Consider the following 115,343-nt stretch of genomic DNA (forward strand, 5'->3'; position numbering starts at 1 on the left):
CCGCGCCCTGATGGTGACCATGGCGGGGATCGCCGCTGGCCTTCGCAACACCGGCTGACGCGACCGCGAGCGTTACCCTGAACACCCAGCGCCCGGCCAGATGGCCGGGCGCTGGCGTCTTGGGTGAGCGTATCGGTTGGGTGTGTCGGTCGGGCGTTTCGGGATGTGTTGTGGATGCCGACGTTTCAGTCGGACGAGCTCGACCGATCGCGCTTGAGCCGTCGCATCAACCAGGACTGGCTGACGCCAAGGTCCTGGGCTGCCTTGCGGGTGCTGCCGGCGCGGGACAGAGCGTCATCGATGGCCTGGCGTTCGATCTCGGCCAAGCGCTCGGGCAGGGGGCGGGAATCGTCCAGTGGCAGCGACAGAGCACCGTCGCTTTGGCCGTCGTCTTGCCAGGAGCTCTTGCGCGGGCTGTTGAGGGAAACGCGGTCGGCAAGGCTAGCGGGCACAAGCTCCGGGTGGTCGAGGGCGAGATCGTCGATGCCGATGGTGTCGTCTTCACAGAACACGCTGAGCCGCTCGAGCAGGTTTTCCAGTTCGCGCACGTTGCCAGGCCAGGAGTGGTGGGTCAGCGCCCTCAGCGCGTCGCGCTCCAGGGTGATACGGCGCTTGTGGCGGCGGGATATCCTGGCCAGCAGCTGATTGGCCAGACCGGGGATGTCCTCGGCGCGCTCGCGCAGCGGTGGGATCTCGATGGGCACGATATTGAGCCGGTAGTACAGGTCGGCGCGGAAGCTTCCATCCTGCACCCGGGCGGCCAGGTCGGCGTTGGTGGCGGCGACGATACGCACCTCGGCCTTGCGCGGCTTGCCGCCCAGCGGGTGGTACTGACGTTCCTGCAGCAATTGCAGCAGTTTGGGCTGAAGCGTCAGCGGCAGTTCGCCTATCTCGTCGAGAAACAGGGTGCCGCCCTCGGCCAGGGCCACGTAGCCGACCCGCCCGTCGCGATGGGCGCCGGTGAAGGCGCCGCTCTCGTGGCCGAACAGCTCGGCTTCCAATAGGGCCTCGGGGATCGCCGCGCAGTTGACGTGAATCAGCGGCTTGTCCGAGCGCGGGCTGAACTGGTGCAGGCGATTGACCAGCCAGCTCTTGCCGACGCCGGTCTCGCCGCTGAGCAGTACCGTGGTGTCACTGGCGGCGGCGCGCTCGAGGCGCTCCAGACACCGGCGATAGCGTGGGCTGCGGCTGGACGAGGCGGGGCTGGCCTCCGTTGCTACCTGTTCCTGACGGATGCGCTTGAGCTGATGCATGACGTGATCGAGCAGCGCCTGGGTGGTGTCCGGCGAGCGCGAGGCCAGCACGTCGCGGTCCAGGTTGCGGGCCTGGACCAGCACCGCGTCGGGTTCACCGGAAGGGTCGCCGCCCAGGTGAAACAGGCTGCCGTTGACCAGGTAGTCCTTGCCGCGATAACGGTGGACCACGCTGACCGGTCGCCGCTCCTCGATCACGAAGCGGGTGACCGAGGGCGAGAATACCCCTTCCTCTTCGAGCCGGTAGACGTCGCTCTGGTAGAGGTGCTCCGCGCTGGCATCGAGCTGTGACAGGCTCGCCTGGTTAACCCACAGCGGGCGTCCCTTGAGATCGGTGATGAAGATGCCGTCCTCGAGGGCGTTGAGGATGGCCAGTAGCTGTCGGGGCATGAGGGGGCCGTGGTTCATCGAGGCTCCAGGCAGGGTCCAGAACGTCAATGGTGTGCCGGGAGCGCGTGTTAGTAAAGCCAGGCCGGCGCCTCACGGCGCCGGCCTGGTGGATCAGTGACAGCAGCGGTGACGGTGGGCTCAGGTCCCCAGCTTGCTGAACAGATAGCCCCACAGGGCGCCTGCGATGATCACGAACAGCACCATGATGCCCCACACCTGGCGGTATTCGCGCACCAGCTCGCGGGCGCCATCGGGACGGGCCAGGATGTCGCGGATGGTGGTATCGGACAGTCGCCTTGCACGCATGTCGTCGAATACCTTGAGCTCGTACTCGGAAGGCTGGCTCTTGAGTCCCACCGCGATCAGCGCCAGGGTGCCGAGCAGGATGGCCACCTGCAGGTTGTCGATATGCAGCGGCAGGCTGACCAGGCCGTGGCGCTCGAGTTCGCCCACCACGATGAAGGTGATCGAGCCCACCAGCATGCAGGCCAGCGCAGCGTTGGCGTTCATCCGACGCCAGTGCATGGCGGCGACGATGGTCGGCAGCCAGGCCACGGCAAAGATCGCGCCGGCGTAGATCGATATCCAGTAGATACCCGCCGGGCGCGAGATCGCCACGGCGCACACTACCAGCGCTACCACCGCCTGGGAGATGCGGCCGAGTACCACGCCCTTGCGTTCGCTGACCTCACGGTCGAACAACTTCTCGTAGAGGTCGCGGGCCAGGGCGAAGCCGGTCAGCACGAACAGTGTCGAGGCGGTGGACATGATCGACGCCATCAGGCCGGCCAGACCGATACCGGCCAGGGTCGGGTTGGTGTGTTCCATGAAGCCGACGATCATGGCGCGGTCGGTGGGCTCGATGCCGGGCTGGATTACCTGCATGGCGCTGGCCGCCAGAAACACCAGCAGCTGCATGGCCGGGGCGAAGAACACGCCGATCACCGCCACCTTGAGGATGACGAAGTCGTTCTTGGCCGGAAAGACGCGGGACACCAGCGCCGGGGTGCAGGCAAAGAACAGGATCCACACCAGGAACTGGGAGATCGACCAGCCCAGCGGGCGGTCGTTGGCGCCCCCCACGGTCCAGAAACCGGGCAGGGTCTCGCCGAGGCCCTTCATCGCCTCGAAGCCGGCGTCGCCGATCAACATCGGTGCGATGACGAAGGCGATGGCCAGCATGGTGAAGAACATCATGGTGTCGGTGTAGACCACCCCGTACATGCCGGACAGCGAACAGAACGCCAGCAGCGCCAGGGTGAAGGCGACGATGATCACCGGGAAGGGGATATCGATGATCTCGGCCAGCACCAGGCCGGCGCCGATCAGCTGGATGATGCCGTAGCCGAGCAGGCCGATCACCATCAGGATCAGTGCGACCACGCTGACCCACTTGTTGTTAAAGCGGTAGTCGAAGAAGTCCATCATGGTGCGGCAGTTCAGCGCCTTCAGCTTGCGACCGATGAACACCACCGCGATCAGGGTCCCGACCCAGGCGCCGAAGGAGCCCAGCGCCGCGATCACCAGCGGGCCTTCGCTGTAGGAGATGCCGGCGATCCCCATCAGGGTCACGGCGCTGAGGAAGGTGGCGGCCAGGGTTCCGACGATCAGCAACGTCGAGCCCTGCTCACCCATGACGTAGAAGTCGTCCTTGTTCTTGATACGGCGTGCGAGCAGGGCCGCCACCGCCACGTAGGCGGTCAGTACGATGGCGAAGATGGCCAGGGTCATGACAGGTCTCTCAGGTCAGATGAAGTCTTGTTGTGGTTGGTGGTGTCGGCTGAAGACGAAGCCGCTGCCTCGTCCTTCAGGCGACGAATGGTCGGCCGGTATTCGCGCAGCAGGATGACGCCAACGATGACCACCGACAGGGCGGTGGTCAGAAAGGCGTTGGCAAACAGCAGCAGCACATGGGAGTTGATGTCCATAAGGTATCTCTTGTTGTGAATGGCCTGAGCGTCCGGGGAACGAGTCGGCTGATCGGGCAAAGGGCCTTTGATGCTATTTCGACTCGATGAATCGAAATCGATTCATTCTGGGTTGTTCAGGGCGCTGATGGCGATCTCAGTCGCGCTCGGCGCGTGCCAGCACCGCGTCGCACAGCAGTTGGGTGCCCAGCGCGCAGTGCTCAGGCTCGGCGTATTCGGCCTCGTTGTGGCTGATGCCGTCGCGGCAGGGCACGAAGATCATCACCGTGGGGGTGACGTGGGACAGGTGCACGGCGTCGTGCCCGGCACCGCTCATCATACAGGGGGCATCGAGCTCGCGCGCCTTGACGGCCTCGCGCAGGGAGTCGATCAGGGCGTCGTCGAAGGGGGTGACCGGAGAATGCCAGCGGCGCTCGAACGTCAGCTCCACGCCCTCGACGTCGGCGGCGTCCCTGGCCAGACGTTCCAGTTCGGCATCCAGTGCATCGAGGCGTTCGTCGCTGACGTGGCGCAGGTCCAGCAGCAGACGGACCTCGCCGGGGACCACGTTGCGCGAGGGCTCGACCACCTGGAAGTCGCCCACGGTCAGGCGCGCAGCGCCGTCAGGATCCGCCATGACCACCTCGCGCATGCGCTGGATCATGGCGGTGGCGGCGAGCAATGGATCACGGCGATAGCTCATCGGCGTGGGGCCTGCGTGGGCCGACTGACCGCGCAGACTCAGGTCGTACCAGCGGATGCCCTGGACCCCGGTGACGATGCCGAGGGGATGGCCCTGTTCCTCGAGCACCGGGCCCTGCTCGATGTGCAGCTCGAAGTAGGCGTCGAGTTCGGGTTCGCCCAGGGGCAGATCGCCGGCCTCGCCGCAGGCCGCGATGGCCTCGCCCAGGGTGACGCCCTTGCTGTCGCTGGCGCCGAAGAAGGTCGCCTCATCGAGGCGGCCGGTCCAGACGCCGCTGCCGCCCATGGCCGGGGCGAAGCGGCTGCCTTCCTCGTTGGTCCAGACGATCAATGACAACGGCCGGCGGGTGGTGATGGCGTTGTCGTGCAGGCTGCGCAGCACCTCCAGGCCAGCCAGTACCCCCAGCACGCCGTCGAAGCGTCCGCCCAGCGGCTGGGTGTCCAGGTGGCTACCCATGGACACCGGGGGCAGGTGGTCCTCGCGTCCGGCACGCCGGATAAACAGGTTGCCGGCCTTGTCACGCTGCCAGGTGCAGCCCAGCGCCTCGACCCAGTCCAGCAGCAGGCGGCGCCCATCGGCGTCTTCAGGGGTCATGGCAAGGCGGCGGCTGCCGCCGTTGGGGGAAGGGCCGACCTCGGCCATCTGCATCAGGCTGTCCCACAGGCGGTTGGCGTCGATATCGATGGAACGGTGGGGTGTCGATGACATGGCAGGAGATTCCTTTTGATTTGGTGTTATGCCAAACCACAAAGCTATTCCCATGCCGTATTGAGAAAAAATCTTTTAAAACAGCAGAATAAAGATGAGGTGTGGCGCAAGGGGACGTCAAAAGTCACTGCGTGTAACGCGATCGAGTCGATTCAGACTCGGTTTGCCGGCGGTGTTAGGCTCAGTCCGAAAAGTCGACGAGCGAAGGTTAGACAAGGCAAAAATCGGTGAGACAGCGCAGTTTACGTGGTGTAAATGAGCATGTTGACCGGGCTGGCGCACCAGCCGATTTTTAACGCCGTATTACCGAGCGCAGGCACTTTTCAGACGAGCCCTAGAAAGGGAGGTGGAACGAGGCCGTAATCATATTCAGATGCTCAAGCTCGGGGTCATTGACCTCCTCGAACTCGACCTGGCCGATCCAGCTGCGGGTCATCCAGCGGGCCCCGAGACCCTGGACCCGGGTGGAGCCACTGGTGGAATCGAAGGTGTTGCGACCGGTGACCGGATCGCTGACCCACTGGGCCATGCCGGTCTTGCCGTAGACGCCGAAGTGGCCGACACGGAAGCCGGCGACCAGGCTACCCCCCAGGCTGGTCACGTCCTGGACATGCTGGCTGTCGCTGGAAGACATGGGGACGTCATCGCTTTGTCGATAGCGCAGCTCGGCCCCCAGGTCCCAGCCGGTTTCCTGCTGTGGCGCCATGCCGGCGGTCAGGCGGAAGCCGGAGGTGTAGCCGTCGGGAGTGTGGACCTTGTCGCCCTGCACCAGGACGCCACTGTCGAGCCTGACGATTTCCTGGCCCATGCCGGAAAAGGCCGGGGTGGCCGAGTGGGCGGCGTCATTGTCGGCCAGCGGGTCGGCAGCGTCTTCGCTCGCCAGGACAGGGGCCGAGAAGGCGACAATGGTCAGTGCCGCAAGCATACCCGCCAGCAAGGTGTGCGACGTGGGGCGTCGAGCGGGGAGAGAGGGCAAGCGACAAGCAGTCATCATGGTTGTCCTGGCGGAATAGCCTCCGCGGGTGGCACCTGATCGATCATGCTTCGGTTTTATTCAAGGGCTCGGCTCTCAATTCTAGACTCAGCCAACTTAAATCTCAGCAACCTCAGCTCTCACCTTGGCTCTCAATCTTGACGCGGCTCATTTTGACCGAGTTTTGAACGAGGCTGATTGAGAACACGGCGCAGTGTGAACGCAGCTCGTAGTGAACATGGCTCACAAAGGCAAGACCGCATGCGGGGACACGGACTTGTTCGAGGGCCGGCCCGGCAAGGTGATTCGAGTCGATATTCAGGTGGGAGTCGAATCACTGCCAACCGTTAAAATAGCAATCGCTTTTGTGTACCGCCAGCCTGGGCTTGCTCGTTTCAGGCATTCAGAAAGCGCCAATGCGCGTCGAGCTGGGGGCAAGGGAGGCCCAGGCGTGTGGCAGCCTCGCGCAGCGGGCCGAGGATGGCGTCGTGTTCGGTGGGCCGGCCGGCTTCGATATCCTGCAGCATCGAGGCACGGTTGGCGGCGGTCCGCTCGATGACCTGCCAGACCAGGGCGCGCCAGGCGTGGGTGCCATCGTTGACGTCGCTGGAGAGAACGTCGCTGGAGGGAACGTCGATGGCGGGAGCAGGGATCTCCAGTGACGCCAGGATCTGCGCCACCTCGTCGACGGTGGCGTCGACCATGTCGCGGTAAGGATGCCCGCGCAGCTCGCCATTACGCAGTCGGTAGCGTGCCACCAGGGGGTTGATGGCGGCGTTCACCGCCAGCTTGTGCCACAGCCGGGTGGCGATATCGTCCACCGCCTCGGTGGCCAGGCCGGCGGCGCTCAGGGTGGTGGCCAGCGAACTGGCCAGGGCTTGGGTCTGGAGGGCTTGGGACTGGAGGGCGTGAGTCCGGAGGGGTTGGGTATGGGGGCCGTGGCCTTCGCCTGGATGGCCGTCGAGGCCGCCGTCGAGATGACCGATGACGGTCTGACCCTGGCCGGCGTGGACGACGCTGTCGTCGGCGTCGATGAAGGCGCCCTCGGTGGTGGAGGCGCACAGCACCGGCCCGCTCCAGGTATCGGTCAAAGGTCGCTGCACGCGCAGCCCGTTCTGCCACAGCACCAGCGGTGTGGCGGCAGGCAGATGGTCGGCCACCGCAGCGAAGGCTGCCCTGGCGGCGTAGGCCTTGGTGGTCAGCATGACCTGGTCGACATCGACGCAGGCAAGGCGTGGCTCGGTGGTGGTGGCCAGTTCAAGGCGCTCGGTCGTGCCATCCGGTGAGGTCAGGGTCTGGATCGTCGGCAGCGGTCGCCGCCCCAGCAGGCGCACGCTCTGGCCGCCAGCGGCAAGCCGACAGGCCAGCAGGCGGCCGATGGCGCCGGGACCGATGATCAGTGTAGTCATGTGGTGCTGCCTTTACGGGAGAGGCGGCGTTTACGCCCGGCGCTGCGGCGTGGCGAGTTGGTGCGGCGGCCTCGCTTGCTGGCGGGGCCGGCTTCCGGCGACTCGCCCTGGGCGGCGCCGAGGGCGGCACTCAGCCGCTGACTGTCGGCGCTGCCCACCAGCTTGCGAAGGTCCTCGACCAGCTGGGCGACGAAGGGTTCCGGTTCGGCCTGGGCCTCGGCGATGCCTTCCAGACGCTGTTCCCACAGGGCGGTGCGCTCCGGGCGGCTGACCGCTTCGGGCAGCGAGTGGATCAGACCCACCCCCAGGCGTGTGGCGCGCAGCGCCTTGGCCTTGCGCACCAGATAGCCGCGCTCCAGCAGCGTCTCGATGATGCCGGCACGGGTGGCCTCGGTACCCAGACCGTCGGTTTCCCTGAGGGTGCGGCGTACCTCGGGGTCCTCCACGTAGCGGGCGATATTCATCATGGCCTTGATCAGGCTGGCATCGGTAAACGGCTCCGGTGGGCGCGTCTCGCGCTGTTCGACCTGGGCCTCCAGTGCCTGACAGGCCTCGCCCTCGACCAGCGCCGGCAACGGCGGTGGCTCGTCACGGGTGGTGAACAGGGGCTTCCAGCCGGGCACCAGCAGCGTCTGGCCGGAGGCCTGGAAGCGCTCGTCCAGCAGGCGGAACTCGGCCTTCACCTCCTGGGTTTCCAGCGCCGGATAGAACTGGGCCAGCACGTTGCGCGCGATCAGACGGTAGACGTCGGCTTCCTGACGCGACAGGCGCTCGGCAACGAAGGGCTTGCCGGTGGGGGCCAGGGCGTGGTGGGCACCGACCTTGGCGTCGTCGAAGGCGCGTGAGCGAAGCCCCATGTCGGCGTTGGCCAGCCAACCGGACAGGGTGGTGTCATCGCGACAGGCGCTGGCCAGTTGGCCCGGCAGGCTCGCCAGGTGTTCACGCGGCAGGTAGCGACAGTCCGAGCGCGGATAGGTGATCAACTGATGGCGCTCGTAAAGGCGCTGGCAGATGTCCAGCACCGCCTTGGCCGAGAGCCCGTGGCGGCGTGCCGCATCGACCTGCAGCGCCGACAGAGAGTAAGGCAAGGGCGGCGGCTGGCGACGACGACGGGAGTCCACGCTGCTCACCTGGCCTTCAGCACCCGGCAGGCGCTCTGCCAGCGTCTGAGCAGGAGCGGCGTCGAGCAGCCGACCGCGCTCGTCCAGGCGATGGGGCTCGCCGGGGACCCACCAGGCCTTCAAGGTGCCGGCGCCGACGCGCAGGTGAGCCCACAGCACATAGAAGGGGTAGGGCGTGAAATGACGGATCTCCTCATCGCGGCGCACCACCAGGCCGAGCACCGGCGTCTGCACGCGCCCCACCGACAGCACGCCATCGTGGCCCGCCTGGCGGCCGATCAGGGTCCAGGCGCGGGTCAGGTTGATGCCGTACAGCCAGTCGGCGCGGGCGCGGGTCTGGGCGGCGCGGTAGAGCGGGTAATACCTGGCATTGTCCTCGATCCGCCCGAGTGCTCGAGCCACCGCAGGCCGGTTGAGGTCGTTGATCAGCAGACGCTGGACGGGCCCCTTCCAGCCCAGGTGCTCGATCACCTCCTGGACCAGCAGCTGGCCCTCGCGGTCGGGGTCGCCGGCGTGCACCAGTTGGCGTGCCTGTTTCAGGCGCGCACGAATCACCGACAGCTGACCGCGGGCCTTGGGCCTGGGCACCAGCTTCCACTGACCGGGCACGATGGGCAGGTGGTCGCGTCGCCAGGGCTTGAAGGCCGGGTCGTAGGCATCCGGTGGGGCTTGTTCCAGCAGGTGGCCGAGGCACCAGGTGACCTCGGTGTCGCCGACGGACAGGTAGCCGTCTTTTTTCTGTGCTGCCCCGGGCAGCGCCTCGGCGATGGAGCGAGCCAGGCTCGGTTTTTCCGCAATGATCAATCGCATAGCGCACCGGTGCGGGTGAATCGTCTGGATATTCTTCCAGTATGTGTGATGAGATGCCAGGTGTACCATGGAGTGAAAAGTGTACAAGTCCTATATCATTTTTGTGTGCAGATGCGGGTAAGGTGACCGTCTTGTGACGCGCTATCCTCCCGGTGAGGCCAGCGTTGCCAGCATCTTGCAGGGCGCCCGTACGGGCAGGAGGCAGCATGCGTCAGTCAGGCCGGACACGCCGGATGCTCGGGTTGTCCGCTCGTACCGGATCGACCCTGCTGCGCTCGAGAATCGGCGGCAAGGCCGATTGGCAGGCGCTCGGCGAGTCGCTGTTTGAAGGCCTTTCCGAGCTCAAGGGTCCGGCGATGAAGATCGCTCAGGTCATGTCCCAGTGGGATGACCTGCTGCCCCCGGCCCTGGCCGAAGAGCTTGCCCGGCTGCAGAAGGATGCTGCACCGGCGCCCTGGGCCGAGATCAAGGTGGCGCTTGAGGCAGAGCTCGGCGACCTCGATGCCCTGTTCGACGAGATCGAGCCCGAGCCCTTTGCCAGCGCCTCCATGGGACAGGTGCATCGAGCCTGGACCCGGGACGGTCGTACCCTGGTGCTCAAGGTGCAGTACCCGGGGCTCGATCGGGTGCTGGAACAGGACCTGGTGCAGGTCAGAAGGCTGCTGCGACTGGGTCGCTGGCTCAAGGTGTCCCAGGCACGCCTCGATGCTCTGTTCGACGAACTCGCCGATGGACTGCGGCGCGAGCTCGACTATCGCGCCGAAGCGGACGCACTGGAGCGCTACCGGCGGCGCTATGCCGATCACCCCGACCTGGTGATGCCGCAGCCCGTGAAGGAGCTCAGTGGTCCAAGGGTGCTGGCGATGGAGTATCTGCCGGGGACGCCCCTGCGTGACCTCGAAGGTGCCGACGATACCCTTCGTCAGCGGGTGTCGCGCACCCTGGCGGACTGGATCACCGAGGAGCTGTTCACCCACCATGAACTGCACGCCGATCCCCACGCCGGCAATTTTGCCGTCGATGAACAGGGCCGGCTGGTGGTGTATGACCTGGGCGCCGTGATCGCGGTCCCCCGGGAGCGGCTGGCCGGTCTGGTGGCGCTACTTGGGGCAACCCTGGACGGCGACCCCATGGCCATGGATGAGGCCGTGCGCGGGCTCGGCGGTCGACAGGGAGAGGGCGCGCCGCTGGCGCTGTATCGCGAATCCGCGGAAGCGGTGTCGCCGCTGTTCGCGCCCGGTGAGCAGGACTTCGGCGATGTACGGGTGCATCGGCGTCTGCGCGAGCTGAGCCCCCGGGTGTGGGGCGCGCTGGACCGCCTGCAGCCCCCTGCCGGCATGCTGTTGCTGGTGCGTACGCTCAATGGTCATTACTGGAACCTGGTGCGGCTCGAGGGGCGCCTGGACATGCATTCACGGAGTGCACAGTTGCTGGATGCCTACGCCGTCTGAGGCGCGGGTCTGCCCAGCCGGTGCATGCACTGTTAGACTGTGCCGTTTTCAATTTCGGGGAGATAGCGATGCTGGCGTTATGGGTGGATCAACTGCTGGGTTTTGCCGCGGGCGCCCTGGCAGCCATTCGGCAGGATGAACGCTATCCGAGCTTGATGAGCTGGGCGCGCGAGGAGGGGCCTGCCTGCGTGGGCGGTGACAAGGCCCTGGCCCAGGCGCTGGCTCCCGAACTGTGGTCCCAGACGCCCCTGGCACGTCTCGACTTCGCCTGTGAAACCCTGGCACGCCCTGGCCGCAACGAGCCTTGCTGGTGCGACTCTGGACGCAAGATGAAGCAGTGCTGCGGTGCCGTCAGCCTGCCCGGTCACCTGCCACCTCATCTGATGTGGATGCTGTCGCTGCGCGAGTGGAAAGGGGAGACGCTGAAGGCTGCCCTGGCCAGTGGTCGCGCCCCTGCCCAGGCGCTGTTGGAGGCGGGGCTGATCGCCGCCGAATCGGGCCAGCGAGGACGTGCCCAGCAGATCCTCGAGTCACTGTTCGACAATGCCGACTGGGAGCGCCTGCCGGAACAGGCCGAGCCCGCCTTCGAGATCCTGCTGGACCTTTTCCAGGAGCGCGGTTTCCACCGCAAGCGCGAGGCGCTGCTGGACGAGGTGCTGGAGCGGGGACCGATGTTCCTGCGTGGCGTGGCGCTGGAGCGGCTGTGTCTGATGCACCTGGACAACGACGATCTCGACAGTGCTCGCTCGGCCTTCGTGCGTGCCCAGCAGGCCCTTCCCGATTCGCCGACCCTGGCCTATATCGAGGCCATGCTGCTGCTCCACGAAGGTCACGACGAGGAAGCCATGGAGCGCTCGCGCTTCTGGCTGCGGCGGCTGACCCGCCAGGGTGATCTCGACCCCGACCAGCTGCAGTTCCTGGCGGACCTGGCCGACAACCCCGGCGCCACCCTGGCCGATCAGCTGCTGTGCGCCGAAGAGGATCTCGGCGAGCCCCTGGTAGGCCTGCAGACCCTGCTGGCGGAGTTGCCGCCGCCCCCGCCGATCAAGGTGGTGGAGGAAGACGGGCAGTTGCTGTATCGCTCCACGGCGCGGGAGGACACGCTGTTCGCCGCCTTCCAGGAGGGTTTCCAGGTCGACGTGGACCCGGATGCGCCGATGGGCTTTCTCGGAGATCCCTGGTTCAATGCCGCAGCCTGGTTGCCGGCGCTGTGTGCCAACCCCGAACAGCTTGATTCACCGGCGGTACTGCAGTCGGTGTCGCTGGCGCTGACCAGCCGTTTTGGCAGTCTGCCGTGGATGGCGCCGAGTCTGTTCGAGCCCCTGGCCGAGCGTCTCGAGCGCTGGCTTCTGCAGATTCGTCAGAGTGGCGACGGCGCCTTCCAGTGGGACCAGGAAGACAACGCCCAGCTGCTGCGGGCGGGGCTTGCACTGGTAGTGGGTATGGAACGTGGCTCCCGCCAGCACTCGCGGGAACTGGCCGAGCTGCTGCTGTCGCTGGACGAGCAGGACAGTCTGGGGCTGCGCGAGCTGGTGCTCGACCAGTTGCTGCGCGAAGGCCGCGACGACGAGGCGCTGGAGATCAGCCGCCAGGCCCTGGAGGTCGGTCCTGCCGATGACGAGACGCCGCTGCTGGGCATGTACATGGGGCAGGTGCTGGCGCTGTACCGACTGGGCCAGCTCGACGACGCGGCCCTGGCATTGGAGAGCGCCCAGCGCCACAACGCCCACGCGGTGGCGCTTCTCTGCAGCGACAACCCCAAACGTGGCGCCATCCCCGGCAATGGCCAGCTGGCCGAGCCCGGCACCCGCGCCGAGGCCTGGCAGTACCGTACCCTGATGCGCGATCAGTGGCGCAGCACACCGGGCGCGCTGGCCTGGCTTGAGGAGCGCAGCGGACGGCGCGGTTGATCGCAAGCCCTGTTCAAGGGATGCACTACAAGGCGGGCTCAGCAAGGTGGGATTGGTCACGTGCCTGCGCTGGATAACGGCTCCGGCTGAGCCTGGGGGCGCGTAGCGCCGAAGTTCTACTCAGACCCCCAGGTACGGGGCCAAACGCTGAAGTACCATGGAAAAAGAGGGCCGACAATGTCGGCCCTCTTTTTGTGATGCACACTGCATCGATGGCGTCATGGCTTGTCGAGGCTGACGGCGTGATCCCCTGGCTCGCGCACATGGTGTCGCCAGACCCACAGCGCCATCAGGATGGCCGGTACGCCCAGCGCCGAGGCCAGCACGAAGAAGCTCGGGTAGCCCATTCCCTCCACCACCAGGCCGCCAAAGCCTGACAGGAACTTTCCGGGCAGGGTCATCAACGACGAGAACAGGGCGTACTGGGTGGCGGTGTAGGCCCGCGAGGTCAGGCTCGACAGGAAGGCGATGAACACTGCGCTTGCCAGGCCATTGCTGAGGTTGTCGCCGACGATAGTGAGCACCAGCAGCGAGTGCTGGGCGCCACTGAGCGCCAGCCAGGCGAACATCAGGTTGGTCAGCACGGTGGCCGTAGCGCCGAGCACCAGGATGCGTCCGATGCCGTAGCGCACCACCAGCACCCCGCCGACCAACCCGCCGAGGAGACTCATGATGACGCCGAACACCTTGGTCACGGTGGCGATGGTGTCGAGGCTGAAGCCGAGGTCGACGTACAGCGGATAGGCCATCGAGGCCATCGCCAGGTCGCTGATGCGATAGATGCCGATAAACAGCAAAAGTCCCAGTGCGCCCAGTCCGAAGCGCCCGAAGAAGTCGAGAAAGGGGCAGACCACGGAGCCGATCAACCAGGCGCCGGTGCGCCGGACCCATGCGGGCCGGCCGCGGCTGGCGCGCAGGAAGGCGCGCACCCGGGGCTCCTTGGCCAGGCGACTGGCCAGCGGTTGGCGCGGCGGCTCGGGACGCAACAGTACGGTGATCATGCCCACCGCCGTCAGTGCCGCCATGCACTGGTAGGACACCTGCCAGGAGAAGGCCGACGCCAGATACAGCGCCCCTGCACCGGCCATGATCAGGCCGCCGCGATAGCCGATGATGTAGGTGGACGCCATCGCTGCCTGGACCTCGTCCTCGGCCGACTCGATACGAAAGGCGTCGATGGCGATGTCCTGGGTGGCCGAGCCGAAGGCCACCATCAGCGCAAACAGCGCCACCGCGCCGAGCTGGGAGGCCGGGTCCAGCGACGAAAGGCCCAGCAGGCCGCCCATGATCAGCGCCTGGCCGGCAAGCATCCAGCTGCGCCGCTGGCCCAGCAGGCGGGTCAGCAGCGGCAGGCGGAAGGCGTCCACCACCGGTGCCCAGAAGAACTTTATCGAGTACAGCAGTCCAATCCACGAGAAGAAACCGATGGCGGCGACCTCGACCCCGCTGGTACGCAGCCAGGTGGTCAGGGTGGAGAACACCAGCAGAAAGGGAAGGCCCGCAGAAAAGCCCAGAAACAGCATGGCCAGCACGGGTAGTCGCAGGTAGACGCGCAGGGCGTCGACCCAGGGATGCTGGCCGGACGAGGTGGGCATGGATAGCCTCCTTGCAGTTGGTCGGCCACAGGCCGCCTTCCGAATGGTAAAATGCGCGCAACATCTCGGTGCGGCTCGACGAATTGTTGCAAAGCCGCAGGGGCGATACCAGCGGTGATCATCAAGGGTCGTCGGCAACGCGCCGGGAACCGCGTCAATGACAGGCGATACTGCCGGCTTGGTGGCTGGTGGTGGTTGAGTCTGGAAGGAGTCACATGAGTCACAGCAATATCGAGGCGGGCCTGGTGGGCGATGCCACCCCGCGCTGGTACGTGGTCCAGTGCAAGGGCGGAGAGTCGTTCCGGGCCGCCGAGCATCTGGCCAACCAGGGATACGAGCTCTTTCATCCGGTGCTGGAGGTGCAGAAGAAGCGCCGCAACAAGCTGACCTGGGTCGAGGAGCCGTTGTTCCCCTACTATCTGTTTTTGCGGCTCGACCAGGTCGAGAGCAACTGGCGCCCGATTCGCTCGACGCGCGGAGTGTTGAAGATCGTGACCTTCGGGCTGTCGATGCCGGTGCCGGTCAGCGATGAGCTGATCGACCTGCTGCGCCAGCACGGCGAAGCCAAGGACGACGATCCTGGCCAGCTTTACTTCCGGGCCGGAGAGTCGGTGGAGATCACCGACGGACCCTTCAAGGACCTCAAGGCGGTGTTCGAGAGCCACAAGGGCGAAGAGCGGGCGATCGTGCTGCTCAACATGCTGCATCGCCAGCAGCGCCTGGAAATGCCCGTCGCCGCGCTCAAGCGCCAGGACTGATGTCGACCCCAAGGAGCCCGAGATGAGAGTTTCTCCCCAGTGTGTGGTGCGCCTGCACTATGTCCTGAGCAACCAGCAGGGCGACGTCCTGGACGATTCCTGGAAGCGCGATGAGCCGCTGGAGTATCTGCACGGCCACGGCAACCTGATGGAAGGCCTCGAGCGGGCCCTGGTCGACGCCGAGGTCGGCAGCCGCCTCAGCGTCACCCTGTCCCCGGCCGAGGCCTATGGACTGCGCGACGAGTCGCTGGTGCGCGAGGTGGGACGCCAGGCCTTTCCCGGTACCGATCTGCGCCCCGGCATGTGCTTCCAGACCCCCGGCGATGCTGGCCCACAGATCGTCAGCGTGGTAGAGGTCAAGGGGGACAGCGTGGTGGTGGACACCAACCATCCCCTGGCCGGGGAGACCCTGTCGTATCGCCTCGAGGTGCTCGATATTCGCCAGGCGACCCGCGCCGAACTGGCCAAGGGGCACCCGCTGCCGCCCGGCACCGAGGCCTCCGAGGTGGAGGACCGCAAGGTCCTCTAGGGTCCCGGCAGTGGTAGCTGGAGGCGCTCTCGCTGAAAGGGTGCCACAGACGACGAAAAAGCCGCCTCTTGAAGGCGGCTTTTTCGTCGTCATGGCGGGCCGATGTCTCGCGGTCACCCTTGACGCAGGTCAGCACAATTCAAGGGCCGACCGGGTACCATGAATTCATCGACACAGAGACAGGAGGACAGCGCCATGTACGTCGACAACGCCGTCATTTTCGGGCTGGGTGCCGTCGCTCTCTCTGTGGCCTTCATGGCCGGCTGGATCGCTTTTATCATCCGCGACGCTCACCGTCGCAAGCGATAGTCGTCAACCAGCGTCAGGGGAGGGGGAGTCATCCCCCTTTTTCAACCGACCCTTCGGGGTCGGTTTTTTTTTGCATTATTGCACCTGAGCGCACCTGAACTCGCCTGAATTCCTCTGGACCCGCCTGCCAGGCGCGCCGCGACAAGCCGCGGCGCGCCACGCGGGGCCTTAACGGGCGATGCGCTGCTTGAGGAACTCGACGATCTCTTCGGCGGGTACCATGGTGGCCTCGCTGTCACGGCGACCCTTGTACTCGAGCTCACCCTTGTCGAGGCTGCGATCGCCCACCACCAGTCGATGGGGCAGGCCCATCAGTTCCTGATCGGCGAAGCGCACGCCGGGACGCAGATCACGATCATCCAGCAGCACGTCGAAGCCGGCGGCGCTGAGTTCGTCGTGCAGGCGCTCGCTGGTCTCGCGCACGCGCTGGGACTTGTGGGCGTTCATCGGCACGATGGCGATATGGAAGGGGGCGATGGCGTCGGGCCAGATGATCCCGCCCTGGTCGTGGTTCTGCTCGATGGCAGAGGCCACCACGCGGGTGATGCCGATGCCGTAGCAGCCCATCCAGGGGTGAACCGCCTTGCCTTCGTCGCCCAGCACGGTGGCATTCATCGCCTCGCTGTACTTGCGACCGAGCTGGAACACGTGGCCTACCTCGATGCCGCGCTTGATCGACAGCACGCCCTTGCCGTCGGGTGACGGGTCACCCTCGACCACGTTACGTAGGTCGGCGACCTTGGGCAGGGCCACGTCGCGCTCCCAGTTGATGCCGAAGTAGTGCTTGCCGTCGACGTTGGCACCGGCGCCGAAGTCGCTCATCAGCGCCACGCTGCGATCGATGACGATCGGCATCTCGAGCCCGACCGGGCCCAGCGAGCCGGGGCCGGCGCCAACGGCGGCGCGGATCTCTTCTTCGTTGGCCATGGTCAGCGGTGTCGCCACCTCCTCGAGGTGTTCGGCCTTGACCTCGTTGAGTTCATGATCACCGCGCACCAGCAGCGCCACCAGGCCGCCCTCGTGGCCGTGCACCATCAGGGTCTTGATGGTCTTCTCGATGGGCAGGCCGTGCTGCTCGACCAGGGTGGCGATGGTCTTGGCGTTGGGGGTGTCGACCAGCCTCAGCTCCTCGGTGGGCTCGGCGCGGCGGGCATCGCTGTCCAGGGGCGCAGGCAGGGCCTCGGCCTTTTCCATGTTGGCGGCGTAGTCGGACTCGGTGGAGAAGACGATATCGTCCTCGCCGGAGTCGGCCAGTACGTGGAATTCGTGGGAGCCGGTACCACCGATGGAGCCGTTGTCGGCGATCACCGGACGGAAGTCGAGACCCAGGCGAGTGAAGATGCGCACGTAGGCGTCGTACATCTTCTGGTAGGTGTCCTTGAGCGAGGCCTCGTCCAGGTGGAAGGAGTAGGCGTCCTTCATGATGAACTCACGCGAGCGCATGACCCCGAAGCGCGGACGGATCTCGTCACGGAACTTGGTCTGGATCTGGTAGAAGTTGGCCGGCAGCTGCTTGTAGCTGGCGATCTCCTTGCGTACCAGGTCGGTGATCACCTCTTCGTGGGTCGGGCCGACGCAGTAGTCACGCTGGTGTCGATCCTTCAGGCGCAGCAGTTCCGGACCGTACTGCTCCCAGCGGCCGGACTCCTGCCACAGCTCGGCCGGCTGCACCGCCGGCATCAGCAGCTCCTGGGCGCCGGCACGGTCCATCTCCTCGCGCACGATACGCTCCACCTTGCGCAGGGTGCGAAGGCCCAGCGGCAGCCAGGTGTACAGGCCGGAGGTGAGGCGGCGAATCATGCCCGCGCGCAGCATCAGCTGGTGGCTGATGACCTCGGCGTCGGCAGGAGTTTCCTTCAGGGTACTGATCAGAAGTTCGGTGGCGCGCATGGGTCCGCAGGTTCCTTCACATCGAGTCTGGTAAGCGCTGGAGGCGAGCAGGACAGCAGGCTGTCCCGTCGATGGCCGTCGAGGGGCATCCTCGGCGACTCGCATCCGGCCATGAAAGTGACGTGCATTGTACGGGGAAGGCGTCATGCCGGCAAAAGCAACCGCCACCGTTGGTGGCGACAGGGAGCGAAGGTTGGCGAACGTGGTAGGATGCGCATGAGTTTTATCATGCTGGGCAGCGGTCGAGTCGTTGTCGGCACCGCTTTCCGTCATTTATGCCAGATTACTGCAAGAGGAAGTTGTTCATGCTGCGTCCGCCCCGTCTGCTTACCGGCCTGGTGCTTGCCACCACCCTGACCTCGCTCGTCGGCTGCGGTACCGTCTTTCATCCCGAACGCAAGGGGCAGATCAGTGGTCGCATCGACCCGGTGGTGGCGGTGGCCAACGGCGTCGGCCTGCTGTTCTTTATCGTGCCCGGGGTGATCGCCTACGCGGTGGACTTCTCCAACGGCACCATCTACCTGCCGGGTACGGGCTCCGCCAGCGTCGATTCTCTGCCCATGGGCGAGGGACGCGATCTGGCGAGCCTCGAGCGGCTGGTCAGCGAACGTGTCGGTACCGAGGTCAAGCTGAGCGACGAGCTGGTGCGTGTCGAGCAGGTCGAGAGCCTGGATGAGGCCCTGGCCATGGTGCGCATGGCCAGTGACGAGGCGACCCACGCTGGCCGTGGTTTGCCAGCCAATGCCTTGCCAGCCAGTGCCTCGCCCGACAGCGTGTCGCTGGATGGCTGAGATCGATCACGCCGGGTGCGCGCGCAGCACCCGGCGGCTGCTCCTGTGGTTCTTCCCTTGTCTTGTGATTCTTCCATCGCCGCCTGAGCGGCCGCCCCCGCAGCATCCTTCCCGCAATCTCTACCGCCCCCGACTCAGCGCCTGCGCTGCAGTCTCAGCACGATCAGCCCCGCCACCAGGCCCCAGAAGGCCGAGCCGATGCCCGCCAGGGTCAATGGCGATGCGGTGATGGCGAAGGTGACCAGCACCGCGTCCAGGTTGTCGCCGTCGCTGAAGGCGGTACGTAGCGCACCGCCCAGGGTGGCCATCAGCGCAAGTCCCGCCACCACCGCGATCATGGCGCTGGGCAGGGCGTCGAACAACGACGCCACCGTCGCCCCCAGGGCGCCCAGCAGCAGATAGCCCATTCCCGCCGCAATGCCGGCGGTGTAGCGTCGCCCAGGCTCGCGGTGGGCCTCTTCGCCAAGGCAGGGGGCCGCGCTGATCGCCGCCATGTTGACGCCGTGGCCACCGAAGGGTGCCATCAGCAGCGACGCCAGGCCGGTGGCCCCCAGGCTTGCCGCCACCGGCGGCGTAAAGCCCGCGCTTCTGACCATGGCGAACCCCGGCAGGTTCTGGGTGGTCAGGGTGACCGCGAACAGCGGTATGCCGATACCCAGGCACACCACAGGATTGAAGGCCGGGGTCACCCAGGCAGGACGGGTCAGACTCACGGCAACACCCGCCAGACTCAAGTCGCCGCGGCCCAGGCACAGCGCCACCCCCGCGGCCAGGACCGTGACGATGGCCAGGCGTGGCGCCAGGCGGCGGCACAGCATCCATACACCCAGCAGAGCCAGCGGCAGCCAGGGGTCCGTCTGCACGGTGGTGAAGACTTCCAGCACGAAGGGCAACAGGATGCCGGCCAGCATGGCCGAGGCGATCGACGCCGGCACCACCGCCATGATGCGCTCGACCAGGCCGCTGGCGGCGACGGCGAGCATCAGCAGCGATGACAGCAGGAAGGCACCGACGGCCTGGTCGAAGGGCACGCCGGGCAACTGGGTCACCAGCAACGCCGCCCCGGGCGTCGACCAGGCGGTCAGCAGCGGCATGCGATAGCACCAGGACAGCCCCAGCGATGTCACACCCATGCCGATGCCCAGGGCCCACATCCATGAGCCGATCTGGGCCTGATCGATAGCGGCGGCCTGGGCCGCCTGGAAGATGATCGCGGCGGAACTGGCGTAGCCGATCAAGACCGCGGCGAACCCGGCGGCCAGCGTGGAGGGATGAAGATCGTCGAGCACTTTCGGGCGATGCGTCTGGCCAGCCTTGGCGGCCAGTGAACTTGGCGAAGCTTTCATGAGACGGTCCAGAAAAAAGCCGGGGGAAACCGCGAAGCGGGTACATTGGTGTTTGTGCGTTATAACGTCCAAGGCTAGCAGTGGACGTTATAACGCACAAGCAGCTGAAGTGAGAGATAGAGAGACGAGAGAAGACGAACAAGAGGCAGGAGTCGTGGCGCGTGAGGTGTGGTGTGCTGACCGCAAGCGACGGCGGGCCAGCGGCGTAAACCTTGCGTATACTGGGCCGACCTTTCTGGAGGCCGCCATGCAGGATATTGCCGACCATATCGCCACCACCCTGAAGGGACTGCGCCAGGCTCAGGGCTGGAGTCTCGAGCGTGCCGCTCGCGAAACCGGCGTCAGCAAGGCCATGCTCGGCCAGATCGAGCGTGGCGAGTCGAGTCCCACCGTCGCCACGCTATGGCGTATCGCCAGCGGCTTTCGGGTCAGCTTCTCGTCGCTGTTCGGGAGCCCGACACGGGCCATGGACGGCCCCCTGGAAGAACGGCGCGTGAGCATCGACGATTCGGTATGGGGCAGGGACAGCGCCGGCATGCGCGCCAAGCTGCTGTTTCCCTATGATCCCATGCTGGGTTTCGAGATGTTCGAGATCGAGCTGGCTGAAGGCGCCGAGAGCGCTTCGAGTCCCCATGCGCCGGGGGTGGTGGAGCATCTGGTGGTGGTGGAGGGCGAGCTGGTGCTGGCCATCGACGACGACTGGCATCTGTTGAAGGCGGGGGAGGGGCTGCGCTTCTTCGCCGATCGTCCCCACCTGATGCGCAATGAGGGGCCGGGGACGCTGCGCTTTCACGATGTGATCCACTATCTACCCGGTGCCGCCAGCGACGGTTCCAGTTGAAGCTCGTCCCGTCACGTCGTCAGAGTGCTTTCCGTTGCGCTCCTTGTTCCAATTGCTCCAGCGCCTCGGGTCGATAGCGCTCGAGCAAGGCCCATAGCCTTGCCGCGCTGTCGGCGTCTGGCTGGCCATCGAAGTTCGCCGGTCGAAAGTGCAGTTGGAAGGCCCGCAGGGTGGCGCGACTGGCGTCATCCCACACGCCACTGGCGTCGATCCCGTAGCCCCAGGCGGCCAGCGCCCGCTGCCATTCGATCAGCGCCGGTGGTTCACGCTCGAAGCGGCTGCGGTAGTGGGCGACGCGCGGGGCCTCGGGCCAGGCACCGATGCCGGCCTCGTGAAGCTTGCGCCAGGGAAAGGCCGGCCCCGGGTCGAGCTTGCGCAGCGGTGCCACGTCGGAGTGCGCCAGCACGTGCTCCGGGGCGATCCGGTGACGCTCGATGATATCCCGGGCCAGCGGAATCAAGGCGTTGAGCTGGTCATCGGGGTAGCTTGCCCAGCGCACCGGGCCCTCGGGGGCGTCTAGCTCGCTGCCGACCCAGGCGCGATCGGGCCCCTGGTTGACGATCTCGATGCCGATGGAGGTGTCGTTGAGCCCCACGCGATTGCCCCAGCGGCTGGCGCCGGCGTGCCAGGCACGGCGGCTCTCGGGCACCAGCTGGAACACCACCGGGGTGTTCTGCAGGCGTCGCGTGGGCAGCGGCACCAGATAGTGGCTCGATACCCGGGGCCCGGTCAGGGCGCGCAGGGAGTCGGCCTGGTTCTCGTCGGTGTAGTGCAGGATCAGGAAGTGCACGCGGCTATTGTGGCCCCGAGCCGGATGGCGATGGTCCACCACATAGCCGTCGCGCGGCTCCAGGGCGGGGCCCCGCTGGATCAGCGCCTCGGTGGCCAGGCCGCCGGCAAGGTCGCAGCCGGCAAGCCCGATCAGTGAAACGAGCAGGGCGCCTACAAGCAGCCCAGGCCTGCGTCGATCGCGGAGATGCCCCGGCGCAGTCACGAAGACCGTGGCGTTTTTCCCTGTCCACTTCGTTGTCCTCCTGGTCAGCCACCCGGTCAGCCACCTGGTCATGCGCTTTGGCATCCGTTCTGTCATGCACTTTGGCATCCGTTCTGTCATCCGCCTTGGCCTCCGAGCCACAGTCGCACCAGCAGGCCAAGCACCAGGGTGCTGGTGACGCTGGCCAGGGTTCCCAGCAGCACATACTCGGTCAACTTGCGGTCTCGGCTCTCCTTCAGGTCACCAAAACGCAGCACGGACTTGGCCGCCAGCAGAAAGCCGACGGCGGTGAGCTGGTCGAGCAGGGTCAGGGTCAGTACCAGCAGGCGCTCGAGGATGCCGATGCGGGCGCCGGCCCGATCCAGCGTACCGGGTGCCTTGAGTTGTCGAGCCAAGGGGGCCATGGCCAGGGCGATGGCGACCGCCATGGGCCGGGTGACCAGCAGATAGGCGAGCAGCAGGAGCAGCGAGGACGGTGTACTCAGGTGTGCAAGCATCGCTGTCAGTGGCGACAGGCTACCGACGAGCCACAGCCACACCACCACGATGGTCGCGCCGTGCAGGCCCTGGTCGAGCATGAACAGGCCAAGTTGCCGGGTGGGCCAGCGTCGCGTTGCCTCGGCCTTGGCGGCATCGATCGTCCAGTGGGCGAGCCCCAGCATCACGGCCGCCAAGGTGGCGTCGATGCCGTCGTCGATACCGGCGACAGACCGCAAGGCGCACAGCACAAGCCAGGCAAGGGCAGCATGCACCAGAGCATGCAGTGCCAGACTGGGACTGCGTATGCCGCGGGCCTGTCTATCCGCTACCCAGCGGTCCGGTTGCAGCACGAAGTCGCCAAGCAGGTGCGCCAGCAGCAGGGCCAGTAGAAGCGACAGCGACGACGATGACGCTGGTGCGAGATCCAGGACCAGAGTGTTCATGTGCGCTCCTGCGCCGCCGACGCCAGACAGGCCAGGGTATCGCTCAGCAGTGCCCAACGGGCGGTCTTCAGGCGTTTGTGGACACTGGGCTGGCGGATGCCCAGTCGGTCGGCCATCTCGGCCTGGGTCAGCTCGGGCTCGGCCAGGCTGAGGGCCACCACCTGAGCGGAGGGGCTGGACCAGGCGTCGATCATCTCGTCGAGATAGCGTATCAGCAGGGCCTCGGCGGTGGTCCCGGACGGGTCGAAGCCAAGGTGAGTGCCATTGGCGGACAGACCGTCCAGGGCCTGCCCTGAGGCCATGAAGGGGGGATCATCGGCGTCGGCCAGGGGGGCGCCCGGGGCCCAGCCCGCCGGGCCCCGGGCGACGGCGACACGAGCGTCCCAGCGTTCGTGCGCTGGACTCTGGCCGATCAGGCTGGCGCGCAATGCCACCGCTGCCTCAAGGCCCCGGTCGCCCTGGCGGATGGCCAGTTGGAAGCCATCGCCACGAAAGCGGTGGAAGTCGCCGTCGTGGCGTCTGGCCAGGGCCCCGAGGGTGTCATCGAGGCAGCGGTAGAGGGCCTCGCGATCACGTTGACGAGAGGCAATCAGGTCGCCGGTGAGTACAGCGATGATGGGATCGGACATGACGCGGATGGCTCCGTGGTGAGCGCGGATAGCGCTAGAGACCTATTACGCCTATTTATAGCTCTTTTCGGCTATTTTCTCACGAAATTGCCTGATGTGGTTATTGCGGGCGACGGCTAGGTGGTGCCAACTGTCCGGTCCCCCAGCAACACCATGGTCAGCGCGCCAGTTCGCGCATCGCTTCATCCAGTCCCTCCAGCGTCATGGGATACATGCGCTCGTGGATCAGCTCGCGAATCAGCCGGGTCGAAGGAGTGTACTCCCAATAGCGTGGTGGGCTGGGGTTGAGCCAGACCAGTCGCGGGTAGCGCTCGGCCAGGCGCCTGAGCCAGACCCCGCCCGGTTCCTCGTTGAAGTGCTCCACGCTGCCGCCGGGATGGGTGATCTCGTAGGGCGACATCGACGCATCGCCGACCACCACCACCTGATAGTCGGCACCGTAGGTGCGCATCAACTCCCAGGTCGAGAAACGCTCCTTGTGGCGTCGGGCGTTGTTGCGCCAGACGCCCTCGTAGAGGCAGTTGTGGAAGTAGAAGTGCTCCAGGTGCTTGAACTCGGAGCGCGCCGCCGAGAACAGCTCCTCGCAGACGCGGATGTGGTCGTCCATGGACCCGCCCACGTCGAGAAACAGCAGCACCTTGACCGCGTTGTGACGCGGCGGGCGCATGCGCAGGTTGAGCAGACCGGCGTCCCGTGCGGTATCGCGGATGGTGGCGTCGATGTCGAATTCCTCGAGCGCCCCCTGGCGGGCGAAGCGACGCAGGCGACGCAGCGCCATCTTGATGTTGCGCGGCCCCAGCGCCTGGTCGTCGTCGTAGTCGCGAAAGCGCCGCTCGTCCCAGACCTTGACCGCACGCCGATGGCGCGAGCCATCCTGGCCGATGCGTACGCCCTCGGGATTGTAGCCGTAGGCGCCGAAGGGGCTGGTGCCGCCGGTGCCGATCCACTTGTTGCCGCCGGCGTGGCGCTCCTTCTGCTCGGCCAGGCGTTGCTTGAAGGTCTCGATCAGCTTTTCAAGCCCACCCAGCGACTGGATCTGAGCTTTCTCCTCGTCGCTGAGCTGACGCTCGAATTCACGGCGTAGCCATTCGTCCGGGATCAACGCATCGATGGCCGCATCGAGGCCTTCCACCGACCCCATCCAGGCGGCAAAGGCGCGATCGAAACGGTCGAAGTGGCGCTCGTCCTTGACCATCACGGTACGCGCCAGCTGGTAGAAGTCGTCGATATCGGCGAATACTACGCCGGCTTCGACGGCGGCGTGCAGATCCAGCAGCTCGCGCAACGAGACGGGCACCTGGTGGCGGCGCAGGGTGTCGAACAGATCGAGAAACATCAGCGACCCTGACGCCGCACCATGAAGGCGAGGCGCTCCAGCAGAGCGGTGTCCTGCTCGTTCTTGACCAGGGCGCCGGCCAGCGGCGGCAGGCTCTTGGCCGGATCACGCTGGCTCAGGGCCTCGCGGGCGACCTCGTCGGCCATCAAAAGCTTCAGCCAGTCGACCAGTTCCGAGGTCGACGGGCGCTTCTTGAGCCCCGGCGCCTCGCGCAGCTCGAAGAACACCTCCAGCGCCTGGCTGACCAGTCGCGGCGCGATATCCGGGAAGTGCACAGCGACGATGCGCTCCATGGTGGCGCGGTCGGGAAACTCGATGTAGTGGAAGAAGCAGCGGCGCAGGAAGGCGTCGGGCAGCTCCTTCTCGTTGTTGGAGGTGATCACCACGATGGGCCGGTGACGGGCGCGAATGGTCTCTCCGGTCTCGTAGACGAAGAACTCCATGCGATCGAGTTCCTGCAGCAGGTCGTTGGGGAACTCGATGTCGGCCTTGTCGATCTCGTCGATCAACAGCACCACCCGTTCGTCGGCGGTGAAGGCTTCCCACAGCTTGCCCGGACGCAGGTAGTTGGCGACGTTGTCGACGCCTTCCACGCCAAGCTGGGAGTCGCGCAGGCGACTGACCGCGTCGTACTCGTAGAGCCCCTGGGCGGCCTTGGTGGTGGACTTGATGTGCCAGGTGACCAGCCGGGTGCCGAGCGAGGCGGCGAGCTCCTCGGCCAGCAAGGTCTTGCCGGTGCCCGGCTCACCCTTGATCAACAGCGGGCGCTTCAGCGTTACCGCGGCATTGACGGCCTGCTTGAGGGCATCCGTGGCGACGTAGGTGGAAGTCGAGTCAAACGCCATGGGCGAGGATCCTGAATAACGAAGTGGCAACGAAGTGATTTCAAACGAGTGTACGGTAGCCCCGTGGGCGGAACAATCCTCGGCGTCAGTGCTGGGCGTCGTCGTCTCGATACAGGCGAATCAGCGTTGCCGGGTCCTTTTCACCCTCGCCGCGGGCGAGCCGGCTGCGCATCAGCTGGGCGGCCAGGGCCGCCATGGGCGTGGCGCTGGACTGACGATGGCCCTGGGCGGTGGCCATGTCGACGTCCTTGAGCAGGGTGCGCAGGTGCCAGCTCGGCGCCTCGAAGTCACGACTGGCCATGCGCGGGGTCAGCATGCGAAAGGGCGTCGAGTCGGCGAAGCCACCGGCCAGGGCGTCGGGCAAGCGACTGGCGTCGACCCCGCTGGCCTCGGCCAGCGCCACCATCTCGGCGATGGCCGCGGTGGTGCAGCCGACCAGTAGCTGATTGCACAGCTTGGTGACCTGGCCCGAGCCCACCGGGCCCAAGTGGGTGATGCGTGAGGCCAGCGGGGCGAGGACCTCTCGGGCCGCCTCCACGTCCGCCGCGTCGCCGCCACACATGATCGCCAGGCTGCCCGCCTCGGCGCCGGCCACGCCGCCGGAGACCGGCGCATCCACCCAGCTGACGCCCGCCTCGCTGGCGGCCTGGGCCAGCTCCCGAGTGGCGGCGGGGTCGGCGCTGGTCATGTCGATGATGCGCTGTCCCGGTCGCGCCCGGGTGATGACGCCGTCGCTGCCGAGCATCACTTCGCGCAGCACCTCGGTATTGGCCACGCAGCTCAGGATCACGTCCACCTCCGCGGTCAGCTCGGCGACGCTGTCGGCCACCCGGGCACCGGTGTCGGCGGCCACCGCCTCGGCCTTGGCCCGGGTGCGGTTATACAGCGTCAACGGATGCCCGGCCTCGGCCAGCCGGCGGCTGAGTGGATCGCCCATCAGGCCGATACCGATAAAGCCGAGGTGAGGCAGCGTAGATGATGTGGTCGAGCGGGGAAGCGGCATGACGAACTCCTGTGCAGGGGCGGGTGGTCGTGACACCCCGGTTGGCCAGTGCCAGGGGGCGTGAGTGGGGGGAAGCGTCTAGCATGCGTCAGTCGGTCGTGCTCCCTCAACTGATAGTGTGGACGCGCCCGGACGCGCGACCTAGTCTGGGGATTCACCCCATGCCCCCATCGGGGCGTCTGGCGTGTTCCTTTATTCGACACTCCATCTTTATCCAGGCCAAGACCGCGATGCTCGAGTACTCCCTGGCCCACTGGGTCACGTTTCTGTCGGCGGCGCTGCTGCTCAACCTTTCCCCGGGGCCGGACATGGCCTACGTGCTGGGCCAGACCGCACGCCATGGCCGCCGTGGCGGCTTTGCCGCCATGTTCGGGGTATGGAGCGGTGCGGGGCTGCACGTCATCATGGCGGCGCTGGGTCTGTCGGCGATCCTCGCCACCTCGGCGCTGGCCTTCAGTCTGGTGAAGTGGCTGGGCGCCGCCTATCTGGTGTGGCTGGGGCTCAAGTCGCTGCTGGCGCGGGGGACAGAGGACACCGCCACGGCGCCTGTGGTGCCTGCCAGCGGCACCCGCATCTACCGCCAGGGCATCCTTATCTCGCTGCTCAATCCCAAGGTCGCGATCTTCTTTCTGGCGTTCCTGCCCCAGTTCGTGGTGGCCGGGGCGGGACCCGTCAGCCTGCAGCTGGCGCTGCACGGGCTGGCCATCATCCTGGTGGCGGCCGTGGTCGAGCCTCCGCTGGTGATCGCCGGGGCGAGGCTGGCCAAGGCCCTGCGCGGCAGTCGCAGGCTTGGGCTATGGTGTGAACGAGGGCTGGGTGCCTTGTTCGTGGGATTGGGCGCGAGGCTGGCCCTGACCGAGCGTAACCTTTAGCCGGGAACCGGGAGGCGACACCATGCGCCTGAGAATACTGTCCGACCTGCACCTGGAACACTTCGACGGAGATCGTGAGCTGCCGGAAGTCGAGGCCGACGCGGTCATCCTGGCCGGGGATATCCACCTCGGGCTCAAGGGGCTCGAGTGGGCGGCCAGGCGCTTTGCGGATCAGCCGGTGATCTACGTGCCCGGCAATCACGAATTCTACAAGCACCGCATGGGCGCCCTGCGCCGGGAGATGGCCACACGGGCCGGGGAGCTTGGCATTCACCTGCTCGACAACGCACGGCTGGAGCTCGGCGGCGTGCGCTTTCTGGGCACGACACTGTGGACCGACTTCGCGCTCTACGACGAGCGTCCCGACCCGCAGGACATTCCCACCGAGACGCTGTCCGCTGCACTGCGACAGATGCCCGACTTCGCGGTCATCGAAGAACCCGAAGGTGAGGTCTTCTCGCCGGAACGCAGCGTCGAGCTGCACCGCGAGAACCGGGCCTGGCTGGAGGCCGAGCTCGCCAGGCCGTTTGACGGTGCCACGGTGGTGGTCAGCCACCACGCCCCCCTGGCCGAGTGCATTCCCGCCCACTATCAGGGCGACCCGCTGTCGCCGGCCTTCGCCTCGCGTCTCGAGGCGTTGATGGAGGGCGTGGCGCTGTGGGTCCACGGCCATGTCCACGACCCGGTGATGCTGACGGTGGGGGACACCCGGGTTGTGGCCGTGCCCGGCGGCTATCCCGGCGAGCGCCCGGAGGATGACCTGCGCCTGGATCGTGTGGTCGAGGTCGAGAGCATGGCGTCGGAATCCCGGCAGGCCTGAACTAGCCGCTCTGAACCAGCGACCCTGGCTAGCCGCCCTGGAGCTGTTCCTTGAGCTTGTTGGGCAGCTTCTTGATGATCAGCCGGTCGCGCTCTTCGTCGTACTCGATGCTGTTGCCGAGCAGATGGGAGTCGAAGCTGATCGAGACGCCCTCGGCGCGGCCGGTGAAGCGGCGGAACTGGTTCAGGGTGCGCTTGTCCGGCGGAATCTCCGGCGACAGCCCGTAGTCGGCGTTGCGGATGTGCTCGTAGAAGGCCCGCGGCTTGTCGTCATCCACCAGCGCGGACAGCTCGTCCAGGGTCATGGCCTCACCACGGCTGGCCTGATCCTGGGCGTAGTCGATCAGCGCGTCGGTCTTCTCGCGGGAGGTTTCCTCGGCCATGTCCTCGCGCTCCACGTAATCGCTGAACGCCTTGAGCAGGGTGCGGGTCTCGCTCTTCGGGTCGACCCCTTCGCTGGCGCCGAGCAGCGCCTGCAGGTCGTCCGCCAGCTTGCGCGCACCACGGTCGGCCAGCAGTGACAGGTACTGGCTCGACGGGCCGCCTTCCTGCCATTGGGTCAGGTTGAGGCGAAAGGCCAGCGACATCTGGCTGTGGTTGACCTGACCGGTAATGGCGACGCGGCCGTCGTCACCGATGACGAAGCCGTCACGATGGTGCACCAGCGCCAGAAACAGGTGGCGGGTTTCGCCCTGGCGCTGGTCGGCGAGGATCAGGTGCCCACCGGTGGGCAGGTGGTCGTCGACCAGTTTCTTGATCGCTTCACCCAGAGACGCCGCGAGCGTTTGCAGGTCGCGTTCGTCCTGAAGGTAGGCCTTGAACTCGGCCGGGAAGCGGCTGGACGTGGCGACCAGGCCGGTGGATTCAGCCGCGGCGTCGTCCCAGGGCGGGGTATCATCAGCCGGGGGCTCGTCAACAGGGGGCTCGTCAACAGAGGCATCGCTGGCGCCCACAGCGTCCTGCGCTACGTCGCTCACCGCGACAGTATGCTCATTGAGCCGTCCCCAGCGCTTGGCCTTGCCGTGGTAGGCATCGGTCAGGCGGGTGACCAGGCTGTCCAGGGCGTCACTGTCGGGATGCAGTTCGCTTGCGGGCACAAGGGTTGCCGGACTGTCGCTGGCGCTCTTCTCGAGGCGCTGGATGACACAGGCGGATATCGGCATGGGGACCTCGTGGGAAGGGGCGGCGGCAGATGATAACGCAATTGGGAACCACTGCATAAATTGCTGCGCTCGACATCTCGGCCGCCGGCGGTGCTCAAGCTTCTCATTTAACTATATGTAAAATCGAAACTTTCCGCTCCGGCGGCAGCTGACCTCTCTTCGCTCGCGACATTTCTTCAGCGCTTCCCTTGCTCCGTTGGGTCGAAAGGGTCCCTGGATTCAGGGCTTGAGTCGATAGCCGCTTCTGAAGATGGCGTGGATCACCACCAGGGCCACGGCCATGAACAACAGGATCATGCCCAGGCTGATCCACACGCTGACGTCACCGAGCCCGTAGAAGCTGTAGCGAAAGCCCGACACCAGATAGACCACCGGATTGAACAGGGTCACCGTCTGCCATAGCGGTGGCAGCATGTCGATGGAGTAGAAGGTGCCGCCGAGGAAGGTCAGCGGGGTGATCACCAGCAGGGGCACCAGCTGGAGCTTTTCGAAGCCGTCGGCCCAGATACCGATGATGAAGCCGAGCAGGCTGAAGGTCAGGGCGGTGAGCACCAGAAACAGCAGCATCATCAGTGGATGCTCGATGGTAAAGGGCACAAACAGGCTGGCGGTACCCAGCACGATAAGCCCCAGGACGATCGACTTGGTGGCGGCGGCACCGACAAAGCCCAGCACGATCTCCAGCGGCGAGATCGGTGCCGACAGGATTTCGTAGACGGAGCCGGAGAAGCGTGGAAAGAAGATCCCGAAAGAGGCGTTGGAGACGCTCTGGGTCAGCAGCATCAGCATGATCAACCCAGGCACGATAAAGGCCCCGTAGGGAATGCCCTCGACCTCACTGATGCGTGACCCGATGGCCGAGCCGAACACCACGAAGTACAGCGAGGTCGACAGCACCGGAGAGACCACGCTCTGCAGGATGGTGCGCAGGCTGCGGGCCATTTCGGCCCGATACAGCGTCTTGACCGAGGTGAGGTTCATGTCCGTTCCTTGACCAGATTGACGAAGATCTCTTCCAGCGAGCTCTGACGGGTGTGCAGGTCCTTGAAGGTGATGCCGGCGGCGTCGACCTCGCCCAGCAGGTCGGCGATGGCGCCTTCGCCGTCGTCGGCACCGTCGTAGCGATAGACCAGAGCGTGGCCGTCATCGGCCAGGGTCAGGCTGCGGTGGGCGAGCGCCTCGGGCAACTGGGAGAGCGGTTCGCGCAGGTGCAGGGTCAGCTCCTTGCGCCCCAGGCTCGCCATCAGTGTCTGCTTGTCTTCGACCAGCACCAGTTCGCCTGCGCGAATCACGCCGATGCGCTCGGCCATTTCCTCGGCTTCTTCGATGTAGTGGGTGGTGAGGATGATGGTGACGCCGCTCTGCCTGAGTCCACGTACCACCTCCCACATGTCGCGCCTCAGTTCGACGTCGACCCCGGCGGTGGGTTCGTCGAGAAACAGCACCTGGGGCTCGTGGGCCAGCGCCTTGGCGATCAGTACTCGTCGTTTCATGCCGCCGGACAGGGTGATCAGGCGATTCTTGCGTTTCTCCCACAGGCTCAGCTGGCGCAGTACCTTCTCGATATGCGCCGGGTCCTTCGGCTTGCCGAACAGGCCGCGGCTGAAGGAGACGGTATCCCAGACGGTGGAGAAGGCCTCGCTGGTCAACTCCTGGGGCACCAGCCCGATGCGCGAGCGGGCGGCGCGGAAGTCGTCGAGGATGTCATGGCCATCGACCAGCACACGCCCGGAGGACGGATTGACCAGGCCGCAGATGACGCTGATGAGGGTGGTCTTGCCGGCGCCGTTGGGTCCGAGCAGGGCGAAGATCTCGCCGCGACGAATCTCCAGATCGATGCCCTTGAGCGCCTCGAAACCGCCGTTGTAGACCTTGGTCAGTCCCTTGACGTCGATGATCGGGGCGCTCATGTCTGGGCCCCTTCGGCGGCGGGTACAGGCCGCCCGGGTGTGACCCGGGCGGGTAGAGATGCTGAGGGATGCGGGCGAGGCATGGAGACGTCCTTATCGATTGACCCCGCCCATCCTAGCGCGACCGCTCTGATCTGCACACAGTCGGGCGCCGTCCCGGCGCGTCTCAGTCGCGTGGGGTGACGTTGGTCATCCGCGGCAGCACGTCGGGACTGTGGCGACTGACGCGATGGAGCACTGCCATTGCCACATGGCCGAGAGCGAGAGCGAACAGGGTCCAGCCCAGCCAGCCATGGAGCAGGTTGGCGGGGGCCTCCATCCAGGCGATCTCGTCTCCTTCGAAGCCGGCCATCAGTTCGATGCCGAAAGGCGAGAAGGCGCGGCCGGAGCCGTACTGGCGAAGGAGCGCGATGGAGGGGATGAGAATCAGCAGGCCATAGAGCGCGACATGGCCAAGGTGCGACGCCAGGTTGACCCGTGCCGGGCGACGCCGCTGGTTGATCAGCGCCCAGCTCACGCGTAGCAGCATCAGTACCAGAATCGTCAATCCCACGGGCTTGTGGCTGCTCCACAGCAGTTCATCCAACCAGGAGTCCTCGAACAGGAACCTGGCGCTCGCGGTAACGAGCTGCCACACCACCAGCGCGGCGATGGCCCAATGGAAGAAACGGCTGATGCTGCCGTAACGGTCGGGAGTGTCGGTGATCGGCATAGGGGTGTCCTCATCATCGGGTAACAGATAGCGTCGCGGTCCATGGGTTCTTGTTTTTTTGCCTAGGCTAACCCAGCCCAGCGGACCAGGCGGGTGAATTCTCCCAAGGGAGTGTGCAAGAACCGGCAATCAAGCGTGGAACACACCGTTCGACGATTTGCGTTGGACAGACTTATGTAAGGAAGGCAGTGGCAGCGCCACTCAAGGATTCCCAATTCGACGGCGTCTTCGGCAAGAGGAACGATCCATGACTCGAGTGTCTCCCCTGACGTATAAAAAAAATGTGGCTGAAGCAATGGCAAGCAGTGCAATCGCAAGCGGTGCTATGGCAAGCGGTACTGTGGCAAGCAGTGCATTGGCCAGCAGTGCAATGGCAAGTCAGCCAATGGCGAGCAGGGCAGTGGCGCTGGCGCAGTCACCCTGGCGTTCGCTGGTGCTGCTGGGACTCGGCCTGGCGCTGATGGTCGCGGTCTCGCCCCGGGCGTCGGCGCAGGCGGGCGAGCAGGTGACGCCGAGCGTGTCCCAGAACATCATGCAGCAGAAGTGGGTGTCCGATGACTCGAACCTGATCTCGACCATGGTGCTGGTCACCCTGGACCCGGGGGCCAGCCTGCCGCCTCACCGTCACGCAGGGCCGGCCTACGTCAAGGTGGCCACCGGTGAGGTGATCTCGCAGCTTGAAGGGGGGGAAGAAGAACGCTTTGGCCCCGGAGACGAATGGCGAGAGCCCGAGGGCGTGCGCCACGTACAGCTGGTCAATGCCAGCGACGACACACCGGCGGAACTGATCGTGGTGATGATCCACACCCGGGGCGAACCCCTGACCCGGGTGGAATGACCTTGTCAGTGTCGCTCTGATAGCGTCGCTCCGACGGTATCGCTCTGACGGCATCGCTCTGACGGTATCGCTCTGATAGCCCCGCTCTGATAGCCCCGCTCGGATCGTGCCCTGCGGATTATTCGACAGGCCGACACGACAACGCCGCGATCTCTCGCGGCGTTGTCGTTGCTACCCAGGCGGGTCTGAGGCTCGGTCGAAAGGTCGCCAGGCGTAGGCGCCTTTCTGGCAAGCCTAGCCGCGGCTGGTGACTTCCAGCAGATGATAACCAAACTGGGTCTTCACCGGGCCCTGCACCTTGTTGAGGTCGGCGGAGAAGACGACCTCGTCGAACTCACGCACCATCTGGCCGGGGCCGAAGCTGCCCAGGTCGCCGCCCTGGCGGCCGGACGGGCAGGAGGAGTGCTCGCGGGCAACCTCGGCGAAATCACGACCGTTCTCGATCTCGGTCTTGAGGGTTTGGCACTTTTCTTCGCTGTCGACGAGGATGTGGCGGGCGGTGGCCTGGACCATGGGATGACTCCTGAACTTCACTGAAGGTTGGCTGATGTTGCGAGACGCGAGCTTACCACGGGTGCCGCCGAGGCGGCACCGGGCTTGGTTTGTGTCCAGGTCCGGTGCACCATGGGACTGTCGTCGCCGCCCTTGCGCCCTCTCTTGTGTAGAACGAGTAGATACGATGGACCCGAAATCATCACCCGCCGCCGCAGAACTGACGCCACTTCTGGTCAGCGCCTGCCTGCTCGGGGATCCGGTGCGATATGACGCCGGGCACAAGTGGCTCGGCGACGAGCGTTTGGCGCTGTGGCGTGACCAGGGACGGCTGGTGCCGGTGTGCCCCGAGGTGGCGGGAGGCCTGCCCACACCGCGGCCCGCGGCGGAGATCGCAGGAGGCAGCGGCGCTCAGGTGCTGGCAGGCGAGCTCAGGATCGTCGACATCGACGGCGGTGATCCCACCGAGGCCTTTGTGGCGGGCGCCAGGCGAGCGCTTGTCACCGCCAGGCGCTACCACTGCCGGTTGGCGCTGTTGACCGACGCCAGCCCGTCCTGTGGCAGCACCCAGGTGTACGATGGCCGCTTCAGTGGCAGCAGGATCGCCGGTGAAGGCGTGACCGCCGCGCTGTTGCGCGATGCAGGCATCGAGGTCTTCGCCCCGCATCAGCTAGAGGAATTGGCTCGCCGTCTGGTCGAGCTGGATACCGACCGGCGGCGTTGAACGCCGGAGCGCTATTCTTGAGGCAGCTGCTCCTGCTCTTGTTGCTGCTCTTGTTGCTGCTTTTGCTGCTGCTCTTGTTGCTGCTCTTGTTGCAGTGCGGGTCGCTGGTGCTGTCGCGTCCCCTCACCTCGTTCGACGTCCAGAGCGGGTTCCACGATCGGGAAACTCACCGTCAGCGTCTGGCGCTGGTGATCGCGCGTCACCGTGATGCTGGCCTGGGTGCCTGGCAGTACGCGAGGCACCATTGCCTTGAGCTGGTAGGGATGCGCGATGTCACGCCCGGCAAAGCTCAGGATGCGGTCGCCGACGCGCAGCCCCGCAGCCTCGGCGGGACTGTTCGGTACCACCTCGGTCACCACCAGGCCCGGTCGGTCCTCGCTTGATTCGACACCTACCCCGAGTCGCGGCCCCTCGTTGTGCTTGTCTTCGCGTACCACAAAGACCGCTTCGGCGAGTCCTGCTTCGGCCTCGCAGGCATCGTCGGCAGACAGCGGCAAGAGGCTCGCGACATCGGCGATACCCAGGCTCTTAAGCTGTGCCTCGATTCCCTCGCCGTGGCTGGCGTGACCCATACCCACCAGGCCCACCGCCAGGTGGCCATCTTCGACCAGCTCGGCGAGCCCCTGAGCCATGGCCATGTCCCACACCTGCTGGGCGTAGACGAAGCCGTCGATCATGTCGTCGTCGAAGCCCTGGCCAAAGCCTTCGCCACCAAGTTCCAGGGCGTGTTCCTCTAGACTCGCCTCGAGCCGTTCACGGTAGGACGGCATGGCCGCTACGGGTTCGGGTATGCCGTGGCGTTGTGCCGGCGGCAGTGTGGAGACGCCATCCTCGACCAGCCGTTGGCGCAGCTCAGGGGTGACGTTCAGGGCCTTCAGCGGCAGCGTCTGGTCCCGGGCAAAGCGCAGCATCGGCAGGTACAGCTCGGGGTCGAAGCCCCAGTAGCGGTACCACTGGCTCTGCTCGAGCAGGGCGGCCTCATCGATGTCACCGGCGATCCAGGCGTCCAGTGCCGGTTGGCTTTCCCTCGGCAGCATCTCTAGGCCAATGGCCAGATTCGGATGATGGGCGTGCAGGGCGGCCAGGCTCGCCAGCTGGAAACGATGGTGGTCGGGACGATCGTGCTGCTCACCCAGCAGGACCACCTGCTGGCGGGCGAGCATCGGCCAGCCCATCGCCGGCGCCGTATGGGCGCGAGCGTCACCGGGCGTGATCCAGTCGCCGGGCGTGATCCAGTCGCCGGGCGCCAGGCCAGCGACTGTTGCAGTGCTGGTGCAGGATGCCTGGGCGTCGAGGCCGAGCACCAGCAGCATCGCCAGGGTGGCCCACCTCGGTGGCGTCCACCGGCGTGGGGGGCAGCAGCGATGTGACGGTCGAAATCGCAGAAGGGGCATGAGCGGGGCCAGCGTGAATCCAGCGTAAATCAAGAGAGAGCCAAGAGTGAACCAAGAGCGGAACCAGCGCAGCAGCAGACCGAAACCAGCGCGGAACCAGACCGGAACCAGCGCAGCAGCAGACCGAAACCAGCGCGGAACCAGACCGAAACCAGACCGAAACCAGACCGAAGCGAGAGCCGAAAAGGTTCAGGCTAGCCGCCCCGGCGCCGACGATCCAGTGTGGCCTGTCCATCGCTTGATCGATGTCCCGCCTGCGGCCTGCTGGTACCATGACGCACGCCGTCCACTGTCCATCGCCCAACACCTACCTTTAGCCACCATGATCTTCGCGACTGCATGAACACTCCCTTGCCCCACGCCGAGCGCCTCGAGGCGTTGACCCGGTTGCTCGCCGACTGGCACTGGCTCTGGTCGCCGGCGCCCTTTACCCATGCCGGGGCTCCCTGGCCCGAGCGGGCGCCCGCCGCTGATATCGCCGCCTGCCTGCAGGCGCTGGATGACGCTCGGTGCCAGCGCTTGCAGCAACGCCCCTTCGATGCCTCGCCGCTGGCCGCCTGGCTACCGGTGGATGAACTGGCGCGCCTGGTCAGGGTTCCCGATGGAGCGCCGCCGATCCAGGCGCCCGAGGTGTGGGCGGCCCACGTGGGAGGTCGCAAGTGGCAGCAGATGCTGGCCTTTGCGCCCCAGGTGGCGGTCGGCCAGGGGCAGCGGCTTGTCGAGTGGTGTGCCGGCAAGGGACATCTTTCGCGTCTGCTGGCGCGCCGCCACGACGGCTCCATTTGCGCGCTGGAGTGGCAACCGGCGCTGTGCGAAAGCGGCCAGGCGCTGGCCGAGCGGCAGGGACTAGAGGTGACGCTGGTCGAGCAGGACGTGATGGCGCCCAGCGTGAGCCGACACCTCGGTGACGCCGATCGGGTGGTGGCGCTGCATGCCTGTGGCGATCTTCACGTGCGCCTGCTGGAGCTGGCACGTGAACAGAAGGTGGCGATCAGTCTGGCTCCCTGCTGCTACCAGCGTACCCGTGACAAGATCTATCGCCCCCTGTCGCGTCAGGCGCAGCAACAGGCAGAGCGCCATGGTCTGTCGCTGGATCGAGAGGCGCTGGCGCTGTCGGTGCAGGAGACCGTGACCGCCAGCCAGGGAGAGCGACGCAAGCGTGAACAGGCGAACGCCTGGCGACTGGGTTTCGATGCTCTTCAGCGCCGGCTGCGCGGGGTCGACGACTATCTGGCGGTGCCGAGTCTGGCCTACGGCAGGATGCCGGAGCGCTTCGAGGACTTCTGCCGTTGGGCCGCCCGGGAGAAGGGACTGACAGTGCCCGACGGGATCGACTGGGACGCCTATCGACGTCGTGGCGGAGCGTGCCTGCAGCGGGTCAATCGACTCGAGCTGGTGCGCCATCTGTTTCGCCGGCCGCTGGAGGTTTGGCTGGTGCTGGACCGGGCCCTGTGGCTCGAAGAGGCCGGCTTCGAGGTCAGTCTGAGCCAGTTCTGCCCGCGCGCGCTGACCCCGCGCAATCTTGCCCTGGCGGCGCAACCGACGTAAGGCCGCGAGATCACCAGCCGGTCGCGACGTTTCCGCAGGCGCGGCAAGTCCAGGTACTGGCGCTGCCGTGGTGGTCGAGACGAGACGGCCCCGGACGCTTGAACTGTCCGGGGCCGTGTTTTCTTCAAGGGAGGGGATAGCTCGGCTGGCGCCGCACGCCGGATCAGCTGCGCTTGCTACGCCTGAATTGCTCGGTTTCCCAGACCTTGGCGCGCTTGATCAAGGGGGTGATGCTGGATCCCTGGATCAGGATCGAGAACACCACCACCGAGTAGGTCATTACCAGGATGATCTCGCGCACGTCGATGTTCTTTTCGGGAATCACGGTGATCCCCGACGGAATCGACATCGCCATGGCCAGCGCCAGACCACCACGCAGTCCGCCCCAGGTCAGGATGCGAACCGAGTAGGGGTTGTAGCGACGAAAGCGCCGGAAGCCCAGGTAGGCCAGGCGCACGCTCAGATAGCGCGACAGCAGCACCAGCGGCACGGCGGCGATCATCAGCACCCAGTCCTCCGGGTGGAAGCTGAACGACAGCATGGTCATGCCGATCAGCAGGAACAGCACGCCATTGAGGAACTCGTCGACCAGCTCCCAGAAGTGGTCGAGATGCTGCCGGGACTCCTCGGAGAAGCCCTTGCGACGGGTACGGTTGCCGATGATGATGCCGGCCACCACCATGGCCAGGGGGCCGGAGACCTCGAGAAACTCGGCGAACACGTAGCCGGTGGTGGGCACCAGAAGCGTCAGCATCAGCTCCATGGAGTGGTCGTCGGTGTGACGGATCAACTGGTGAAACAGCTGACCGAGCACGAAGCCGTAGACGATGCCGCCGAGCGCCTCCTGCAGAAACAGGTGGCCGACGCTGGTCACCGTGGGGGTGGTGCCGCCGAAGGCGACGGCGAACAGGGTGACGAAGAGCACCAGACCGAAGCCGTCGTTGAACAGCGACTCGCCCTCGATCTGGGTCGAGATGCGCCGGGGTGCATTCATCTTCTTGACGATGGCGAGCACCGCGATGGGATCGGTGGGAGAGATCAGGGCGCCGAACAGCAGGCAGTAGATCAGATCGAAGTCGATACCCAGCCAGCCCACCAGCAGCCACAGGCTGTAGCCGATGAAGAAGGTCGAGAACAGGGTGCTGCCCATGGCAAGGATGGCGATTTCCCACTTCTGGTCACGCAGGTGGGGGAGCTTGATCCCCAGCGCACCGGCAAACAGCAGAAATCCGAGGATGCCCTTCAGCAGGAAATCCTCGAAATTCAACTGATTGATGGCGGTTTTAGCGGTTTCGTCGAGGGCGAACCAGCCCGCGTGACCGGCGATGACGATGGCCAGCGACAGTATCAGAGCGCCAGCAGTGATCGCGATGGTGGTCTGAAATTTTCCGATCTTGCCGTTGATCAGGGAGATCACCATCGCCATCGCGGCGAGCAGGCAAAGGGTGTCGTACACCGACATGGAGGGAGGCCTCTAGGTAGGATGGGTGAGTCGTGTCGGCTCGAGCGCTGGCTCGAGGCCGTAAAAGGGGGGCAGCAGCAGGCACATCGGCTCGGCCCGTCGCATCGCCTGAGGAGGTCAGGCGCTGGTGTGACGGGGGAGGCGATTGTGACGTGTCCATCGCGGGAGTTCGGTCCTGAGCGTGGTGTGCTACGCCCTGGCCGGTTGGACCAGGGGGAGCGGATAGGGCTTGCGAACAGGTCTTGCAAATTGGGCTTGCGAATAGCGCCTGTACGCTGGATACGGATGTCCCGGCGGTCAGCATCTGCGGCGTCATGCTCGGAGGCGCTGAAGCCAGGCGTCCAGGCCTTCGACGCGTGAGACGCGAGTCGGCTATATCGGCGTTTCGCAGTGCAACAAAGTATACGCGGGTCGCGGTGCGGGTACATCCCGGATGTCGCTTTTTTTGAAGCGCGTGGGCGAGGATTGACAGGCGCCTGGCTTGTCTACGACAAAGGTCTGAAACCAAAGGCGTGTGTCGCTCGGTTCAAGCGAGCGCCCAGACGACAAGGAACCTCTATGCAAGTACACGATATCGCCGTACACCTGGGTCCTGCCCAGGCCCATCTGCGCCAGTTGGATGACGGTTGGGCGGGGCTGATCGATCGGGTGGGCGACTGCGGCCTGACCACCGCCCTCGATCGAAGCCCCTACGAGTCGTTGTCCAGGGCGGTGGCCTATCAGCAGCTCCATGGCAAGGCGGCGGCGGCGATTGTCGGCCGTCTGACGGCGCTGTTCCCGGGGCAGGATTTCCCCAGTCCCCGGCAACTGTCCGAGCTCTCCTCGGAGGAGCTCCGAGCCTGTGGCTTCTCGGCACGCAAGCAGGCGACCCTCCAGGGCCTCGCCGAGGCGGCACTGGACGGTCGAATCCCCAACCGCGAACAGGCCGCCGAGATGGAGGACGAGGAGCTGATCAAGCGTTTCACCGCCATCAAGGGTATCGGCCGCTGGACCGTCGAGATGATGCTGATCAACACCCTTGGACGTCCCGATATCCTGCCGGTGGATGACTTGGGCATCCGCGACGGCGCGCGCTACCTGTTCGGCTGGGAACGCATGCCGACGCCAAGGGAGACCCGCGAGCTGTGCGAACCCTGCAGGCCCTGGCGCTCGGTGGCGTCCTGGTATCTGTGGCGCTGCAACGAACAACCGGATTACCGACGCCTGGCGAAGTCCTGAACCGGGCCAGGCAAGCCGAGAAGGCAAGGAAGGAGCAGAGGCAGCAGCGAGGATGACCGGCGACAGCCGTGCAGGGTTCGCAGCCGTTGCTGCGCATGCGGTACCCGCTGATGGCGACAGCAGGGTGACTTAGTTGCGACGGCGGTAGGGGTCGGGCATCGCCTGTTCCGGGCGCCAGCGGGTGCGCTCGCCGTTCAAGGTCAGCACAAGCTGGCGAGGCCCGCCGTGGTCGCGGTGCTCGCACAGATAGATACCCTGCCAGGTGCCCATCGCCAGGCGCCCTTCGGTGACGGGAATGCTGAGTGAGGGCCCCAGCAGGCTGGCCTTGAGGTGGGCCGGCATGTCGTCGCTGCCTTCCTGGGTGTGGCGGTAGTAGGGTGCGTCCTCCGGCACCATCACATTGAAGTGACGCTCGAAGTCGCCACGTACCGTGGGATCGGCGTCTTCGTTGATGGTCAGCGATGCCGAGGTGTGCTGGATGAAGACGTGGAGCAGGCCGATGCGCATGCTCGGCAGGTCCGGCAGTGCCTGAACGACCTCATCGGTGATCAGGTGAAAGCCCCGGGGGCGGGCAGCGAGGCGAAGGGTGCTCTGGAACCACATCTAGGACGGTCTCATTGTCGGCGTTGACGCTGGAGGCCATGGCACGGCAAGGCCCCTGCGCAGGAAAGCCCCTGGGCAGCAGGGCCATCGCTCGGGGCAGACAGGCGCCATCAGGCGGCCAGCGGTAAGGAATTCAAACGCGCAAAGACTACCTCCTTTCCCGTCCTGTGAGGAGTCCCGAATGAAAGATCAACGTCTGACCCGGGCCGACGTCTTTCGCCACCAGCCGATGCTGGCCAAGTCCCTGGTGGAACTCGAGCGTGCCGTGGCCGAGGCGGGCATCGAGTCTGAGCTGGTGCACCTGATCAAGCTGCGCGCCTCCCAGCTGAACGGTTGCGCCTTCTGTCTGCGCATGCACAGCCAGGAAGCACGCGAGGACGGTGAGCAGCAGTCGCGTCTGGATGTTCTGTCGGCGTGGCGAGAGACCCAGCTCTTCAGTCGCCGTGAACAGGCAGCGCTGGCCTGGACCGAGGCGCTGACGCTGGTCAGCGGCCAGGAGATCGGCGGCGGCGACTACACCCGCCTGGCCGCGGAATTCACCCCCGAAGAGCAGGTCAACGTGACGGCGCTGGTGGTCTCCATCAACGCCTGGAACCGGATCGCGCTGGCGTTCGCCTTCCCGGTGGAGTGACGTCTGTGGCGCGACCGAACGTCTCCCGCGCTGGTCGACGACGGCGTCGTGTGCCTGTGCCCCGGCGGGCAGGCTCATCCTGCCAGCAGCGGAAACAGCGGGTGCTCCATGGGGCTGCCCGCGGGCAGTTCGTCGGCGAGGCCGGGAAAGGGCGGCGAGGTGGTCCAGGCCCGCGGTGCGTGGACCATGTCGTCACCCAGCAGGCGCACCGAGAAAGCGCGACGGCGATGAGGGCCACTGACGCCGCCCGAGGCGTGCAGGGTCAGCATGTTGAAGAATACGGCGTCGCCGGGTTCCAGCGCCCAGCCAAGGATGGTGTAGCGCTCACGCTGGGCCTCGATGTCAGGCAGCTCGGCCAGACTGCCCTCGGGGAACCAGCTGGCCTGGTGGTCCATGAAGGTCCGCGGCATCAGCCAGGGCCCCTTGTGGGACCCGGCCACAAACTCCAGGGTGGCCGGCCGGGATACCGGATCCACCGGTAGCCACATGCTGACGTTCTGACTGCCTTCCACGTTGTAGTAGGGCTGGTCCTGGTGCCAGGGGGTACGCTGGCGCGTGCCCGGTTCCTTGACCAGTAGATGGTCGTGGTAGAGGCGTACCTGGCGTGAGCCCATCAGGCGTTGCCCGATAAGCCCCAGCGGCGAGTCGAAGATGAAACCCCGATACGCTTCGTTGGTCTGCCAGTTGCAGAAGTCCTCGAAGAACCAGCCTGGGTCATCGGGTCGACTGGCGACCTTGGCCCGGGGGCTGGGATCGCGCAGGTTGTCCTCGATGCCCTCCGACAGTCGCTTCAGCTCCTGAGGGCAGAAGATGCCGCGTAGACAGATGGCGCCGTCGCGCTGGAAGGCGGCGACGTCTTCGTCGCTGACCATGGTGTCGGGATGGATGCGCAGGTTCATGGGGCCTCCAGGCGGTGGAAGTCAGGAAGAGGAAAGGACAGCTGTGACAACAGCCGGTCGAAGAAGCCCTCGCACTTCGCGATCTGATCGAAGGCGATGAACTCGTCTGGCTGATGGGCCTGATGGATGCTCCCGGGGCCGCAGATCACGGTGGGGACGCCCAGCTGGGCGAACAGCCCGGCCTCGCAGCCGAAGCCGAGCGCCAACGGCTCGACGCTGCATTCGGCCAGCTCGGCGATCCATGACAGGTAGCCTTGGCGGCGTTCGTCCAGCGGTGGGTACTGGCCGCGGCATTCCAGGGTCAGTCTGGCGCGACGGCCGAGGCCGATCAGGTCGCGATCCAGGCCGCTGGGAAAGTCCTTGCGCAGGCGCTCGAGGATTTCCATGGCGGGCTGCCCGGGCAGCGGGCGCATCTCGAAGTCGATGCGGCAGTGCTCGGGGATCTGATTCAGCGCGCTGCCACCCTCGATCAGCCCGACGTGGACCGTGGAGTAGGGGGGATCGAAGCGCTGATCGGTGAGCGACATCAGGCGCTTTTCCCGTGCCAGTTGGCGGATCTGCGCAACCACGCCCGCGCCGACATCGATGGCGTTGACGCCTCGCCCCGGGTAGCCCGAGTGGCCTCCCACACCCTCGATGGTGGCGCGCATGCCGACGTGGCCCTTGTGGGCGTTGGCGATGCGCATCGCGGTGGGCTCGCCGACGATGATGCCCCGCAGGCGTTCCTTGTGGGCCTCGAGAAACGGCAGCATCAGCGGGGCACCCAGGCACCCGACCTCTTCGTCGAAGGACAGCGCCAGCAACACCGAGTGACGCGAGTGCTCTGCCTGCCAGGCGGCCAGTTTGGTCAGGGCCACGCCGATGAATCCCTTCATGTCCGCCGTACCGCGACCGTACAGGCGTTCAGCGTGGCGTTTCGGCGTGAACGGGGCGGTGACGCGCCAGTCCGCGTGGCTCGCCGGCACCACGTCGGTGTGGCCGGAAACCAGCAGGGCCGGGGCATCGCGGGGGCCGAATTCGGCGATCAGGTTGGCCTTGTCGCCGCTGTCGTTGTAGAGCAGGGTCACCGCTGCCCCACGCGCCTCGAGCCAGCCGGCGACGTCGTTGATCAGTTCAAGGTTGGAGCGATGACTGGTGGTGTCGAAGGCCACCAGGCGTTCGATCATCGCAAGGCTCAAGGGTAGCGTGTTGCTGGTCAAGACGAGGCTCCGTGAGTGCAGACCGTCAGGCGAGGGGCCAGACCACCAGGGTCGCCAGCAGGATGAGCACAGCGCCGAGGGCATAGAGCAGGGCGATCAGCGGCAGCATGAAACGCATCCAGCGGCTCCAGGGAATGCCGGCGATGGTGAGTCCCGCCATCAACCAGCCGGCGGTAGGAGTAAAGGCATTGGAGATGCCGTCGCCAAACTGGAAGGCCAGCACCGCGACCTGGCGGTGGACCTCTGCGAGGTCCGCGATGGGCGTCATGATGGGCATGGTCAGCGCCGCCTGGCCGCTGCCCGAGGTGACGATGAAGTTCATCGCGCTTTGCATGGCGAACATGCCCAGTGCTGCGGCCGACGCCGAGGTGTCGCCGATCAGCGTGGAAAGCGAATGGATGATGGTGTCGATGATCTCGCTGTGTTGCACGATGACCACGATGGTGAAGGCCAGGCCCACCGCCAGGGCGCCGTCCATCATGTCCTTGCAGCCGGTGGAAAAGGCCCCGGCGATGGTGTTGGCTCGCATACCGGCGAGCAGTCCGGTGACGATACCCAGCAGCAGGAAGACGCCGGCCATCTCCTTGAGGTACCAGCCGAAGGCACTGACCCCGGCGATGATCGCCACCAGGGCCAGGGCGAAGGCGCCGAGGATCAGCAGGTGGCGAGGGGTCAGGTCGACGTGATCGCCCGGTCCTTCTTCATCGGGCGGGGCCAGGCCGTAGACCACACTGCGCTCTGGCCTTGCCTGCACGCGACGGGCGTAGAACATCACGTAGCCGATGCTCAGGGCGACGAACGCAAGCCAGCAGACGAAGCGGTAGCCCATGCCGGAAAACAGCGGCAATTCGGCGATGCTCTGGGCGACGCCGACGTTGAAGGGGTTGAGAAAGGAGCCGGTGTATCCGATGGCGGTGCCGATCAACGGGATAGCGGCGGCGACCACGGCGTCGTAGCCGATACGTCGCGCCAGCGGCAGCAGGATGAAGATGTAGACGATGCTGCCCTCGATCATGCCGTAGGTACCGGAACACAGGGCGAAGAAGGTCATCATCAGCGGGATGATCAGGATCTCGCGGCCCTTGAGCTTCACCAGCAGGAAGTGGACCAGCCCTTCGATGGCGCGGGAGCGCCTCAGGACCCCGAAGGTACCGCCGACGATGACCAGAAAGAAGATGATCGACGAGCCGCTCTTCATCCCTTCGAAGAAGGCGTTGAAGAACTCGAAGGGACCGATGCCCGGGGAGTCGATGGCCTGGTAGGTGCCGGCGACGATGACCGAGCGCCCGTCGGCGTTGGTGATGCGTTCGAAGCTTCCGCTGGGGACGAACCAGGTGACGATGGCCGCCAGCAGGGCGAGAAAGAAGAGGATGACGAAGGCGTGGGGGAGCGGCCTCTGTTGCTCGACGTGTGGTCTGGCGGCCATCTTGTCATGATTCATCGGCTGACTCTCGCTGGTGGCGGGTTTGTGGCACCTGGGGCTGAGTTCATTGATCCTTTCGGTTTAGTCCGAACCAGCGAAGCCTGTCGAGTCAGGGCGCGCGGCTGGGCAGAAGATCGTCGAGAACGAGGTCACACAATGCGCCTTCGTCCAGCAGACGTGTGGCGGCCTCGATGTCCGGTGCGAAGTAACGATCGTGGTCATAGTGGGTCACCCGGCGACGCAGTCGCTGACGGGCCTGCTCCAGCAAAGGTGTCGAGGCGAGCCCCTCGCGCATGTCGAGGCCCTGGCAACTTGCCAGCCATTCGATGGCCAGCACGCCGCGAACATTGGCCGCCATCTCCTTGAGTCGCCGTCCCGCCGCCGGCGCCATGGACACATGGTCCTCCTGATTGGCCGAGGTAGGCAGGCTGTCGACGCTGTGAGGGTGGGCCAGAGCCTTGTTCTCGCTGGCCAGCGCGGCGGCTGACACCTGGGCAATCATGAAACCGGAATTCACGCCGCCGTTTTCCACCAGGAAGGGGGGAAGCCGGGACATGTGGGTGTCCATCATCAGCGAGATGCGTCGCTCCGACAGGGCCCCGATCTCCGCCAGCGCCAGCGCCAGATTATCGGCCACAAGGGCAACCGGCTCGGCGTGAAAGTTGCCGCCCGAGAGGATGTCGCCGTTGTCGGCGAACACCAGCGGGTTGTCGGTGACGGCGTTGGCCTCGATCTCGAGCACCCTGGCCGCGTGGCGGATCTGGTCGAGCACCGCGCCCATGACCTGAGGCTGGCAGCGCAGCGAGTAGGGGTCCTGGACGCGGTCACAGTCGGCGTGGGAGGCCCCCACCTCGCTGGTGTCCTCGAGCAGGTTACGATAGGCCCTGGCAACGTCGATCTGCCCGGGTTGGCCGCGCAGTTCGTGGATGCGGGCGTCGAAGGGAACCCGCGAGGCCAGGCTCGCCTCGACGCTAAGGGCGCCGCACACGGTGGCGCTGGCAAACAGATCTTCGGCCTCGAACAGACCGCGCAGCGCCAGCGCGGTGGAGACCTGGGTGCCATTGAGCAGCGCCAATCCCTCCTTGGGTGCCAGGGTCAGGGGCGACAGGCCAGCCACGTTCAGGGCGTCCCGTCCCGAGAGGGTCTCGCCACGGTGGCGTGCCTGGCCCTCGCCCAGCAGTACCAGACTCATATGGGCCAGTGGCGCGAGGTCGCCCGAGGCACCTACCGAGCCCTTGGCGGGGATCACCGGCCAGACCTCGGTGTTGATCAGGGTGATCAGGGCGTCGAGGACTTCGCCGCGAATGCCGGAGTAGCCGCGTGCCAGGCTTGCCACCTTCAGCGTCATGATCAGCCTTACCAGCCCGTCGTCCAGGCGTTCACCGACGCCGGTGGCGTGGGATAGCACCAGCGAGCGCTGCAGGTCCTCCAGGCGTTCGCGCTCGATGCGGGTCTGGGCCAGCAGGCCGAAGCCGGTGTTGACCCCGTAGGCGGTGCGTCCCTCGTCCATGACGCCAGCCACCGTCGCCACCGAGGCGTCGATGGCGGCGTATGCCGAGGGCTCCAGAGACACCACTGTCGGTGACGTGAGGAGCCGGCGCATGTCCTGGAGGGTGAGTTGGCCTGGGGTGATGACGAGTCGATGCATGGTGGCGAGCTCCCGAGACGTGGCCGAACATGATGGGAAAACTTTAATGTATATACATTAACAGCAGGGCAATGGCGCGGCGTCAAGGCGGCTATCGTCGAACGGCAGGCAGGAATCGCCAGGGGGGAGTGACGATGTGTGTCACAGACTGTGCCCGATCTTATATACAGATTTCGCCGCTGACATGATCGGGGGCAGCGACTGGGTCGGCTAGTGCAGGGATGGCTCGATGGACGTCTGGACCTGGTTCACAGCGTCAGCGAATTCAGGCAGGTGTCAAACCGTCGCTACAGTGTTGCCCAGGGGCTGGTGTCCCCCTGTTCCAGCACACGTCGCACGGTGGCGAGGGCCTGTTGCAGGGACTCGCGGCTGTCGGGGGCGCCCACGCACAGGCGAATGGCCTGGGGCGCCGGCTCGCTGCCGGTACAGAAGGGTTCAGGCGTTGCCACCAGCACGCCTTCGCTCTTCAGCAGGGCCTGTACCTCGCTGGCCCGACGGCCCTCGGGCAGCGGTAGCCAGAAGTTGGCGCCGTGGGTGAGATGGCGGGGCGTCAGGGCCTCGAAGCTTGCCCGTGCCAGACGCTGCCGAGCGGCCAGCTCTGCGGTCTGCCAGGCCAGCAGTTCGGGGTAGCGGGGCGAGGCGATCCAGCGCCGCGCCACCTCGGTCATCAGCGGCGGACACATCCAAGACTGCGCCCGCAGCAGGCTGCCGATGCGCTCGCGCAGGGTGGCCGGCATCTGCAGCGTGCCGACCCTGAGGCCACCGGAAAGCACCTTGGAGGTGCTGAATACCTGCAGCGTGCGTTCCGGCGCCAGTTCCAGCAGAGACACACCGCGATCCTCCCGCGGCAGGTACTGGACGGCGTCCTCGATCAGCCAGAAGTCATGTCGACGCGCCAGGGCGGCGAGCTGTTCCCTGCGCTGCGGCGAAAGCACCGCGCTGGTGGGGTTGTTCTGGTCCGGGGTCAGGTAGACCAGGCGGGGCACCTGGCGCTGGCACAGGCGTGCCAGTGCATCGATGTCCATGCCGTCGTCGTCCAGGGGTACCGCCATCGGCTTGAGGTGAGCGTGGCGGGTGGCGGCGTTGAACCCTGGATAGGTGAGGGCGTCGGCGGCCACGCTGTCGCCGGGGCGGGTCAGGGCTCTCAGGCACAGGTCGATGCCGTGCTGGCCGCCCTGGGTGATCGCCAGCACCTCGTGCAGGGGAAAGCCGAGATCCTCAAGCCAACGTGACAGCGCCTCTCTGTGCTGCCGGGTGCCGATGTCGGGCTGGTAGGCGGCGACCATGGCAAGGCAGGCCGGGTCCTCGGTCACCTCCGCCAGGGCCTGCTGCAGACACTGATGACGCCAGGGGTGCGGCGGAGCAAAGCTCAGGCTCATGTCGACCACGCCATCGGAGTCGGCTGCGACGTGTACATCGAAGGGGCTGTTGCCGGCGGCGGCGTCATGGACGTAGGTGCCACTGCCGACCCGGGACGATACCCAGCCCCGTTGCTGGGCTTCGCTGTAGGCGCGGGTGATGGTGCCCACGGTGACGCCCAGCGCGTCGGCCAGGGCCCGTTGCGGGGGCAGTCGATCGCCGGCGGCGAGCTGGCCCTGGTCGATGGCCTCGCCGATGGCCGAGGCGATCTGACGATAGCGGGCCGAGCGGGAGTCGAATTCGAGGGAGGGAGTCCAGATTGTCATGGTGACAATAAACTCTTTGACGGCAATTGTTGCCTGAGTATGCTTTAAAAACCGGGGTTAATTCACCTTGTTTCACACCATAATGCAAAAATTGTAGGGGTACAATCATGGAAGAGACCGCTAGTCAGCTCGCCTTTCTGCTTCCGGCAGCGCTGTTCATGGTGTCCATGACCATCACGCCGGGTCCCAACAACGTGATGCTGACCGCCTCCGGCGCCAACTACGGCTTCCTGCGTACCCTGCCACACCTGTTCGGCATCCTGGGCGGCTGTTTTGTGCTGTTCGCCTCGATCGCGCTCGGGCTCGGGGTGGTGTTCGAGCGCTATCCGGTGGTGCAGGGCGGACTCAAGCTGGTCGGCAGCCTGTACCTCTTGTACCTGGCCTGGAAGATCGCGACGGCCCCGCCGCCGGACCTGCGGGTAGGCGATGCCCGCCCGCTGTCCTTCGTGCAGGCGGCGGCGTTCCAGTTCGCCAACCCCAAGGCGTGGGTCATGGGTATCGCGTTGATGGCGGGGTTCCTGCCGGACGGCGGCAACCCCTGGGTCAACGCCCTGTTGCTGGCGGGCGTGGCGGAACTGGTGGGGCTGCCCTGCATCGCTCTGTGGGCAGGGTTTGGCACCGCCATCGGCCGCCTGTTGAAGAGCGACCGATCCTGGCGGGTGTTCAATGGGGTGATGGGGGCGCTCACCGCGGCCTGCGTGGTGATGATCCTGGCCTGAACCATTCAGCCTGGCGCGATCGGAGCTTAGGGCTTGTCTGAAAAGTGCCTGCGCTCGGTAATACGGCGTTAAAAATCGGCTGGTGCGCCAGCCCGGTCAAAATGCTCATTTACACACCGTAAACTGCGCTTTCTCACCGATTTTTGCCTTGTCTAACCTTCGCTCGTCGACTTTTCGGACAGCGCCTAAGGCTTGGTCGACAAGACTCAGCCCTAGCCGGGCTCATCTGGCGATGCCCCCTCGGGCCGACGGGCGGTCAGGGTGATCTCCACTGCGGCGCCGCCATGCAGCTGTGGCGACATGGTGCAGGTACGCGCCGGATAGCGCGCAGCCTCGAACCACTCAGAATAGACATCATCCACCGCCTGTTGCAGCGACAGGTCGGTGAGGTGCACTTGAACACGCACGGTGTCGGCCAGGGTGCAATCCGCCTGCTCGAGCAGGTGAGACAGTCGCCTGAGGATCCAGCGAGTTTCTTCGGCGGCGTCACCGAGAATGGCGTCACTGCCCTGGATATCGGCGGCGGTCAGCCCCGACAGATGGACGTAGTGTTCGTCCATGACCAGATGGGAGCCCGGAAACTCGGGGTTGGGTAGGGTGGGGTCGTTGAAGTAGCGTGCCATCTTGCCTCCTGCTGCGGCTTGGTCGTTGTGCCGCTGGAGAAATGTCTGGCGAATGCCGCCGACTTTCCTTGCGGAAAGCAGGCGGCGGAAATGCGTTTGTCGGTTGACTGCGGAGAGCGTCCGGGAATAGCGCGGGCGTCAGCTGCTGACTTCGCACTGCACCGGCATGCGCCGGCCGATGGTCCAGGTGGCCTCGTTGCCCTTGCCACGGAAGACGTGCTGGCCGTTTTCCGAGGCGTAGTGCATGCCAGAGGCGGCGGGCTGGCGTTCGAGCGGGAAGCTGTCGCCGTGCATCTGTACCTCGGCGCTGTCCTGACTGTCGAAGACGATGGTGAACTGGCTGCCATCCTGGCAGATGTAGTCGGCGGAGGGCGAGGCTGCGGCGTCGGCGCTGTCATCATGGCCACTGCCGCCGGCACAGCCGGCCAGGGCGGTGAACAGCGCAGTGAAGGCGGCAACAGGGATCCAGCTGGCGTTCATGAAACATCTCCTTGTCATATGAAGGGAGCCGTGGAAAAGGCTCGCCTGGCGTTAGGCCTTCCCAGGCTACACAAGTTCCGCACCCGCCACGATACCTCGCCGGATCAGCCCTGCTCGGGCGGCTCGCGTCCGGGAGTCGTGTTGTCGCGGGAGTCGCCGTCGTCTTCGCTGACACTCGTCGCGCCTGATTCTGCCCCAGCCCCAGCCCCAGCCGCTGGTTGTTGCTCCTGGCGTCTGGCGTGGCGCTCTGCCTTGTCCTGATGGGTGTCGTCGGGCACCAGGGCGAGCAGGGTCTCGCCGTCACCAGCATCGAAGCTTTCATCCTTGTGCATGACGCGTACTTCGCCATCCTCGCTGTAGGTCGAGATCACCCGGGCGTCGGGGTTGTCGCGTCGATAGTCCTCGAACGAATAGCTCTCGCTGAGGCGCGTCAGACGGACGCACCAGCCCTCGCGGATGTAGTTGGTGGCCTGTTCGAAGTCGAGTTCCTTGGCGAAGAAGCGCCCGCCCAGGGTCTGCTCGAGATGATCGCCACCGGCACCGCCCCCCGGGGCGAAGCGGTACACCTGATGGTGGCCGAATTCGGGGGCATAGTGCATGCACAGCAGGGCGTTGTAGTCGTCGTTGTCGGTCAGCGCCACCATGCTGTCGAAGCGGCTGAACTCCAGCGTCAGTTCGGCCTCCTCGGTGAGTACCTCGCCGTAGTAGGTGGGAATGTCGCGGCCTCTGACCTGGCGTAGATGGTTGTAGTTGCGATCGGCGATCAGCACCGGGCGCCCGGTGGACTGGATGGCCTCGGCAAGGGCGACCGTGAAGGGGTTGGCGCCGATGATCAACAGCCCCTTGGTATCGGTGGACTGAAGATTGAAGCGACGGGCCAGGGGCTGCAGCGAGAAGCCGTGCAGCAGCACCGTGACGGCGACGATGGCAAAGGCCAATGGCGACAGCAGGGCGGCGTCCTCGATGCCGATGTCGACCAGGCGCGCGCCGAACAGACCGGCGATGGCCACCGCGACCACCCCGCGTGGACCGATCCAGCCGACCATCAGCTTCTCGCCGAAGGGCAGGTCGACCTTGATCAACGATATGAAGACTGCCAGCGGGCGGACCAGCAGCAGTACCACCGCGACGAACAGGATCTCGCGGGTCGTCAGGGTGGCCAGGGTGCCCAGGTCCACCTGAGCGGCCAGCAGGATGAATACCCCGGAGACCAGCAGTACGGTGATGTTCTCCTTGAAGCGGCGGATCTCGTCCAGCGACGATAGCGACGAATTGCCGATCACCACGCCCATCACGGTGACCGCCAGCAGGCCGCTTTCATGCAGCAGCGCATTGGGCAGGGCGTAGGTGGCCATGACGAAGAAGATGATCACCGGCACCTTGAGAAACTCGGGGATATGGCCGCCCTTGATCGCGCGGATCAGGCCCCAGGCGGTGGCCAGTCCCACCGCGCTCGCCACCGCGATGCCCAGCGCCATATGGCCGAGGGTCATCGACAGCGAGTGAGAGGAGTTGAGAACGATGGCGAGTTCGAAGGCCAGCACCGCCGCCAGGGCGCCCACCGGGTCATTGAGGATCGCCTCCCAGCGCAGGATTTCCCCCGGACGCCGCTTGAGGCTGGCCTGGCGCAGCAGGGGAATGATGACGGTGGGGCCGGTGACGATCAGGATGCCGCCAAGCACCGAGGCCGATGCCCAGGTCAGTCCACCGATGTAGTGACCCGACAGGGTCGCCAGCAGCCAGACCAGCGGGCCGCCGAAGAACACCAGGCGCTTCACCGCAAGCTCCGCGCCCTTCAGCCGTGTCAGGTTCAGCGTCAGGCCACCCTCGAACAGGATCATCGCCACGGCGACCGCGATCAGCGGTTCGAGCAACTCGCCGAATACCGAGCGTGGGTCGAGCACACCGGTTACCGGGCCGATGAGTACGCCGCTCAGCAGCAGCAGGACGATGGCCGGCACCTTCCAGCGCCAGGCCAGCCACTGGGCGCCGATACCGAGCGCCGCGATCAGGCAGAAGACGAGAACGGGGGTCATGAGGGCTTCCCTGTGGTCCAATCGGTGCAGTCAGTGCAGCCAATACTTTGCCAACCAAGCTGGCTACGCAACGTCGAGCGCGAAACGTCAGGCACGACAAGTCAGGCGCGCAAAGTCGGCAAGCGATGCCATCTAACGCTAGGCGGCGCCTGCTGCATTCACAACCAACCCTGTAAACGCTTGCGACCCGATCGGCACAGTTGCCCGGAGACTCAGGGGCCCGCGCCACGCAGGCATTGAAGGAGCCTTCGTACTACCGAGGGCGGGGAAGTGTTCGCCCTGCGTGTTCTGTTCGTGAGGAATGAAGCAATCGGAAGCGATGCCATGGTGGCGGGAGGAGGAGGCGTTGCAGATAAAGTCCGGTTGCCATCAGCTGGCGAACAGCAAGGCGACCACCGCGACAATAAGAATGTCGAACTGTGCCGCACGAATGTAGAGCTGATAAGGATGCGCTCGGCAGGGCTTTCGGTGAGGTAGATATAGCCACACACCAGCACGGGAAAGATGAGCAGCCCGATCATGGTGGGCGGCTACGCTGCTACTGGCTGTCGTGGGAAGCCAGGGGGAAGCTCTGGTCGATGCGTTGGCGCTCGAGCTCGGCGGCGTCCTTGCTGGCGTACCTGCGCACCACCACTGTGCCCGAGGCAGTGATATCCACGTCATCCCAGCCTGCCGTCTCTGCCGCCTCGGTAGATTGCTGCAGCTGCTGCTGAATCTGCTCGAGAATGCGTTGGCCCTGTGCGCTCATGTCCTGTTCCTCTCATGGACTGACACTGAGAATAGCACGATGCGATGTATGTCGCGGGATGGAAAGGAAGGGGAAGGCATGGGGAGGGGGAGGAAAGAGAGAGAAGGGAGAGGGAAGGGAGAGCAAAGAGAGAGAAGGGAGAGGAAAGAGAGAGAAGGGAGAGGAAAGAGAGAGAGAAGGGAGAGGAAAGAGAGAGGGAAGGGAGGGAAGAATTGCTCAGGCCCTGTTTCTCGCTTCCCTCCTTCCCCCTCGGCATTGGTCAGCCCTTGGCAACCACCGCCACACCGGCCTTGGAGCGATTGGGACGCCCGATGGCGCGGGTGATCCAGTCGCCCACGGCGGCGATGCGCTCGAGGTCCACCGTGGTTTCGATGCCCAGGCCTTCAAGCAGGTAGACCACGTCCTCGGTGGCGACATTGCCGCTGGCGCCCTTGGCGTAGGGGCAGCCCCCGAGGCCCGCCACCGAGCTGTCGATCACCTGGATGCCGTCCTCGAGTACCGCGGCCAGATTGGCCAGCGCCTGGCCATAGGTGTCGTGGAAGTGGGCGGCCAGACGCTCGACCGGAACGTCACGGGCCACCGCCTCGAGCATGCGCCGGGCCTTGAGCGGGGTACCGGTGCCGATGGTGTCGCCAAGCGACACCTCGTAGCAGCCCATCTCGTCCAGCGCCCGGGCGACCGCCGCCACCTGCTCGGGAGCGATGTCGCCTTCGTAGGGGCAGCCGAGCACGCAGGACACATAGCCGCGCACCTGGATCCCCTGATCGCGGGCGCGTTCCACCACCGGGGCGAAGCGCTCGAGCGACTCGGCGATGGAGCAGTTGATGTTCTTTTGCGAGAACGACTCCGAGGCCGCGCCGAACACCGCCACCTCATCGACGCCGCACTCGATGGCCGCCTCCAGTCCCTTGAGGTTGGGGGTCAGCGCCGAATAGCGCACCCCTGGTTGGCCTTTGCCCTCTCGCATCAGGGCGGTCATCACCTCGCGGTGGTCGGCCATCTGCGGCACCCATTTGGGCGACACGAAGCTGGCCGCCTCGATGTGGCGATGGCCGGCCTGGGCCAGGCGCTCGACCAGTTCGAGCTTGGTCGCCGTGGTGATCGGGTCCGGCTCGTTCTGCAGGCCGTCGCGAGGCCCGACTTCGACGATGCGAACGCTGGCGGGAAGGGCCATCAGCGGGACTCCTTTTGCTCGGTTTCGGGCTGTGTCTCTGACTGCGCCTCTGTTGGCGACGCGCCGGCGTCGAACTCCAGCAGCACGTCGCCCTGGCCGACGGTGTCGCCGGCGGCGAAGTGGAAGCTGGCCACGGCGCCGTCGGCCGGGGCGGTGAGGGTGTGCTCCATCTTCATCGCTTCCATCACCATCAGGGCGTCACCCTTGGCAACGGCAGCACCGGGCGCAACCAGCAGCGCCACCACGGTACCGTGCATGGGCGCGGTCAGGGTCGACTCGACCTCGTGCTGGCCGTGGTCGATGGCGTCGATACGCCGCCAGTAAAGGCGGACCTCGCCCTCGGGGCTCGACAGCACGATCTCGTTGCGCTCCTTGCCTTCTCCCACCAGGCGCGCCTGCAGGCGGCGGCGGTGGCCGTCCAGGGTGATCGCCACGGCGTCGCCGGGCAGATCGGTGAGGCTCGCCGATACCTTCTGGACCTCGTCGCGATTGGCCCCGCTGATGCTGAGCTGCCAGGCGTCGTCACTGGCCCCATGACGTCCCTCGACCAGCGCCAGGCTCGCAGGCTCGGCGTCCAGCGCCTCGCGCGGGTCGCACAGTGCGATACGGATCTGGCGCGGGCCGTTCAGGCGAAAGCCGTCGTGGCGGTCCCAGGGAGAGTCGCTCTCGCACTCCCGAGACAGCTGATGCAGCGCCACCAGGGCGGCGCTGGCCAGGCTGTCCTGGTCGAGGCCGCGGGAGGCGAACAGGCTGTCCTCGTGGCGCTCGATAAAGCGGGTATCGAGGTTGGCCGCCTGGAAGTCCGGGTGGGTGGCCAGGCGCTGCAGGAAGCCGCGGTTGGTGACCACACCACGCACGTCCAGGGCCGCCAGGGCGCGGTTCAGGGTCGCCAGCGCCGAGGCGCGGTCGGGGCCGTGGGTGATCAGCTTGGCCAGCATGGGGTCGTAGTGCATCGACACCATGTCACCGCTTTCGACCCCGCTGTCCAAGCGCACCCTGGTCGGGTCCAGCGAGGCGCCCTCGAGGTCCAGCGAGAAGTGGCTGAGCAGGCCGGTGGCGGGCAGGAAGTCCTGGTCGGCGTCCTCGGCGTAAAGCCGCGCCTCGAAGCTGTGGCCATTGATGGTCAGCTCATCCTGGCTCAGCGGCAGGCGCTCGCCCATGGCCACGCGCAGCTGCCACTCGACCAGGTCCTGCCCGGTGATCATCTCGGTGACAGGGTGTTCCACCTGCAGGCGGGTGTTCATCTCCATGAAATAGAAGGAGCCGTCCTGCCCCGGTGAGGCGTCGAGCAGAAACTCCACCGTGCCGGCGCCGACGTAACCGATCTCCTGGGCCGCGCGCACCGCCGCCTCGCCCATGGCCTGGCGCAGTTCCAGGGTCATGCCTGGTGCAGGGGCTTCCTCGAGCACCTTCTGGTGACGACGCTGCACGCTGCAGTCGCGCTCGAACAGGTAGACGCCGCCGCCGTGGCTGTCGCAGAACACCTGGACCTCGACGTGGCGAGGCTGGCTCAGGTACTTCTCGATCAACATGCGGTCGTCGTTGAAGGCCGCGCGGGACTCCCGTCGGCAGCCGTCCAGGGCCGCCTGGAACTCGTCGGCGTTCTCGACCACGCGCATGCCCTTGCCGCCACCACCGGCGCTGGCCTTGAGCAGCACCGGGTAGCCGATGGCGTCGGCCTCGCGCTTGAGCAGGTCGTCGTCCTGATCATCGCCGTGGTAGCCCGGCACCAGCGGGACCCCGGCGTCCATCATGCGGGCCTTGGCGGCGGACTTGTCGCCCATGGCCTTGATGCTGGAGGCGGGCGGGCCGACGAAGACGATACCGGCGTCTTCGCAGGCGCTGACGAAGGCCTCGTTTTCCGACAGGAAACCGTAGCCGGGATGGATGGCGCCGGCGCCGCTGCGGCGGGCCGCCGCGATGACCTTGTCGACATCGAGATAGCTTTCCCGGGCCGGCGCCGGACCGATGCGGATCGCCTCATCGGCCTCGCGCACGTGGCGCGCGCCTTCATCGGCGTCGGAGTACACCGCCACCGTCTTCAGGCCCATGGCCCGGGCGGTGGCCATGACACGACAGGCGATCTCGCCACGATTGGCCACCAGCAGAGTGTCGAAGCGCGGCTGGCGGTCTGACGGATTCGAGCTCATGAGGCGCTCCCTTTTTTGTTGGTGGATGAAGGGGGGCTGGTGGAAGAGGCGCTGTCGGCCCAGGCCGGACGGCGCTTCTCGAGGAAACTCGCCAGTCCCTCCTGGCCTTCGGCGCTGGTGCGCAGCTCACTGATGACCTGACAGGTGCGCTCGCGGGTGGCGTCGCTGTCGGTGTCTCTGGCGACTTCTGCCAGCAGGCCCTTGGTGGCCCGGCTGGCCTGGGGCGAGGTGGCCAGCAGGGTGTCGAGCATCGCGTCGATGGCGGCGTCGAGTTCCTCTGCGGCGACCACCCGGTGGACCAGGTCCAGTCGCTGGGCGGTGTCGGCATCCATCACTTCGGCGCTGAGCGCGTAGCGGCGCATCTGGCGGCTGCCGATGGCGCGCTGCACGTAGGGGCTGATGACCGCCGGCGACAGGCCGATGCGCACCTCGGATAGGCAGAACTTGGCCCTGTCGGAGGCGATCACGATGTCGCAGCAAGCGGCCAGGCCCACCGCGCCACCGAAGGCCGCGCCCTGGACCCGGCACACCGTCACGCAGGGCAGGCTGTCGAGACCGTGCATCAGGCGAGACAGCTCACGCGAGTCGGCCAGGTTGTCGTCGACGCTGTAGTCGACCATGCGCTTCATCCAGTTGAGGTCGGCGCCGGCGGAGAAGCTCTTGCCCTCTGAACCCAGCACCAGCACTCGTACCTCGCCGCTGTCGGCGGCCTGGCGTACCTGATCCAGGTGGGCGTTGAGCTCGCCGATCAGGGCGTCGTCGAAGGCGTTGTGCACCTCGGGGCGGGTCAGGGTCAACCAGGCAACCCCCCGGGCGTCGATCCGTAGTTGGGACATGTCTGACATGGGATCCATCCTTGAGGGCATTACATGCGGAAGACGCCGAAGCGCGTCTGTTCGATCTCGGCATTCATCGCGGCGGCCAGCGACAGGCCCAGTACATCGCGGGTCTGGGCCGGGTCGATCACACCGTCGTCCCACAGTCGGGCGCTGGCGTAGTAGGGATGGCCCTGGTGTTCGTACTGTTCGCGGGTCGGCTTCTTGAAGGCCTCTTCGTCCTCGGCGGACCAGGACTCGCCGGCGCGTTCGATCTGCTCGCGCTTGACCTGGGACAGCACGCCGGCGGCCTGCTCGCCGCCCATCACCGAGATGCGGGCGTTGGGCCACATGAACAAAAGGTTGGGTTCGAAGGCGCGCCCGCACATGCCGTAGTTGCCGGCACCGAAGCTGCCGCCGATCAGCACCGTGAACTTGGGCACCTTGGCGCAGGACACCGCGGTCACCAGCTTGGCGCCATGCTTGGCGATGCCCTCGTGCTCGTACTTCGAGCCGACCATGAAGCCGGTGATGTTCTGCAGGAACACCAGCGGAATCTTGCGCTGGGCACACAGTTCGATGAAGTGGGCGCCCTTGACCGCGCTCTCCGAGAACAGCACCCCGTTGTTGGCGACGATACCCACCGGATGACCGTGGATATGGGCGAAGCCGGTGACCAGGGTATCGCCGTAGTAGCGCTTGAACTCGTCGAAGTCGGAGCCATCGACGATCCGCGCGATGACCTCGCGCACCTCGAAGGGCTTCTTGAGGTCGGTGCCGACGATACCGTAGAGCTCCTCGGGGTCGAGGCTGGGCGGGCGCGGAGCGGCCATCGCCAGCTCGCCACGCTTCTGCCAGTTCAGGCGGGACACGCAGCGCCTGGCGATCTGCAGGGCGTGGGCGTCGTTGTCGGCGTAGTGGTCGGCGACCCCGCTGATCCGGGTATGGACGTCGGCGCCGCCCAGGTCCTCGGCGCTGATGGTCTCGCCGGTGGCTGCCTTGACCAGCGGCGGGCCGCCGAGAAAGATCGTGCCCTGCTCGCGCACGATGATCGATTCATCGGCCATGGCCGGCACATAGGCGCCACCGGCGGTGCAGGAGCCCATCACCACGGCGATCTGGGGAATTCCCTCCGCCGACAGGGTGGCCTGGTTGTAGAAGATCCGGCCGAAGTGGTCGCGGTCGGGGAATACCTCGTCCTGGCGCGGCAGAAAGGCACCGCCGGAGTCGACCAGGTAGACGCAGGGCAGGCGATGCTTGCGCGCGACTTCCTGGGCACGCAGGTGCTTTTTCACCGTCAGCGGAAAATAGGTGCCGCCCTTGACGGTGGCGTCGTTGGCGACGATCACGCACTCAACGCCCGAAACGCGGCCGATGCCGGTGACGATGCCGGCCGCCGGCACTTCGGTGTCATACACCTCATGGGCGGCCAGCGCCGACAATTCGAGGAAGGGCGAGCCCTCGTCGAGCAGGTGGTCGATGCGGTCGCGCACGAACAGCTTGCCGCGGGATTCGTGCCGGCTACGGGCCTTGTCGCCACCGCCACGGCGGATGGCAGCGGTCAGTTCGGCCAGTTTGCCGACCTCGGCGCGCATGGCCGCGTCCCGTGCCTGGAAGTCCTCGGAGCGCGGGTTGATCTTGGTGTCCAGAATCGCCATGACCGGCTCCCCTTACTTGGATTCGTTGAACAGCTCACGCCCGATCAGCATGCGCCGGATCTCGCTGGTGCCGGCACCGATCTCGTAGAGCTTGGCGTCACGCAGCAGGCGCCCGGTCGGGTACTCGTTGATGTAGCCGTTGCCGCCGAGCAGCTGGATGGCGTCCAGCGCCACCTGGGTGGCCTTCTCGGCGCAGTAGAGGATCACCCCGGCGGCGTCCTTGCGCGAGGTCTGGCCGCGGTCGCAGGCGGCGGCGACGGTATAAAGGTAGGCGCGGCAGGCGTTCAGGGTGGTGTACATGTCGGCAACCTTGCCCTGGACCAGCTGGAACTCGCCGATGGACTGGTTGAACTGCTTGCGCTCGTGGATGTAGGGCACCACCACGTCCATCGCCGCCTGCATAATGCCGATGGGGCCAGCAGCCAGCACGGTGCGCTCGTAGTCCAGCCCGCTCATCAGCACGCGCACGCCCTTGCCGACCTCGCCCAGCACGTTCTCGGCGGGGACTTCGCAGTCCTCGAACACCAGTTCGCAGGTGTTGGAGCCGCGCATGCCGAGCTTGTCGAGCTTCTGGGCGGTGGAGAAGCCGGCAAAGCCCTTCTCGATGATAAAGGCCGTCATGCCCTTGGAGCCGGCGTCAGGATCGGTCTTGGCGTAGACCACCAGCACGTCGGCGTCGGGGCCGTTGGTGATCCACATCTTGTTGCCGTTGAGGATGTAGCGGTCGCCGTCCTTGCGGGCGCGCAGCTTCATCGACACCACGTCGGAACCGGCGCCCGGCTCCGACATGGCCAGCGCCCCTACGTGCTCGCCGGAGATCAGCTTGGGCAGGTACTTGGCCTTCTGTTCGGCGGAGGCGTTGATCTTGAGCTGGTTGACGCACAGGTTGGAGTGGGCGCCGTAGGACAGGCCCACCGAGGCGCTGGCCCGGGAGATCTCTTCCATGGCGATGCAGTGGGCCAGATAGCCCATGCCTGTGCCGCCGTCCTCGTCGGACACGGTAATGCCGAGCAGGCCCATGTCGCCGAACTTCTGCCACAGGTCGGCGGGGAATTCATTTTTCTCGTCGATCTCGCCGGCGCGGGGGGCGATCTCGTCGCGGGCGAAGGCATTGACCTGGTCGCGCAGCATGACCAGGGTTTCGTCGAGGCCGAAATCGAGAGGCGTGTAGGGGCTGAACATGATGGGCTCCGGGGCATCCTTGATGGTCGATACGGCGCCAGGAGGGGGCCGGACCATCTTTATTGATGGTGTTGGTGACGAGGTGAAACGGCACCGCAGGCGGTGAGCGTTCACGGGATGACAAGAAGACTAGGCAAGGTTTACGTTAACGTAAAGTGCAGCTTGTGATGCTTGCGACCAAAGTTGGTAGATAGGTGCGGGTAGACGAGCGGCACTCGCCCGGCAGTGGGTCGCCACCAGAAGCGCCAGACGACGCCTTCGGGTCAGGGCGATGGGGTGAACAGGGTGGCTGTGCGGTTCAGATCGAGATCAGGATAATGGCAGTGGTTCAATGCCAGGCCAGATTCAGGCACGAGACCGGCAACGTCCGAGAAAGCGCGCCTGGCACGAGGCATGGAGCGATACGGCGAGGGTGAGCCATCTGCCGCCAGGCACGCCCGTCCCATCAACCTTCGTCCTGCCAGTAGTCCACCGCGTCCTGGCGCATGCCGTAGTGTTCGAAGCTGCGCTCGGCCTTGTCGCCGCCCGGAGCGCTGCCGGCCAGTACACCAAACTTGCCTGAGTCGGGATACTCCATCACGTCCGGTGCGTTCATGCTGCTGATACACAGGTAGGTCAGGGGTTCGTCGGAGTCGTTGATGATCTGGTGGGCGCAGTCGGCGTCGCCGGCGGGGGCCGCGATCAGCTCCCCCTCGACGATGGGGTAGCGTTTCCCACCCAGACGCACGCTGCCCTTGCCCTTGAGCACGATGAACATCTCGTCATTGTTGTGATGGAAGTGGAAAGGCCAGGCGTGGCAGCCAGGTGCTAGGGTGACTCGGCGACAGCCGAGGTCGCGCATGCCCAGCACCGGCGTCAGGTTGATGATCTTGGCATCGACCTTGTCACCGTGCTGGTGGTCCTGGCGGGGGATCGGGCAGTGGCAGAGAGAGAGGATGCGAGCGCGCATTGAGGATCCTTGTCGGTCATGGGGACGAACGAAGCACGCCGATCGCGTGCCTTCGCCCGTCTCGCGTCAATCCTCGTATCAGCCTAGACCGAGATATATGACCCTGCTACGACCCTGGTCAGTTGACGTTGCTGCCTCGGGCGCGGCCGCCGGCTTCAGCGCAAGCCAGCGATTACTCGCTGTCGGCGTTGGGAAAGAACAGCTGCTGTCCCTTGACCTCGAAGTCGCCGATGGCCTGCTGGCCCGCCTCGGACAACAGCCAGTCGTGCCACTGGTCGGCCAGGTCGTGCTTGAGCTCCGGATGGCGCTCGGGTGACAGCTTGAGGCTGCCGTACTGGTTGAACAGCACCTCGTCCCCCTCGAAAAGCAGCTCGAGATCCTGACGGTTGTCGAAGGCCACCCAGGTGGCACGATCCGACATCACGTAGGCACCCATGCCCGCCGCGGTGTTGAGGGTGGCCCCCATGCCGCTGCCCAGTTCACGGTACCAGTCGCCGCCGGGTTCGACCCCCGCCGACTCCCACAGCCGCAGCTCCGCCCGGTTGGTGCCGCTGTCGTCGCCACGGGAGGCGAAGGGCGCCTTGTGCTCGGCGATCAGGTTGAGCGCCTCGGCGGCGGTCTCGGCGTCACGGATGCCTGCGGGATCCTCGGCCGGGCCGATCAGCACGAAGTCGTTGTACATGACGTCGGCGCGCTCGGTGGCGTAGCCGTCCGCCACGAAGGCTTCCTCGCCGGCGGTGTCGTGCACCAGCAGGCTGTCGGCGTCCCCGCGCCTGGCGATCTCGAAGGCCTGTCCGGTGCCCACGGCGACTACACGGACGTCGATGCCGGAGTCCTCGGTAAAGCTCGGGATGATGGCGTCGAACAGCCCCGAGTTCTGGGTCGAGGTGGTTGAAGCCAGGGTGATGAAGCGATCCTCGGCCTGGGCACTGGTGGCGCACACCGCCAGACCGGCGATCAGCAGGGCGCCGGAGAGCAGAGCGCCGGAAAGCAGAGCACGGGCAGGAGTGGAGTCTGGATATCTTGTCATGGGGGCCTTCCTTGCGTGGGTTGATCGGACTTCTGGATGGGGCAGGCCGCTCAATCGAGCAGCTCGCCGTGGACAAAGGCGTGGCCCTCGGCGGTGACCGGGGCGTCGAAGAAGGTCGCCGCAGGGCTCTGTTCGACCAGCCTGCCGTGGTGCAGCAAGATCACCTCGTCGGCCAGTCGGCGCGCCTGATGAAGGTCATGGCTGGTCATCACGATGCGTACGCCCTGGCGGTGAAAGTCGCCGATGGCGGCCTCCACGGCGCGAATGGCGGCGGGATCCAGGGCCGAGGTGGGCTCATCGAGAAACAGCACCTCGGGCGACAGCAGCCAGGCCCGGGCCAGCGCCAGGCGCTGCTGTTCGCCGCCGGACAGCACCCTGGCCGGTCGCCGGGCAAGTGCCTCCAGACCAAACCGCGCCAGCGCCTCCCTGGCCCGTTCGCGGCGCTGACGCCGGGGCACCCGCTGCACCGCCAGGGCATATTCGAGGTTGGCCAGGGCCGAGCGTCTGAGCAGCACCGGGCGCTGGAACACCATGGCCTGGCGTGGCGCCGCGCCTTCCCATACCAGGCGCCCCGACGTCGGCTGCAGCAGACCATGGGCCAGGCGCATCAGCAGGCTCTTGCCGGCGCCGTTGGGCCCCATGATCAGGGTGCGGCGATGGCCCTCCAGGTTCAGCGACAGCGGCCCCAGCAGCGTCTGCCCTCGGGACGCGTAACTGACGCGATCGAAGTTCAGGCGTGGCGTCGTGGCCGGCACCGAAAGCGTCAGATGGGTCATCCGAGCTGCCTCCGCGTCGCTTCGCCCAGCAGATGCGCCAGTGCATTGATTACCCCCACCAGTGTCAGCAACACGATACCCAGGCCCAGAGCCAGGGGCAGGTTGCCCTTGCTGGTCTCCAGCACGATGGCCGTCGTCATGACCCGGGTGACGCCGTCGATGTTGCCGCCGACGATCATCACCGCCCCGACCTCGGCGCTGGCGCGGCCAAAGCCGGCCAGCACCACAGTGATCAGCGACAGCCTGGCGTCCCACAGCAAGGTCGGAATACGGCGCCGCCGAGATACCCCGATGGAGGCGAGCTGTTCGGCGTACTCGCCGTGGAGCTCCTCGACCTTCTGACGGGTCAGGGCCGCCAGGATCGGCAGCACCAGGATAACCTGGGCCACGACCATGGCGGTGGGGGTAAACAGCAGCCCTAGTGAACCCAGCGGCCCTGCCCGGGACAGCAATAGATAGACGGCGAGCCCCGCCACCACCGGCGGCAGGCCCATCAGGGCATTGAGGGTGACGATAAGAGGGGCTCGGCCTGGAAAGCGAAACAGTGCCAGCGCCGCCCCCAATGGAAAGGCCAGCAGGGCAGCGATGGCGACAGCGGTCAGCGAGATCTTCAGCGATAGCCCGACGATGTCGAGCAGGTCGGCGTCCAGACCGATGACGAGTTCAAGGGCAGTAAGGAAGGCAGAGTCGGTCATCGTGTCTCGGTCGATTTGGGGGCGTCGGGTGCTTGCCGTTTTCCGGTCTACCGGCATGATGTGATGATCTACTGCGGCGCGCACCCCATGGCCGTAATATATGCAGCCATAGACCACTTCCTGCATAGTGGCCCTCTACACCTTTTGGAGGTAACCCGATGGTCGAACCCGTCCTGCCTCGCTACCTCACCACCGCAGAGGTGGCCGACTATCTGCGGTTGAAGCCACGCAAGGTCTACGATCTGGTCCGCCAGGGGCAGATTCCCTGCACCCGTGCCACCGGCAAACTGCTGTTTCCACGTCATGCCATCGACCTGTGGCTGATGAATCACCTGGAGGGGGATCAGTCTTCCGCGACCGAGCCGCTGGAGGTGATGGCCGGCAGTCAGGATCCGCTGCTGGACTGGGCGATGCGCGAGAGCGGCTGTGGCCTGGCGAGCCTTTGCCTGGGCAGCGGCGACGGTATCCAGCGGCTGATGGCGGGCAAGGCCATGGTGGTGGGTGCTCATCTGCTGGACGGGGCGGGGCGCTACAATGTGCCCTCGGAGCTTGGCCTCGGTGGCATGCGTGACCTGGTGGTGGTGCACTGGGCCAGACGTACCCAGGGGCTGATGCTGGCGCCGGGCAACCCGCTTGGCCTCGAAGGCCTGGGTGACCTGGCAAGGCCGGGGCTGCGTATCGGTCGGCGACCCGAGGGTGCCGGCGCCCATCGCTTGCTGGGTTGGCTGCTGGAGCGGCAGGGCATCGAGATGGAGCGGCTGGATATGCTGGAGCATCCGGCGACAAGCGAGGAAGACCTGGCGCTTGCCGTTGCCCAGGGCAGGGCGGACGTGGGGCTTGGTGTGGAGGCCGCAGCAAGGCGCCAGGGGCTTCATTTCCTGCCCCTGCACCAGGAGTCCTTCGACCTGCTATTGCGGCGACGCAGCTATTTCAGCGATGCCCTGCAGCGGCTGTTCGCCTTCGCCCGGGGTGAGCGTTTACGGGAGCAGGCGGAAAGCCTTGGCGGCTACGAAGTGTCGCGGATCGGGACGATTCGCTTCAACGCCTGATGCGAGGTCGGTGATCCTCGGTGTTCCGCCTTTCACGCGCGCAAGGGTGTCGCGGAGGGCCGGTGATCCTTGGTGTTCCGCCTTTCACGCGCGCAAGGGTGTCGCGGAGGGCCGGTGATCCTCGGTGTTCCGCCTTTCACGCGCGCAAGGGTGTCGCGGAGGGCCGGTGATCCTTGGTATTCCGCCCTTCACGCGCGCAAGGGTGTCGCGGAGGGCCGGTGATCCTTGGTATTCCGCCCTTCACGCGCGCAAGGGTGTCGCGGAGGGCCGGTGATCCTTGGTGTTCCGCCTTTCACGCGCGCAAGGGTGTCGCGTGAAAAGGCGGTCTCCCTTCTTACTCTTCCCGCATCGCTCGGGCCAGCATGTCCACGATCGGTTTCGCCACATAGCTGGCGAAGCTTCTTTCGCTGGTGCGGATCATCACCTCTGCCGGCATGCCGGCCATCAGCCGCATATTCTCGGTCATGTCCTTCTCGCCGAGTTCGGTGACCTGGATGCGTACCTTGTAGTAGCGCTGGCGCGTCGCCTCGTCCTCGAAACTGTTGGCACTGACGTGGACGACCTCACCGTCGATGACGTTGGACAGCCGCTGGTTGAAGGCGCTGAAGCGGATTTCCGCCGGTTGGCCAAGGTACAGATGGTCGACGTCGTGGTTGGCCACCTTGGCCTCGACGATAAAGCCGTCGCCCATGGGCACCAGGTCCATCAGTGGGTCGCCGCCGCGCACCACTGCGCCCAGGGTATGCACCTTGAGCCCGACCACGGTGCCCGCTACCGGGGCGGTGATCTGGGTGCGCTTCAAGGTATCGTTCAGCGCCACCAGGCGTTCTTCAGCGTCCGCCACCTCGGCTTGCACCTGGCGCAGCGCCTCGCCGACCTGCTGCTGGAACTCCTGCAGGCGAATCTGCTTGTTCAGGGTGTTCTCGCTGATCTGGGCCCTGAGCCTGGCCACCTCGGAGACGTGACGAGCGTTGTCGCTCTGGTACTCCAGGCTCTCGCGCTCCATCTCGCGCATGCGCTGGCTGCTGATCAAGCCATCACGAAACAGCTTGCGGTGGTTGGCGACATCGCCGTTGAGGGAGTCGATTCGCCGCTGGGTGATGACCTGGGTCTCCTCGAGGCCGGTGATCTGCTCCTCGAGCTGGAGGATCTGCTGGTCGAGCGCCGCCAGGGTGCCCTCCAGCGAGTCGCGGCGTACCTCGAACAGCCGTCGTTGAACCTCCAGCACCGCCTGTACCCGGGCGTTGTCCGAATCGATCAGGGCTTGGGGGAAGACCAGCGTTTCGGCGCCGGACTGTTCGGCCAGCAGGCGTACTTCGCTGGCGCGGGCGATCAGGTATTCGGTCTCGACGATACGACTCTGGGCCATCGCCTGGGTGTCATCCAGGGTGATCAGTGGTGCGCCGGCCTCGACCTGGCTGCCATCCTCGACGTGAATCTGCTCGACGATGCCACCCTCGAGATGCTGCACCGTCTTGGTGAAGCTCTCTACCGACACCGAGCCTGGAGCCACCACCGAGACCGCCAGGCTGGCCATCACCGACCAGCTACCGAAGCCGCCGAAGGCGACCAGCAGGATGATCAGGCCCATGCGCCGATAGCGAGTGTCCTGCAGCGGCAGGTCGTCCTGGGAAGGGGAGGGGCTGTTCATGATGAGGTCTCCTCACCGCCGCTGCGGCGGTTGACGGGGGAGCGCCCCCGGGCGCTGGGGTGCAGGGTGGTGACGCCGGGCGAGCGCCGTCCAGCGGTGGCCACGGCGGCCGCCGGCGTGTTGCGGCGGGGCGGCGTCAGCGAGGCGATCTGGCCGTCCTTGAGTACCAGGATACGATCGACGTTGCTCAGCAGGCGTTGGCGATGGGTGATCACCAGCGCGGTGGTGCCCTGCTGGCGCAGCTGGAGCAGGCACTCGGCCAGGGCGGCCTCACCGGCATCGTCCAGATTGGCGTCGGGTTCATCCAGCACAATCAGCGCGGGGTCGCCGTAGAGCGCTCGGGCCAGGCCGATACGCTGGCGCTGACCGGCGGACAGCGCGGTGCCGCCGTGATCCAGATAGGTGTCATAGCCTTCGGGCAGCTTCAGCACCAGTTCATGCACGCCGGCACGACGGGCGGCACGTACGACCTGCTCGGGGTCGACCTCCTGGAAGCGGGCGATGTTCTCGGCCACGCTGCCGTCGAACAGCTCGATGTCCTGGGGCAGATAGCCGAGGTAGGGGCCCAGCGCAGTGCGATCCCACTTGTTGATATCGGCGCCATCCAGGCGCACGCAGCCAAGCTGAGCCGGCCATAGCCCGAGCACCACCCGGGCAAGGCTAGACTTGCCCGAGGCGCTGGGGCCGACCACGGCCAGGTGTTCGCCCTTGGCAAGCTTGAGGTCGATGTTGGTCAGGGTCGGCAGGCGCACGCCGGGAGGCGCGGCGCTGACGCCTTCCAGGCTGAGCTGACCCCGGGGCCGGGGCAGCGGCATGGTCGGCGGATCGGCGGGCACCTCGTCGAGCAACGCCTCGAGTCGTCCCTTGGCCGTGCGTGCCCCGGAAAAGCCCTTCCAGCCGTTGATCATCTGGTCGATGGGGGCGAGGGCGCGGCCCATCAGGATCGAACCGGCGATCATCATGCCAGGGGTCAGCTCGCCCCTGAGCACCAGAAAGGCACCGATGCCCAGGATCAGCGACTGGAACATCAGCCGCAGCACCTTGGAGGTATTGGTCAGCAGGCCCGAACGATCGCTGGCCTGGGATTGCAGCACCAGGTATTCACGATGGCGCGCCGCCCAGCGGCCCTGGATCCCGGGCAGCATGCCCATGGCGTGCAGCACCTCGGCGTTGCGCAGGTTGCTGTTGGCCAGGTCCTGGGACTGCACGTGGCGACCGTTGGCCTCGGTCAGCAGTTGCTTGGTCATACGCTCGTTGATGACCGCGATGGTGGCCAGGATCACGCCGGCGCCCAGGGCAAACAGCCCAAACCACGGATGAAAGAGTGCCAGCACCCCGATGTAGACCGGTACCCAGGGCGCATCGAAGAAGGCAAACAGGCCGTTGCCGGAGAGGAACTGACGCAGGCTGGTCAGGTCGTTGAGCGGTTGGGCGGAGGGCTTGCCGGGACTCGACAGGGTGCGCTTGAACATGGCGCTGTAGAGCCGGGGACTGATCAGCGCATCGAGGCGATTGCCGACCCGGACCAGGATGCGTGAGCGCATCAGCTCGAGCCCACCCATCACCAGAAACAGGAACACCACCACCAGCGTCAGCATCCACAGGGTTTCCTGGCTGCGGGTGGTCAGCACCCGGTCATACACCTGCAGCATATAGAGTGGCGGCACCAGCATCAGCAGGTTGATGAACAGGCTGAACAGGGCCACATAGCCAAAGCTGCGCCGGCAGAAGGCCAGCACCTTGCGCAGATCGTTGTGTTCCGCAGACATCTTCCCTCTCCCCCTGGACGTTACGTCATTTTTCTTGTTTGGCGAACATTGCGCCGTTTTTTTGAAAATCGGTTGGGCCATTTGCCCATAGGTGGTGAATGTCGTTGGTCAACGCGGACGTCGAATGACTAAAGATGTTATGCGGATTTTTCTACCTTGCAACTACTTTACAGGGGCTTTTGCCTAGTTATTCTTTGGATTTTATTCCCCAGTTATCTGCGGGCTGTATCTCTGATTTATTAATAGTGGAAATCTGAATATATATCCGATGTTGGCATAATAAAAGTCTCATGTTGGGGTGTTGTTACGCTGGACTTCAAGGTGTCTTGTTTTTGGTTTTGGGGTGGTGAGTATACTGCATTCAGAGAGGTTAAGAATTTAATAAAACGTTGAAAAACAATAAGATAGCGCACCGTTGATGACGGTTTCTCTACCGTTTATTTCGCATGGTTAGCGCTGTCAAAAAAATCTTGATGTACCTCCGTCGGGTTATAGAATCAGAGAGAGTCATCTCTTTCTGGCTGCCGGTTCGTTTGTTGCCTCAGCGGAAGTTGGGAATTCGTCTGGGCGGACTGTAAAGCGGCGAGAGAGATCTTCGAAGAAAGTTGATGGGTTCTTGTTGGCAGTTGGTGGCAATCACTATCCAAAATAATCGTCAGGGGGCAGGCCATGTTTTCCATGTCATTTGTGAGCCGTGGGCAAAAGTCATTTCAAAAGCGTCTGGCAGATAAGGCGGAATTTCGGACAAAAGATTTCGAGATGCATGATCTGGTGGTCGCACCGCATCCTGGCCAATGGCGGGACGCGGTCGAAGCCGTGCGGATGACCTGGAAGGATGCCTCCGGCGCACAAAGCGTCTTCGAGCGTTTCGAACGGCCCTTCGTGTTTGACCATCTGCCTACGCCGCAACCGGGCAAGCTGGCCATGGTGATCGATGCCCTCGATGGGCAAGGGCAGGCACTGGGCGGACTTCGTGCTGCCTTCGATGTGCTCATCGAGGACGCCGAGGCTGCCAGTGACGATGAAGTCGCAGACCCGAGTGGCCAGGTGGAAGCGGGGCAGGACGGTGAAGGTCTGGAAGCATCGGAACAAGCGTCTGGTGATCAGGGTATCCCGGCAGATGCAGCGCCGGCGTCGGCACCAGGCGCGCCTGGTGCGTCCGATAGCGCAGCGCCTTTGGCAACCCCAGCAGCGCTTTCTACCACCCCAGCCGCGGCGCTCTCTACCACCCCAGCCGCAGCGCTTTCAGCCACCCCCTCAATAGTAGCCGCGGCCGCGCCGATCGGCTTTTCGCTGCGTATCCAGGCCGAGGACGATGACGCCAGCGACGGCGCCTCGGCCAGTATTTCCGGCGATACCGGAATCGCAGTGGTCAGTGATCCGGCCAACCCTGACGCCGCCGATGCCGAGGGCAACGCCTACGTGGATTACGGCAACGGCGTGGCCGGTGGCGAGAGCCTGACCTTTACCTTCGAGGCGCCGGAGGCCGGTGAATACGATCTGGTGCTGCGCTACGCCATGGGCGACGGCAACCGTCCCCTGCGCCTGGACGTCAACGGCGAGCTGTTCGACCGTATGTTCGACCTGCCCGCCACCGGCGATGATTTCACCAACTTCGAGCTGACCCAGCCGGTACGGGTGACCCTGGCCCAGGGCACCAACACCATTACGCTGGCCTCCAACGGGGCCAGCGGGCCTAACATCGACTATCTGGAAATCACCGCCCCGGACCCCGATCGCTACGTGGTGCAAGGCGAGGACATGCTGCTGTCGCCCGACGAGGACGTGGACGACACTGGTACCAACCGGGTGGCGACGCTCGACAGCATCGCTGACTTCACCAACAACAACGAGACCTTCCGCGTCGGCGCCGAAGGTGCCGGCTACCTGGATTGGGCGTTTGGTAATGCCAATGCCAGCGCTGACTTTACCCTGGACGTGGCCACCGCCGGCACCTACACCGTAAGCGTCACCTACGCGACCTCCGACCCCCGTCCGCTGGACCTGATACTGGTGGACGGCGCGACCACCACCACCCTGGGCACCTTTGCCTTCGCGACAACCACGGCGCCGGACTACTACCCCGACGATGTCGAGTCCGATCTCGACGCTGCCAACCGGCCCAATCAGAGCAGCCAGTGGGAAGGCTGGACCGTCGAGACCCTGGAGGTCGACCTGGCTGCCGGTTCCAATACCCTGCGTCTGGGCGGCGGCTATACCAATGGCCCCAATATCGACAAGATCGAGCTGGCCCTGGTCAGCGCTGCGGCAACCAATCCAGTGATCGACCCGCTGGTGGTGCAGGCCGAGGACGCCGAGCTCGGCGCCGACAACGGTGCCGCCACCCTGGTGCGCGACGCCGAGAACCCCGAGAACGGCGGCTTTGTCGGGCTGCGCCCGGACTACTCCGGCACCGGCTATGTGGACTTCGGCAGCGCACCCGGCGACAGCCTGACGTTTACCGTCAACGTGGCCGAGGCGGGTGACTACGACCTGAACTTCCGCTACGCCAGCAACGGGGCGCGCCCGCTGGATCTGTCGATCAACGGGGGAGACGCCTCGACCCAGGCCTTTGCCAGCACCGATCCCAATGCCAGCAATGTCGATCCCGAGGGCTTCGATGTCTGGGGTTATCAGACCCTGACGGCGAGTCTGCAGGCCGGCGACAACACCATCACCCTGGCGATCCCGGCTGGCCGCAACAATGGACCCAACGTCGATCGTCTCGAGGTCACCACGGCGGGTACCGGTCCGGTCGGCGATGTCGAGGGCGACGAAGGTGACGACCTGTCGTTCAGCTCCGCTTCCGCCCTGATCAATGCCGACGCCGCTGCCTCGGCGGGTTTCAACGTAACGGGGCTGGATGATGACATCGTCTTCGTCGGCGTCAGCTTCGATGGCGGCGTCAACGTCGAGGAGGTCACCCCGGACGCCAACGGTGACTTCAGCCTCGACCTGTCCGGCCAGGCCGATGGGCCGCTGGCGGCCAGCCTGATCGCGATGGATGCCTTCGGCAACCGTGCGACTCGCGAGCTTTCGTTGACGCTGGATACCACCGCCGACGAGGGTGCTGACCTGGCGCTCAGCGGCCCTGTCGATCCGGTAACCGCGGATGACAGCGACGCTGTCACCTTCAACCTGGCGGGGCTGGACACCGACGCCGACGTCGTCGAGGTAAGCTTCGACGGCGGCACCACCCGCACCCCGGTCGGGGTCGATGGCGGCAGCTTCCAGCTGGACCTGTCCGGCCAGGACGCCGGCACCCTGGACGTCACCCTCTACGTCACCGACGCCGCCGGCAACGAAGCCAGCACCAGCACCCAGGTCACCCTGGAAGCCGACGATGCCCCGCTGACGGTGGACTTCTCGGTGGGGACGATCTCGTCCTACGGCGGCAACCAGGACAACCCGTCCCAGGGCACCGGTGCGGCGGTGGAAGACGCCGGCGCGACGCTCGCCCTGACCGACAACGTGTGGAAGCGGGTGGCCCTGGGCGAAAGCTACCAGATCACCACCGACACTCGCCTGACGCTCGAACTCAGCGCCTCTGACACCCCGGTGTCGGAGATCATCGCGATCGGCTTTGACCTCGACGATAACCCCTTCAACGGTGGCAACAGCGCCTACCAGCTGGCCGGCACCCAGAGCCAGGGTGGTTTTGTCGACCTGCGTGGCCAGGGCGTCGATGACGACGGTGATGGCGTCGTCAGCTTTACCATCGATCTGTCGGCCCACGCTGGCACCACCATCGATTCGCTGGTGTTCGTCAACGACGACGACCTGGGCGCCAAGGGCAGCGCGCGCTTCTCCAACGTGACCCTGAGCGAGGCCACCACCGGCGACGTCAATCAGGCGCCGCAGGTGGTCGGTGGTGGCGTCGCCGACCTTGCCCTCGATGAAGGTTCCACCCTCGAGGTCGACCTGGCCTTCGAAGACCCGGACGGCGACGATCTGAGCTACCGTTTCGAGGTGGCCGACGCCGATGGTGCGCCTGTCGACGCCGCTGGCCTTGCCATCGACGGCAGCGTGCTGAGCGGCAGCCTGGATGGGCTGGAGCCCGGTGATTATACCGTTACCTTGTTTGCCGATGACGGTCAGATCGAGACCTCCGACAGCTTTGTGCTGACCATCGACAACGTCAACGACGCTCCGGTAGCGGAACCGGCGGCGCTGGAGCCGTTCTTCGGTGAAGTCGGCGAGGCCTTCGGTCAGGTGGCGATCGCCGACTTCGCGCCGCTGTTCTCCGCCCCCGACGGTGACGACCTGACCCTGACGGTCGAAGACTTGCCGGCAGGACTCGAGGTGGTCAATGGCGTGATCCAGGGCACGCCCTCCCAGGGCGGCAACTTCAGCGTGACCCTGCGCGCCACCGATCCCGGCGGTCTGTCGGCGACCCAGGTGCTGGAGTTCCAGATCGAGGGCACCGATATCGGTGACGTCGTGACCATCGAGGCCGAGGCCTTTACCGACCTGGACGCCGACAACGTCATCGCCACCGGTAACGCCAGTGCCTCGGGCAATGAGCTGATCCGGGTGACCAGCAACGCGCCCGCCACCGTGGGAACCGAGCTTGCCGCCGCAGGCGTCGAGCCGGGCTGGTATCGCGTTACCCTGTACGTCTTCGACGAGACCGACGGTGAGGGTGAACTGACCCTGTCCATCGACGGCAATGCCCTCGAGGCGCGCAATCTGTCGAGCGACAGCCTGACCTCCGACGTCGTATTGAGCGACGACTTCGGCACCCTGGTGGGTAGTGGTGGCCGGGGCAACGCCGGTCAGAGCGGCAACCGCAAGGAGATCGTGTTCGAGACACCGGTGGAGATTACCGCCGATTCGCTGCTGTCGCTGGAGCTTAGAGGCGAGGGCGGCGAGCTGATGCGCATCGACTCGCTGGACCTCCTGCGCATCGAGGAGCCGGTCAACAACGCCCCGACGATTGACGGACTCGACGACAGCGTCAGTGTCGATGAAAACACCAGTGCCGTGGCGACCCTGACACTGGACGACCTGGACGGTGACGCCCTGACGGTGACCCTCGAGGGAGCCGATGCCGCGCTGTTCAGCTTCGACGCCAATACCGGCGTATTGAGCTTCGTCAATGCCCCGGACGCCGAGCTCGCCGCCGACGCCAACGAAGACGGCGTCTATGAGCTGACGGTCATCGTCAGCGACGGCGAAGACAGCGTGTCCCAGGCGACCCTGGTCACGGTCAACGATGTCAACGAGAGTCTCTCGATCGGTGCAACCGCACTTGCCATCGACGAGAACCTGACCGAGATCGGGTCCATCTCGGTGCTCGATGAGGACGGTCAGCCGGCCACCCTGACGGCGCCGGTGTTCGCCATCACCGGTGGTGTCGACGCGCCGCTGTTCACCATCGACCCTGATACCGGAGCGCTGGCCTTCACCTCGGCGCGTGACTTCGAGCTGGCGGCGGACGCCAACGAAGACAACGTCTACGAGGTCGAGGTCAGCGTCAGCGACGGCGATCTTTCCACCACCGAGCTGGTGTCGGTCACCGTCAACGACGTCGACGAGGCGCCTTTCTCGCCCTTGAGCCTGCAGGCCGAGGACGGTGTGGTCGAGAGCTTCGATACCGACCCCAACAACACCGACACCCAGGTCCGCGACCCGGACAACCCCGAGGCGAACCAGCCCACCGGACTGCGTCCGGGCTTCAGTGGCACTGGCTATCTGGACTTCGGTGACACCCCGGGAGACAACGTCAGCTGGCAGATCGACGTGGCCCAGGCCGGCCAGTACGACATCAGCGTGCGCTACGCCACCAATACCGATCGTCCACTGGATCTGGTGATCAACGGCGGTGATCCGCTCGCCCTGGCCATGGTCAGCACCGATCCGGACGGCACCGGCCCCGAGGAAGGCTTCGACCACTGGCAGTTCGAAACCGTCACCGTGACCCTGGAGGCGGGCAGCAACACCATCGCCCTGGCGATCCCGGCGGGTGCCAATACCGGTCCCAACATCGATCGCATCGAGGTGACCGAGGGCGGCAGCGGCCCGATTGCGGAGGACGTCAGCGCCGACGAGGACAGCGATCTCGCCATCGTCGCCGACGACGATACCCTCGACGCCAGCCAGCTGGCGGCGGCGGTGTTCAATGTCTCGGGCGTCGATGACGACGTCACCACCGTCGAGGTGTCCTTCGACGGTGGCGCGACCCGCACCGAGGTGACGCCGGATGCCTCGGGCAACATTACCCTGGACCTGAGCGGCCAGCTCGACGACCAGAGCGGTGATCTCACCGTCTCGCTGTTTGTCACCGACGCCGCCGGCAACGAGGCCAGCGCCACCGAAGTGGTCAGCTTCGAGGACGACGACGTGGTGGTGGCGCCGATCACCCTGCAGGGAGAGGACGCCGACATCGTCGACGTGGGCGGTACCGCCCAGGGCGAGGTCACCCGGCCGGTGGATGCGGACAATCCCGACGATTTCGGCAATCATCGTCCCGGCGCGGTGGGTGACGCCTACCTGGACTTCGGCTCCAACCCCGGCGACCAGATCACCTTCAACGTCAATGCGGTGGAGGCCGGCAGCTACACCGCCACCGTGCGTTACGCCAACGGAGGTGATGCCCCGCGGCCGCTGGATCTGACCGTCAACGGCGATGATCAGGGCCAGCTCGGCTTCCCCAACGCCACCGGCGCGGACGCCTGGAACGAGTGGCAGACCCTGGAAGTCGAGGTAGAGCTGGTCGAGGGCGCCAACACCTTCACCCTGACCATGCCCGCGGGCGCCACCGGCGGTCCCAACATCGACCAGGTGGTGTTCGACTTCAACGAGGCCGACGTCGGCACCCCGGCGTTCAACTTCGCCATCGAGGGTGAGGCGCTGACCATCGTCGACGCCGACGGCGACACCCAGGTGCGCGACGCCGACAATCCGGAAACCAACACCGCAGCCGGCCCCGACGGTCTATGGAATGGCTTCTCCGGTAGCGGTTACCTGGACATGGGCGCCGACGCCGGTGACGCCGCCGAGTTTCAGGTGAGCGTCGATGAGGCCGGCACCTACACCCTGGAGGTGCGTTATACCAACGCCGGCACCAACGGCGCCGACCGTCCCATGGATATCCTGGTCGACGGCCAGAGCCAGGGCAGCCTGGCCTTTGCCTCCACCGGAACCGACGCGGCCGGCTGGGAGAACTGGACCACCACCACCATCGAGGTGGAGCTTGAGGCCGGCGACAACACCATTCGTCTGGCCAATATCGGCAACGCTGGCCCCAACATCGACAGCCTGACGGTGAGTCGTGACGGGGTGGCACCGGATCGTCCGGTGGAGCCGGGCGATCGCTTCTCGGTCAAGATCAACTTCCAGCCCGAGGGCACCGCGGTGCCGGATGGCTACATCGCCGACAACGGCAAGGCCTTTGGCACCCAGTCGGTCACCGTCGACGGCCAGACCTACCAGTACGGCTGGGTCACCGAGGAGTCGATCTACGATGGCGATCCCGGCACCGAGCCACTGGACATCAGTTCGCTGACCAGCGTTGCGGTCAATGATCGCACCGATGACATCGCCGGCCTCGACCCGCGTCAGGGAACCTACGCCCACTTCGACCAGCCGGGACCCAACTATGTGCGGGCCGGCTGGGAGATCGAGCTGGAAGACGGCTTCTACGAGGTCACCATCTCCATCGGTGATACCAGTGGGCCCTACGACAGCAACAACGTGCTCAATGCCGAGGGCGAGCTGTTCAACGACCCCTTCACCCCGTTCCGCCCGGATGACTTCCCGGCCGACACCAACCCGTCCAACGACACCGACGGCGTGCGCTCTGACCTGGTCACCCGCATCGTCCAGGTCACCGACGGTCGTCTGACCCTGGATTCGATGGGGCTCAACAACGAGAACACCGAGATCCAGTACATCGAGATTCAGGCCCTGCCGGACCTGACCCCTGGGGACGATCGCGACGCCGCCGAAGACTACGCCTTCTTCACCGACGCCCGGGCGATCGCCGGGGTCGGCCAGAACGAGGTTGAGGTGGATCTCGATCCGGATGACGGTGCCATTCCCACCGGGGTCGATCCGACCTCCGACATCTTTGTCGGCATCTCGGTGGTGGACGGACGTGGTGGAGCCCTGCTCGAAAGCCTGGGCGACGGCTCGATTCGGTTGTTCGAGACCGTTACCGGTCAGGAAGTCAGCTTCAACGCCAACACCACCGGCGGCTTCGATTCGCTGACCATCTCGCCGAGCCAGACCCTCAAGCCGTTCACCAGCTACACCCTGGTGATCGACGGCTTCCAGGACCGTGGCCCCAACGACGATGCGAGCGCGCCGACCCGCGAGTTCCAGAAGTACACCAACACCTTCGTCACCGGCGCCGAGCCGGAGGTGGTCGCGCGCGACGTGGCCTTCAACGACGTGGTGGAACTCAACGGCGCCGCCGACGGAGCCTTCGGCTTCACCTCGCTGGAGATGAGCCCGGATGGCGCCTACATGTACATCGCCACCATCAGCGGTGAACTGTTGCGCTACGACGTCGACCCGATCGACGGTTCGCTGTCCAATCGCCAGGATCTGAGTCTGCCCAACGACTATTTCGACCAGCCGGGACAGAGTCAGCAGCGCGGCATCATCGGTCTGGTGGTGGACCCCACCGATCCCAATGTGCTGTGGATCACCGACAACTATCCGATCCCGCTGACCGGACGTGACAACGGTGTGCCGGACTTCAGCGGACGGATCACCAAGATCACCCTGGATGATGGACCCGGCTTCTCCGGTACCGCCGAGGCCTATATCACCGGCTTGCCGCGCTCCAACGGCGACCACGTGACCAACAGCCTCGAGTTCCGCGAGAACCCGGACTACGACCCGGACACCAACCCGGACGTGCCGAGCCATCTGCTGTATCTGATCCAGGGCTCGAACACCGCCATGGGCGAGCCGGACAGCGCCTGGGGCAACCGTCCCGAGCGTCTTCTGAACGCCGCAGTGCTGGAGATCGATCCGACCCGTGACGTGTCCAATGGGCCCTTCGACGTCAGCACCGAACCGCTGCCCGACGATGGCCTGAATCGGCGCTTCGATGACCCCGACGGTCATCCCAAGGATGATCCCATCCCCATGGGCAACGGCGAGTTCCTGGTGTTCGACGATCGCGGCGTAGCCGCGGTCCAGGACGCCAGCGGCAACGTGCTGGAGACCTACTACGATCCCTACGCCCCCGACGCGGTGTTGACGATCTTCGCCACCGGGGCGCGTAACGCCTACGACCTGGTGTGGCACTCCAACGGCTTCCTCTACGTGCCGACCAACGGCTCGGCGGCCGGTGGCAACGTGCCGGATGATCCCTCCACGCCGGAGAACGAGCGCTACACCAATGTCGAGAAGCAGGATGACTACCTGTTCCGTATCGAAGAGGGCGGCTACTACGGCCACCCGAACCCGCTGCGTGACGAGTACATCCTCAATGGCGGCAATCCCACCGGTGCCAACGACCCCAACCAGGTCGACAAGTACCCGACGGGCACCATTCCCGAGGGCACCTACGACATCGCCGGGGTCTATTCGCTGGGCGAGAACCGCTCACCCAACGGCGCGGTGGAATACACCAGCGGTGTGTTCGGCGGCAACCTCCAGGGCAACGTGCTGTTCACCGAGTACTCCGGCGGTGACGACGTGCGCTCCATTACCCTGGACGCCAACGGCAACGTCATCGGTGACGATGTGCTGCGTGATCCCGACGGCAACGTCATCACCTACGTCGACCCGCTGGACATCATCGAGAACCCGGCTACCGGCCAGCTCTACCTGCTGACCCTCAACCGCGGCAACGGCCAGAGCCAGATCATTCGCCTCGACCCGGCCCCGGGTGGCACCACCGGTCCCGTCGATCCGGATCCCGATCCCGTCGATGATCTGGTCATGGTGCTGGCCATCCAGGCCGAGGACATGACCCCGGATGACGGCACCTCGGTGGTCGTGGCCTCCGGTGCTGGCGCCGAGATCGAGATCCGCGACATCAACAATCCCGAGCCGAACCAGGCAGATCTGCCCAACGGCCTGCGCCCCGGCGCCTTCGGGGTCGATGGCAATGACGTCGACGATGACGGTGTGCCCGGCGGTTACGCCGACTTCGGTAGCACCAATGAGGACTTCATCACCTTCAGCTTCGAGCTGGACCCCGATCAGGCCGGCGACTCGGTGCTCAGGGTGCGCTACGCCAACGGCGGCAATGCCGATCGTCCTCTGGAGGTGTTCGTCAACAACGTCTCGGTGGGCGTCGTATCCTTCCCGCCGCCCCAGGACCCGGCGCTTGATGACGCAGACTCGCGCTGGGCCGAGTGGCTGACGGTGGATATCGATGCCGATCTGGCTGCCGGTCTCAACACGGTGCGCTTCCAGGCCACCGACAACACCGGGCCCAACATCGACCAGTTGGCGATCCTCCAGGAAGAGGATGCAACGCCCGGCTTCACCCTCTACGAGGCCGAGGACGCCGTGCTCGGTGGGGCGGTTGTAGTCCCCGAGAGCCAGGACGACCGCAACGCTTCCGGTGATGGCTTCGTTGACTTTGCCGGTGCCGGGGACCAGACCATCACCTGGACGGTGAACGTGGACGAGGCGGGCAGCTACGAGATCGGCTTCCGCTACGCGCTGGCCGCGAGCAAGGCCGACCGTCCGCTGGGCCTGACCATCAACGGCAATGACCTGGGCCAGCTCAATTTCGTCGGCCAGAGCAACGACGACGAGACCGACTGGTTCTTCCAGGACGTGCTGGTCAACCTGGAAGCCGGCAGCAACACCATCGTGCTGACCGCGCCGAATGCAGTGGGCCCCAATATCGACCTGCTGCGGGTGCCGGACGACAGTGGTGACATCTTCATCCCGGTCTACGCCGATGTCTCCGATGGTGGCCGCATCGAGCTCGAGGATGGCAACAGTGCGCGTACCGTCAATGAGCTGACCGCCGACTTCTACTTCACGGTGGACAGCGACGGTCTCTATCGTCTGGACCTGGCGGCCAACGCCGGTGCCGATGACGGTGGCTCGCTGGCGCTGACCCTCAATGGGCAGGCCATCGATAGCCTGGCCTATCCCGGGGTGGGTGACGCCGGCGAGCAGGGCGTCTACGTCGAGCTTCAGGCCGGCGTCGAGTACAACCTGCGCGCGGTATCCAGCGCCGATGGTGCCGATGACCTCGACTACCTCGACGTGTCGCCGCTGACCGGTAACGACAACGCCGATATCGAGGTGCAGAGCGGCGATGCTGCCTACTTCGCCAACCGCCTGCACTTCAGCTACCTGGAGAACAACAGCGCCTCGAACGACGATCGCGAGTTCAAGGACAGCGCCACGGTGACGATCTCCAATAGCGGCAGCGAGCCGCTGGAGATTCTCGAGTCCGATATCGACGGGCCCTTCGTGCTGGCCGATCCGGGCGCGTTCGACGGCCTGACCCTCGCTGCCGGTGAGTCGCTCACGGTCACGGTGCTGTTCGACCGGGACGCCTATACGGCGCCGACCACCGACGCCGGGGATGGCGTCTTCGAGGGTCGCATTCGACTGGTGACCAATGACCAGGACTCGCCGGTGGCCGAGATCCACATGGCCGGCTTCTGGCAGGCTCGTGACGAGGGTGGCTGGGAACCCAACGTCAACGAGGTCTGGGAGGTGTTCGGCTTCGGCAACCAGATCGATGGTCTGGCGACCACCGGTGGCGGCCAGAACTCGGTGCTCAACGACTTCGACCTGTATCGGCCGGTCAACGACGACGAGGTGCTGTCGCGCTACTGGTCGCTGGCCGACGGCGTAAGCGAGGCCAAGATCACCCAGATCGCCGCCTACCACGGTGGTGGCGGGGCGACGCTGGGTATCCATGCGCCGGGCAACAAGAACCAGGACATCATCTTTACCAACCACCAGGGAGACAACAACCAGACGCTGTTGCCGCTGGTCAACAACGGTGACTTTGCCACCGCGACGTTCAGCCGGGATACCATCCCCGATGGCTGGGCCGGCGAAGAGGTCTTCGGCATCGAGATGGCCGGCCTTTCCACCGATCCGTCGCTCAACCCCCAGGGTGGAGGCACGCCGCCGGCGGACGCCGACGGCATCGAGCGGGGCTACACGGTGCGCATGTTCCGGGCGCTGGACGCCGACGGCAACGTGATCCCCAATACCTACCTGGGGATCATGGACTACACCGGCATCAACTATGACTACAACGACAACATGTTCGTGATCGAAGGGGTCAAGCCGGTGTCCGGTGGCTCGCTGACCGTGACCAACAACGACGGCGTGCCTTCCGACGAGCGCCTGGTGATGTCGCGCATCGAGAACCCGGTCAATGATGCCCAGGAGGTCCACGACGAGGTCACCATCACCCTGTCCAACGACGGCTTCGATGCCCTGACCATCGACGACGTCGAGGTCAGCGATACCTCGCTGTTCGAGCTGACCGAGGCGTTCAGTGCGGTGACTCTGGCGCCGGGCGAGTCGGTGGAGGTGACGGTACGCTTTATCGCCGATGACCCCAACGACGGTTCGCTCTACGAGGCCAGCCTGATCATCAGCTCAAGCGACGCCGACGAGGCCGAGAAGGTGATCGAACTGGCCGGCATCAGCCAGAACCAGTCCGAGAGCGGCCAGGAGCCGACGGTGCAGGAGATCGTCAACGCCTTCGGCTACTCCACCGACGTGGCCCAGGGACAGATGAACCAGGGCGGCCTGGTGGAGGCCAACGGCGACGAGGTCCTGGCGCCGTACTTCCAGCGCGCCGACGGGGCCTCGCCGATCACCATCACCCAGCTGGCGGCCTACCATGGCCAGGGTGACATCGCCCGGCTGTTCATCCACGACGTCGACAGCCGCGACATCGACGAGATCATCGCCCATGACGAGGCCGACGGTCAGACCCTGTTGCCGCGTACCCTGAACGATGGCGACAACCTGGCGGTGGCGACCCTGGATCGTGACGATCCCTTCGGCTTCTATGCCGAGATCTCCGATCGTCCGGGATACATCTCCTGGTCCGATCCCGATGCCAACCTCTACGAGGACACCATCGATGCCATCGGTATCCCGGGGGCCAATCTCAACTGGGACGAGAACGACGGTCACCTGATCCGGGTGTACGTGGCCAAGGACGCCGACGGCAACGTGATCCCGAACACCTATATCGTCATCCAGGACTACGCGGGGGTGAACTACGACTACAACGACAATATCTTCCTTGTCGAGAACGTCACCAGCTATGATCCGACCGGCGCCGAGGACGCCGACGGCAACGGCCGCGTGGACCTCTACGACGACGATGATGGCGACGGTACGCCGAACTTCCTCGACGATCCGACGCCGGTGGAGCAGACCGCCTTCAACGACGACCAGAGCGCCTGGGCCGTCGGAGCGGACGGCCTGACCCTGGAGGCGAGGTTCTTCGACAACGGGGGTCAGGGAGTGGCCTACAACGACACCACCGACGCGCACCAGGGCGATGGCTTCCGCTCCGACGAGGCGGTGGACATCTCCAACGGTAGCCTGGCCATCGGCTATGTGGCCGACGGCGAGTGGCTGGAGTACACCCTGAACGTGGAGACGGCGGGTACCTATACGCTGAACTTCTCCACCTCGGCGGTCTCCGCTGGCAAGTCGATCACCGCGGCCTTCGAGCAGGATGGCAGCTTCTACACCGATGCCCAGACGCAGGCGTTGCCCAACACCGGCAGCTTCACCAGCTTCACCGAGGTGGGTCCCCTGACCTTCGATCTGGAAGAGGGTGAGCAGGTGCTCAGGCTGACGTTCAACGGTGGCCAGCTCGATCTGGCATCGTTCAGCCTGGATCTGGTGGAGCCGGTGGACGACGGTCAGGACCCGTTCAACGACACCCAGACCCCGTGGCTGGTGGACGCCGACGGTCTGACCCTGGAGGCGCGGTTGTTCGATAGCGGCGGTCAGGGGGTGTCGTACAACGACTCCACCGCGGCGCATCAGGGCAATGGCTTCCGCTCGGACGAGGCGGTGGACATCTCCACGCCGTCACTGGCCATCGGCTACATCACCGAAGGCGAGTGGGTCGAGTACACCATCAACGTGGCCGAGGACGGGCTCTATGATCTTGGTTTCCTGACCTCGATGGACACCAATTTCCCCGGGCCGCGCACCATCACCGCAAGCTTTGCCAAGGGCGGCGACAGCCCCTACGTGAGCGCCTCGCCGGTGGCGGTGAACGACACCGGTAGCTGGAGCAACTTCGTGCCGACCGAGACCACCCAGGTGGCGCTGGAGGCGGGCGAACAGGTGGTACGCCTGACCTTCAATGGCGGCTCCATGGATCTGGCGAGCTTTACCCTGGCGCCGGTGGGAGCGGTGGACGATGGCCAGCAGGCGTTCACCGACGATGGCCAGCCCTGGCAGGTGGGCAGCGAGTTCAGCCTCGATGCGGTGAACTATGACGAGGGCGGACAGGACGTCGCCTACAACGACACCAGCGAGGCGCAGCTCGGCAGCAACGTGCGCGGCGAGGGGGTGGATCTGTCCAACGGCGGTAGCGCCATCGGCTGGATCGAGGATGGCGAGTGGGTGGAGTACACCCTGAACATCGAGCAGGCGGGGACCTATGACATGGCCTTCCTGGCCTCGCTGGGTACCACCGGCGGTGGTCAGCGCTCGATTACCGCCAGCTTCACCAAGGACGACAGCACGCCCTACGCCACCGCCACGCCGGTGGGGGTCGAGCCCACCGGTGGCTGGACCAACTTCGTCGAGACCGAGAGCACCCAGGTGACGCTGGAGGCCGGCGAGCAGGTGCTGCGCCTGACCTTCAACGGCGGGTCCATGGACCTTGAGGGCTTCTCGTTGTCACGGGATGGCCAGCAGGCGTTCAACGCCGGTGGTACCCCCTGGCTGGTGGACGCCGACGATGGCCTTGCGCTTGATGCGGTGCAGTTCGACGAGGGCGAGCAGGGCGAGGCCTTCAACGAGCTGAGTGCGGCGCAGTTCGGCAGCGACTTCCGCGATACCCCGGTGGATATCGTCGGCCAGGGTGAGGCCGTGGGCTGGATCGAGGATGGTGAGTGGCTCGAGTACACCATCAACGTCGAGCAGGCCGGTAGCCATACCCTGTCCTTCGTCACTTCTGGCCCCAATGGCGGACGCAGTATCACCGCCTCGGTGGAGCAGAACGGCAGTGTCTACGAGCAGGGCAGCGTCGACACGCCGGTGACCAGCGACTGGGGCGTGTTCGTCGACACGGCGTCGATGACCCTGGATCTGGAGGCAGGCGTGCAGGTGCTGCGACTGACCTTCAACGGCGGTTCCCAGGACATCGCGTCCTTCGAGCTGACCCGTGATCCGGACGTGGCGGCGGCCAACGCGGCCAGCGCCAGTCTGCTGCTGGCGGACGATCCGCTCGCCAGCCAGGCCGACGATGGTATCGACAGTCAGCCGATGAGCGACGATGTCGGGGTCCAGGGCGTTCAGCAGGACGACGCCGGCTTCTGAGGCTGAGGCTTGGAGAACAAGCCAAGGCGGAACAGAAAAACGAGGGAGGAAGCCATGTCAGGCCCCGGCAACGGGGTCTGACAACAAGAAAAATGGAGGAGGGAGGATGGCCGGGGGGCCATCCTCTGCTCCAGAAAGATGCAGCAGAGTCGCTGTCATGGAGTCCCGTGCCGGCAGGGAGCTGGCCCTGCGCGGACCGTCCCCCCCTGAACCTTGGTCCGCGCAGTTCTTTTTCTTGCCATCAACGAGCCGAGTGGTCCAACTCGGCCCTCGTCATCTTCTTCTGCTTGGCCCGGCAGCTTGTTCCCACTGCTTGATCCCTCTGCTTGAACGCACAGCGGGCCCCTTCCTGGAACTGGCAGTTTGCGCGTGTGCATATCGCCATTGAATCAGTGGTTTGGTGATTGCTCTTTCGTCATTCCTCACGCATGGCCCTAGTGAGCATATCGCCATTGAATCAGTGGTTTGGTGATTGCTCTTTCGTCATTCCTCGCGCATGGCCCTAGCGAGCATGTCGCCATTGCATCAGTGGTTTGGTGATTGGTCTTCAGCTATTGCCCTTCACCTATTCCTCGCGCATTGCCCTAGCGAGCATGTCGCCATTGAATCAGTGGTTTGGTGATTGCTCTTTCGTCATTCCTCACGCATGGCCCGGGCGAGCATATCGTTGATCGGTTTGGTGATATAGCTGGCGAAGCTTCTCTCCCCGGTGAGGATCATCACCTCTGCCGGCATGCCTGCGACAAGACGCATGTTGTCGGTCAGTTGCGTTTTGCCCAGGTCGGTCACGCCGACACGGACCTTGTAGTAGCGCTGGCGGGTGGCTTCGTCCTCGAAGCTGTCTGCGCTGACGCGGACCACCTCGCCATCGATGACATTGGACAGGCGCTGGTTGAAGGCGCTGAAGCGGATTTCCGCCGACTGGCCGGGGTAGAGGTGATCCACATCGTGGTTGGGGACGCGGGCCTCGATCACGAAACCGTCGCCGGCCGGGACCAGGTCCAGCAGCGGGTCGCCACCACGTACCACGGCGCCCAGGGTGTGCACCTGCAGGTCCACCACGGTACCCGCCACAGGGGCCGTGATTCGCGTGCGCGCGAGGGTGTCATTGAGGGCGACCAGGCGCTCTTCGGCGTCGGCGACCTCGGCCTGGACCTGACGTAGCGCTTCGCCCACCTGCTGTTGAAATTCCTGCAGGCGAATCTGCTCGTTCAGGGTGTTTTCACTGATCTGGGCGCGCAGTCGGGCGATCTCCGAGGCGTGTCCCGCGTTGTCACTCTGGTACTCCAGGCTCTCGCGTTCCAGCTCACGCAGACGCTGGCTGCTGATCATGCCGTCACGAAACAGCTTGCGGTGGTTGGCGACCTCACCTTCCAGCGAGTCGATGCGTTGCTGGGTGATCGAACGGGTTTGCCCCAGGCCGGTGATCTGCTCTTCCAGTTGAAGAATCTGCTGGTCCAGGGCGGCCAGCGTATCGTCCAGCGATTGCCGGCGTACCTCGAACAGGCGCCGCTGCACGCCCAGCACCTCCTGCACCCGCGAATTGCTGGACGCGATCAGTTCCTGTGGAAAGGCCAGGCTGTCGCTGTCGGCCTGTTCCGCCAGCAATCTCACCTCACTGGCCCGAGTGATCAGGTACTCGGTCTCGGCGATGCGCTGTTGCGCCAGCGCCTGGGTGTCGTCCAGCACGATCAGTGGGTCGCCGGCTTCCACGTGATCGCCGTCCTCGACCAGCACGTCGGCGACGATGCCACCTTCCAGGTGCTGGATCGTCTTGGTGAAGCTTTCCACCGAGACCGAACCGGGGGCGACCACCGACACCGCCAGATGAGCGGTGACCGACCAGACACCGAAGCCACCGAAGGCCACCAGCAGGATGGCAAAGCCCCAGCGGCGATAGGGCCGAAGGTCCACCGGTACGCGATCCTCGGTACCAGCGGCGGCCGAGCTCGAGTCGATGGCGGGGGGCTTGAAGGAAGCCGAGGCAGAGGCTTGAGCGCTCATCGTGGCGTCCTCGAGCTGGGAGATGATGCAAGGTCGGACGGGGGGCGCGGCGAAGAAGATGTACCGGCACCGGCGACTTGCTTCACCACCCGCGCCGAGGGCACAGCGCCCTTGAGCCGAACCCCGCCGGCCGGGGAGGGCGGGGCCAGGGACGTCACTCTACCGTCGTCGAGGACCATCACCCGGTCGACCTGGGCCAGCAGGCGCTGTCGGTGGGTGATGACCAGTGTCGTGGTGGTGAGTCGGCGCAGGCGTACCAGGGTTTCCACCAGGGCCCGCTCACCGCTCTCGTCCAGGTTGGCGTCGGGTTCGTCCAGCACCACCAACGCTGGCTCTCCGTACAGGGCTCTGGCTAGGCCAATACGCTGACGCTGGCCGGCCGACAGCCCCGTGCCGCCGTGTCCGATGGTGGTGTCGTAGCCTTCGTCGAGCTTGAGGATCAACTCATGGACGCCGGCCAGGCGGGCCGCCTTGAGCACTGCCTCGGCGTCGACCGGGCCGAAGCGAGCGATGTTTTCGGCGATGCTGCCGGCCAGCAGCTCCACGTCCTGGGGCAGATAGCCCATGTGGGGCCCCAGGGCATTGCGTTCCCAGCGCTGGATATCGGAGCCATCGAGGCGCACGCAACCGTCGAGACTCGGCCAGATGCCCAGGGCTACCCGTGCCAGGGTCGATTTGCCCGAGGCGCTCGGGCCGACGATGGCGAGTTGTTCGCCAGCTTTCAGATCGACGCTGATCGCGTTGAGTGTGGCGACAGTGGCCCCGGGCGGGCCGGCGCAGACTTGCTGAAGAGAAAGCTGGCCCGTCGGCGCGGGCAGCGGCATCGGCGGTGGTGGTGCTTCGCTGGCGACGAGTTGGCCCAGGCGTTCACGGGCGTTACGGGCGGCGATAAAGCTCTTCCAGCCATTGATCAGTTGATCGATGGGGGCCAGGGCCCGTCCCAGCAGGATCGAACCAGCGATCATCATCCCCGGTGTCAACTCCGCCTTCAGCACCAGCCATGCCCCCAGGCCGAGGATCAGCGACTGGGACAGCAGCCTTAGTATCTTCGAAAGGTGGGTGAGTACACCTGAACGATCGCTGGCCCGGGATTGCAGCGCGAGTGAGTCACGGTGCTGCGTTTGCCAGCGCCGTTTTACGCTCTCCAGCATGCCCATGGCATGGAGCACCTCGGCGTTGCGCAAGTTGGCGGCGGTTTCATCGCGGCTGGCGACCTGGTGGGCGCCAGCCTGCTTCAGTAGTCCCCGGGTGCAGGCCTCGTTGATCGCGGCCAGGGCCAGCAGGAGGATGCCGGCGGCCAGGGCAAAGAGCCCGTAGAGAGGATGAAACAAGGTCAGGACCCCCAGGTAGAGGGGGATCCATGGCGTGTCGAAGAAGGCCAGCAGGGCGGGCCCCGAGACGAATTGGCGCAGCGTGGTCAAGTCGTCCAGCGCCTGGGTCGAGGTGGCACCCGGACGGCGCAGGGCCTGATCGTAGATGGCCTGATGGACCGCTGGCTGGAGTCGTTCGTCAAGGGCGTTGCCGATGCGTACCAGCAGTCTAGAGCGAACCCACTCGAGTCCGCCCATGACGGCGAACAGGAACACGACGACCAGCGTCAGCATGACAAGGGTCTCGACGCTGCGGCTGGTCAGTACCCGGTCGTAGACCTGCAGCATGTAGAGCGATGGCACCAGCATCAACAGATTGATGAACAGGCTGAACAGGCCGACGTCGAAGAGTCCGCGCCGGCAGTGAAGCATCGCCTCCCGAATGCTGTAGCGGGTGGGGGTCATGTAAAGGCATCTCGTTTTTTGGGTTTACGGCGAAGTGCTTGGTGGTAGGGACAGGCAGAAGAAAGAGTGACGTCAGGCGTCGTATCGCGTGGTGCCCGATAGGTGATGGGGTGCAGTATGGAGTTAGCAAGGAGAAAGAGGCCAGCGAGAAGTTCGCTGAAACGACTTTTCAGTAGCTTACACAGATGGTTGTTTTGGCAAAAAGAATGAAGAAATAAAAAGATTATTTTGGTGTTTTATCGTTGTTTTTTTGAAAATATGTTTGCTGTTTTCGTCAGCGACGATATTAGTGATACAAAAGGTATTTGTTTTTAAAAAGGAAAGAGTGTTTTCGTAAGATTAATATGCGAATGAAAGGTTTTTGTCATTTTAGAAAAACCTTGATCGAGGCGAGGTAGTTGGATAGAAAATTTTTCTTTTTATCTGATGTTGGCGTGAGATATTGGCTATTTGTTTCCAAATGTAAAAGGGTTTTCATGGTGCATGACATTTGAAAAAAATTTGGAGTCACCATGAGCAGCAAAGAAGAGGTGGTCAGTTCTGTCGCGGGTAGAGCCGCCCAGGCGTTAGCTGTGCCATCGGACACCGGTCTGCTGGTATGGCAGGCAGAGGTAGGCACCATCATCGACCTCGACAGCGGGTCCCAGAAGGCCGTGACGGAGGTGATATCCGGGGACAATGCCAGGCCGGGCGCCATCGACAATGCCTACGTGGATCTTGGCCGGGACCCCGGAGACGGTGTCCAGTATGACGTCAGCGTCGAGGAGGCTGGCAGTTATCAGTTGACCCTGCGCTACGCCAACGGCAGCAACAGTGATCGTCCGTTGGCGCTTCAGGTGGATGGCGGCGTCACGACGTCGGTGAGCTTTCCCGGCTCAGGTAGCTGGAGCAGCTGGCAGGAAGTGACAGTCGACCTTGAGCTTGAGCCGGGCACGCATCAGCTGCTGTTGTCGATTCCGACGGCAGAGCAGGGCGGCGTGGACCAGGGACCCAACCTGGATCAGTTGACACTGGTAAAGGTGGAAGACGAACCAGAACCAGAACCCGAGCCCGAAACTGGCATCATGTCGTTCGAGGCAGAAACCTTCACCATCGACGATCAGGAGTCGGATCCAAGCCGCCCGGCCGATACCGCTGCGCGCCTGGAAAGCGACGGCGTGGATTCGCTCAGGCCGGGTTACAGCGGGGAAGGTTACCTTGACCTGGGCAACGACGTCGGCGACGCCGGGATATTTGAAGTGACCGTGGAGAACGGCGGTAGTTTCCGACTGGACGCTCGCTATGCCAATGGTGGCAGCACAGATCGCCCCATGACGCTCTACATTGATGGCGTCGAGGTCGGCGAGTTCCAGTTTGCTTCCACCGGGGCTGGCGACGAGGGTTGGGAACGCTGGCGGGAAGAATCGCTTGAACTCGAGCTCGAGGCAGGGACGCACACGGTACGCCTGGAGAACATCGGCAGGGGCGGCCCCAATCTTGATGTGGTAAAGCTGTCGCCGATGATCGTCGAGGCAGGCGATAGAGAGACCTTCAGGATCAATTTTCAGCCCCAGGGCGCCGATGTGCCCGAGGGCCATGTCGCGGATACCGGTCAGGCCTTCGGCATGCAGTCGCTGATAGTGGATGGCAAGACCTACCGCTACGGCTGGGTCACCGAGGAAAGCATCGCCGACGGAACAGAGAACGGCACCAATCCATTATCGCTGGCCAACCAGGGTGGTTTTACCCTGGTGGATCGTTCCGAGCGCTTCGTCGGCCTGGACCCGCGCCAGGCGACCTTTGCCCAGATGACCAGCGAGCGCGACGGCTTCGTCGATGCCGGTTGGGAGATAGAGCTGGAGCCCGGCTTCTATGAGGTGACGCTGTCGGTGGGTGATGTGTCGGGCAACTTCGACGCCTACTACAGCGTCAATGCCGAAGGCAGCGCCTTCAATGATGCCTTTGCGCCAGGTCGTCCCAGCGACTTCCCCCTCGACGCCAACGCGACCAACGATACCGAGGGCCTGCGCTCTGACCTGGTTACCCGGGTGGTAGAGGTCTCCGATGGTCGTCTGACCCTGGACGCACTCGGTATCGACAGCAAGAACGTCAAGCTGCAGTACGTGGAGATTCGTCCTCTACCGGATCTGACGCCTGGAGATGAGCAGCCGGCGAGCGAAGACTATGCGCAGTTTGTCGATGCCCGGGCCATCGCCGGAGTAGGGTCCAATACCGTCGAGGTGGATCTGGACAGCGAGGACGGCAGCCTGCCCACCGGCGTCGATCCCACCTCCGATATCTTTGTCGGGGTTCAGGTGGTCGAGGGCCGAGGAGGCACGCTGCTGGAGAGCCTCAGCGATGGTTCGGTGCGACTGTTCGAGACCGTCACCGGCATCGAGGTGGCCTTCGATATCAACACCACCGGTGGTTTCGATTCGCTGACCCTTTCTCCGAAGCAGACGCTCAAGCCCTTTACCAGCTACAGCCTGGTGATCAATGGCTTCCAGGATCGTGGCGACAACAGTGACAGCAACTCGCCCACTCGAGAATTCCTGAAGTACACCAATACCGTTGTCACTGGCGCCGAGCCGGACATTCTGCCCAGCGATGTGGCCTTTGAAGGCACGGTGGAGCTGGATGGTGCCGTCGACGGTGCCTTTGGCTTCACCTCCCTGGAGGTCAGCGCGACCGGTGACGCGCTGTACGTGGTCAGTATGGGCGGACAGATCGTGCGCTATGCGCTGGACCCGGAAGATGGCTCGCTAGGGGACGGTGACGTCCTGGCGCTGGCGCTTGATCCGTTCATGCAGCCGGACACCGACGCCTTCAACAATCGGCGTGGCATTATCGGTATCGCCGTGGATCCGACCGATCCTCAGGTGTTGTGGGTGACCGATAACTATCCGATCCCGCTGTCCGGGCGCGACACCTCGACCCCCGACTTCAGCGGGCGGTTGTTGAAGATAACCCTGGACGAGGGGGGCAGCTTCAGCGGCAGCGCCGAGGTCTATCTGACCGGACTCCCCCGTTCGGTGGCGGATCACGTCACCAACAGCATCGAGTTCCGCGAGAATCCGGCGTTCGATGCTGAAACGTCGCCGGATGAGCCGTCCCATCTGCTTTACTTGACCCAGGGCTCCAACACCGCCATGGGTGATGATGACAGTGCCTGGGGCAACCGGCCCGAACGCCTGCTGGCCGGTGCCGTGCTGGAAGTGGATCCGTCCCGGACGCCGCCGGAGGGAGGCTTTGACGTCACCACCGAGCCGTTACCGGACGACCAGACTCGCTTCGTCGATGATGACAACGATCTGAAGAACGACCCGATTCCCATGGGGGATGGACGCTTTCTGGTGTTTGACGAAAATGGCGTCGCCAGCGTTCAGGGCGCCGATGGTGTCGTGCTGGAGACCTTCTACGATCCTTATGCCGATGACGCCGTGGTCAAGGTGTTCGCCACCGGTATTCGCAATGCCTACGACCTGGTCTGGCACTCCAACGGCTACCTGTACACGCCGACCAACGGGTCGGCGGCGGGCGGCGCCGTACCGGACGATCCCTCTACGCTGATCGACGAGTCGGTCACCAACGTGGCCAAGCAGGACGACTACCTGTTCAAGGTCGAGCAGGGCGGCTACTACGGCCACCCCAATCCACTGCACGACGAGTTTATCCTCAACGGCGGCAACCCGACCCGCCTGGAAGACATCAATGAGGTCACGTCCTATGATCCGGGTATCCAGCCCGACCCCAACTATCGCATCGATGACGCCTACTCGCTGGGAGAGAATCGTTCTGCCAACGGCGTGACCGAGTACGTCAGCGATACCTTTGGTGACGCCTTCAAGGGCAGTCTGCTGTTTACCGAGTACTCCGGGGGGGACGATGTTCGCTGGATCACGGTGAATGCTGAGGGCAAGGTCATCGGTGACGATGTCTTGAGAGATGCAGAGGGGCGGGTCATTACCTACACCGATCCCCTGGATATCATCGAAAATCCGGCCACTGGACGCCTGTACCTGGTCACCCTCAACCGACTGACCGGCGAAAGTCAGCTGGTCCGCCTGGATCCGGTCGAGCCGACGTCGACCGGGGGGGGCACTGACATGACGCGGGTACTGGCCACCATCCAGGCCGAGGACAACACCCCGGGTGATGGTACCAGCGCCACTATCAGCGAGGGCGGTGGTGCCGAGATCATCATCCGTGAAGGGATCGCCAGTGAGGTACCGGGACTGCAACCGGGCAGCTTCGGCAATGATGGCAATCTGGACGACAACGACGGCGTCGGTGGCGGATACGCCGATTTCGGCAGGAATGCCGAGGACGCCATCACCTTCGGCTTTACCGTGGAAGCCGGCGATGGTGGCGATACCGTGCTGCGGGTGCGCTACGCCAATGGTGGCTTTTCGGACCGCCCGCTGGAAGTCTTCGTCAATGGCCAGAGTGTCGGTATCGCCGACTTCCCGCCGGCGCCGGACAGCCTCGAGGGATCCGACCGCTGGCGTTTCTGGATGACCCAGGACATTGAGGTGAATCTGAACCCTGGCGAGGTCGAGGTGCGACTGCAGTCGGTATCACAGGCCGGGCCGAACGTGGATCAACTGGAGGTGATTCATGAGCCTTCACCCGGCTTCGATATCTACGAGGCAGAGGGGGCTCTGCTCAACGGTGCCAGGGTGGTCGAGGTGGCCGATGATCGTAACGTGTCCGAGAATGCCTACGTCGACTACAAGGGGTCGGAGGATCAGACCATTACCTGGTCGATTCGCGTCGACGAAGCGGGAAGCTATGAAATCGGTTTCCGCTACCACCTGTCCGAGACCAAGTCTGATCGACCCCTGACCTTCGGCATCAATGGCGTTGCGCAGCCCAATCTGAGATTCGAAGGGCTCAGCGAAAACAACTCGGACTGGGTGTATCAGAACGTGGTGGTCAGCCTGAAGGCCGGCATCAATACGCTGGTGTTGACGGCCCCGGAAGCGGTCGGCCCGAATATCGATCTGCTGTGGGTGCCGGATCAATCGCTCGAAGCCATCCGCGCCTCCATCCTTGGCCCAGCCGACGCCACCGAGGGCACACGCATCGAGCTCGAGGAAGGCATCTCGGCGCTCAGCGTCGACCCGCGCAGCGCGGACTTCTTCTTTGAGGTCGACACCAAGGGGCTCTATCGGCTCGATCTGGCGGCCAATGCCGGTGTGCTGCGTGGCGATGATCTGGCGCTCAGTCTCAATGGCGAGTCGTTGACCCTGATGACCTTCCCCGGAGCCGGCACGGCGGGTGAAGAGTCCTACTACGTCGAGCTGGAGCCCGGGACCGAATACCGTCTGCACATCGTCTCCGATGACCTGGGTAGTCAGCGCATCGACTATCTGGACGTGACGCCCGTCTCTGTCGTTGCCGACGCCGAAGCGCGTCTGGAGAGCGGTGACGTCAACTACTTCAGTGATCGCCTGCTGTTCAACTATCTGGAAGAAAACGACGTTGGTGGCCCGGATAGGGACTTCAAGGAAGGCGCTACCGCTATCATTTCCAACGATGGCAGCGAACCCTTGATGATTCTCGATGTCTCCCTGGACGGCCCCTTCGTACTCGTCGACGCGGCGGCCCTCGAAGGCTTGACGCTGGCGCCGGGGGAGTCGCTCGAAATCGATGTACTGTTCGATCGAGCGAATTATCGTCCGCCCGCTACCAACGCCGATGACGGCAGCTTCTTCGGGAGTCTGCGACTGGTAACCAACGACGCCGATTCCCCGGTTCAGGAGCTGACGCTTGCCGGGTTCTGGCAGGCTCAGGATGAGGGCGGCTGGGAACCGACGGTAGACGAGGTCTGGAATGTGGCGGGATTCGGCAACCGTATCGGGGGGATTCCGACGGACGGTGGCGCCAGAGGCTCGGCCTTCGACGACTACGGTTTCTATCGCGCCGTCAGCGAGGAAGAAGTGCTGTCGCGCTACTGGACCCTGGCCGACGGGGTCGATGAAGCCAAGGTGACCCAGATCGTGGCTCTCCACGGTGCTGGCGTCGCGGCCTTTGGTCTCCATGCCTTCAAGAATACCTCCCAGGATATCAAGTTGATCCGGCACGCGGAGGATCAGAACCAGTCGTTTCTGCCGATAACGCTGGAGGGTAACCAGCCAGAGGGAACCTTCACGCGTGATGATATTCCCGACAATTGGGGAGGCAACGATCTGTTCGGCCTCGAGGTGGCGACCCTGTCCTCCGATCCCTCGTTGAATCCTCCCGGCAAGGGCAACCCGCCGGCTGATGCTCCGGATCTGGAGCGTGGCTACTACGTTCGCGTGTTCAAGGCACTGGACGATGAAGGCAACGAGATTCCTGATACCTATCTGGTGCTTCAGGACTATTCCGGGTCCAACCTCGACTACAACGACAACATGTTCGTCATCGAGGGTATCAAGCCGATGTACGAAGGCAACGGTGTCCCGCCGGAGGAAACCGACCAGGTGGTGCCGTCGTCGCGCTTCACCGTGGCCGCCGAGCAGGGCGAGTCTGCTCAGGAAGTGCCCGATGTGGTCGTTCCGTTGGATCTGCAGGGCCTGCCCCAGCAGCAGCCCGACGAGCTGTTCTGACAGGCTTGCCACTGCCAACCGTGTGAATGCCGCTCCCCCGGGAGCGGCATTTTTGTGGGCGCCGGATCCAGAGAATGGTTGTCGCTGTTGACAGACACCGGGTGTTGCAAGACGTCCACAGCGGTGAAAAGGTGACGTTTGCGTTAGTCTGGTGCCAATTTGAACGGAAGGAGTCATGCATATGCGAACCGCTGGACGGATTGTTTTCCTGGTGATGGCCGTGTTGATGGTGGGCTGCAGCTACGACCCCGCACGGGTCTCGCCGGAGCCGCTGATCATCATCGATGACGATCATCGCGACCATCGAGATCATGACGGTGGCGACTTCTGTCCGCCGGGGCAGGCCAAGAAGGGTCGTTGCTGAAGGTGGCCGGGAAGTGCGCATGAAGACAGTGAGTACAGCCGTACTTTTGCTCGTGCTGATGGGTCTTGCGGGATGCAGTTACGATCCCGCACGGATCAGTGCAGAGCCCTTGATCGTCGTCGACGACCATCGTGATCGCGATTACCACCGTGACGACGACCGGCATGATCGCGATTGGGACCGTGACCGCCATCGCCACGATGATCACGATCATGACCATGATCGCTATTACGACGACCACGATCGGCGTGGCGACTTCTGTCCGCCGGGGCAGGCCAAGAAGGGTCGCTGTTGAGAAGACGTCGATTCTGACAACGGCCGCCATGACACTGCTACAAGGATGCCCAGGCGACAAGCGTTGAGGTCGCGTGAAGCCGGGCGTTCGTCCCGGCTTGTCAGGCTGTTCGGTGAGCGGCATGGTAGAGGTATCTTCTTCAGGCGAGGCGATCGTGAGCCGGATCGATCTCAGGACCAAGACCCTGGCCAACGAGCACGTCTCCCACGTGCACGGCTACCACCAGTTGATTCTGCCCACCTGCGGCAGTACCGAACTATCCCTTGAGGGGCGGGAGCAACGGGTCACCGCCGAGCGTGGTTGCCTGATTCCAGGCAACTGCCATCACGACTACCTGGGAGACGGCAACAATCGTACCTTCGTGCTCGACGTGCCGATGGTCTTCGGGCTGCCGGACGTCGACGTGGCCCGACTGTTCGAGCGACCGCGTTTCTTCGCGGTGCCCCCCGATCTGCAGCGGCTTGCCGACAGCCTGATGCGGCAACTGGATCAATTCCCCACCCTGGGCAACGATATCGCAGCGCTTCTGTTGCGCGCGCTCTATCTCCATCTGGAGGCTTCCAGCGAAACCTGTGCCCCTGCACGATCGACGGGCGTCAGCGGTCGGCTCGATCTGCGTCTGCTGGATGACTGGATCGATAGGCACCTGGCCAGCGACATTCGCGTGGATGACCTGGCGTCCTTGTGCGCGCTTAGCCCCGGTCACTTCCACGCCAGCTTTCGCCAGGCCACCGGGATGACGCCGCAGGCCTATGTTCGCCGCCGTCGGTTGAGCCACGCCCAGGCGCTGATCCGTCACAGCGAGCTGCCGCTGGGGCAGATTGGGGCGCTGGTGGGCTTTCGTGACCAGGGCAGTTTTTCCCGAGCCTATCGCAGGGTTCATGGGGTGGCGCCCTCCCAGGAACGCTCAGGTTTCTAAACAGCGATTCAGCCAGCCTCTCTCGGCTCTCGCGCTCAGCCACCTGTCACTTTTCTCCTCTCGTTGCGGTGACGTTGTGGCCGACGACACGGTTTGCCTGAGTTCCGGGCAAGGTTTTCGTAGTCTCGGGCAAGTTGACGATGGGTTTCGCGCATAGCCTGAAAAGGAGTCACTCGGCGCCGGCCCCGATTCGGCGCCATCAACAATGACAACAACCATGACAACAACCGGAGTTACCGATGTCTTCGACCTCCCTTCCTGCCTCCGCCCACACTGACGATCGTATTTCGGCTGACCGCCGCTCGCACGATAACCAAGGGGTAGGCGCCCGGCGTGGCCGTGGCCAACAGTCCAGACAGCGGCGACGAGCGCCGATGCTGGCGCTCGCGGCGTTGCCGCTGGCGCTGATGGCGTCCCAGGCGCAGGCTCAGTCCTACGAGATGGCCATCGCTACCCTGATCCCCGAGAACCTGACCAACAACGCCATCTATCCTGCCCTGGTCCACTTCAAGGAGCTGGTGGAAAGTCGCACCGAAGGCGACGTCACCGTCAGCATCTTCGGTGGCGGCCAGATGGGCTCCGAGGTGGAGACCGGCTCCCAGGTCCAGGCCGGAGGCAGGGCGCTGCAGTCCGCCATTCTGACCTCCGGCGCGATGTCGTCGTTCTACCCCGAGTATCAGGCGGTGACGGCCCCCTTCCTGTTCGATGACTGGCGCCAGGCCTGGGCCTTCTTCGATGGCGAGTGGTTCGCCGACTTCATGCAGGGCGCCATCGAACAGGCGGACATGCGGTATCTGGGGACCTTCGATGATGGTGGCGGCTTTGTCGCCTTCACCAACAACGAGCGGCTGATCAAGACCGTCGACGACCTCGAGGGGCTCAACATCCGCACCGAGGAAAACCCGGCCCACGTCGCCACCATGGAGGCGCTGGGTGCCTCCGCCACACCGCTGCCGTGGGGCGAGCTGATCACCGCGCTGGAGACCGGACTCGCCGACGGTCAGTTCAACGCGCCGGTGATCAACACCACCTTCGGCCTGGATGAGGTGACCGACTACACCACCCTGACCGGGCACGTTTACAACAGCGCCAGCTGGATGGTCAGCGAGAGCTGGTTTCAGGAGCTGCCCGAGGAGCACCAGCGGGTCATCACCAACGCCGCCCGTGAGGCGGTCAGCCTGAGCCATGGCGCTTCCGGCATGCTGGCGACCGCCAGCTGGCAGACGTCCTGCGAGATCTTCGATGAGTGCTACCTGATGCCGGCAGAAGAGCGCCAGCGCATGGCCGAGGTGGCGCGTCCGGCCTGGAAGAGCTGGATCGTCGATGACTTCGGGCTCGACGCCGCCTTGATCGACGACCTGCTGGCCGAGGTCGATGGCCTGCGCCAGTCGCTGCCGCAAGAGGCCTACAGCCGCTACGGCCAGTGATTGTCGCGGCGGGGCGGCCAGGCCGCCCCGCCAGTGCCCACCGCCTTGCCCGAGTTCTCCTGTCATGTCATCACTGCGATCTCTTCAGGCCTGGCTCCAGCGCCTGAGCGACGGCGTCAATCGCCTCGCCATCGTGTTCTGCGTCGGCTGCGTCCTGGCCATGCTGGGTATTTCGTTCACCGGGTTTCTGTACACCCTGTTTACCGGCGGGGCGCTCAGCTGGACCTATTCCCTGGCCCGCCTGTTCCTGCCGTGGATCGGGCTCATCTCCTCGACCATCGCGCTGCATTCCGGCGAGCACGTGGCCATGACACTGCTGGTCAAGCTGCTGCCGCGCCCGCTGGTGGTGCTGGCAGCCGGCGCGACTCTGGCCGTCATCGGCGCGCTGGCGGTGTTGATGATGTTCTACGGCTGGGACTTCTTCTCCAACGCCCGCCAGAGCTACATGGTGTCCGACAGTATTCAGATTTCCTACAAGTGGACCACCTTCGCGGTGCCGCTGACCGGCGCCATCATCGCGCTGCATCTGGTGCACGGCTTTGCACTGCTCGAGCACTTCATCGACAGCGACGCGGTGATCGAGCAGGCGATCCATTCCAATGACAATGGCGCCGGCAGCAACGCCGAGCAGGCGGTCGACAGCCGTGTCGAATCCGCCGATCCCTCTTCACCACAAGGCGACGCTGTCGCCCGGGAGCCACGCTCATGACCGCCGCGATTCTGGCCTTTATCCTGGTGTTGGCGATCGGCGCCCCGGTCGCCGTGGTCATGGCGATCTCGGGAGTTGCCGGGGTCTATGAGCTGGGCGGCGAGCGCCTGGTGGGGATCATCGCCGATCGCATGTTCTCCGGTGTCTCCGGCTACATGCTGATCGCCGTGCCGTACTTCATCTTTACCGCCGAGTTGATGAACCAGGGCGGGCTGACCCAGAAGCTGATCGCCTTCAACAATGCGCTGTTCGGTCGGGTGAGGGGGGCGCTGTCTCACGTCAACGTGACGGTGTCGCTGTTCTTCGCCGGGCTGACCGGGGCCGCCATTACCGATACCGTGGCGATCGGCAAGATCATGATTCCGGAGATGAAGAAGCAGGGCTACGACGCCGAATACGCGGCGGCGATCACCGCCTGTTCCTCGATCATCGGGCCGATCATTCCCCCAAGCGTGGTGATGGTGGTGTACGCCACCCTGCTGCGGGACGTCTCGGTCATCGACCTGTTTGCCGGAGGCATCGTGCCGGGCATTCTGATGACCGTGGCACTGCTGGCCACCAGCATCGTGCTGGCCTGGCGGCGGGGCTACCCCAAGCAGGCGCCGACGCCGCTGAAGATGGCTCTGCTGGCATTCTTCTCGGCGCTGCCGGCCATGCTGGTGCCGTTGATCATCCTCGGCGGGATACTCTCGGGCATGACCACCATCACCGAGGCTTCGGGCTTTGCCGCAGTGTACGCGATCCTGATCGGCATGCTGTTCTATCGCAACCTGACCCTGGCCAAGGTGGCCCAGGCGCTCGTGACCACGGTCAAGTTTTCCGGTGTCGTGTTCTTTCTGCTGGCGACCTCGGCGGTGCTCGGCTGGTTTGTCACCCGCTCTGGCGTCGCCCGGGAGGCGGCGAGCCTGATCACCTCCCTGAGCGATGTCGCCTTCGTGCAGATCTTGCTGGTGTGCCTGTTGCTGATCGTCATCGGCACGGTCATGGATGTACTGCCGGCGCTAGTGGTCATCGGCCCTGTGGTGGTGCCGGCGATGGTCAGCCTGGGCTTCGATCCACTGCACTTCGCCATCGTCATGATCGTCACCCTCAACATCGCCAACGTCACGCCACCGGTGGGCATGACGCTGATGACGGCGGCAAGAATCGCCCAGGTCCCCTACGAAAAGGCGATCCTGGCGTCGCTGCCGTTTTATACCGCCTTTATCCTGGTAGTGGTGTTGCTGGCGGGTTTTCCGGCACTATCGACATGGATCCCCTCGCTGCTCGACTGACGTGAGCAGTGACGGAGCGTCATCACCGGAGACAGATGCAGATGAAACTTTTCTACCATCCTGACCAGGAACGTCACGCGCCGCCTCAGTTCCTGAAGCGTGGAGCCCTTACCGATTCCCCCGAAGGGCCCCGCCGGGCGGAGCTTCTGAGCGAAGGCCTGGCTGAGGTCGGCCTGGCCCTGACAGCGCCGGCCGAGGTCGACAGTCCCACGCTCAGGGAGCGTCTCAAGGAGATCCACAGCGAGCGCTACCTGGATTTTCTCGAGACCATCCATGCCCGCTGGCAGGCGTTGCCGGACGCCACCGAATTCGTGGCGCCGAACGTCCATCCCTGCGGCGGCGGCAAGCACTACCCGCGCCATCCGGTGGGGCAGGTGGGCTGGCACATGCACGACATGGCCTGTCCGATGACCGAGACCAGCTTTCAGGGCATCCTGGCCAGTGCCGCTACCGCCCAGGCCGCCGCCGAAAGCATCGTCGCCGGCGGCGGCACCGCCTACGCTCTGTGTCGTCCGCCGGGGCACCACGCCGGTCCCGATCGTGCCGGGGGCTTCTGTTTTCTGAACAACGCGGCCCTGGCGGCCACGGTGCTGCGCGAGCATGTGTCCCAGGTGGCGATCCTCGATATCGACCTCCACCACGGTAACGGCACCCAGGACATCTTCTACGACCGTGGCGACGTCTGGACAGGATCGCTGCACGTCGATCCCAGCGACTTCTATCCCTACTACTGGGGCGGTGCCGGCGAGACCGGTATCGGTCCTGGACTCGGCGCCAACCTCAATGTGCCGCTGGCACTGGGCAGCGGTATCGAGGCCTTTCAGGCCGGTCTCGATGAGCTGCTCGACGCCATGGCGAGCTTCAGCCCGGACGCGCTGGTCGTGGCGCTGGGACTCGATGCCCACAAGGACGACCCGCTGGCGGGGCTGACGCTTGAAACCCCGGACTTCGTCGCCATCGGTCGCCAGATCGGTGAGCTGGGTCTGCCCACCGTGCTGGTGCAGGAGGGCGGCTATCCGACCGCGGCCTTGAGCCATAACCTGGCCGCCTTCCTGCGCGGATTCAACGACGCCTGACCATAGCTTGATAAAGCCTGATAAAGCCTGATAAAGCCTGATGCAGCTCAATACTTAGCCCAACGATCTCCCGCGGATGATCTCTCACAAGGAAAACACCATGAGCCCGACCCTTCACGACAGCAACGACCGCATGAGCCAGATCGCCGTTCACAATGGCACCGTCTACCTCTCCGGCCAGGTACCGGCGGACGCCAGCCAAGGCATGCGCGGCCAGACCGAGCAGGTGCTGGCGCGAATCGACGAACTGCTGGCCAAGGCCGGGACCTCCAAGGATCGACTGATCTCGGCCCAGGTGTGGGTTACCGACATGGCCGAGTTTGACGAGATGAATGCCGCCTGGGACGCCTGGGTCAGCCCCGGTCGTCCGCCGGTGCGTGCCGCGGTGGAAGCGCGCCTGGCCCGGCCGGAGTGGAAGGTCGAGATCATGGTGGTGGCCGCCTTGCCCCAGGCCTGAGGTCACCCATGAGCCACAGCAAGACGACCGGCTTTTATTGGCACGAGCGCTGCTTCTGGCACGACCAGGGGGCGATCGGGGTATTTTCGGCGCCAGGGCCCTGGCTGCAGCCCCAGCCAGCCTCGGAGAGCCCGGAGAGCAAGCGCCGTCTCAAGAACCTGCTGGAGGTCAGCGGGCTGATCGACGAGCTTGAGGTGGTAAAGCCGCCGGCGGCCGGCCGCGAGGACCTGCAGCGCTTCCACACGAAAGACTACCTTGATGCGCTGGAGGCGGGTGATGCGGGCCTGGGTGGCGATGCCGGCGAGGCCGCGCCCTATCGCCCGGGCAGTCTTGCCAGCGCCCGGCAGTCCGCCGGGCTTGCCATCGCAGCGGTGGAGGCGGTGGCCCGTGGCACCCACGCCAGCGCCTATGCGCTGTGCCGTCCACCGGGGCACCACGCCGAAGCCGATCGCGGTCGCGGCTTCTGCCTGCTCGGCAATATTCCGGTGGCGGTGATGCGAGCGAAGGCACTGGGGCTGGTGCGGCGGGTGGCGATCCTCGACTGGGACGTGCACCACGGCAACGGCCAGCAGAGCGCCTTCTGGGACGACCCCGAGGTGCTGACGGTATCGCTGCACCAGGCCGGCAACTATCCGCTCGAGACCGGTGGCTTCGACGAGCAGGGCGGTGAGGGCGCGTCGGGGTCCTGCCTCAACCTGCCGTTGCCGCCGGGCTCGGGGCTTGGCGCCTACGACTATGCGTTCGAGCGCCTGGTGCTGCCGGCCATCGAGGCCTTCGCGCCGGATCTGGTCGTGGTGGCCTGTGGCTATGACGCCTGTGCCAAGGACCCGCTGGGCAAGATGCTGCTCAATAGCCATGCCTTCGGGCGCATGGCCCAGTCGGTCAAGGCGCTGGCTCAGCGATGTTGTGAAGGGCGCCTGGTGGTCGTCCACGAAGGTGGCTACTCGGAAGGCTATGTCCCGCTGTGCGGCCATGCCGTGATTCAGGCGCTGGCCGACAGCGACATCGGCGTGGATGACCCACAGAACGACGAGATCGCTGCCTGGGGCTATCAGGCACTGCAGCCCCACCAGCGCGAACTGATCGACGGCTGGCGGCGCGACTGGCCTGGGCAGATCACCGAGGCCCACGACGACAGCCAGGCTGAAGAGGCTATCGCCTGCGTCTGTGGCAGGGACAGCGACGCAAACAGGAACAGGGACAGGGAGCCAGGCACATGAGCGGACTGCACCAGCGCGACGGCTGGATCTGGAAGAACGGCGAATGGCTGCCCTGGCGGGAGGCCACGACCCATCTGCTGACCCACTCGCTGCACTATGGCATGGGCTGCTTCGAGGGGGTGCGCGCCTATCGTGACGACAACGGCAATGCCCGGCTGTTTCGGGTCCACGAGCATACCCGACGCCTGCTGGACAGCGCCCATATCCTCGACCTCGAGGTGCCCTGGAGCCATGAAGAGCTGATCGAGGCGCAAAGCCAGTGCCTGGTCCGCAACGAACTGACCGATGCCTATCTCAAGCCCACCGTGTTTCTCGGTCCCGAGGGCCTTGGGCTGCGCGCCAAGGCGTTGAGCTGCCAGGTGATGGTGGTGGCCTGGGACCTGGGCCCCTACGTCAGCGCCGAGACCGCTGCCGTCGGGCTCAGGGCCCTGACCTCGTCCTGGGCGCGCCATCACGTCAATATCAGCGCCTGTCGGGCCAAGACCAGCGGCCACTACGTCAACAGCATGCTGGCATTGAATACCGCGGTGAAGGCGGGCTTTGACGAGGCGATCATGCTTGACGCCGAAGGCTACGTGGCCGAGGCCAGCGCGGCCAATGTCTTTCTCTATCGAGACGGGGTGTTGCACACCCCGGAGGTCACCTCCTGCCTGCAGGGGATCACCCGGGACAGCGTGATCCGATTGGCGCGTGAGGTGTTGGGCGTGGAGGTGCAGGAGCGCCGAATCACCCGCGATGAGCTGTACATCGCCGACGAGGCCTTTGTTACCGGCACCGCCGCCGAGATACTGCCGTTGCGGGAGCTCGATGGTCGCCATATCGGCGCCCGTGCCGGGGCACCCGGGGTCGCTGAGCCGATAGCCGCCGATAGCCTGACGGCAAGACTGCAGCGACTGTATCGCGACGTCTGTCGAGGTCGGTTGTCACCGGCGACCAACGGAGATCGCCATGACCTGGCGCGCTACGCCGACTGGCTGAACCTGGTCCCGACGGATAGCGAAGTGGATATCGACACAGACAGCGATACGCACAGCGACTAGGCGCTGTCCGAAAAGTCGACGAGCGAAGGTTAGACAAGGCAAAAATCGGTGAGAAAGCGCAGTTTACGGGGTGTAAATGAGCATTTTGATCCGATTTTTAACGCCGTATTACCGAGTGCAGGCACTTTTCAGACAAGCCCTAGGACGGTTTACACAACCAGGCGGCTGCACGATGGCCACAAAGAAAGGCGCCACGACCCTTGAGTCGTGGCGCAGCTAGCCGTCTTTCCTCCTTGGGGCAGCTTCCCTGTGCCCGTGTTGCTCCCTTGGCGCTTCCCGCGCCGTCGCCTCCGTGACGCTCGAGGGGCAGTGTCCCTTGCCCGGTGTCGCCTGAACACAGAGGTAGTATCGACGAGGCGTGTGTCAGTCAGATAACCGCCTCATGACCCTTTGGTGACATCCCGGCCACAGGACTTTTCTGGTACCATTCGCGCCGCCTGTTACCGGCGAAATGCCCAGGCGCCGTCGCGTACGGCAGTCGAGGCCGTCTCGCCAGGCACCAGGCTCGGCACGAAAAGCCGGCGAGCGCAGGTGCTTTTCCGACAAGCCTCGATTGCGCAAACCCTTTCTCGAACATAAACCTGGATTCGTCTATGAACGCTGTAATCCTTGCCGTGCTGGTGATGGTGGGACTGTCGCTGGCGCGGGTCTCCGTGGTGCTGGCCCTGGTGGTAGGGGCGCTGGTGGGCGGCCTGGCCGGTGGTCTGTCCATCGAGGACACCCTGGCGGCCTTCAACGACGGTGTCGGTGGCGGTGCCAAGGTGGCGCTGGCTTACGCCACCCTCGGTGCCTTCGCCGTGGCGATCTCTCGCTCGGGCCTGCCGGACCTGCTGGCACGCCGCCTCATCACTCTGCTGGGGCAGGAGTCCAGCGCGTCCCGTCAGGCCACGGTCAAGTACCTGCTGATCGGTAGCGTGCTGCTGGTGGCGATCTCCTCCCAGAACCTGATTCCGGTCCACATCGCCTTTATTCCGATCCTGATTCCGCCGCTGCTCAAGGTGATGAATCAGCTCAGGATGGACCGCCGCGCGGTCGCCTGTACCCTGACCTTCGGCCTGACCGCGCCCTACATGTTGCTGCCGGTAGGCTTCGGGGCGATCTTCCTCAACGACATCCTGCTGGCCAACATCAACGAGGCTGGCGCCGCACTGGGCCTCGAGATCGACCGTGCCATGGTCCCCATGGCCATGGGCGTGCCGGTCGCCGGCATGTTCCTCGGGCTTCTGGTGGCGGTGTTCCTGTCCTACCGCAAGCCTCGGGTCTATGACGAGGTGGAGCTCGGCAATACCCCGGCCCACGGCCATGGCCACGACCACAGCGAGATCGAGGAGCCTCACACCCTGGGCCTGATCATGTCGGTGATCGCGATCGTCGCTGCGCTCGGCATCCAGCTCTATACCGGCTCGATGATCCTGGGTGGCCTGGTGGGCTTTTCGCTGTTGTCCATGGGCGGCATCTTCCGCTGGCGCGAAGCCGATGATCTGTTCACCAGCGGCATGCGCATGATGGCCCTGATCGGCTTCATCATGATCTCGGCCTCCGGCTTCGCCGCCGTGATGACAGCCACCGGCGAGATCGAGACCCTGGTCAGCGCCAGCGTCGAGGTGATCGGCGAAAACCGTGGCCTGGCGGCGCTCCTGATGCTGCTGGTGGGGCTGTTCATCACCCTGGGCATCGGCTCGTCGTTTTCGACCATCCCGATCATCGCCGCCATCTTCGTTCCGCTGGCGGTGCAGTTCGGCTTCTCCGATCTGGCGACGGTGGCCCTGGTCGGCACCGCCGCTGCCCTGGGTGACGCAGGCTCCCCGGCGTCGGACTCCACTCTCGGGCCAACCTCCGGCCTCAACGTGGATCGTCAGCATGACCACATCTGGGACAGCGTGGTGCCGACCTTCGTGCACTACAACATCCCGTTGATCGGCTTTGGCTGGCTGGCGGCGATGACGCTGTGATCGCCCGCCGGAAAGCCCAGACGCCCGCGCTACCCGCGCGGGCGTTTTTTTGTGCGCCAGGCCCGGCCCGAACACCGACGGGTGAGCCACCGCAATAGTGAGACATGAGTGCTACGGGTTGTGCAGATCCGTCGGTATGGTCCACGCTGGGGGAGGCTCATCGACCGGTGGGTCGTGGCGCTCCCGGGAAGATGAAGGAGTTATCGAGCCCAGGGCGCAGCAGGACACTTGTTACAGATGGAGAGGATCGACACATGGACAGGAGCGACAAGATGTTGAAGGTACGCGTATTTGCCGGATCGTGCTTGTTGGGGGCAGGCCTGTTGGTAACAGGCGCCGCCCACGCCGCCACGGAGGTGGAGATGCACAGCGTCAGCACCGACGGTATTGGCGACTCCCTCGGCACCATCACTTTCGAGGATAGTGAGCATGGTCTCAGGATCACGCCCGACCTCGAGGGTCTGGATACCGGCATCCACGGCCTTCACGTGCACGTGAACCCGAGCTGCGAGCCGGCCGAGAAGGATGGCGAGACGGTTGCGGCGGCTAGCGCCGGAGGCCACTTCGACCCGGAGGACACCGGCACCCACCAGGGCCCCTACGGTGACGGCCATCTGGGTGACCTGCCGGCACTGGCGGTGGGACAGCAGGGCGAGGCGACACTGCCGACCCTGGCGCCGCGCATCAGCGAGGATGACCTGTCAGGTCACGCCATCATGATTCACACCGGTGGTGACAACTACTCCGACGAGCCCAAGCTCGGCGGTGGCGGTGCCCGCGTCGCCTGTGGCGTCATCGAAGGCTGATCGACACCACCCCCGACATGGCCATCCAGGCCCCGCTCAGGCGGGGCCTTTTGCTGTAGTGACGTCAGTCCTGGCGATCGTCGCTGGAAGGTGGCAGGTGAGCCTCGAGCGACGACAGCAGGCCACGCAGCAGCGAGAGTTCCTTGCGCGTGGGCGTAGCCCGGGCGAACAGCGCCTGGAGCTGTTGCTCGGTGCGTGCGTGGGGCTGGGTAATAAAACCGCTGTCGCGCATCACCCGGCCCAGATGTGCCTGAAAGTGGGCGACCTGCTCGCGGGTGGGCTGGCGTAGCCGAGACGGGGTCCCCGAGGTGGCGACGCTGTCGGTGTCGGTATCGGTGTCGGTATCGCGATCGACAGCGGCATCGACATCAGGGCAGGGGAGACGGCGCCACGCTCGGCGCAACTCGTAGGCCAGCACCTGCACCGCCTGGGACAGGTTCAGGATGCCGTAGTCGGGATTGGCCGGAATGCTGACCTGATGCGAGCACAGGCGGATTTCGTCGTTGGTCAGGCCGAAGCGCTCGCGGCCGAAGACCAGTGCCACCGGGTCATGCACTGCGTCCTTCACCAGCGCCTGGGCCATCTCGTCCGGTTCGTCGTAGTGAGGCAGTGGCAGGCTTCTCAGCCTGGCGCTGGCGCCGACCACCCTGACACAGTCATCGATGGCGTCCTCGAGACGTTCGACCACACGGGCGTTTTCGACCACATCTGCCGCACCTGCGGCCAGGCGGGTGGCCTCGTCATCGGGAAAGACGCGTGGATTGACCAGCACCAGATCGGTCAGGCCCATGGTCTTCATCGCGCGAGCAGCGGAGCCGATGTTGCCGGGATGGTAGGTCTGGACGAGAACGATGCGCAGATTGGCGAAGGGCAAGGCTTGAGTCATGGAGCACGGCAACCGTCGATGGGTAAACGAGCGACACCATACCGCCACTTTCGCCCAAAGCGAAGGGGCCGCGATGGCGGCCCCTGAGACGATGGTGGAAAGATCAGGCTGTCTGTGAACGATACCGCCTTAAGCTGCGGCTGAATGCCACCAGCATCACCAGCATCACGCCCAGCATGCCCCCCAGGATGAGGGCGAGCGCCAGCACCAGGGCCTTGCCGGGGCCTTCGGGCTGCATTGGGCGATAGGCCACATTGACCACCTCGACGACGTCGATGTCGTCGGCGGTGATGCGGTTGGCCCTCAGTAGAGTGTTTTCCTGGCGCAGCTGGTTGTAGGCATCGATAAACGGCGAGTCATTCTCGCGGGCCTTGAAGGCTTCGATACGCCGCTGGTGCTGCAACTGTTCGAGCTGCTTTTCGATCTGACGGATGGCCGGCGAGGTGATGGGCTGGTCGAGACCTTGCTTCAACACCTCGCGCTCGGCCGCCAGGGCTTCGGTACCCAGGAAGTACAGTGGCAGATCGTTGCCGATGCTGACGTTGTCGTAGACGATACGCGCGGCGTCATCGGCGTCTCCCAACGATAGCGGAGACGTCGGCTTGGTGATGCCGAGCATGCCGGCGATCTCTTCTGCCTGTTCCAGGGTGCGAATGCGCTCCTCGCGGGAAGCGCGCTCCGCGGCGCGTTCGGCGGCGAGCTGATCTTGAAGCTCGAGTCGGCGAACCGAGTGTTCCTCGTTCATCCGCGTGACGGTGGCATCAAGTTCTGCGTCGTAGGCCTCCAGGTGGGCTTCCATTTCGGCCTCGTTGCGCGAAATGGCGCTGGCCAGGCTGCGGTCGACGCGCGCAAGCAGGTCCGTGATGTACTGCTGCTGCGACCACTGGAAGTACTGGTTCAGCAATGCAGCACCGTCGATGTCTTCGGGATAGGAGAAGCTGACCTCCCCGGGACTGCCGGCGGCGAGGTCGCCAGGCGCTACCTTCAGCTCACGGAACTGCGTGCGAAGCACCGTGCCTTCGAGTTCCGGGGCACTATCCTGCATCAGCATGTCGGCGTAGTCGGGGTGCTGATCGAGGAAGACGCGGAAGCGCTCGTAACTCCCCAGACGAATCTCCAGCTCGGAAACGGCCTGCTGGGGAGTGACGGCAACCCCCGGAATGCGGTTGATGACATTGAGGCCATCACTCGTCTCGGTGTAGGTGAGCGAAGAATGGTATGACGGTGTCGATGCCACCAGATAGATCGACGCCAGTACGAGACAGGTTGCCATGCTGACGGCGATCCAGCGCCATCCGTTGATCAGCATGATGGCAATGTCCCGCAGGTCAATCTCGTCGGTGGAATGATGCTGGGATTGATCGACGGAGTGGTGGTTGAAAGAGTTCATGCGTGAGGATTCCAGACAGCAAGCCTCGCCGTCAGAGCGAGCAGGTGAACGAGCAGGACAGACACTTCCACAAGAAGGAATTGAGAGGTGTCGGCCAGACCCAGATACAGCAGGAAGATGGGTGCCAGCATCGCGGCGAGCATGATGACCGCAGAGATATAGCGGCGTTCGCTGAACGCCAGAGCGCCCGGAAGCAGCAGCATCATGGGAGATGCCACCAGGTGTTTTAATGTTGACATAGCGTTTATCAGCCCTGCGTGAGCCAAAAGGTAGTGCTTATATGCACTTTTTTCGCGGCATGAATGTAGCAGGATGAAGGCGAGTTTGTAAGCCAGCAAATAGATTTTTTCGTGCATTTCCTTACATAACGCCAGCAATATCTCGATGTATCTTTACATAGATGCTTATTTGGCCAGTTATTTTTTGCTAAAACGGCTGTAGCAACCATAAGCAACCGTAAGCAACGATGTGCCTTAATGTGCATAATCGACGTGGCACCAACGCCGAGAAAGCCACGTTCAGCCTTCCGTGCAAGAGTCGGCAGGCCATAAAAGGAGAAAGGGGAGCCAGGGAGCGAAGTAGGCGAGGTCGAGAGCCGGCACGTACACAACGACCCCGAGTCAGACCCAGGTCTGACTCGAGGCGAGTGCTAAACGGCTGGTGCTATGCAATAGCGTTGGAAAGCCTGGGGGTCGTGGCTAGGGGTGCAGCGCTGGCGCTGCAGGTCTGGATGGCAAGATCAAGCGCGCTGGGCCCTGTAGCGCTTGAGGCTTCGGCCGAACGATACGCACATCACCAGCATGACGCCGAGCATGCCCCCCAGTATCACCGCGAGGGCCAGCACCAGGGCCTTGCCCGGGCCTTCTGGACGGTTCGGACGATAGGCCAGGTTGACCACCTCGACGATGTCGATATCGTCGGCGGTAACGCGGTTGGCCCGCAGCAGGGTATTTTCCTGGCGCAGTTGGCTGTAGGCCTCGATAAACGGCGAGCCGTCATCGCGCTGCTGCAGCGCTTCGACGCGACGTTCGTGTTGCAGCTGGGCAATCTTCTTTTCGATATCTCGGATAGCGGAGGTGCTGGCGTCTTCTTCCAGGCTTTGTTCGACCACCTCTCTTTCTGCGGCCAGCGCCTGGGACCCCATGAAGTAGAGCGGCAGGCTGGCGCCGATACTGATGTCATCGTAGTCGGTCTGCGTCTGTCCCTCGTCACCCAGTTCCAGGGGCGAAGTGGGCTGGGTGATACCCAGGCGCTGTGCGATGGCTTCCGCCTGGGACAGAGTGCGAATGCGCTCGAGGCGAGACTTGCGCTCGGCGTTCTTTTCGGCCTGGAGTTGGTCTTCGAGTTCGGCCAGGTGAATGTCGTGCTGCTCGTGAAGACGGGTGATCTCGGCAGTCACGCTGTCCTGGTAGGCGTTCAGGTGTGCCTGCATCTTTTCGCTGTTGCGTGTCAACGCCGTTTCCAGCGCACGCGTTGCGCGCTGGACCAGGGCCTGGGTGTACTGCGCCTCTGTCCAGGCCAGATATTCATTGAGTAGCGCTGCCCCTCTGAGCGACTCCGGATATTCGAAACTCAACTGGTGGGGGCCTGCTCCTTCCGTGTCGGGAAGGCTGATCTCCAGCTTGTCGAAGTAGTGAAGGCGTAGATGCTCATCCAGAGTCACGCCCTGCTCGTCGGCCTCTGCCTGGGTGATGGACTGCCACTCAGGGTGGATATCGATGAACTCTCGCAGATTGCCGAAGCTGCCGAGCTTCAGTTCCAGTTCCGCCTGCGTAGAGGCCTTCGAATAGTCGATGCCGGGCATCTGGTTGAGCAGGCGAAGCCCCTCCGGGGAGGGCGTGTAGCTGGTCGACGCGCGAAAGCTCTGGGTGGAGATGGCAACATACACTAGGGCCAGTACCAGGGCGGTGGCCACGCTGCCAAGGATCCATTTCCAGCCTTCAAGCAACATCAGGGCGATATCGCGCAGGTCTACCTCATCATCTCGGCGATAGGAAAGCGCGGGGAGTTGGCTGTCGATAGCGCTCATCGCTGCGGCCTCCACAGTGCCAGATGCATGCTGAGGATCAGGCCATGGCCGACAAGAATAAAGGCTTCCAGCAGGCCGGCGACGGCCAGGCTCATCAGCCCCAGTGCTGCCGCAACCAGCGGAGCCAACCAGGCAATGAAGGCGACGGAGGCGCGCAGTGCATGCCCGCGTATCAGGGTAAAGCCCCCTGGAAGCAGCAAGGCGATGGGGCCGAGAAGTAATAGCCGAGAGGGTGACATCGAAGAGTCCTGATCGAGCGTTGAGGAATTGGCGGTCGATGAGCCATCGGTGTGCCACAGGGGCAACCTTCAAGGACGGGAAACCACCGGCTCATCTGCTGGCCGAACAGCCTAGCGGCGTGGAGGCGGCGCGACGCTGCTGTAGATCAGGAAGGAAGAAAGTAAAGGCCGCCACGCTGCGCCGCCCTGACGAAGATCAAGGACGTCGCAGCCGATGGTCTGGGCTCTTGGGTGTCGTGTGGCTGGCGCGTAAGGAGCGAAGAAGTGAGGCGACAGAGCGCGTTCTAGCGATGGCCGGCTTGGTACCAGTCGGCGAGTGTCTCGATATGGGCCGGATGGATGCCACAGCACCCGCCGATCAGACGCGCGCCCAGGGAGTGCCAGCGTTTGGCATAGTCCAGGTAGCCTGCCGGGGTGAGCTCCCGGTCCGTCGTCAAGGTGGTGTTGGCCCGGTGGGCATCGCCGATCGGTGAGAAGCTGTTGGCGTAGGCGCCCAGCGGGCGCGATAGCTTGAGTCGTTGCATGGCGTCGCCGGCGTCGACCAGTGCCTGCGCCATGACCTCCGGAATCGAGCAGTTGAACAGGATGGCGTCGGCGCCGCCCTGACATAGCTGTTGGGTCGCCTCGGCGACGGACTCGCCGGAGCGCAGGCGTGCGATATCGGACACCTCGTCCTGCAGGGTGAGGGCGTACCAGCGGGGCTTCTCGGATGCCGCCAGGACCTCCTGCATGACCGAGATCTCGGCAAGACTCGACAGCGTCTCGGCGAGCCACAGATCCACGTGAGGGTCCTGCGCATGATACAGGGCGGTGGTGATCTCCCTGGCGCGGCCGGGGTCGAACAGATCGGGACGATAGCTGCCCAGGGCGGGAGGCAGGCAGCCCGCGACGCTGAGCGAGGCTATTGGGGCATTTGCCTGCGATGGTGGCTGGACGGATGCTTCCTGCCAGCGGCTGACCGCTTGCGCTGCCAGTCGTGCCGCGAGAGAAGCGAGTGCCGGCCCCTGTTCCCGATAGCGCCGCTCGCCAAGATGGAACGGCACGCAGGCGTAGCTGTTGGCAGTAATCACTCGGGCGCCGGCCCGAATAAAGTTGAGGTGGGCCTCGATGACCCGGTCGGGAGCTTCGATCAGCGCCTGGGCGCTCCACAAGGGCTGTGAGAAGGGGGCGCCGATACGCTTGAGCTCGCGCCCCATGCCGCCGTCCAGTAGCGTCAAATCCATGATGTTGCCTGCAAGTTGATCCAGCCGATAGTGAATCATGTCCCGGGGGCGGGAATAAATTGAAAAGTCCTCAACCTCTGGATGAGGCGGCTCGATGAAAGGTGGAACACAAAAAAGCCCTGCCATCAGGCAGGGCTTTGTGCGCTTGGGGTGCGCGGGTCGGGCAGCCGAAGCTGCCCGGGGCAGGCGTTACATCATGCCGCCCATGCCGCCCATTCCACCCATGCCGCCCATGTCCGGAGCAGCGTCCTTCTCGTCCGGATCGTCGGCGATCATGGCTTCGGTGGTGATCAGCAGGCCAGCCACGGAGCCAGCGGACTGCAGCGCGCTGCGAGTCACCTTGGCCGGGTCCAGCACACCCATCTCGAACAGGTCGCCGTACTCGCCGGTCTGGGCGTTGTAGCCGAAGTTGCCTTCACCGTCCTTGATGCGGTTGACGATGACGGAGGCTTCCTGGCCGGCGTTGGTGACGATCTGACGCAGCGGTGCTTCCATGGCGCGCAGGGCGATGGCGATACCGTGAGTCTGGTCTTCGTTGTCACCCTTGAGGCCAGCGATCTTGGTCAGGATGCGGATCAGGGCAGTACCGCCACCAGGCACGACACCTTCCTCGACCGCGGCGCGGGTAGAGTGCAGGGCGTCCTCGACGCGGGCCTTCTTCTCCTTCATCTCGACTTCGGTAGCGGCACCGACGCGGATGACGGCAACACCGCCGGCCAGCTTGGCGACACGCTCCTGGAGCTTCTCGCGATCGTAGTCGGAAGAAGTCTCTTCGATCTGGGCGCGGATCTGGTTGACGCGTGCTTCGATGTCACCATCGTTGCCGGCACCATCGATGATGGTGGTGTTTTCCTTGGACATGGTCACGCGCTTGGCGGTGCCCAGGTGGTCCAGGGTGGCCTGCTCGAGGTTCAGACCCACTTCCTCGGAGATCACGGTGCCGTTGGTCAGGATCGCGATGTCCTGCAGCATGGCCTTGCGACGATCACCGAAGCCAGGCGCCTTGGCGGCGGCGACCTTGACGATGCCACGCATGGTGTTGACCACCAGGGTAGCCAGCGCTTCGCCTTCGATGTCTTCGGCGATGATCACCAGCGGCTTGCCGGCCTTGGCGACGGCTTCCAGGGTCGGCAGCAGTTCGCGGATGTTGGAGATCTTCTTGTCCACCAGCAGGATGAACGGATCTTCCAGTTCCACCGCCATGGTGTCCTGGTTGGTGACGAAGTACGGGCTCAGGTAGCCGCGGTCGAACTGCATGCCCTCGACCACGTCCAGCTCGTCTTCGAAGCCACGGCCTTCATCGACAGTGATGACGCCTTCCTTGCCGACCTTCTCCATCGCCTCGGCGATGATCTCGCCGATGCGCGAGTCGCCGTTGGCGGAGATGGTGCCGACCTGGGCGATGGCCTTGGAGTCGGTGCAGGGCACGGACAGGGCCTGGATTTCCTTGACCGCAGCGATGACGGCCTGGTCGATGCCGCGCTTGAGGTCCATCGGGTTCATGCCGGCGGTCACGCCCTTCAGGCCTTCGGCGACGATGGCCTGGGCCAGCACGGTAGCGGTGGTGGTACCGTCACCGGCGACGTCGGAAGTCTTGGAAGCCACTTCCTTGACCATCTGCGCGCCCATGTTTTCGAACCGGTCCTTCAGTTCGATTTCCTTGGCGACGCTGACGCCGTCCTTGGTCACGGTCGGCGCGCCGAAGGACTTCTCCAGCACCACGTTGCGACCTTTCGGGCCCAGGGTAGCCTTGACGGCGTTGGCCAGGACATCGACGCCACGCGCCATGCGCTTGCGGGCATCATCAGAGAACTTGACTTGTTTCGCTGCCATTTTCTGTACTTCCTTAGAATCTAAGCGTCAAAAGTGAACGTTGAAACGAGTGAGTCTGCGGGGCAGGGCTTAGCCCTCGACGACCGCCAGGATGTCGGACTCGCTCATGATCAGGACTTCCTCGCCGTCGATCTTCTGCTTTTCGACGCCGAAGCCATCCTTGAAGATCACGGTGTCGCCGACCTTGACGTCCAGAGGACGCACGTCGCCGCTCTCGAGAATCCGGCCGTTACCGACGGCGAGAACTTCGCCACGAGTCGGTTTTTCCTGGGCGTTGCCCGGAAGCACGATGCCGCCTGCGGTCTTCTGCTCTTCCTCAACGCGACGGATGACGACGCGATCGTGCAAGGGACGGATGTTCATTGCTCACGTTCTCCTGATGGTTTTGCAAGGCCGGGGCATCCACCCCGGCGGTTCATTGTTCACTCTCGTCGTGACGCCCTGCGACTCGGCGAGAGCTGGAGGTCATTGCCGGGCTGCCGATGAAGTGGCAGGCCCTTGTCGGCCCTCCTGTCAATGGCGGGGGAGCGTGCTCCCTCACCGAAGCTTGGTGCTGCTCTGGTAAGTGGGGCTGGAGTGGGGGCTTTCAAGGGCTTGGATGAAAATTTTTTTGTCTTCTTGCATCTGAGGCTGACGGGGCCCATGAAACGGCATCGGCACCCCGAAGGGTGCCGATGCGAGGGACAAGGTGATGATGCGACAAGGGTGGGTCCGCCGCGCAAGCCTCAGGCTCAGTCCGAAAAGTCGACGAGCGAAGGTTAGACAAGGCAAAAATCGGTGAGAAAGCGCAGTTTACGTGGTGTAAATGAGCATATTGAACCGATTTTTAACGCCGTATTACCGAGCGCAGACACTTTTCAGACAAGCCCTAGCGGCGTCGCTCGTCCTTGCTGATAAATTCGCCTTCCAGCGGTTCTTCCTCGCCGGCCGAACTTTCGCGCCAGCTGGTGTCATCCCGGCGGCGGCCGGAAGCCTCGTCCCATCCATCGGCATTGGCCTTCGGGCCCGCAAAGCCCCCTTCCTGGGTACCACCGAAATGGGTGCCTCCCATCTGGAAGCCCTTCATGCGCACCCCGACCTTGGCCAGCGCCTTGCCCAGCAGGCGGCGAGCGTTGGGAATCAGGCACATGAAGCCGAGTGCGTCAGACAGAAAACCCGGCGCCATCAGCAGCGCGCCACCGAAGATCAGCGCGGCACCGGTCATCAGCTCCGAGGAGGGGATCTCGCCGCGGGACATCCGCTCCTGGGCGCGTGCGAAGGTGGCCACTCCTTCGCGACGGATCAGGTGCAGACCGATGAAGCCGGTGGCCAGCACCAGCGCCAGGGTGGAAAGCAGACCGATTTCGCTACCCACCGAAAAGAGTACAGCGAAGTCGAGCAGGGCGAAGATGGTGAAGATAAGAAGAAAGGGCATGTCAGCTCCGCGTTGTGATCTCCGTTCAAGATGGGGGTGGCCACCTCTGAGTTCAAGCGTTGCTGTGGCTTTTGCTGATGGCGCCTACTTCATTTGCTGGCAGCGCCTTGCCGATTCTGGCGCGGCCACTCGCGCGGTTGTGCTTACGGTTTCCTCCGCTCGGTGTGGCAAAGATCTTCCTTTATTGCCCGATTCGGTCGCAGGTGGTTGCGCCGGCTTGCGCTAGACGAAGGAAGAGTGGCGGGGGGTGTGAAAGGTTGTCATGATGCGGTGCACCAATGGTTAGTGGGCTCATGTGTGGTGCTTTGATGTATCACGCGGCCGCTTCGCCTGGCGGCAGGTGCGGTCTGCCGCGCCTTGGCGCTATGCCTTGGGTGCCATGACAGAAAAAACCATCTGAAAACGCGCGTGTACGACGCGTCTTGCAAGGGGAAACCGCATGCAACTCGACGATGCACTGATCGCCATCACCGGCGGAGCCCGTGGACTCGGCCTGGCCATGGCGCACCATCTGGGACGCCGTGGAGCGCGGGTCGCGCTCATCGATACCGACAACGACCAGCTGGACCAGGCCGTCAATGGTCTGTTCGATGCCGGCATCACCGCCAGAGCCTTTGTCGCCAACGTGGCGGACGAGGCCTCTGTCACTGAAGCCTTTGCGGACATCCGCGAGCATATGGGGCCGCTCGACGGTCTGGTCAACAACGCCGGTATCCTGCGTGACGGCCTGCTGGTCAAGGCGCGCGACGGCAAGGTCGAAAAGACGCTGGGGCTGGACGAGTGGCAGGCGGTCATCGATGTCAATCTGACCGGTGTTTTCCTGTGCGGGCGTGCCGCCGCCGCATCCATGATCGAGGATGACCGCCGGGGTGTCATCGTCAATATCTCGAGCATCTCGCGCGCCGGCAACATGGGCCAGAGCAACTATGCCGCGGCCAAGGCCGGCGTTGCCGCCCTGACCGTCACCTGGGGCAAGGAGCTGGCCCGTCATGGTATTCGCGTGGGCGCGGTGGCACCTGGCTTCATCGAGACCGAGATGACCGCCTCCATGCGTGACGACATGCTCGAAAAACTGACCGCAGGCGTGCCCCTGCGCCGCCTTGGCGCACCTGCCGATATCGCAGAGAGCGTTGCCTTCATCTTTGACAATGACTACTTCACCGCCCGCGTCATGGAAGTGGACGGGGGGCTGCGGCTCTAGATCCAGGTCTAGCTCTAGCCAAGGGAAGAGGCCGGCCGCCTGGCCGGGTCAGGGCGCCATGAAAAACCAGCATGATCAAAGCTACAAGTTGTTGTTCAGCGAGCCGAGGGTGATCCGAGACCTGCTGACCGGCTTTATCGGCGAAGACTGGATCGAGAAGCTGGACCTCGACTCGCTGGAGCGGGTCAGTGGCAGCTTCGTCACTGATGACCTTCGTGATCGCGAGAACGACGTCATCTGGCGCGCGCGCTTCGGTGATGAGTGGTGCTACGTCTACCTGTTGCTGGAATTTCAGAGCACGGTGGATCGTTTCATGGCGCTTCGCACCATGACCTACGTCGGGCTGCTCTACCAGGATCTGGTCAAGCAGAAACAGCTGACTCGGTCGGGCAAGCTACCGCCGGTGTTGCCTATCGTGCTCTATAATGGAGAGCGTCGCTGGAGCGCGCCTGTCAACGTTCGGGATCTCATTCAGGCAGGGCCCGGCAGCCTGGCGCAATACCGACCGGATCTGTCCTTTCTGCTATTGGATGAAGGCGCCCTCGTTGCCGACCAGCAGTTCTCCAACGAAGCGCGTAATGTGGTGTCGGCCA

Annotated in this window: 88 protein-coding genes (2 of these 88 running past the window's edge); 33 read left to right on the forward strand and 55 right to left on the reverse strand. The window is 64.8% G+C overall.

The window, feature by feature from the left end:
* Nucleotides 1-58, forward strand: partial view of a phosphoenolpyruvate carboxylase gene (ppc, locus tag KUW00_RS14245; RefSeq protein ID WP_124804386.1) — the 3' end only. It extends 2,591 nt beyond the left edge of the window; the window shows 58 of its 2,649 coding nt (coding positions 2,592-2,649); the start codon falls outside the window, past its left edge; the stop codon is at nucleotides 56-58.
* 127 nt (nucleotides 59-185) lie between these two features.
* Here the strand turns inward: ppc and KUW00_RS14250 are convergent, their stop codons facing one another.
* The 7 genes from KUW00_RS14250 to KUW00_RS14280 all read right to left on the reverse strand — a co-directional run bounded on the left by KUW00_RS14250 (nucleotide 186) and on the right by KUW00_RS14280 (nucleotide 9,274).
* Nucleotides 186-1,661 (reverse strand): sigma-54 interaction domain-containing protein, encoded by a 1,476-nt coding sequence (locus tag KUW00_RS14250; protein WP_222569358.1) that lies wholly within the window; start codon nucleotides 1,659-1,661, stop codon nucleotides 186-188.
* 120 nt (nucleotides 1,662-1,781) lie between these two features.
* Nucleotides 1,782-3,374 (reverse strand): sodium:solute symporter family protein, encoded by a 1,593-nt coding sequence (locus KUW00_RS14255; protein ID WP_222569359.1) that lies wholly within the window; start codon nucleotides 3,372-3,374, stop codon nucleotides 1,782-1,784.
* Nucleotides 3,371-3,571, reverse strand: coding sequence for a hypothetical protein (locus KUW00_RS14260; protein ID WP_045993193.1), 201 nt, complete (start codon nucleotides 3,569-3,571; stop codon nucleotides 3,371-3,373). The genes KUW00_RS14255 and KUW00_RS14260 overlap by 4 nt, the downstream gene beginning before the upstream one ends.
* A gap of 136 nt (nucleotides 3,572-3,707) precedes the next feature.
* Nucleotides 3,708-4,961 (reverse strand): M20 family metallo-hydrolase, encoded by a 1,254-nt coding sequence (locus KUW00_RS14265; protein ID WP_222569360.1) that lies wholly within the window; start codon nucleotides 4,959-4,961, stop codon nucleotides 3,708-3,710.
* Nucleotides 4,962-5,295: 334 nt separating this feature from the next.
* Nucleotides 5,296-5,955 carry a hypothetical protein gene (locus KUW00_RS14270; RefSeq protein ID WP_222569361.1) on the reverse strand — a complete coding sequence of 220 codons (660 nt, stop codon included), beginning with the start codon at nucleotides 5,953-5,955 and terminating at the stop codon, nucleotides 5,296-5,298.
* Between the two features lie 374 nt (nucleotides 5,956-6,329).
* Nucleotides 6,330-7,343, reverse strand: a complete 1,014-nt coding sequence (locus KUW00_RS14275; RefSeq protein ID WP_222569362.1) for a ketopantoate reductase family protein — start codon at nucleotides 7,341-7,343, stop codon at nucleotides 6,330-6,332.
* Nucleotides 7,340-9,274 (reverse strand): DNA topoisomerase III, encoded by a 1,935-nt coding sequence (locus KUW00_RS14280; RefSeq protein ID WP_222569363.1) that lies wholly within the window; start codon nucleotides 9,272-9,274, stop codon nucleotides 7,340-7,342. Before KUW00_RS14280 ends, KUW00_RS14275 begins: the two co-directional genes overlap by 4 nt.
* A gap of 206 nt (nucleotides 9,275-9,480) precedes the next feature.
* On the opposite strand from KUW00_RS14280, the gene KUW00_RS14285 reads away from it, so the two are divergent.
* Complete coding sequence (locus KUW00_RS14285) at nucleotides 9,481-10,725, forward strand: ABC1 kinase family protein (protein ID WP_222569364.1); 1,245 nt, start codon at nucleotides 9,481-9,483, stop codon at nucleotides 10,723-10,725.
* 68 nt (nucleotides 10,726-10,793) lie between these two features.
* On the forward strand, nucleotides 10,794-12,635 hold the full coding sequence (locus tag KUW00_RS14290; RefSeq protein WP_108447713.1) for an SEC-C domain-containing protein: 1,842 nt from the start codon (nucleotides 10,794-10,796) through the stop codon (nucleotides 12,633-12,635).
* A 218-nt stretch (nucleotides 12,636-12,853) separates the two neighbouring features.
* Here KUW00_RS14290 and KUW00_RS14295 read toward each other — a convergent pair whose 3' ends face one another.
* Nucleotides 12,854-14,230, reverse strand: coding sequence for an AmpG family muropeptide MFS transporter (locus KUW00_RS14295; protein WP_108447714.1), 1,377 nt, complete (start codon nucleotides 14,228-14,230; stop codon nucleotides 12,854-12,856).
* Nucleotides 14,231-14,445: 215 nt separating this feature from the next.
* Here KUW00_RS14295 and rfaH point away from each other — a divergent pair, with 215 nt between their 5' ends.
* From rfaH to ccoM, 3 genes are all read left to right on the forward strand, one after another.
* Nucleotides 14,446-14,988, forward strand: a complete 543-nt coding sequence (gene rfaH, locus KUW00_RS14300) for a transcription/translation regulatory transformer protein RfaH (protein ID WP_222569365.1) — start codon at nucleotides 14,446-14,448, stop codon at nucleotides 14,986-14,988.
* A 22-nt stretch (nucleotides 14,989-15,010) separates the two neighbouring features.
* Entirely contained in the window at nucleotides 15,011-15,517 is a 507-nt protein-coding gene (locus KUW00_RS14305) for a peptidylprolyl isomerase (RefSeq protein ID WP_222569366.1), read from the forward strand.
* Nucleotides 15,518-15,712: 195 nt separating this feature from the next.
* Nucleotides 15,713-15,826, forward strand: a complete 114-nt coding sequence (gene ccoM, locus KUW00_RS22560) for a cytochrome c oxidase subunit CcoM (RefSeq protein ID WP_286985057.1) — start codon at nucleotides 15,713-15,715, stop codon at nucleotides 15,824-15,826.
* A gap of 168 nt (nucleotides 15,827-15,994) precedes the next feature.
* Here ccoM and KUW00_RS14310 read toward each other — a convergent pair whose 3' ends face one another.
* Nucleotides 15,995-17,716 (reverse strand): proline--tRNA ligase, encoded by a 1,722-nt coding sequence (locus KUW00_RS14310; RefSeq protein ID WP_222569367.1) that lies wholly within the window; start codon nucleotides 17,714-17,716, stop codon nucleotides 15,995-15,997.
* A gap of 305 nt (nucleotides 17,717-18,021) precedes the next feature.
* On the opposite strand from KUW00_RS14310, the gene KUW00_RS14315 reads away from it, so the two are divergent.
* Nucleotides 18,022-18,507 (forward strand): hypothetical protein, encoded by a 486-nt coding sequence (locus KUW00_RS14315; protein WP_260425336.1) that lies wholly within the window; start codon nucleotides 18,022-18,024, stop codon nucleotides 18,505-18,507.
* A 134-nt stretch (nucleotides 18,508-18,641) separates the two neighbouring features.
* Here KUW00_RS14315 and KUW00_RS14320 read toward each other — a convergent pair whose 3' ends face one another.
* Nucleotides 18,642-19,853, reverse strand: coding sequence for a benzoate/H(+) symporter BenE family transporter (locus tag KUW00_RS14320; protein ID WP_222569368.1), 1,212 nt, complete (start codon nucleotides 19,851-19,853; stop codon nucleotides 18,642-18,644).
* 247 nt (nucleotides 19,854-20,100) lie between these two features.
* Here KUW00_RS14320 and KUW00_RS14325 point away from each other — a divergent pair, with 247 nt between their 5' ends.
* Nucleotides 20,101-20,694: a helix-turn-helix domain-containing protein gene (locus tag KUW00_RS14325; protein WP_222569369.1), complete on the forward strand. Its 594-nt coding sequence runs from the start codon at nucleotides 20,101-20,103 to the stop codon at nucleotides 20,692-20,694.
* A gap of 19 nt (nucleotides 20,695-20,713) precedes the next feature.
* Here the strand turns inward: KUW00_RS14325 and KUW00_RS14330 are convergent, their stop codons facing one another.
* The 6 genes from KUW00_RS14330 to KUW00_RS14355 all read right to left on the reverse strand — a co-directional run bounded on the left by KUW00_RS14330 (nucleotide 20,714) and on the right by KUW00_RS14355 (nucleotide 26,424).
* Nucleotides 20,714-21,760: an N-acetylmuramoyl-L-alanine amidase gene (locus tag KUW00_RS14330; protein WP_222569370.1), complete on the reverse strand. Its 1,047-nt coding sequence runs from the start codon at nucleotides 21,758-21,760 to the stop codon at nucleotides 20,714-20,716.
* 44 nt (nucleotides 21,761-21,804) lie between these two features.
* Nucleotides 21,805-22,611 carry a DUF3307 domain-containing protein gene (locus KUW00_RS14335; protein WP_222569371.1) on the reverse strand — a complete coding sequence of 269 codons (807 nt, stop codon included), beginning with the start codon at nucleotides 22,609-22,611 and terminating at the stop codon, nucleotides 21,805-21,807.
* Complete coding sequence (locus KUW00_RS14340) at nucleotides 22,608-23,240, reverse strand: hypothetical protein (protein ID WP_222569372.1); 633 nt, start codon at nucleotides 23,238-23,240, stop codon at nucleotides 22,608-22,610. Before KUW00_RS14340 ends, KUW00_RS14335 begins: the two co-directional genes overlap by 4 nt.
* Before the next feature lie 157 nt (nucleotides 23,241-23,397).
* Complete coding sequence (locus KUW00_RS14345) at nucleotides 23,398-24,576, reverse strand: vWA domain-containing protein (protein WP_222569373.1); 1,179 nt, start codon at nucleotides 24,574-24,576, stop codon at nucleotides 23,398-23,400.
* Nucleotides 24,576-25,421 (reverse strand): AAA family ATPase, encoded by an 846-nt coding sequence (locus KUW00_RS14350; RefSeq protein WP_108132724.1) that lies wholly within the window; start codon nucleotides 25,419-25,421, stop codon nucleotides 24,576-24,578. The genes KUW00_RS14345 and KUW00_RS14350 overlap by 1 nt, the downstream gene beginning before the upstream one ends.
* Nucleotides 25,422-25,506: 85 nt before the next feature.
* Entirely contained in the window at nucleotides 25,507-26,424 is a 918-nt protein-coding gene (locus KUW00_RS14355; RefSeq protein WP_222569374.1) for an NAD(P)-dependent oxidoreductase, read from the reverse strand.
* Between the two features lie 230 nt (nucleotides 26,425-26,654).
* Here KUW00_RS14355 and KUW00_RS14360 point away from each other — a divergent pair, with 230 nt between their 5' ends.
* Together KUW00_RS14360 and KUW00_RS14365 are read left to right on the forward strand one after the other, a co-directional pair.
* Entirely contained in the window at nucleotides 26,655-27,296 is a 642-nt protein-coding gene (locus KUW00_RS14360; RefSeq protein ID WP_222569429.1) for a LysE family translocator, read from the forward strand.
* A 22-nt stretch (nucleotides 27,297-27,318) separates the two neighbouring features.
* Nucleotides 27,319-28,116: a metallophosphoesterase family protein gene (locus KUW00_RS14365; protein ID WP_222569375.1), complete on the forward strand. Its 798-nt coding sequence runs from the start codon at nucleotides 27,319-27,321 to the stop codon at nucleotides 28,114-28,116.
* 28 nt (nucleotides 28,117-28,144) lie between these two features.
* Here the strand turns inward: KUW00_RS14365 and KUW00_RS14370 are convergent, their stop codons facing one another.
* From KUW00_RS14370 to KUW00_RS14385, 4 genes are all read right to left on the reverse strand, one after another.
* Complete coding sequence (locus KUW00_RS14370; RefSeq protein WP_222569376.1) at nucleotides 28,145-29,278, reverse strand: nucleoid-associated protein; 1,134 nt, start codon at nucleotides 29,276-29,278, stop codon at nucleotides 28,145-28,147.
* A gap of 219 nt (nucleotides 29,279-29,497) precedes the next feature.
* Complete coding sequence (locus KUW00_RS14375; RefSeq protein WP_108132729.1) at nucleotides 29,498-30,259, reverse strand: ABC transporter permease; 762 nt, start codon at nucleotides 30,257-30,259, stop codon at nucleotides 29,498-29,500.
* Entirely contained in the window at nucleotides 30,256-31,188 is a 933-nt protein-coding gene (locus tag KUW00_RS14380; protein WP_108132730.1) for an ABC transporter ATP-binding protein, read from the reverse strand. The genes KUW00_RS14375 and KUW00_RS14380 overlap by 4 nt, the downstream gene beginning before the upstream one ends.
* A gap of 166 nt (nucleotides 31,189-31,354) precedes the next feature.
* Nucleotides 31,355-31,900, reverse strand: a complete 546-nt coding sequence (locus KUW00_RS14385) for a cytochrome b (RefSeq protein ID WP_222569377.1) — start codon at nucleotides 31,898-31,900, stop codon at nucleotides 31,355-31,357.
* 385 nt (nucleotides 31,901-32,285) lie between these two features.
* Here KUW00_RS14385 and KUW00_RS14395 point away from each other — a divergent pair, with 385 nt between their 5' ends.
* On the forward strand, nucleotides 32,286-32,738 hold the full coding sequence (locus KUW00_RS14395) for a cupin domain-containing protein (RefSeq protein WP_261392186.1): 453 nt from the start codon (nucleotides 32,286-32,288) through the stop codon (nucleotides 32,736-32,738).
* Nucleotides 32,739-32,972: 234 nt separating this feature from the next.
* Here KUW00_RS14395 and KUW00_RS14400 read toward each other — a convergent pair whose 3' ends face one another.
* Nucleotides 32,973-33,251 carry a peptidylprolyl isomerase gene (locus tag KUW00_RS14400; protein WP_045994272.1) on the reverse strand — a complete coding sequence of 93 codons (279 nt, stop codon included), beginning with the start codon at nucleotides 33,249-33,251 and terminating at the stop codon, nucleotides 32,973-32,975.
* 166 nt (nucleotides 33,252-33,417) lie between these two features.
* Here KUW00_RS14400 and KUW00_RS14405 point away from each other — a divergent pair, with 166 nt between their 5' ends.
* Nucleotides 33,418-33,954, forward strand: coding sequence for a DUF523 domain-containing protein (locus tag KUW00_RS14405; protein WP_261392187.1), 537 nt, complete (start codon nucleotides 33,418-33,420; stop codon nucleotides 33,952-33,954).
* Between the two features lie 11 nt (nucleotides 33,955-33,965).
* Here the strand turns inward: KUW00_RS14405 and KUW00_RS14410 are convergent, their stop codons facing one another.
* Nucleotides 33,966-35,267, reverse strand: a complete 1,302-nt coding sequence (locus KUW00_RS14410; RefSeq protein ID WP_222569379.1) for a ChaN family lipoprotein — start codon at nucleotides 35,265-35,267, stop codon at nucleotides 33,966-33,968.
* Between the two features lie 420 nt (nucleotides 35,268-35,687).
* Between KUW00_RS14410 and KUW00_RS14415 the strand changes: the two genes are divergently transcribed.
* A complete protein-coding gene (locus KUW00_RS14415) occupies nucleotides 35,688-36,896 on the forward strand; it encodes a methyltransferase (protein WP_222569380.1) in 1,209 nt (402 codons plus the stop codon).
* A 163-nt stretch (nucleotides 36,897-37,059) separates the two neighbouring features.
* Here KUW00_RS14415 and KUW00_RS14420 read toward each other — a convergent pair whose 3' ends face one another.
* On the reverse strand, nucleotides 37,060-38,358 hold the full coding sequence (locus tag KUW00_RS14420) for a cation:proton antiporter (protein ID WP_045994275.1): 1,299 nt from the start codon (nucleotides 38,356-38,358) through the stop codon (nucleotides 37,060-37,062).
* 558 nt (nucleotides 38,359-38,916) lie between these two features.
* Here KUW00_RS14420 and KUW00_RS14425 point away from each other — a divergent pair.
* Nucleotides 38,917-39,576: a DNA-3-methyladenine glycosylase family protein gene (locus KUW00_RS14425; protein ID WP_108132734.1), complete on the forward strand. Its 660-nt coding sequence runs from the start codon at nucleotides 38,917-38,919 to the stop codon at nucleotides 39,574-39,576.
* Between the two features lie 129 nt (nucleotides 39,577-39,705).
* On the opposite strand, the gene KUW00_RS14430 is transcribed toward KUW00_RS14425, so the two are convergent.
* Nucleotides 39,706-40,179, reverse strand: coding sequence for a secondary thiamine-phosphate synthase enzyme YjbQ (locus KUW00_RS14430; RefSeq protein ID WP_108132735.1), 474 nt, complete (start codon nucleotides 40,177-40,179; stop codon nucleotides 39,706-39,708).
* Between the two features lie 181 nt (nucleotides 40,180-40,360).
* Here KUW00_RS14430 and KUW00_RS14435 point away from each other — a divergent pair, with 181 nt between their 5' ends.
* Nucleotides 40,361-40,810: a carboxymuconolactone decarboxylase family protein gene (locus KUW00_RS14435; protein WP_108447732.1), complete on the forward strand. Its 450-nt coding sequence runs from the start codon at nucleotides 40,361-40,363 to the stop codon at nucleotides 40,808-40,810.
* Nucleotides 40,811-40,884: 74 nt separating this feature from the next.
* Here KUW00_RS14435 and KUW00_RS14440 read toward each other — a convergent pair whose 3' ends face one another.
* From KUW00_RS14440 to KUW00_RS14460, 5 genes are all read right to left on the reverse strand, one after another.
* On the reverse strand, nucleotides 40,885-41,709 hold the full coding sequence (locus KUW00_RS14440) for a phytanoyl-CoA dioxygenase family protein (RefSeq protein WP_222569381.1): 825 nt from the start codon (nucleotides 41,707-41,709) through the stop codon (nucleotides 40,885-40,887).
* Nucleotides 41,706-42,908, reverse strand: coding sequence for an acetylornithine deacetylase (gene argE / locus KUW00_RS14445; protein ID WP_222569382.1), 1,203 nt, complete (start codon nucleotides 42,906-42,908; stop codon nucleotides 41,706-41,708). The genes KUW00_RS14440 and argE overlap by 4 nt, the downstream gene beginning before the upstream one ends.
* 25 nt (nucleotides 42,909-42,933) lie before the next feature.
* On the reverse strand, nucleotides 42,934-44,349 hold the full coding sequence (locus KUW00_RS14450; RefSeq protein ID WP_052704477.1) for a YfcC family protein: 1,416 nt from the start codon (nucleotides 44,347-44,349) through the stop codon (nucleotides 42,934-42,936).
* Between the two features lie 91 nt (nucleotides 44,350-44,440).
* Nucleotides 44,441-45,979, reverse strand: coding sequence for a histidine ammonia-lyase (gene hutH / locus KUW00_RS14455; protein ID WP_222569383.1), 1,539 nt, complete (start codon nucleotides 45,977-45,979; stop codon nucleotides 44,441-44,443).
* Nucleotides 45,980-46,266: 287 nt separating this feature from the next.
* Nucleotides 46,267-47,664, reverse strand: a complete 1,398-nt coding sequence (locus tag KUW00_RS14460; RefSeq protein WP_222569384.1) for a PLP-dependent aminotransferase family protein — start codon at nucleotides 47,662-47,664, stop codon at nucleotides 46,267-46,269.
* A gap of 107 nt (nucleotides 47,665-47,771) precedes the next feature.
* On the opposite strand from KUW00_RS14460, the gene KUW00_RS14465 reads away from it, so the two are divergent.
* Nucleotides 47,772-48,383, forward strand: a complete 612-nt coding sequence (locus tag KUW00_RS14465; RefSeq protein WP_045994283.1) for a LysE family translocator — start codon at nucleotides 47,772-47,774, stop codon at nucleotides 48,381-48,383.
* Nucleotides 48,384-48,595: 212 nt separating this feature from the next.
* Here KUW00_RS14465 and KUW00_RS14470 read toward each other — a convergent pair whose 3' ends face one another.
* From KUW00_RS14470 to KUW00_RS14530, 13 genes are all read right to left on the reverse strand, one after another.
* The gene (locus KUW00_RS14470) at nucleotides 48,596-49,006 is read right to left on the reverse strand and encodes a RidA family protein (protein ID WP_222569385.1); all 411 of its coding nucleotides are present in this window, start codon (nucleotides 49,004-49,006) and stop codon (nucleotides 48,596-48,598) included.
* Between the two features lie 138 nt (nucleotides 49,007-49,144).
* A complete protein-coding gene (locus tag KUW00_RS14475; RefSeq protein WP_108447738.1) occupies nucleotides 49,145-49,486 on the reverse strand; it encodes an MliC family protein in 342 nt (113 codons plus the stop codon).
* A gap of 104 nt (nucleotides 49,487-49,590) precedes the next feature.
* Nucleotides 49,591-51,522, reverse strand: a complete 1,932-nt coding sequence (locus tag KUW00_RS14480) for a cation:proton antiporter (protein ID WP_222569386.1) — start codon at nucleotides 51,520-51,522, stop codon at nucleotides 49,591-49,593.
* A 538-nt stretch (nucleotides 51,523-52,060) separates the two neighbouring features.
* Nucleotides 52,061-52,270 (reverse strand): hypothetical protein, encoded by a 210-nt coding sequence (locus KUW00_RS14485; RefSeq protein WP_124804405.1) that lies wholly within the window; start codon nucleotides 52,268-52,270, stop codon nucleotides 52,061-52,063.
* Nucleotides 52,271-52,529: 259 nt separating this feature from the next.
* Complete coding sequence (locus KUW00_RS14490; protein WP_222569387.1) at nucleotides 52,530-53,444, reverse strand: hydroxymethylglutaryl-CoA lyase; 915 nt, start codon at nucleotides 53,442-53,444, stop codon at nucleotides 52,530-52,532.
* A complete protein-coding gene (locus KUW00_RS14495; protein ID WP_222569388.1) occupies nucleotides 53,444-55,594 on the reverse strand; it encodes an acetyl/propionyl/methylcrotonyl-CoA carboxylase subunit alpha in 2,151 nt (716 codons plus the stop codon). The genes KUW00_RS14490 and KUW00_RS14495 overlap by 1 nt, the downstream gene beginning before the upstream one ends.
* Nucleotides 55,591-56,439: an enoyl-CoA hydratase-related protein gene (locus KUW00_RS14500; protein WP_222569389.1), complete on the reverse strand. Its 849-nt coding sequence runs from the start codon at nucleotides 56,437-56,439 to the stop codon at nucleotides 55,591-55,593. Before KUW00_RS14500 ends, KUW00_RS14495 begins: the two co-directional genes overlap by 4 nt.
* A 20-nt stretch (nucleotides 56,440-56,459) precedes the next feature.
* A complete protein-coding gene (locus KUW00_RS14505) occupies nucleotides 56,460-58,067 on the reverse strand; it encodes a carboxyl transferase domain-containing protein (RefSeq protein ID WP_108132749.1) in 1,608 nt (535 codons plus the stop codon).
* A gap of 12 nt (nucleotides 58,068-58,079) precedes the next feature.
* On the reverse strand, nucleotides 58,080-59,249 hold the full coding sequence (locus KUW00_RS14510; RefSeq protein ID WP_045994997.1) for an isovaleryl-CoA dehydrogenase: 1,170 nt from the start codon (nucleotides 59,247-59,249) through the stop codon (nucleotides 58,080-58,082).
* Nucleotides 59,250-59,694: 445 nt separating this feature from the next.
* Complete coding sequence (locus KUW00_RS14515; RefSeq protein ID WP_222569390.1) at nucleotides 59,695-60,198, reverse strand: cupin domain-containing protein; 504 nt, start codon at nucleotides 60,196-60,198, stop codon at nucleotides 59,695-59,697.
* Between the two features lie 172 nt (nucleotides 60,199-60,370).
* Nucleotides 60,371-61,228, reverse strand: a complete 858-nt coding sequence (locus tag KUW00_RS14520) for a substrate-binding domain-containing protein (protein WP_222569391.1) — start codon at nucleotides 61,226-61,228, stop codon at nucleotides 60,371-60,373.
* Between the two features lie 50 nt (nucleotides 61,229-61,278).
* Entirely contained in the window at nucleotides 61,279-62,004 is a 726-nt protein-coding gene (locus tag KUW00_RS14525; RefSeq protein ID WP_045994994.1) for an ATP-binding cassette domain-containing protein, read from the reverse strand.
* The gene (locus KUW00_RS14530) at nucleotides 62,001-62,699 is read right to left on the reverse strand and encodes an ABC transporter permease (protein ID WP_108132752.1); all 699 of its coding nucleotides are present in this window, start codon (nucleotides 62,697-62,699) and stop codon (nucleotides 62,001-62,003) included. Before KUW00_RS14530 ends, KUW00_RS14525 begins: the two co-directional genes overlap by 4 nt.
* 158 nt (nucleotides 62,700-62,857) lie before the next feature.
* Here KUW00_RS14530 and KUW00_RS14535 point away from each other — a divergent pair, with 158 nt between their 5' ends.
* A complete protein-coding gene (locus tag KUW00_RS14535) occupies nucleotides 62,858-63,748 on the forward strand; it encodes a helix-turn-helix transcriptional regulator (protein WP_222569392.1) in 891 nt (296 codons plus the stop codon).
* A 334-nt stretch (nucleotides 63,749-64,082) separates the two neighbouring features.
* Here the strand turns inward: KUW00_RS14535 and KUW00_RS14540 are convergent, their stop codons facing one another.
* A complete protein-coding gene (locus tag KUW00_RS14540; protein ID WP_108132754.1) occupies nucleotides 64,083-65,399 on the reverse strand; it encodes an HlyD family type I secretion periplasmic adaptor subunit in 1,317 nt (438 codons plus the stop codon).
* The gene (locus tag KUW00_RS14545) at nucleotides 65,396-67,168 is read right to left on the reverse strand and encodes a type I secretion system permease/ATPase (protein WP_108447747.1); all 1,773 of its coding nucleotides are present in this window, start codon (nucleotides 67,166-67,168) and stop codon (nucleotides 65,396-65,398) included. The genes KUW00_RS14540 and KUW00_RS14545 overlap by 4 nt, the downstream gene beginning before the upstream one ends.
* Nucleotides 67,169-67,927: 759 nt before the next feature.
* Between KUW00_RS14545 and KUW00_RS14550 the strand changes: the two genes are divergently transcribed.
* Nucleotides 67,928-82,645 (forward strand): carbohydrate-binding protein, encoded by a 14,718-nt coding sequence (locus KUW00_RS14550; RefSeq protein ID WP_222569393.1) that lies wholly within the window; start codon nucleotides 67,928-67,930, stop codon nucleotides 82,643-82,645.
* A 633-nt stretch (nucleotides 82,646-83,278) separates the two neighbouring features.
* On the opposite strand, the gene KUW00_RS14555 is transcribed toward KUW00_RS14550, so the two are convergent.
* Nucleotides 83,279-84,649 (reverse strand): HlyD family type I secretion periplasmic adaptor subunit, encoded by a 1,371-nt coding sequence (locus tag KUW00_RS14555; protein WP_222569394.1) that lies wholly within the window; start codon nucleotides 84,647-84,649, stop codon nucleotides 83,279-83,281.
* A complete protein-coding gene (locus KUW00_RS14560; protein ID WP_222569395.1) occupies nucleotides 84,646-86,424 on the reverse strand; it encodes a type I secretion system permease/ATPase in 1,779 nt (592 codons plus the stop codon). The genes KUW00_RS14555 and KUW00_RS14560 overlap by 4 nt, the downstream gene beginning before the upstream one ends.
* 512 nt (nucleotides 86,425-86,936) lie before the next feature.
* Here KUW00_RS14560 and KUW00_RS14565 point away from each other — a divergent pair.
* From KUW00_RS14565 to sodC, 13 genes are all read left to right on the forward strand, one after another.
* On the forward strand, nucleotides 86,937-92,996 hold the full coding sequence (locus tag KUW00_RS14565; RefSeq protein ID WP_222569396.1) for a carbohydrate-binding protein: 6,060 nt from the start codon (nucleotides 86,937-86,939) through the stop codon (nucleotides 92,994-92,996).
* 181 nt (nucleotides 92,997-93,177) lie between these two features.
* Nucleotides 93,178-93,360, forward strand: a complete 183-nt coding sequence (locus KUW00_RS14570; RefSeq protein ID WP_222569397.1) for a hypothetical protein — start codon at nucleotides 93,178-93,180, stop codon at nucleotides 93,358-93,360.
* 19 nt (nucleotides 93,361-93,379) lie between these two features.
* Entirely contained in the window at nucleotides 93,380-93,655 is a 276-nt protein-coding gene (locus tag KUW00_RS14575) for a hypothetical protein (RefSeq protein WP_261392188.1), read from the forward strand.
* 154 nt (nucleotides 93,656-93,809) lie between these two features.
* A complete protein-coding gene (locus KUW00_RS14580; RefSeq protein ID WP_222569399.1) occupies nucleotides 93,810-94,574 on the forward strand; it encodes an AraC family transcriptional regulator in 765 nt (254 codons plus the stop codon).
* A 374-nt stretch (nucleotides 94,575-94,948) separates the two neighbouring features.
* Nucleotides 94,949-96,001 (forward strand): TRAP transporter substrate-binding protein DctP, encoded by a 1,053-nt coding sequence (gene dctP / locus KUW00_RS14585; protein WP_222569400.1) that lies wholly within the window; start codon nucleotides 94,949-94,951, stop codon nucleotides 95,999-96,001.
* A 64-nt stretch (nucleotides 96,002-96,065) separates the two neighbouring features.
* Entirely contained in the window at nucleotides 96,066-96,710 is a 645-nt protein-coding gene (locus KUW00_RS14590) for a TRAP transporter small permease (protein ID WP_261392189.1), read from the forward strand.
* Nucleotides 96,707-97,984 (forward strand): TRAP transporter large permease, encoded by a 1,278-nt coding sequence (locus tag KUW00_RS14595; RefSeq protein WP_108132764.1) that lies wholly within the window; start codon nucleotides 96,707-96,709, stop codon nucleotides 97,982-97,984. The genes KUW00_RS14590 and KUW00_RS14595 overlap by 4 nt, the downstream gene beginning before the upstream one ends.
* 41 nt (nucleotides 97,985-98,025) lie before the next feature.
* The gene (locus tag KUW00_RS14600) at nucleotides 98,026-99,060 is read left to right on the forward strand and encodes a histone deacetylase family protein (RefSeq protein ID WP_045994862.1); all 1,035 of its coding nucleotides are present in this window, start codon (nucleotides 98,026-98,028) and stop codon (nucleotides 99,058-99,060) included.
* Between the two features lie 100 nt (nucleotides 99,061-99,160).
* The gene (locus KUW00_RS14605; protein ID WP_108132815.1) at nucleotides 99,161-99,517 is read left to right on the forward strand and encodes a RidA family protein; all 357 of its coding nucleotides are present in this window, start codon (nucleotides 99,161-99,163) and stop codon (nucleotides 99,515-99,517) included.
* Nucleotides 99,518-99,525: 8 nt separating this feature from the next.
* Nucleotides 99,526-100,737 (forward strand): class II histone deacetylase, encoded by a 1,212-nt coding sequence (locus tag KUW00_RS14610; RefSeq protein WP_222569401.1) that lies wholly within the window; start codon nucleotides 99,526-99,528, stop codon nucleotides 100,735-100,737.
* Entirely contained in the window at nucleotides 100,734-101,777 is a 1,044-nt protein-coding gene (locus KUW00_RS14615; protein ID WP_222569402.1) for a branched-chain amino acid transaminase, read from the forward strand. Before KUW00_RS14610 ends, KUW00_RS14615 begins: the two co-directional genes overlap by 4 nt.
* 593 nt (nucleotides 101,778-102,370) lie before the next feature.
* Nucleotides 102,371-103,729, forward strand: coding sequence for a Na+/H+ antiporter family protein (locus KUW00_RS14620; protein WP_222569403.1), 1,359 nt, complete (start codon nucleotides 102,371-102,373; stop codon nucleotides 103,727-103,729).
* Nucleotides 103,730-104,001: 272 nt separating this feature from the next.
* Complete coding sequence (gene sodC / locus KUW00_RS14625; RefSeq protein WP_222569404.1) at nucleotides 104,002-104,535, forward strand: superoxide dismutase family protein; 534 nt, start codon at nucleotides 104,002-104,004, stop codon at nucleotides 104,533-104,535.
* Nucleotides 104,536-104,599: 64 nt separating this feature from the next.
* Here the strand turns inward: sodC and KUW00_RS14630 are convergent, their stop codons facing one another.
* From KUW00_RS14630 to KUW00_RS14670, 9 genes are all read right to left on the reverse strand, one after another.
* Nucleotides 104,600-105,421, reverse strand: a complete 822-nt coding sequence (locus KUW00_RS14630) for an RNA methyltransferase (protein WP_222569405.1) — start codon at nucleotides 105,419-105,421, stop codon at nucleotides 104,600-104,602.
* Between the two features lie 103 nt (nucleotides 105,422-105,524).
* Complete coding sequence (locus KUW00_RS14635) at nucleotides 105,525-106,811, reverse strand: GNVR domain-containing protein (RefSeq protein ID WP_222569406.1); 1,287 nt, start codon at nucleotides 106,809-106,811, stop codon at nucleotides 105,525-105,527.
* On the reverse strand, nucleotides 106,808-107,017 hold the full coding sequence (locus KUW00_RS14640) for a hypothetical protein (protein WP_222569407.1): 210 nt from the start codon (nucleotides 107,015-107,017) through the stop codon (nucleotides 106,808-106,810). Before KUW00_RS14640 ends, KUW00_RS14635 begins: the two co-directional genes overlap by 4 nt.
* Nucleotides 107,018-107,550: 533 nt before the next feature.
* The gene (locus KUW00_RS14645; protein WP_222569408.1) at nucleotides 107,551-108,840 is read right to left on the reverse strand and encodes a GNVR domain-containing protein; all 1,290 of its coding nucleotides are present in this window, start codon (nucleotides 108,838-108,840) and stop codon (nucleotides 107,551-107,553) included.
* Nucleotides 108,837-109,079 carry a hypothetical protein gene (locus KUW00_RS14650; protein ID WP_213229810.1) on the reverse strand — a complete coding sequence of 81 codons (243 nt, stop codon included), beginning with the start codon at nucleotides 109,077-109,079 and terminating at the stop codon, nucleotides 108,837-108,839. The genes KUW00_RS14645 and KUW00_RS14650 overlap by 4 nt, the downstream gene beginning before the upstream one ends.
* 284 nt (nucleotides 109,080-109,363) lie before the next feature.
* Entirely contained in the window at nucleotides 109,364-110,302 is a 939-nt protein-coding gene (locus KUW00_RS14655; RefSeq protein WP_261392197.1) for a homocysteine S-methyltransferase family protein, read from the reverse strand.
* A gap of 189 nt (nucleotides 110,303-110,491) precedes the next feature.
* Nucleotides 110,492-112,135 (reverse strand): chaperonin GroEL, encoded by a 1,644-nt coding sequence (groL, locus tag KUW00_RS14660; protein WP_045994578.1) that lies wholly within the window; start codon nucleotides 112,133-112,135, stop codon nucleotides 110,492-110,494.
* 69 nt (nucleotides 112,136-112,204) lie between these two features.
* Nucleotides 112,205-112,498: a co-chaperone GroES gene (locus KUW00_RS14665; RefSeq protein WP_045994577.1), complete on the reverse strand. Its 294-nt coding sequence runs from the start codon at nucleotides 112,496-112,498 to the stop codon at nucleotides 112,205-112,207.
* A 505-nt stretch (nucleotides 112,499-113,003) separates the two neighbouring features.
* The gene (locus KUW00_RS14670; RefSeq protein WP_222569409.1) at nucleotides 113,004-113,549 is read right to left on the reverse strand and encodes an FxsA family protein; all 546 of its coding nucleotides are present in this window, start codon (nucleotides 113,547-113,549) and stop codon (nucleotides 113,004-113,006) included.
* 439 nt (nucleotides 113,550-113,988) lie between these two features.
* Between KUW00_RS14670 and KUW00_RS14675 the strand changes: the two genes are divergently transcribed.
* Nucleotides 113,989-114,750, forward strand: coding sequence for an SDR family NAD(P)-dependent oxidoreductase (locus KUW00_RS14675; protein ID WP_222569410.1), 762 nt, complete (start codon nucleotides 113,989-113,991; stop codon nucleotides 114,748-114,750).
* A gap of 58 nt (nucleotides 114,751-114,808) precedes the next feature.
* Nucleotides 114,809-115,343, forward strand: partial view of an Rpn family recombination-promoting nuclease/putative transposase gene (locus tag KUW00_RS14680; RefSeq protein WP_222569411.1) — the 5' portion only. 524 nt of this gene lie beyond the right edge of the window; only the first 535 of its 1,059 coding nucleotides appear in the window; its start codon is at nucleotides 114,809-114,811; its stop codon lies beyond the right edge, outside the window.

This window comes from Halomonas sp. DP5N14-9 (assembly GCF_019802175.1).
Taxonomy (GTDB): domain Bacteria; phylum Pseudomonadota; class Gammaproteobacteria; order Pseudomonadales; family Halomonadaceae; genus Halomonas; species Halomonas litopenaei.

Excerpts from the sequence above, each read along its gene's own strand:
- KUW00_RS14250 (WP_222569358.1), bottom strand. The coding sequence starts at position 1,661 with ATGAACCACGGCCCCCTCATGCCCCGACAGCTACTGGCCATCCTCAAC.
- KUW00_RS14255 (WP_222569359.1), bottom strand. The coding sequence starts at position 3,374 with ATGACCCTGGCCATCTTCGCCATCGTACTGACCGCCTACGTGGCGGTG.
- KUW00_RS14260 (WP_045993193.1), bottom strand. The coding sequence starts at position 3,571 with ATGGACATCAACTCCCATGTGCTGCTGCTGTTTGCCAACGCCTTTCTG.
- KUW00_RS14265 (WP_222569360.1), bottom strand. The coding sequence starts at position 4,961 with ATGTCATCGACACCCCACCGTTCCATCGATATCGACGCCAACCGCCTG.
- KUW00_RS14270 (WP_222569361.1), bottom strand. The coding sequence starts at position 5,955 with ATGATGACTGCTTGTCGCTTGCCCTCTCTCCCCGCTCGACGCCCCACG.
- KUW00_RS14275 (WP_222569362.1), bottom strand. The coding sequence starts at position 7,343 with ATGACTACACTGATCATCGGTCCCGGCGCCATCGGCCGCCTGCTGGCC.
- KUW00_RS14280 (WP_222569363.1), bottom strand. The coding sequence starts at position 9,274 with ATGCGATTGATCATTGCGGAAAAACCGAGCCTGGCTCGCTCCATCGCC.
- KUW00_RS14285 (WP_222569364.1), top strand. The coding sequence starts at position 9,481 with ATGCGTCAGTCAGGCCGGACACGCCGGATGCTCGGGTTGTCCGCTCGT.
- KUW00_RS14290 (WP_108447713.1), top strand. The coding sequence starts at position 10,794 with ATGCTGGCGTTATGGGTGGATCAACTGCTGGGTTTTGCCGCGGGCGCC.
- KUW00_RS14295 (WP_108447714.1), bottom strand. The coding sequence starts at position 14,230 with ATGCCCACCTCGTCCGGCCAGCATCCCTGGGTCGACGCCCTGCGCGTC.
- rfaH (WP_222569365.1), top strand. The coding sequence starts at position 14,446 with ATGAGTCACAGCAATATCGAGGCGGGCCTGGTGGGCGATGCCACCCCG.
- KUW00_RS14305 (WP_222569366.1), top strand. The coding sequence starts at position 15,011 with ATGAGAGTTTCTCCCCAGTGTGTGGTGCGCCTGCACTATGTCCTGAGC.
- ccoM (WP_286985057.1), top strand. The coding sequence starts at position 15,713 with ATGTACGTCGACAACGCCGTCATTTTCGGGCTGGGTGCCGTCGCTCTC.
- KUW00_RS14310 (WP_222569367.1), bottom strand. The coding sequence starts at position 17,716 with ATGCGCGCCACCGAACTTCTGATCAGTACCCTGAAGGAAACTCCTGCC.
- KUW00_RS14315 (WP_260425336.1), top strand. The coding sequence starts at position 18,022 with ATGCTGCGTCCGCCCCGTCTGCTTACCGGCCTGGTGCTTGCCACCACC.
- KUW00_RS14320 (WP_222569368.1), bottom strand. The coding sequence starts at position 19,853 with ATGAAAGCTTCGCCAAGTTCACTGGCCGCCAAGGCTGGCCAGACGCAT.
- KUW00_RS14325 (WP_222569369.1), top strand. The coding sequence starts at position 20,101 with ATGCAGGATATTGCCGACCATATCGCCACCACCCTGAAGGGACTGCGC.
- KUW00_RS14330 (WP_222569370.1), bottom strand. The coding sequence starts at position 21,760 with ATGACCAGGTGGCTGACCGGGTGGCTGACCAGGAGGACAACGAAGTGG.
- KUW00_RS14335 (WP_222569371.1), bottom strand. The coding sequence starts at position 22,611 with ATGAACACTCTGGTCCTGGATCTCGCACCAGCGTCATCGTCGTCGCTG.
- KUW00_RS14340 (WP_222569372.1), bottom strand. The coding sequence starts at position 23,240 with ATGTCCGATCCCATCATCGCTGTACTCACCGGCGACCTGATTGCCTCT.
- KUW00_RS14345 (WP_222569373.1), bottom strand. The coding sequence starts at position 24,576 with ATGTTTCTCGATCTGTTCGACACCCTGCGCCGCCACCAGGTGCCCGTC.
- KUW00_RS14350 (WP_108132724.1), bottom strand. The coding sequence starts at position 25,421 with ATGGCGTTTGACTCGACTTCCACCTACGTCGCCACGGATGCCCTCAAG.
- KUW00_RS14355 (WP_222569374.1), bottom strand. The coding sequence starts at position 26,424 with ATGCCGCTTCCCCGCTCGACCACATCATCTACGCTGCCTCACCTCGGC.
- KUW00_RS14360 (WP_222569429.1), top strand. The coding sequence starts at position 26,655 with ATGCTCGAGTACTCCCTGGCCCACTGGGTCACGTTTCTGTCGGCGGCG.
- KUW00_RS14365 (WP_222569375.1), top strand. The coding sequence starts at position 27,319 with ATGCGCCTGAGAATACTGTCCGACCTGCACCTGGAACACTTCGACGGA.
- KUW00_RS14370 (WP_222569376.1), bottom strand. The coding sequence starts at position 29,278 with ATGCCGATATCCGCCTGTGTCATCCAGCGCCTCGAGAAGAGCGCCAGC.
- KUW00_RS14375 (WP_108132729.1), bottom strand. The coding sequence starts at position 30,259 with ATGAACCTCACCTCGGTCAAGACGCTGTATCGGGCCGAAATGGCCCGC.
- KUW00_RS14380 (WP_108132730.1), bottom strand. The coding sequence starts at position 31,188 with ATGAGCGCCCCGATCATCGACGTCAAGGGACTGACCAAGGTCTACAAC.
- KUW00_RS14385 (WP_222569377.1), bottom strand. The coding sequence starts at position 31,900 with ATGCCGATCACCGACACTCCCGACCGTTACGGCAGCATCAGCCGTTTC.
- KUW00_RS14395 (WP_261392186.1), top strand. The coding sequence starts at position 32,286 with ATGGCGAGCAGGGCAGTGGCGCTGGCGCAGTCACCCTGGCGTTCGCTG.
- KUW00_RS14400 (WP_045994272.1), bottom strand. The coding sequence starts at position 33,251 with ATGGTCCAGGCCACCGCCCGCCACATCCTCGTCGACAGCGAAGAAAAG.
- KUW00_RS14405 (WP_261392187.1), top strand. The coding sequence starts at position 33,418 with ATGGACCCGAAATCATCACCCGCCGCCGCAGAACTGACGCCACTTCTG.
- KUW00_RS14410 (WP_222569379.1), bottom strand. The coding sequence starts at position 35,267 with ATGCTGCTGGTGCTCGGCCTCGACGCCCAGGCATCCTGCACCAGCACT.
- KUW00_RS14415 (WP_222569380.1), top strand. The coding sequence starts at position 35,688 with ATGAACACTCCCTTGCCCCACGCCGAGCGCCTCGAGGCGTTGACCCGG.
- KUW00_RS14420 (WP_045994275.1), bottom strand. The coding sequence starts at position 38,358 with ATGTCGGTGTACGACACCCTTTGCCTGCTCGCCGCGATGGCGATGGTG.
- KUW00_RS14425 (WP_108132734.1), top strand. The coding sequence starts at position 38,917 with ATGCAAGTACACGATATCGCCGTACACCTGGGTCCTGCCCAGGCCCAT.
- KUW00_RS14430 (WP_108132735.1), bottom strand. The coding sequence starts at position 40,179 with ATGTGGTTCCAGAGCACCCTTCGCCTCGCTGCCCGCCCCCGGGGCTTT.
- KUW00_RS14435 (WP_108447732.1), top strand. The coding sequence starts at position 40,361 with ATGAAAGATCAACGTCTGACCCGGGCCGACGTCTTTCGCCACCAGCCG.
- KUW00_RS14440 (WP_222569381.1), bottom strand. The coding sequence starts at position 41,709 with ATGAACCTGCGCATCCATCCCGACACCATGGTCAGCGACGAAGACGTC.
- KUW00_RS14450 (WP_052704477.1), bottom strand. The coding sequence starts at position 44,349 with ATGAATCATGACAAGATGGCCGCCAGACCACACGTCGAGCAACAGAGG.
- hutH (WP_222569383.1), bottom strand. The coding sequence starts at position 45,979 with ATGCATCGACTCGTCATCACCCCAGGCCAACTCACCCTCCAGGACATG.
- KUW00_RS14460 (WP_222569384.1), bottom strand. The coding sequence starts at position 47,664 with ATGACAATCTGGACTCCCTCCCTCGAATTCGACTCCCGCTCGGCCCGC.
- KUW00_RS14465 (WP_045994283.1), top strand. The coding sequence starts at position 47,772 with ATGGAAGAGACCGCTAGTCAGCTCGCCTTTCTGCTTCCGGCAGCGCTG.
- KUW00_RS14470 (WP_222569385.1), bottom strand. The coding sequence starts at position 49,006 with ATGGCACGCTACTTCAACGACCCCACCCTACCCAACCCCGAGTTTCCG.
- KUW00_RS14475 (WP_108447738.1), bottom strand. The coding sequence starts at position 49,486 with ATGAACGCCAGCTGGATCCCTGTTGCCGCCTTCACTGCGCTGTTCACC.
- KUW00_RS14480 (WP_222569386.1), bottom strand. The coding sequence starts at position 51,522 with ATGACCCCCGTTCTCGTCTTCTGCCTGATCGCGGCGCTCGGTATCGGC.
- KUW00_RS14485 (WP_124804405.1), bottom strand. The coding sequence starts at position 52,270 with ATGAGCGCACAGGGCCAACGCATTCTCGAGCAGATTCAGCAGCAGCTG.
- KUW00_RS14490 (WP_222569387.1), bottom strand. The coding sequence starts at position 53,444 with ATGGCCCTTCCCGCCAGCGTTCGCATCGTCGAAGTCGGGCCTCGCGAC.
- KUW00_RS14495 (WP_222569388.1), bottom strand. The coding sequence starts at position 55,594 with ATGAGCTCGAATCCGTCAGACCGCCAGCCGCGCTTCGACACTCTGCTG.
- KUW00_RS14500 (WP_222569389.1), bottom strand. The coding sequence starts at position 56,439 with ATGTCAGACATGTCCCAACTACGGATCGACGCCCGGGGGGTTGCCTGG.
- KUW00_RS14505 (WP_108132749.1), bottom strand. The coding sequence starts at position 58,067 with ATGGCGATTCTGGACACCAAGATCAACCCGCGCTCCGAGGACTTCCAG.
- KUW00_RS14510 (WP_045994997.1), bottom strand. The coding sequence starts at position 59,249 with ATGTTCAGCCCCTACACGCCTCTCGATTTCGGCCTCGACGAAACCCTG.
- KUW00_RS14515 (WP_222569390.1), bottom strand. The coding sequence starts at position 60,198 with ATGCGCGCTCGCATCCTCTCTCTCTGCCACTGCCCGATCCCCCGCCAG.
- KUW00_RS14520 (WP_222569391.1), bottom strand. The coding sequence starts at position 61,228 with ATGACAAGATATCCAGACTCCACTCCTGCCCGTGCTCTGCTTTCCGGC.
- KUW00_RS14525 (WP_045994994.1), bottom strand. The coding sequence starts at position 62,004 with ATGACCCATCTGACGCTTTCGGTGCCGGCCACGACGCCACGCCTGAAC.
- KUW00_RS14530 (WP_108132752.1), bottom strand. The coding sequence starts at position 62,699 with ATGACCGACTCTGCCTTCCTTACTGCCCTTGAACTCGTCATCGGTCTG.
- KUW00_RS14535 (WP_222569392.1), top strand. The coding sequence starts at position 62,858 with ATGGTCGAACCCGTCCTGCCTCGCTACCTCACCACCGCAGAGGTGGCC.
- KUW00_RS14540 (WP_108132754.1), bottom strand. The coding sequence starts at position 65,399 with ATGAACAGCCCCTCCCCTTCCCAGGACGACCTGCCGCTGCAGGACACT.
- KUW00_RS14545 (WP_108447747.1), bottom strand. The coding sequence starts at position 67,168 with ATGTCTGCGGAACACAACGATCTGCGCAAGGTGCTGGCCTTCTGCCGG.
- KUW00_RS14550 (WP_222569393.1), top strand. The coding sequence starts at position 67,928 with ATGCATGATCTGGTGGTCGCACCGCATCCTGGCCAATGGCGGGACGCG.
- KUW00_RS14555 (WP_222569394.1), bottom strand. The coding sequence starts at position 84,649 with ATGAGCGCTCAAGCCTCTGCCTCGGCTTCCTTCAAGCCCCCCGCCATC.
- KUW00_RS14560 (WP_222569395.1), bottom strand. The coding sequence starts at position 86,424 with ATGACCCCCACCCGCTACAGCATTCGGGAGGCGATGCTTCACTGCCGG.
- KUW00_RS14565 (WP_222569396.1), top strand. The coding sequence starts at position 86,937 with ATGAGCAGCAAAGAAGAGGTGGTCAGTTCTGTCGCGGGTAGAGCCGCC.
- KUW00_RS14570 (WP_222569397.1), top strand. The coding sequence starts at position 93,178 with ATGCGAACCGCTGGACGGATTGTTTTCCTGGTGATGGCCGTGTTGATG.
- KUW00_RS14575 (WP_261392188.1), top strand. The coding sequence starts at position 93,380 with ATGAAGACAGTGAGTACAGCCGTACTTTTGCTCGTGCTGATGGGTCTT.
- dctP (WP_222569400.1), top strand. The coding sequence starts at position 94,949 with ATGCTGGCGCTCGCGGCGTTGCCGCTGGCGCTGATGGCGTCCCAGGCG.
- KUW00_RS14590 (WP_261392189.1), top strand. The coding sequence starts at position 96,066 with ATGTCATCACTGCGATCTCTTCAGGCCTGGCTCCAGCGCCTGAGCGAC.
- KUW00_RS14595 (WP_108132764.1), top strand. The coding sequence starts at position 96,707 with ATGACCGCCGCGATTCTGGCCTTTATCCTGGTGTTGGCGATCGGCGCC.
- KUW00_RS14600 (WP_045994862.1), top strand. The coding sequence starts at position 98,026 with ATGAAACTTTTCTACCATCCTGACCAGGAACGTCACGCGCCGCCTCAG.
- KUW00_RS14605 (WP_108132815.1), top strand. The coding sequence starts at position 99,161 with ATGAGCCCGACCCTTCACGACAGCAACGACCGCATGAGCCAGATCGCC.
- KUW00_RS14610 (WP_222569401.1), top strand. The coding sequence starts at position 99,526 with ATGAGCCACAGCAAGACGACCGGCTTTTATTGGCACGAGCGCTGCTTC.
- KUW00_RS14615 (WP_222569402.1), top strand. The coding sequence starts at position 100,734 with ATGAGCGGACTGCACCAGCGCGACGGCTGGATCTGGAAGAACGGCGAA.
- KUW00_RS14620 (WP_222569403.1), top strand. The coding sequence starts at position 102,371 with ATGAACGCTGTAATCCTTGCCGTGCTGGTGATGGTGGGACTGTCGCTG.
- sodC (WP_222569404.1), top strand. The coding sequence starts at position 104,002 with ATGTTGAAGGTACGCGTATTTGCCGGATCGTGCTTGTTGGGGGCAGGC.
- KUW00_RS14630 (WP_222569405.1), bottom strand. The coding sequence starts at position 105,421 with ATGACTCAAGCCTTGCCCTTCGCCAATCTGCGCATCGTTCTCGTCCAG.
- KUW00_RS14635 (WP_222569406.1), bottom strand. The coding sequence starts at position 106,811 with ATGAACTCTTTCAACCACCACTCCGTCGATCAATCCCAGCATCATTCC.
- KUW00_RS14640 (WP_222569407.1), bottom strand. The coding sequence starts at position 107,017 with ATGATGCTGCTGCTTCCGGGCGCTCTGGCGTTCAGCGAACGCCGCTAT.
- KUW00_RS14645 (WP_222569408.1), bottom strand. The coding sequence starts at position 108,840 with ATGAGCGCTATCGACAGCCAACTCCCCGCGCTTTCCTATCGCCGAGAT.
- KUW00_RS14650 (WP_213229810.1), bottom strand. The coding sequence starts at position 109,079 with ATGTCACCCTCTCGGCTATTACTTCTCGGCCCCATCGCCTTGCTGCTT.
- KUW00_RS14655 (WP_261392197.1), bottom strand. The coding sequence starts at position 110,302 with ATGGATTTGACGCTACTGGACGGCGGCATGGGGCGCGAGCTCAAGCGT.
- groL (WP_045994578.1), bottom strand. The coding sequence starts at position 112,135 with ATGGCAGCGAAACAAGTCAAGTTCTCTGATGATGCCCGCAAGCGCATG.
- KUW00_RS14665 (WP_045994577.1), bottom strand. The coding sequence starts at position 112,498 with ATGAACATCCGTCCCTTGCACGATCGCGTCGTCATCCGTCGCGTTGAG.
- KUW00_RS14670 (WP_222569409.1), bottom strand. The coding sequence starts at position 113,549 with ATGCCCTTTCTTCTTATCTTCACCATCTTCGCCCTGCTCGACTTCGCT.
- KUW00_RS14675 (WP_222569410.1), top strand. The coding sequence starts at position 113,989 with ATGCAACTCGACGATGCACTGATCGCCATCACCGGCGGAGCCCGTGGA.